This is a genomic window from Rathayibacter sp. AY1C4 (assembly GCF_002932195.1).
Lineage (GTDB): Bacteria > Actinomycetota > Actinomycetes > Actinomycetales > Microbacteriaceae > Rathayibacter.
Window position 1 is genome coordinate 1 of sequence record NZ_PSWE01000006.1, and the last position, 113,153, is coordinate 113,153.

The following is a 113,153-nucleotide window of genomic DNA, read 5'->3' on the forward strand; positions in this document are numbered from 1 at the left end:
GCGCCCACCGGCCGCTGGGGGTCCAGCCCTCGGTCCGGGGGATCGTGAGGAGGACGGGGAGTCGGCGTCGGGGAGGAACGTCAGGACGCGTCCTTCACCATCCCGCGGACCGAGAGCTGGACGACCAGCGGCCGGTGGTCGCTCCCGGCGTCGTCGCGGTCGTCGACGACCTGGTAGCCCGAGACCTCCCAGCGTCCGGAGAAGAGGACGTGGTCGATCGGGGCGCCGAGCGCGGGCGGGACCGAGGACGGCCAGGTGCCCAGGGCGGCGCCGCCCGCGACGGTCCCCGCGTCGCGGCAGCCGCCCAGCGTGGCCGAGCCCGGCAGCCCGGTCCAGTGGTCGACCGTGGAGTTCAGATCGCCGAGGACCACGACGTCCTCCTCCGCGGAGCAGAGCGCGGAGACCGAGAGCAGATCGCTCCGCCACTCCGCGAGGCGCGAGGGGATCGGCGCCATGGTGTGCACCGCGGCGAGGACGGGGCGCTCGGGAGTGTCGGGGCGTGCGACGAGGGACGGTGTCGATCCGGTGACGACCGCGGCGGTGTCGACGCTGTAGCCGCCGAGCGAGGGGGAGAGCAGCAGGGCCGCCCCGTCGTCGGCGCCCGACCCGGCGTAGTGGAGGGTCATCGACATCCCCTGGGCGCTGAGCGCGTTCACGACGTCCTGCGCGTGCGTCTGCGAGACCTCGAGGAGGGCGATGCCGTCGACCGCGCTCTCCCGGGCGAGCGAGGCGATCGTGTCGACGGGCACGCCGTCGTGCAGCACGTTCCAGGTCGCGAGGCGCACGTCGGCGAGGCGGTGGGCGCGCGGAGCGGCGGAGTCGTAGCCCCGCGCTCCCTGCACTCCCGCGAGCACGAGCGCGAAGACGACGCCGAGCGCCGCGAGGGCCAGCGCGAGGCGCCTGACCGGAGCGACGAGGACCGCGATCACGACCAGGACAGCGGCGAGCCCGACGGCCGCCGCGCCCGTCGCGAGCCGGAACGGCACCAGCTGGGCGAAGGGGGCCTCCCGGGCGATCCCGAAGAAGCCGGGCGCCGCGACCACCAGCAGAGCGATCGCCACGATCACCGCCACCGCGGTCTTCACCAGTCTCGTCCCCATCGCCGCCCAGGCTACTAGGGCATCGGAGGGCTCGCAGGCGGCGCGTCTACGATGAGCGCATGCATGTCGACGGGGGCCGTTACGACCTCCACACCCACTCCGTCGTCTCCGACGGCACCGAGGCTCCGGCCGTCCTGGTGCGGGCCGCGGCCGCGGCCGGGCTCGCCGGAGTGGCGCTCACCGACCACGACACGACCGGCGGCTGGGCCGAGGCGCTCGCCGCGGCCGAGGAGGCGGGCATCGACCTGCTGCCCGGCATGGAGCTCTCCTCCCGCGTCGGCTGGGCCAGCGTCCACGTCCTCGCGTACCTCGTCGATCCGGCGGATCCGGGGCTCGTGGCCGAGACCGCGCGCATCCGCTCGGCCCGCACGCACCGCGCGGAGGCGATCGTCACCGCGATCGCGGCCGACTACGACCTCACCTGGGACGACGTCCTCGCCCAGACCAGCCCGGGCACGACCATCGGGCGTCCGCACATCGCCGACGCGCTCGTCGCCCGCGGCCTGGCCACCGACCGCTCCGCGGCCTTCGCGGGGATCCTCGACTGGCGCGGCGGCTACTACCGCCCGCACTACGCGCCCGACCCGGTCGACGCCGTGCGCCTGGTCCGCGCGGCGGGCGGGGTCCCGGTCATCGCGCACCCGGCCGCGAGCGCCCGCGGGATCGCGGTCGAGTCGATCCTCCCGCAGCTCGTCGACGCCGGCCTGTTCGGCCTCGAGGTCGAGCACCGCGAGAACACGGCCGACGGCAGGCGCCGCCTGCGCGAGCTCGCCGAGCAGTACTCGCTCGTCACCACGGGCTCGAGCGACTACCACGGCACGGGCAAGCCCAACCGCCTGGGCGAGAACACGACTGCGCGCGCGACCGTCGACTCGATCCGCTCCTCCGCCCGCTGAGTCGCGGAGAGCCGCTGACAGGCGGAGAGCCACCGGATCACCGTGACCGCTGAGGGGCGGAGAGCCGCTGAGTCGCGTGGGGACCCCGCTGAGTCGCGGGAGAGCCGCTGAGACGCCGAGAGCCCGCCCTCCCGCGACGGATCGCGGGGGGACGGGCTCGGGGCGCGGAGGCTCAGGCTTGCGCGTCGGGGCGCGGGGAGCGGCGGCGCGACCGGGTGCGGCGGCGCGGCTCGCTGTTGCCGTCGTGGTGCTCCTTGCTCTCGCTCGAGGGAGCGGGGCCGGTCTGCTGCGGAGCGGTCGAGTCGGCGGAGTCGGAGCGGGTGCGGCGACGCGGCGGCCGGTCGCCCCGCTCGGAGCGCTCGCCGCGGTCGGAGCGCTCGCCCCGGTCCGGGCGCGCGTCGGCCTTCGCCTCGGCGGGGATCGGGGTCGGCTTCAGCCGTCCCTTGGTCCCCGCGGGGATGTCGAGGTCGGTGTAGAGGTGCGGCGACGACGAGTAGGTCTCGACCGGGTCGGGCTGGCCGAACTCCAGCGCCCGGTTGATGAGGGCCCATTTGTGCAGGTCCTCCCAGTCGACGAAGGTCACCGCGATGCCGGTCTTGCCCGCGCGCCCGGTGCGGCCGACGCGGTGCAGGTAGGTCTGGTCGTCGTCCGGGATCGTGTGGTTGATCACGTGGGTGACGTCGTTCACGTCGATGCCGCGCGCGGCGACGTCGGTGGCGATCAGGATGTCCTTCTTGCCGGCCTTGAACGCCGCCATCGCGCGCTCGCGCTGCTCCTGGTTGAGGTCTCCGTGCACAGCCGCCGCGTTGAAGCCGCGGTCGTTGAGCTCCTCGACGATGCGGGCGGCGGCGCGCTTCGTGCGGGTGAAGATGACGGTCTTGCCGCGGCCCTCGGACTGCAGGATGCGCGCGATGACCTCGTCCTTGTCGAGCGAGTGCGCCCGGTAGACGATGTGCTTGATGTTCGCCTGCGTGATGCCCTCGTCGGGGTCGGTCGCGCGGATGTGGATGGGCTTGTTCATGAAGCGGCGCGCGAGCGCGACGATCGCGCCCGGCATCGTCGCCGAGAAGAGCATGGTGTGGCGGGTGGGCGGCGTCTGCGCGAACAGCTTCTCGATGTCCGAGAGGAAGCCCAGGTCGAGCATCTTGTCGGCCTCGTCGAGGACCATCACCTGCACGTTGGCGAGCGAGAGCAGGCGCTGCCCGGCGAGGTCGAGGAGCCGGCCGGGCGTGCCGACGACAATCTGCGCGCCGGCCTTCAGCTGCTCGATCTGGCCCTCGTAGGCCTTGCCGCCGTAGATCGAGACGATCTTGGTCGGCCGGTTGGAGGCGGCCAGCTCGATGTCCTCGGTGACCTGCACGGCGAGCTCGCGGGTCGGGACGACGATGAGCGCCTTGACGCCCGGCTCCGGGTCGGTGCCGAGGGCCTGGATGAGGGGGAGGCCGAAGCCGAAGGTCTTGCCGGTGCCGGTCTTGGCCTGGCCGATGATGTCCTGCTTCTGCAGGGCCAGGGGGATCGTCTGCTCCTGGATGGGGAACGGCTCGAGGATGCCCTTGGCGGCGAGTGCGGCGACGATGTCGTCGTCGATGTTCAGATCGGAGAAAGTCACGGAGTGAAGCGCCTGTCGTGTCGAACGGTCTACGCCCCTGTACGACTCCGGGCGCAGGGTCACCGATCCAGCGCCGGTGACATCCCGGCGAGTCTACTGCTCCCGGCCCCGCCGGCCCCGGAACCCCGCTCCTCCGGCGCCCTATGCTGAGGAAATGGCTGCCTGGTTCCGACGTCGACGTCCCCTGCTCGAGGTGCCCCGCCTGACGCCCCGCGGGGAGTCGAGCCAGAAGCGCGACCGCGTCGACCTCGCCGACCTCACCCCCGAGGTGCTGCCCTACCTCGGCCAGGTCGCCTACCTCCAGCTCGCGGTGTTCGAGGTGCTGGCGCGCGCCGTCGCCGAGACCGACGACCTCGCGGACAAGGAGGCCATCTCCTCCGCCGCCGGCACGGCGCTCGCGAAGCACCACGCGGTCGTCGCCGAGCTGCGCCGCCGCGACGTGGAGCCCGGCGAGGCCATGACTCCGTTCCGCCCCGCGATCGACACCTTCGAGCGGCTCACCCGCGGTGCGGACCTCCACGAGACGCTGCTCTCGGCGTACATCACGGCGGGCCTGCTCGACGACTTCTTCATCCGCCTCACCGGCGGGCTGCCCACCGACGTGGGGCCGCGCATCGCGCAGACGCTCGGCGCGGACACGGGCGTCGACGGCGTGATCGCGATCCTCCGCCGCGAGATCGCCGCGGACGAGCGCCTGGGCTCGCGCCTGGCCGTCTGGGGCCGCCGCCTGGTGGGCGACACCCTCCTCGTGGCGCGCTCCGCGCTGATGGGGTCGGGCAACCACGACTCCGACGAGTCGCGGATCGAGCCGGTGTTCACCGAGCTCATCGCCTCGCACACGCGCCGGATGGACGCGCTGGGGCTCACGGCCTGACGGTTCCCGGCGTCGCACTGCGCCGGAATCCGGAACGACGGAGGCGCGGAAGTCCGAGGACTCCCGCGCCTCCGGCTCGGATCAGGGGGCGACGCGTCCCGAGAGCATCGCCTGCAGGGAGGCCTCGTCGCGGCGGGCGCGGCTGCGCCCGAGCGAGAGGCCGACCGGGACGACGACCACGGCGGTCGCGACGAGGGACAGGACCCAGATCAGGCCGCCGTCCCACGGCAGGCCCGCCCAGGTCAGTGCGACCCAGACGACTGCGGCGACGAGGCCGCCGATCGCCGGGACCAGCACGGAGCCGTGCAGGTGCCGGTGCGGCAGCCCGTAGCGCGCGGCGAGACCGATCAGGACCCCGAACAGGGTGATGAAGAGGAGCTCCACGACGTGTCCGCCCGGGACGCTCTAGGCGACGAAGCCGACGCGGCGCGACTCCTCGGAGCCGACCTCGACGAAGGCGATGGTGGCGGTCGGGACGATGTAGATCTTGCCCTTCTCGTCGCGGAGGCGGAGGACGGCGGTGCCGGCCTCGAGAGCGGTGGTCACCGTCTTCTCGACCTCGGTCACGGACATCGACGACTCGAAGTTGAGCTCGCGCGGGGTGTTGACCATTCCAATACGGATTTCCACCAGCAGTGCCTTTCGGGAGGGGACGAGGGTGTCAGGATACGGGACCGCGCTCGGACGACCGCGCCGGTTTCGCGGTGAGCGGAGCGGGCGGCCGGGGCTCCCGGCGGGGACGGGCGGGAGTGTCGGACCCGGTGGCTACCGTGGTCGTGTGACCGCTCCCGCGACCCCCGCTCCCTCCACCGCAGCCTCCGTCGGCGAGGCGCTCCCGGGCGAGCCCGCGGTCGTGCTGGACGACTCCCAGCGCGCGGTGCTCGCGCTGCCCGAGGGCCGCAGCGCCGCCGTGCTCGGGGCGCCGGGGACGGGCAAGACCACGACGGTCGTCGAGCTGGTCGCCGAGCGCGTCCTCGAGCGGGGGTACCCGCCCGAGTCGGTCGTGGTGCTCGCGGCCAGCCGCACCGCCGCCACCGCCCTGCGCGACGTGCTCGCCCTGCGGCTGGGAGTGCCGACCCGGGGCCCGCTCGCCCGGACCGCGACCTCGCTCGCGTTCGAGGCGGTCACCTCCTCCGCCAAGGAGCGAGGCCTCGAGCGGCCGACCCTCCTGACCGGCGGCGAGCAGGACGCACTCCTGTCGGAGCTCGTCGAGGGCCACCTCGAGGAGGGGACCGGCCCGCGGTGGCCGGAGGAGTTCAGCCCCGAGGTGCTGCGGCTGCGGACCTTCCGGACCGAGCTCCGCGAGTTCGGGATGCGGGCGACCGAGCACGGGCTCGACTCGGACGCGATCCGCGCCCTCGGGATCGACGCGGAGCGCGGCGAGTGGAGCGCGGCGGCCGACGTACTCGACGAGCTGCGCGAGGTGGTCGAGTGGATGGCGCCCCAGGCGGGGACCCGCCTGGACGCTGCGGAGTTCGCGGCCTATGCGGCCGAGGCGATCCGCGCGGGCGAGGGCGGCGAGCGGATCGACGCGCTGCGTCTGGTCGTCGTCGACGACCTCCAGGAGGCGAGCGAGTCGACGCTCGTGCTGCTGCGGGCGCTGACGGAGCGCGGGGTGACCGTGATCGCGCTGGGCGATCCGGACGTGGCGACCAGCGCCTACCGCGGCGCGGCCTCCGACACGCTCGGCCGGTTCGCCGCGAGCATCGGCGCGTCCGACGTCGAGACGCTGGTGCTCGCTCGGGTGCACCGCCACTCGGCCGCGCTGCGGGCGGTCGTGTCGGCGGCCACCGAGCGGATCGGCACCGCGGCGGCCGGCCGGCAGCGGGCGGCGGTCGCGGCTCCGGCCCCCGAGGCGGGCCCGGCGCCCGTCCTGGTGCTGCACGCCCCGACGGCGGCGCGCGAGGCGGCGACGGTGGCGCGGCTGCTGCGCGAGCGGCGGCTGCGCGACGGAGTGCCGTGGCGGCGGATGGCGGTCGTCGTCCGCTCCGGAGCCGCGGTCCAGCCGCTGGTGAAGGCGCTCGCGGTGTCGGAGGTGCCGACCCGCTCCGTGCTCGCCGGGCGGGCGCTGCGCGACGACCACGCGGCCCGGGCGCTGCTCGTGCTGGTCGGCGTCGCGATCGGCGAGCGGCCCCTGGACGCGGAGCTCGCGGCGGAGCTGCTGCTCGGCCCGTTCGGCGGGGTCGACCGGCTGGGGCTGCGCCGGCTCCGGCTCGCGCTCCGGGCGGAGGAGCTCGCCGGCGGCGGCATCCGCGCGAGCGACCCGCTGCTGGTCGAGGCCCTCGCCGCGCCCGGCCGATTCGCGACCATCGACTCCGCTCCCGCCCGGCAGGCCGAGCGGCTGGCCGTGACGATCGACCGGGTCCGCCGCCTGCACGAGGAGGGGGGCTCGATCGAGGAGCTGCTGTGGTCGGCGTGGGAGTCCAGCCGCGTCGCGTCCTCCTGGCGCGAGCTCGCCCTCGGCACCGGCCTGACCGCCGCCGAGGCCAACCGCAACCTCGACGGCGTGGTCGCCCTCTTCAGCGCCGCGCGCCGGTTCGTGGAGCGGGCGACCGGGCACTCCGTGGTCGGCTTCGTCACCGAGATCCTCGAGGCGGAGGTCCCCGAGGACACGCTCGCTCCGCGCTCCGTCGAGGACGCGGTCCTGATCGGCACGCCCTCCTCCGTCGTCGGCCTGGAGTTCGACGTCGTGGTGGTGGCGCGGCTGCAGGACGGCGTCTGGCCCAACCTCCGCCAGCGCGGCTCGCTGCTCGATCCGGACGGCCTGCTGCGGCACGCCCGCGGCGAGGGCGGACTGCCGCTCGACGCCCGCAAGGCCACTCTCGACGACGAGCTCCGGATGTTCGCCCTGGCCGCCTCCCGCGCCCGGCGGCAGCTCGTGCTCAGCGCCGTCGCGGGCGAGGACGAGACGCCCTCCCTCTTCTTCCGGCTCACCCCGCCGGACGCGCCGCGGATCGATCCGGCCTCCGCAGTGCCGCTCACGCTGCGCGGGGCGGTGGCGGCGCTGCGCCGGACCGCCACCACGCCGGACTCGACCGAGGCTCCCGCCGCCATCCGAGGGCTCAGCGCCCTGGCGCTCGCGGAGGTCCCGGGCGCCGACCCCTCCTCCTGGTCCGGGGTGCTCGAGCCCTCGACCACGGAGCCGCTCTTCGACGTCGGCGACCCCGAGCGTCCCGTCTCCGTCTCGCCGAGCCGCCTCGAGGCCTTCGAGCGGTCCCCTCTGGACTGGTTCGTCGACGCCGTCTCCGGCTCCACGACGAGCACGGCGATGGGGGTCGGCACCCTCGTGCACTGGGTCCTCGAGAACGCCGAGCGGCCCGATCCGCAGGAGCTGTGGGCGGCTCTCGAGTCGCGGTGGCCCGAGCTGGTCTTCGAGTCGCCCTGGATGGGGGAGCGGCAGAAGCGCGTCACACGGCGGCTGATCGACGGCCTCGCGGGCTATCTCGCCGACTTCGAGCGCGGGGGAGGCGTGGTGCTCGGCCGCGAGCAGCAGTTCGAGCTCGACGTCCCGCCCGCCCGGGTGCGGGGCTCGATCGACCGCGTCGAGCGCGCGGCCGACGGCGCCGTCACGATCGTCGATCTCAAGACGGGCCGCAGCACCCCCCGCAAGGACGACATCGCCGAGCACGCGCAGCTGGGCAGCTATCAGCTCGCCGTCGCCGAAGGGGCGATCGAGGCGGCCGACCCGGCCGACGGGGGAGGCGCGAAGCTGCTCTTCGTGGCGACGGGCGTGCGCGGGAAGCCGTACCGCGAGGTGGTCCAGGAGCGCTTCGGCGAGGAGGAGCTGGAGCGGCTGCGCGATCGCGTCCGCGCCGCGGCCCTGGGCATGGCGGCGGCGGGCTTCTCGGGCCTGCTGGACGCGACCCCGTTCTCCCCCGGCGACGCCCTGCGGTACCGCATCCACGCGGTGCCCGAGGTCCCGGGGGACGGACTCCTGGCGATCGACGAGGTCGACGAGACAGAGGACCTGGAGGACTCCGAGGAGCCGGGTCCCGATGCGCCGGCCGATCCTTCCGGCCCCGCCGACCCCGACCCCTCCGCCGTCTCCGAGGAGGAGCTGCCGTGATCGACGCCCTGACCATCGCCGAGCGCCTCGACCTGCGCCCGCCCACCGCCGAGCAGCGCGCCGTCATCGAGGCGCCGCTCGAGCCGGCCCTCGTGGTCGCCGGCGCCGGCAGCGGCAAGACCGAGACGATGGCGAACCGCGTCCTCTGGCTCCTCGCGAACGGCCACGCGGCGCCGTCGGAGGTGCTCGGCCTCACCTTCACCCGCAAGGCGGCGGCCGAGCTCGGCGAGCGCATCGGGCGGAGGATCGACCAGCTCGGCGCGGCGGGCCTGCTCCCGCTCGCGCCCGGGCAGTCGGCGCCCGACCCGTTCGAGGCCGCCACCGTCTCGACCTACAACGCCTTCGCGAACACGATCTTCCGCGACAACGCGGCCCTGATCGGCCGCGAGGGGGACGCGACCGTGCTCTCCGAGGCCTCCGCCTGGCATCTCGCGCGGGGAGTCGTGGCCGACACGGCCGATCCGCGCATCCTCGAGGTGGAGGCGGGCATCGACCGGCTGACCGACCTCGTCGTCTCGCTCGCGCACGACCTCGCCGACAACCTCGCCGATCCGGCCGCGGTCGCCGCGTTCGCCGAGGACTTCCTCCGCCTGGGCGAGCTCCCGCGTGGAGGCAGCGGCTCGGGGCTCTACCGCGAGCTCGAGAAGGCGCTGCAGGCCGTGGGCGCGCTGCCGGTGCTGACGGCGCTCGCCGAGCGGTTCCAGGAGGCGAAGGCCGAGCGCGGCTTCGTCGAGTTCTCGGACCAGGTGGCCCTCGCGCTGCGGATCGTCGACAGGGTGCCGCGGATCGTGGACGAGCACCGCGCGAGGTACCGGGTGGTGCTCCTCGACGAGTACCAGGACACCTCCGTGCTGCAGACCCGCCTCCTCTCGCGGCTCTTCGCCGGGCAGGGAGTGATGGCGGTGGGCGACCCGCACCAGTCGATCTACGGCTGGCGCGGTGCGAGCGCCGAGGGGCTCGGCCGCTTCGGCACCGATTTCGGGGGAGCGGGCCGCTTCTCCCTCAGCACGAGCTGGCGCAACGGCCGCCGCGTGCTGACCGCCGCGAACGCGATCGTGGAGCCGCTGGCGGCGGGGAGCGCGGTCGCGGTCGACACGCTGAGCGCGGGTCCTCAGGCCTCCGAGCACCCGGTCGAGCTCACCTTCCCCGAGACGATCGAGGAGGAGGCGGACGACGTCGCCGCCTGGTTCGCCGGGCGCCTGCGCCAGAGCGCCGAGCCGCCGTCGGCCGCGGTGCTCTTCCGGGTGCGCGCGCACATGGACCGCTTCGCCGCCGCGCTGGCGAAGCACGGCGTCCGGTACCACATCCTCGGCATCGGGGGCCTGTTGCGGCAGCCCGAGATCGCCGACCTCGTCGCCGCGCTCACCGTGGTCGAGGACCCGGCCGCCGGCAGCGAGCTCGTCCGCCTCCTGGCCGGCGCCCGCTGGCGTCTGGGCGTCCGCGATCTCAAGGCGCTGCGCGACCTCGCCTCGTGGCTCGCGGCGCGCGACCACGCGCACCGGCTGCTCCCGGAGGAGGTGCGCGAGCGGATGCGCGCGTCCGTCACCGAGGGCGAGGGCGGCTCGATCGTCGAGGCTCTCGACTTCATCGCGGCGCGCCGCCCCGGCGACGACGGGCGGATCGACCACTCCGCGCTCGGCGGGTTCAGCGCCGAGGGCCTGCGGCGCCTGCACGAGGCGGGCGCCCTGTTCGCCCGGCTGCGCGCCCGGGCCGGGCTCGACCTCCTCGACTTCGTCACCCTGGTCGAGCAGGAGCTGGGCCTGGACATCGAGGTCGAGGCGAACGAGTCGCGCGGGGACGGCCGCGCCAACCTCGAGGCCTTCCGGGAGGCGGTGGCCGGGTACCTGCAGACGGACGACCGCGGCGCCGGCACCGGCTCCTCCCTCCGCGGATTCCTCCGCTGGCTCGTCCTCGCGGACAAGCGCGACGGCCTGGCCCCGCGACCGGAGGACCCGGAGCCGGGGACGGTGCAGCTGCTGACGATCCACGGCTCCAAGGGTCTGGAGTGGGACCTCGTCGCCGTCCCGCGGATGGTCGACGGCGAGCTCCCCGGCATGCCGGTCGAGGGCTTCCGCGGGTGGGTCAGACTGGGCGCGATGCCCTACGCGTTCCGCGGCGACGCCGCCGAGCTCCCCGATCTCGCCTGGCGCGGCTGCAGCACGCAGAAGGAGGTCGTCGACGCGATCGGAGCGTTCGGCGACACCCTCCGCGAGCGCAACGAGGCGGAGGAGCGGCGTCTCGCCTACGTGGCCGTCACGCGGGCGCGTCACCACCTCCTGCTCAGCGGCTCGTGGTGGGCCGGCCAGGCCAAGCCGCGCGGACCGGGCGTCTTCCTCCGCGACCTCGAGGAGGCCGGCACGATCCCGCCGCTGCCGACCGAGCCCGCGAACGAGGAGAACCCGCTCGAGCGGGCCCCGCGCACGTTCCGCTGGCCCCACGATCCGCTCGGCTCCCGCGGCGACCGGGTCCGCGCCGCCGCCGCCCGGGTCCGCAGCGCCGAGCCCGCTCTGCTCGGGGCGCGCGGCGACGACATCCGCCTGCTGCTCGCCGAGCGGGCGGTGCGGCTGGCCGGGGGCGAGCGCACGCCGCTGCCCACCCGCATCCCCGCCTCCCGGTTCAAGGACATCGTCAGCACGCCGGACGAGGTCGCGGCGCAGCTGCGCCGGCCGATGCCGGAGCGCCCCTACCGGCAGACCCGGCTCGGCACGACCTTCCACTCCTGGGTCGAGAACCGCTTCGGCGTCCAGGGCGGGGCGGAGGCGGTCGACACCTTCCCCGACGAGCTCGACGACGCCGGCCCCGCGAGCGTCGAGCAGGAGCGGCTCGACGCCCTGATCGCCACCTTCGAGCGCTCGGAGTGGGCCGACCGGCGCCCGGAGGCGGTCGAGATCGAGATCCACCTCCAGCTCGCAGGCCACGTCGTCGTCTGCAAGCTCGACGCGGTGTACCCGACGGAGGACGGCGTGCAGATCGTCGACTGGAAGACCGGGCGGGCGCCGAAGGATCCCGCCGACCTCGAGCTCAAGCAGTTCCAGCTCGCGCTGTACCGGCTCGCCTACTCGCGCTGGCGGGGGGTGCCGCTCGAGAGCGTCGACGCCGTGTTCTACTTCGTCGCCGACGACCTCGTGCTGCGGCCCGAGCGGTTCTACTCCGAGCGCGAGCTCGCGGAGTCGCTCTCCTCGGCGACGGGAGCGAGCCCGCGGCCGTGAGCGGAGGAGCCCGTGCGGGCTCCCGGCGTGCGGTTGAGCAGCTCCTCGACCTCCGAGACCTCCAGCACCGGGCCGGTGTCGGTCGAGAGGGGCGCGGAGAGGTCGCCGAGCACGCTGTCGACCAGCGTGTCGAGCATGGCGACCGCGTCGTCCACGATGGCGGAGTCGTCGGTCTCGGTGCCGTGCAGCAGCCAGCGGGCGAGTTCGAGTTCGGCGTAGAGCTGGGCGCGCTGGCGGATCGTGCGGTCCACTGCTCCCGCGCGCATCCGGGAGTAGGCGGAGAGCGCCGTCTCGGAGCCCGGGGCGCTCAGCAGCCAGTGCAGGTCGCGCGCCGGGTCGCCGACCCGCAGCGCCGCCCAGCCGAGCACGGCCGCGACGACGTCGCCCGAGCGGAGGAAGGAGTCGGCGGTCATCGAGCCGTTCACCACGGTCGGGTCGAACTGCCAGAGCGCCTCGTCGGAGGAGGCCGACTCCCAGCGCGCGACGAGCGCCGCCGGGACGTGGCCGGTGTCGGCCGCGCGCTCGATCACCGCGACCGTCTCGTTCACGCTGTCGCGCGCGGTCGCGATCGGCAGGCCCGCCTCCTGGACGAACGACACCGGGAGCGAGTGGATCGCCCCGACGGCCCGGCCGATCGAGTCCGCGAGCCCGCTCTGCGCGGCCACGTCGTCGATGAGGACGCGATCTCCCTCGAGGTACTCGTAGACGACCGCGCGGGTGCCGTCGAACGGCGTCTGCCCGACGCTCTCCTGCAGATCGAAGGGCAGGCGGCTGCGGATGCCGGCGGTCAGCGCCCGGAGCGCGACGAGGTCGCCGAGCTGCTCCTGCTCCGCGAGCGCGGACGTGGGCACGCGCACGACGAGGCGGGCGCCCTCGCGCGTCGTCAGCAGGGCGGAGTCGAAGTCGCCGTGCGTCGAGGACGTGAAGGGGCGCGCGGAGCGGACGTCGAGGCCCTCGACGGCCGAGGTGGCCAGCGCGGCTAGAGTGAGATGGGATCTGGCCATGGTTTCCAGGGTAGGCGGCTCGTGCCCGGCCGGCCCGCCGCCACGCGCTGTCCCGCCGATGCCGTCGAAGGCCCGCGACAGCGGTCCTCGCGGCCCCCGTCACGAAATGAGCCCCGGATGTCACTGCCCTTCGCCGATCGCCTCCCGCTCTCGCGACAGGCGGCCGACCGCGACGGCGTCGGACGCTCACGGCCCGCGCTCTTCGACGAGCTGCTCGCCGATCCCGCCACCCGCGTGCTCGTCCTGCACCACGACCGGACTCTGGTCGAGGCCGACCGCCTCCTCCTGCGCCGCCCCGAGGACGTGACCGCCGGCACCCTCCGGATCTACCTCGGCCGCACGCTCGCCGAGGCCCCCGGCGAGCCGGTCGGAACCCCCGTCATCGCGACCGTCCTCACCGACGCGGCCGCCGCCGAGCTCGAGCCCGACGAGGAGCGGTGGAGCGGCCTGCGCCCGATCGCCGAGCGCCTGAGCGACCGCGACGCGGGCCTGTTCACCGAGGCTCTCGCCATCGCGAACTGGCACGCCTCGCACGGCTACTCGCCCCGCAACGGCGACCCGACCGTCGTCGAGCAGGGCGGCTGGGTCCGCCGCTCGCCCACCGACGGCAGCCAGGTCTTCCCGCGCACGGATCCGGCGATCATCGTCTGCGTCCTCGACGCGGACGACCGCCTCCTCCTCGGCTCGAACGCGATGTGGGGCACCGGCCGCTTCTCCCTGCTCGCCGGCTTCGTCGAGCCGGGCGAGTCGCTCGAGGCCGCCGTGATCCGCGAGATCGGCGAGGAGTCGGGCATGCGCGTCGTCGACCCGCAGTACCTGGGCTCGCAGCCCTGGCCCTTCCCCGCCTCCCTCATGGTCGGCTTCACCGCCCGCCTCGCCGAGGACCAGTCCCCGGAGGATCTGCTCCCGGACGGCGAGGAGATCGTCGAGCTGCGCTGGTTCACCCGGCAGCAGCTGCACGACTCGCTCGAGTCCGTGCTGCTGCCCGGCCGCTCGTCCATCGCCCGCGCGATGATCGAGGACTGGTACGGAGGCGAGCTGGAGAACGGCCCGATCGCGTGACCCTGCTCGACGGACTCGACGAGGGGCAGCGCGAGGCGGCGGAGGCGCTGCTGGGGCCGGTCTGCGTCCTCGCGGGAGCGGGCACGGGCAAGACCCGGACGATCACGCACCGCATCGCGCACGGAGTGGCGACCGGCGTCTACACGCCCGGTCGCGTCATGGCCCTGACCTTCACCAGCCGCGCCGCGGCCGAGCTGCGCTCGCGCCTGCGGGTGCTCGGCGCCGGCGGCGTCCAGGCCCGCACCTTCCACGCCGCCGCCCTCTCGCAGCTCGGCTACTTCTGGCCGCAGCTGGTGAGGGGCACGATGCCCCAGCTGCTCGACGGCAAGGCGCGCCTGCTCGGGCACGCGGCCGAGCGGCTCCGCCTGAAGCTCGACACGGCGACGCTCCGCGACCTCTCGGCCGAGATCGAGTGGCGGAAGGTGTCCGCCCTCTCGCTCGAGCAGTACGCCGTCGCCGCCCGCTCGCGCCCCCTGCCCGGACGGCTCACCCTGGAGCAGACGGTCGCGCTCGTGGACGAGTACGAGGGGCTGAAGGACCAGCGCCGCCAGATCGACTTCGAGGACGTCCTGCTCGTGACCGCCGGGATGCTCGAGTCCGAGCCTGCGATGGCGATGCAGGTGCGCGAGCAGTACCGCTTCTTCGTCGTCGACGAGTACCAGGACGTCTCGCCGCTGCAGCAGCGGCTCCTGGAGCTCTGGCTCGGCGACCGGAGCGACCTCTGCGTCGTCGGCGACGCCAGCCAGACCATCTACTCCTTCGCGGGTGCGCGGGCCGACTACCTCCTCGACTTCCCGTCCCGCTGGCCGGCCGCCACCGTGGTGCGCCTGGAGGAGAACTACCGCTCGGCCGTGCCGATCGTGCAGACCGCGAACCGCCTCATGCGGGGCAGGCCCGGCGCCCTCTCGCTCCACGCCGTCGCCGCCGCCGAGGCGCCGGAGCCCGCGATCGACGCCTACCCGGACGACATCGCGGAGGCGCGCGGGATCGCGGCGCGGGTCGCGGCCGACATCGAGGCGGGGGTGCGCCCCTCCGACATCGCGGTCCTCTTCCGCACCAACAGCCAGTCGGCGGTCATCGAGCACGCCCTGCACGAGCGTGGAGTGAGCGCGCACATGCGCGGCGGCAAGCGCTTCTTCGACCTGCCCGAGGTGAAGCAGGCCGTGATGCAGCTGCGCGCGGCGTCCGTGTCGATCAGCGGCGAGCCGCTGTTCAAGTCGGTGAGCGACGTCCTCCGCTCGCTCGGCTGGAGCGCCGAGCCCCCGTCGGCGCCCGGTGCGGTGCGCGACCGGTGGGAGTCGCTGGACACGCTGGCCCGCCTCGTCGACGAGGCCCCTGCCGGATGGACCTTCCGCCAGTTCACCGACGACCTGATCGCACGCCAGCAGGTGCACCACGAGCCGGACCGCGGCGCGGTCACCCTCGCCACGCTGCACTCGGCGAAGGGCCTCGAGTGGGAGTCGGTGCACCTGATGGGGCTCGCCGAGGGCCTGCTGCCGATCTCGTACGCCGCCGGCCTCGAGGCGATCGACGAGGAGCGGCGCCTCCTCTACGTCGGCATCACCCGGGCCCGCCGGCGCCTGCGCCTCTCGTGGGCGCGCTCGACGGTCGGCCGCGTCACGCGGAGGGAGCCGTCGCGCTTCCTCGAAGAGCTCGGCACGCGCACTCGGGGTGCGGCTCCCGCTCCCGCACGGTGAACGCTCCGGAGGCGTCGCTGTAGACCCGCTCGGCCGCGCGGAGCCCTCGCCAGCCCGCGAGGAGCCGCCGCAGCACGGCGTCGGCGGCCGCCACGGCGATCGCCGCGCTCGCGAGCGGCGTGCGGGTGGGGGCTGAGCGGCCGAGCACCTGGATCACGAGGCGCGCGCGATCCGGGTCGAGGTCCATCCGGTCCCGCTCGGCGCAGTGCAGGCACGGTCCGGACCCCGGCTCCACCAGGGGTCCGAGGCGCACCGATTCGTCGCCGAACACCACCGCCAGGTGCGGCACATCGGCCGCGAGCCAGTGCGCGGCGCGGGCGGGGGCGACCGCGAAGTCGGCGATCAGCACGGCGAGGTCCGGCGTCCCGTCGTCGGCGAGCAACGAGCAGCCCTCGCTCCGGAGCAGCGTGCGCAGTGCGTCCGGTGCCGCGCCCGTCCCCTCGACGACGACCCGCGGTGCCGGGGGAGGGCCGGGCTCGACGCTGCGCAGCAGGACCGGCCGGAGCGCCTCGAGCACCTCGTCGACACGCGCCTCGCTCGCTCCGGCGCGCGCCGCGATCAGGCGGACGGTGCCGGCGCTGGTGCCCACGCGGAGGGCGTCGAGCAGCAGCTCCTCCGGGTAGCCGACGCCGTCCAGGACCGCGTGCGGCCGGTCGAGGCCGAGCTGCACCGCGGTCGCTGAGCGCCAGAGCAGGGGGAGTCGGGGATCGAGCCGGAGCACCATCCGGCGATCATGGCCGAGACCGGCCCGGCGCCGCGCGGGTTGTCCACAGGCGGGCGCCGGACGGGGGTCAGACGGGGCGGTCGCCCGTGGGGGAGGAGCCGCGGTCGTCGTCGTCCGGCGACCCGTCGTCGTCGGTCGTGTCCGGGGCGTCTCCGGAGGCGCCGTCGCCCTCGCGCGGCATCGTGCCGTTCAGCAGGTCCTCCAGCGCGCGGTCCATCTCGTCGGGCTCCGGGGTCTCGCCGCGGGCCTCGGCCGTGAGCCGGGCGACGAGCGCGCTCGGGTCGTCCAGGTCCTCCGAGCCGGGGAGCAGGTCGGGGTGCGACCAGAGGGAGTCGCGGGCCTCGGGCCCGACGGCGTCGGTCACGGCCTGCCACATCGCGGCGGCCTCGCGGAGGCGGCGCGGGCGCAGCTCCAGGCCGACGAGGGTCGCGAAGGCGGACTCGGCCGGGCCGCCGGAGGCGCGGCGGCGGCGGACCGTCTCGGCGATCGCCCCGGCGCTGGGCAGGCGGGTGGTCGCCGCCGCGGTGACGACGTCGACCCACCCCTCGATGAGGGCGAGGACGGTCTCGAGGCGGCCGTGCGCGGCGAGCTGCTCCTCCGTCTTCGGCGGGATGAGCGCGCCGGAGGTCATCGCGTCGCGGAGCTCCTCGGGGTTCGACGGGTCGAAGCCCTCGGCCAGCTCCTCGAGGCGGGTGGTGTCGATGCTGATCCCGCGCGCGAAGTCGGTGATCTGCGAGATGAGGGCGAGACGGAGCCACTTGCCGTGCCGGAAGAGGCGGGCGTGCGCGAGCTCGCGGACCGCCAGGTACAGCTGCACCTGGTCCAGCGGGATGTCGAGGCCCTCGCCGAACGCGGCGACGTTCTGCGGCAGGATCGCCGCGTCGTTCTCCTCCAGCAGCGGGATGCCGATGTCGCCGCCCGAGACGACCTCGGCGGCGAGCTGCCCGACGACCTGGCCCAGCTGCAGGGCGAACAGGGTGCCGCCGATCCCGCGCATCATGCCCTCGGCACCGGCGATCATCGCCTGCATCTCCTCCGGGGCCTGCTCGCGGAGCACGCGGGTCAGCGCGTCCGAGATGCTCAGCGCCACCGGCTCGGCGAGCTGGGTCCAGACCGGCATCGTCAGGGAGATCCACTCGAGGCGGCTGATCGAGCGCGGCGTGCGGCTCAGCTCGGAGACGTACGCGACCTCGTCGAGCCAGAGCGCGGCGACGCCGAAGGCCGCGTCGATCGGAGCCCGCACGGAGTCGGACACCGGCGCGGACTCGGCGCGCGCGAGCTGCTTCGCCTGCTCGAGCGAGAGCGTCCAGTTGACGCCGCCGTCGCCGTTCTGCTGCATCGCGCTCTGCAGCTGCGAGAGCAGGTTCTGCAGGGCCACCGGGTCGTTCGGCAGTCCCGCCGCTCCGGCGAGCTGCGAGGGGTCGACCGGGCCGTTCCCCGAGAGGAACTGCCGCAGCATCTCCCGGAACTCGTCCTCGGAGCCGCCGCCCGCTCGGTCCGCACTGTCGCCATCGGCCATCGGGATCAGCCCTCCGTCGCTCACGTGAATCCGGTCGCCGCACCGCCTCCGCGGCCCTGCACAGGGCGCCGGTTCCGGCGCGACTCCCAGTCGTGCAAGCTACGTTAGCCCGAGCGCCCGGGGCCTCGGCGTGCAGAGCACCGCTCGGGCCCAGCCCGCTTCCGCCCGCCGCGAACATCCCGGCGGAGCCGCTCCACCCGTTGCCAGAAAGGCCCCCGTGTCGCTGTTCTCCGACGACCCGCGCCCCTCCTCCTCCCCGCGCCGCCCGTGGGTCGGACCGGTCGTCCTCCTCTCGGGTGTCGCCGTCGTGGTCGGTCTGGGCGTCGCGCCCGCCCCCTACGTGATCGAGCAGCCCGGCCCCGTGTTCGACACCCTGGGCAGCAGCAAGGACGTGCCCCTCATCTCGATCCCGGACCGCACCACCTATCCCACGGCCGGCACGCTCGACATGCTCACCGTGTCGGTCGTCGGCAACCCGCAGAGCCTGCCCACCTGGGTCGAGGTCGCGAGCGCCTGGTTCGACAGGACCAAGGCGGTCGTCCCGGTCGACGCGATCTTCCCTCCCTCCTCCACGGTCGAGGAGCGCGACGAGGCGAACCAGGCCGAGATGACCGACTCCCAGCAGGAGGCGATCGCCGCCGCGCTCACCGAGCTCGGCTACCCCGTCGAGCAGCGCGTCTCGGTCGTGCAGGTGCCCGAGGGCTCCCCGGCCGAGGGCGTCCTGGAGGCGGGGGACGAGATCCTCGCGGTCGCGGGCACCCCGGTCGCCGACGCGACCGCCCTGCGCGCGACCCTGCAGACCCTCGGCACCGGCTCCCCGGTGCAGGTCAGCATCGAGCGCGAGGGCGTCCGGCAGGAGGTGGAGGTCACGCCGCGCGACTCGAACGGCGCCGCCGTCATCGGCGTCCTCCCCGGAGCGGCCTTCGACTTCCCGTTCGAGGTCGACATCCAGCTGGACGACGTGGGCGGGCCGAGCGCGGGCATGATGTTCGCCCTCGGGATCATCGACAAGCTCACCGAGGGCGAGCTCAACGGCGGGCGGAGCGTCGCCGGGACCGGCACGATCGACGCGGCCGGCGAGGTCGGCGCCATCGGCGGGATCCGCCAGAAGCTCTACGGGGCGGAGGGCGCCGGAGCCGAGTACTTCCTCGCCCCCGCGACCAACTGCAACGAGGTCGTCGGCCACGTCCCCGACGGGCTCGACGTGCTCGCGGTCTCGACCCTCGACGACGCCCTCGCCGCACTGAAGGGCATCGCCGCGGGCGACACCTCCGGGCTGCCGGACTGCAGCACCGCCGCTCCCCTCGACTGATCCCGCCCGCCGACCCCGGGTCGACGCCCAGGTGAGCCGGACAGCCGTCGCATAGCATGGGTGGCCTCCCCTCACATCTCGACAGCAAGAGGCCCTCACGTGAGTTCCACAGCAACCGAAGCCCCGCCGCGGAAGAGACGGAGCGTCCTCGCCGTCACTGTCGTGGTGGTGGCCGTCCTGGTGGTGGCGTTCTTCGTCTTCGCCGGTCTGTACACCGACATCCTCTGGTACGACCAGCTCGGCTTCCTCTCCGTGCTCACGACGCAGTGGGCGGCGGCGGGCGGTCTCTTCGTCATCGGCTTCGTCGCCATGGCGGTGCCGGTGTTCATCAGCCTGATGCTGGCTTACCGCCTCCGGCCGGTCTACGCGAAGCTCAACTCGCAGATCGACCGCTACCAGCAGGTCGTGGAGCCGTTGCGGCGCCTGGCCACCTTCGGGATCCCCGCGGTGCTCGGCCTCTTCGCCGGCGTCTCCTCCGCCACCCGCTGGCAGACGAGCCTCACCTTCTGGAACCGCACGCCCTCGGGCACCACGGATCCGCAGTTCGGCCTCGACACGTCGTTCTACCTCTTCGAGCTGCCCTTCTACCAGAGCATCGTCGGCTTCGCGTCGGCGGTCCTGCTGATCTCGGCGTTCGCGACCCTCGCCACCGGCTACCTCTACGGAGCGATCCGGGTGAACGGCCGCGAGATCCGCATCTCGAAGGCCTCGCGCATCCAGCTGGCGGTCATCGCCGCCCTCTACCTCGCCGTGCAGGCGGTCAGCCTCTGGCTCGACCAGTACGCGACGCTCGCGCAGCAGGGGCCCCGCATCACCGGCGCCACCTACTCCACCGTCAACGCGACGATCCCGGGCCTGCAGATCCTGGCCGGCATCGCGGCGCTGGTCGCGATCCTCTTCGTCGTCACCGCCTTCATCGGCCGCTGGCGCTTCCCGGTCATCGGCACCGCGCTGCTGATCGTGTCGAGCCTGCTCGTCGGCTCCCTCTACCCCTGGATCGTGCAGAAGTTCCAGGTCGAGCCCAACGAGCGCACGCTCGAGCAGCCCTTCATCCAGAACAACATCGACATGACGCGCCAGGCCTACGGCGTCAGCGACGTCGACGTCATCCCCTACGACGCGACCACCGACGCGGAGCCGGGCGCCCTGCGCTCGGACGCCGAGACCACCGCGAACATCCGCATCCTCGACCCCGCCGTCGTCACCGACGCGTTCTCGCAGCTGCAGCAGTTCCGCCAGTACTACAAGTTCGGCGACACGCAGAACGCGCTCGACGTCGACCGCTACTCCATCGACGGATCGACGCAGGACGCCGTGGTCGGCGTCCGCGAGCTGAACCTCAACGGCCTCGGCACCAACCAGACCTGGTACAACCAGACGCTGGTCTACACCCACGGCTACGGCCTGGTCGCCGCGTACGGCAACCAGCGATCGGCCGACGGCGAGCCGGTGTTCATCGAGTCCGGCGTCCCGACGACGGGCGACCTCGGCGACTACGAGCCGCGGATCTACTTCGGCGAGAACTCCCCGCCGTACTCGATCGTGGGCGGCAACGACTCGCGCGACATCGAGCTCGACTACCCCTCGGGCACCGACGGCGCGCAGCAGACCTACACGACCTTCGACGGCGAGGGCGGCCCCGCTCTCGACAACGTCTTCAAGAAGCTCGTCTACGCGATCAAGTTCCAGTCCGAGCAGATCTTCCTCTCGGACGGCGTGAACGACGACTCGCAGATCCTCTACGACCGCGATCCCGTGCAGCGCGTCCAGAAGGTCGCGCCGTACCTCAAGCTCGACTCCGACGCCTACCCGACCGTCGTCGACGGCCGCGTGAAGTGGGTCGTCGACGGGTACACCACCTCGGCCGACTACCCGTACTCGGAGGTGCAGAGCCTCTCGCAGGCGATCGCCGACACGAACACGCAGCAGCAGTTCCCGACCGACGACGTCAACTACATCCGCAACTCGGTGAAGGCGACCGTCGACGCGTACGACGGCAGCGTCACGCTCTACGCGTGGGACACCGAGGACCCGATCCTGCAGACCTGGCAGAAGATCTTCCCGACCACGGTGAAGCCCGTGAGCGACATGTCGGGCGAGCTGCTCAGCCACGTCCGGTACCCGGAGGACCTCTTCAAGGTCCAGCGCGCGGTCCTCGGCACCTACCACGTCACCGACGCGGGCTCCTTCTACTCCCGCGAGGACGCCTGGGCGACGCCGAACGACCCGACGAGCGGAGCCGCGACCACGGCCGCCGCGACCGGCACCAGCCTGCAGCCTCCGTACTACCTGACGCTGCAGACGCCGGATCAGGACGTGCCGTCGTACTCGCTCTACTCGACGTACATCCCGGCGAGCGTCCAGGGCGCGCAGGCCAGCCGCAACGTGCTGACCGGCTACCTCGTGGCCGACTCCGACGCCGGCTCGACGGCGGGCTCCGTGGCCGACGGCTACGGCACGCTCCGCCTGCTCGAGCTGCCGAAGGACGACACGGTGCCCGGCCCCGGCCAGGTGCAGAACGCGTTCACCACCGACCCGACGGTCGCGAACGAGCTGAACATCCTCTCCCGCGGCGACACCACCGTCACGAGGGGCAACCTGCTCACGCTGCCGGTCGGCGGCGGCCTGCTCTACGTCCAGCCGATCTACGTGCGCTCCAACGGAGACACGAGCTTCCCGCTCCTGCAGAAGGTGCTGGTCGCGTTCGGTGACGACATCGCCTTCGAGGACACCCTCGACGCGGCCCTCGACAGCCTCTTCGGCGGCGACTCGGGAGCCGACGCGGGCGACACCGGCACGCCGACGACTCCGGACGCCGGCACCGGCACCTCGGGCGGCGACACCGGAGGCGACGCGGGCGGCACGACCGGCGGCACCGGCTCCACGCCGGCCACGGGCGACCAGACGGCGCTGCAGCAGGCGCTGAACGACGCGCGGGACGCCCTCACGGCTCGCGAGAACGCCCTCAAGGCGGGCGACCTCACCGCCTTCGCGGCGGCGGACGAGCAGCTGACCGAGGCGCTCTCGCGGGCGCTGCAGGCCGAGGGCGGCCAGTAGCCCGCATGGTGCAGGTCGACCGCGGCGAGCACCTCCGCTCGGGGGAGTGGCTCGAGCTGAACCGCACGTATTGGGAGGAGCGCACCGGCGAGGGTGCGCTCCACCCGGAGCTCGTCACCGCGGCGCTCCTCGACCCCGGTCCGAGGATCCTCCAGCTCGGCTCGGGCGACGGGCTCGACGCGCTCGAGCTCGCCGAGCGCGGCGCCCGCGTGGTGGGCGTCGACTTCTCGATGCCCGCGGTGCGCCGAGCACGCGCCGCCGCCGCGGACAGGGACCTCGCCGGCTCCGCCCGCTTCGTCTGCGCGAACCTCTACGAGCTGCGGCACATGCTGCCGGAGCCCGACTCGTTCGACGTCGTGCTCTGCAGCGCCGGCGTCGTCTCGTGGCTCCCCGACCTGGAGGAGTGGGCGCGGCTGGTGGAGTGGTTCGTCGCCCCCGGCGGCGCGGTGCTCGTCGCCCCGTCGTCGTCCGCTCTCGTCGACGCCGACGTCCGCACCTGGTCGCGAACCTCGTCCGAGCTCGCAGCCGCCCTGACGGCGGTCGGGCTGAGCGTGGACGGGAGCGCCGTGCTGCGCGCCGCCAAGCCCGCCTGAGACCGGAGCCCGCTCCCACCGCCGCGTCGATTTGCACCGGCGCCGGAACGCGTGTAATGTCTCTTCTTGTGCCGCGGGGTGGAGCAGTTCGGTAGCTCGCTGGGCTCATAACCCAGAGGTCGTAGGTTCAAATCCTGCCCCCGCAACAAGAAAGCGAAAGCCGGTCCTGAGAAGGGCCGGCTTTCGTCGTTAACACGGGTCGCGGACGTGCTGCCCGCGGCTGACAGTGGGCGGGCGGAGACCTCAGTCGCCCTCGATCACGCTCAGCACGTTGCCCGCCGGATCGCGGAACCAGCAGATCGTCGGCCCGTGGCCGCGCATCACTCCGTCCGCATCGGTCGGCAGCGACAGGTCGTCGTAGATCGCCGTGGTGACGCCTGCCGCGTGCAGCTCGGCGACCGCCACGTCGACGTCATCCACCGAGAAGTTCAGGATCGTGAACGACGCCGGCTCGTGGTCCGGCTTCGGGTACGCGATCGCGCGGCCTCCGCCCGGCAGCCGGATGTCGAGGATCCCCATCGCGTTCAGCTCGACCTCGAGCCCGAGCACTCCGCCGTAGAAGGCCCGCGCCGCCTCCACGTCGTCCACGCTGAAGCCGCTGAACGCCCTCTCGCTCCGGATCATCGCCGTCCTCCGTCCCGCGGCCGCACCGTCGCGCCCGCTCCGCTCCGGACGCCACTCCGGTCGCCCGTCCGCGTCACCGTCGGATCCGCCCGGCGCCGCCGCCGACTTCGTGCCGGGCTCGCGCGACCCGCATCCGCGGACCGGCCTCCCGACGCTCCGCGCCGACGCGTGTGCCGGACCGGCCCGCACGTTAGGCTCGACCCCGATGCGAGGGGTGCTGCTGTGAGGGACGAACGCGGGGACGACGGCTCGAACGAGGGGCTCGGCGACCGCCCGACCCGGCGGAGCCCGCGGCAGGCGCCGCACGCGCTGCCCGCGGCACGCGTCGCCACTCCGGTCCTCACGCCCGTCCGCCCCGTGCGCCGCCGCCGGGGCCGTGTCTTCCGCGCGACCGTCAGCACGGTCGCCCTCGCCGCCATCGCGGGCCTTGTGGCGGTCTCCGCGCTCCCCGCCTACTCCTTCGACCCGGCACCCGATTCGCAGGCCGCCGTCGAGGCCGCCGCCCGCGTGCAGGCGCTCGGCAACCAGAAGCTCACCGTCGCGCCGACCGCGGTCCAGGAGCAGGTCATCCGCGACTCCTTCACCGCACCGACCCAGGCCCAGCTCGACGAGGCGGCCGCCCAGGCGCGCGCGCTCGCCGCCGCCGAGCAGGCCGCCCGCGACGCCGAGACCGCCCGCCTCGCCCAGGAGGCGCAGGCCGCGGCAGGCACGACCGGCGCGGACGGCGCCGCCGCGGGCAGCGGCCGCACCAGCACCTCGGTCACGCCCCGCGAGGAGGGCGACGACTACCCCTGGCGCGACCAGCTCACCGACGACCAGGGCGGCGGCCTCTCGCCGCTGCGGTACTACTACCGCGAGTGCGTCGACTTCGTCGCCTGGCGGATCAACCGCGACCAGGGCTCGACGAGCGCACCCTTCAAGTGGACCTGGGGCAACATGACCCCGGGCGGAGGCAGCGCCTACGCGTGGGCCGGCCAGTGGGCCTCCCACGGCTGGGTGACCAGCAGCACGCCCGTCCCCGGCGCGGTCGCCTGGTTCACCGGCAACCACGTCGCGTACGTGCAGGCCGTCAACTCCGACGGCACGGTCTCGCTCGAGGAGTACAACTGGGGCAACGACCACGCGTACCACAAGCGCACCATCCCGGCCTCCCAGGTCGCCCTCTTCCTCTACCCGCCGAGCTGATGACCGGCGCCGTCGGCATGGCCGTGGCGCAGTTCGCCCCCTCGACGGACCGGGAGGCGAACATCGCGACGATCGAGCGCCTGGCCCGGATCGCCGCCGAGCGCGGCGCGAGCCTGGTGGTGCTGCCGGAGTACAGCTCCGCCTTCACCGATCCGCTCGGGCCCGAGCTGGTCGCGGCGGGCGAGGCGCTCGACGGCCCGTTCGTCACGGCTCTCGCGGCGCTCGCGCGCGAGCTCCGGATCCACCTCGTGGCGGGCATGGTCGAGGCGGTGGACGGGCGCCGCATCGCGAACACGCTCGTCGCGCTCGACCCCGAGGGCGCGCTCGTGGCCCGCTACCGCAAGCTGCACCTGTACGACGCCTTCGGCCAGACCGAGTCGGAGTGGGTCGCCGCGGGGGAGATCGCCGCACCCGAGACGTTCGAGGTCGGCGGCCTCGTCGTCGGGCTGCAGACCTGCTACGACCTGCGCTTCCCGGAGGTCAGCCGCTGGCTGGTCGACGCCGGGGTCGACGTCATCGCGGCACCGGCCGAGTGGGTGCGCGGCCCGCTCAAGGAGGCGCACTGGCGGACGCTGGTCACCGCCCGCGCGCTCGAGAACACGGTGTACCTCGTCGCAGCCGACCAGACCCCGCCGATCGGGGTCGGCACGAGCATGATCGTCGATCCGATGGGCGTCGAGACCGTCACCCTCGGCGAGGTCGAGGATGTCGCCGTCGCCTGGGTCTCGCGCGAGCGGATCGACGCGGCGCGCGCGAAGAACCCCGCTCTGGCGCTGCGGCGCTTCCGGGTGCTGCCGCTCTGACCGCCGCCCCCGGCCCGACGGCGCCGGGCATCCGACCGCATCCGTTGAGGCCGGCTCCTCAGCGCGCCATGCGGGCGAGGCCCGCGACCGCGGTCTCCAGCACCTCGAACCGCTTGCAGAAGGCGAAGCGGACGAGCGAGCGGTAGGGAGCGGCGTCCTCGGGGCGGCAGAACGCCGACACGGGCACCGCCACCACTCCCGCGAGATCCGGGAGCGCCCGGCAGAGCGCGACCCCGTCGTCGTAGCCGAGCGGTGCCGCGTCCGCGACGACGAAGTAGCCGCCCGAGGAGGGCGCGACGCCGAAGCCCGCAGCAGCCAGGCCCGCCGACAGCAGGTCCTTCTTGGCCGCAAGAGTCTGCGCCGCGCCGGTGAAGAAGGCGTCCGGGAGCCCGAGCCCGAGGGCGACGGCCCCCTGGAACGGCGAGCCGCTGACGTAGGTGAGGAACTGCTTCACGGCGAGGACGGCCGTGATCAGCTCGCGCGGGCCCGTCACCCAGCCGATCTTCCAGCCCGTGGTGCTGAAGGTCTTGCCCGCCGAGGAGACGGACAGCGTCCGCTCGAAGGCTCCGGGAAGGGAGGCCAGCGGGACGTGCGGGGTGTCGAAGCGCAGGTGCTCGTAGACCTCGTCCGTCAGGATCACGGCGTCGTGCCGCTCGGCGAGCCGCACGATCAGCTTGCGGGTCTCGGCCGGGAGGACGGCACCGGTCGGGTTGTGCGGGTCGTTCACCAGGATGACGCGCGTGCGGTCGCTCACTGCGGCGGTCAGCTCGTCGTGGTCGACCGCGAAGGAGGGGCCGCGCAGGAGCACGGTGCGATGGACCCCTCCGGCGAGGGCGATCAGGGCTCCGTAGGCGTCGTAGTGGGGAGTGAAGGTGACGACCTCGTCGCCCGGCTCGAGCAGGGCCAGCAGAGCCGCGGCCAGGGCCTCGGTGGCGCCCGTGGTGACGAGGACCTCGCCGTCGGGGTCGAGGGAGATCCCGGAGAAGCGCAGCCGGTGCGCGGCGATCGCCTCGCGCAGGACGGGGAAGCCGGGACCCGGCGGGTACTGGTTGAGCCCGGACGCGATGGCGTCGCGCGCGGTGTCGAGGATCTCGCGCGGGCCGTCCTCGTCCGGGAAGCCCTGGCCGAGGTTCACCGCTCCGGTGCGCAGGGCGAGCGCGCTCATCTCGCTGAAGACGGTGGCGGCGACCTCGCCACCGGGGCCGAGGAGGCCGGCGCCCGCCGCGGCGCGGGACCAGGATCCGGGAATGCTCACGTGCCCAGTGTGCCCGCTCGAGCAGTCCGGCCGGTTTCATTTCCCGCTCGCAGGCCCGTCATAAGAAACCCCCAGGTACGATCGCCAAGCTATCCCCGCTTGGAAGGAGCAGCACCCATGACCGAGAGTCACGAGGGTCCTCGTCAGCCGGAGGAACCCACCACGCCGACGGAGTCCGGCGCCCGAGAGGCGACCGAGCGCACCCCCGGCGAGAGCTCCGGAGCGTCGTCCTCGACCACCGGGCCCACCGAGCCGATCCACCGGGGCGGAGCGCACCGCGAGAGCGAGAACCCGACCGTCCCCTACCCCTCCTCCTCGGCCCCCCAGCCGCCGTACACGCCGAACGCGACGGCCGGCAACGAGGCGCAGCCCGTCTCCCAGCCCGCCCGCTACGGGCAGTACGCGCCGCCCGCCGCGAACACCCTGCACGGCTCCGAGGAGCCGCCCTCCTCGAGCCCCTTCGGCCCGGGCGCCGAGTACACCCCCGCCCCCACCGCCACGAAGCGCCGAGCCGGAGTGGGCGTCGTCGCGGCGCTCGCCATCGGCGCGGTCGTGGGCGGAGTCGCGGGAGCCGGCGTGTTCGGCCTCTGGTCCGCCTCCAACGGCGGCGGGACCCGCGTGGTCTCCGCCGGCGGCTCGCAGACGATCACGGTCAACAACGCCGAGGACGCGACGACCGCCACCGCGGTCGCCGCCAAGGCCACTCCGAGCGTCGTCACCATCGCGGTGAGCGGCAGCTCGTCCGCCGGCACCGGCTCCGGCATCGTGCTCTCGAAGGACGGCTACGTCCTGACCAACACCCACGTGGTCACCCTCGACGGCGAGATCGCGAACGGCGCCGTCTCGGTCACGACCAGCGACGGCCGGATCTTCGACGCGACCGTCGTCGGCACCGACCCGACCCTCGACCTCGCCGTCATCAAGCTGACCGGCGCGACCGACCTCAGCCCGATGACGTTCGCGGACTCCACCAAGATCAACGTCGGCGACACGGCGGTCGCCATCGGCGCCCCGCTCGGCCTCTCCGGAACCGTGACCGACGGCATCGTCAGCGCGCTCAACCGCAGCATCCAGGTCGCCTCCTCGGCGGCTCCGGACGACTCGGGCGACAGCTCGAGCGGCGGCACCGAGAGCCCGTTCAACTTCGACATCCCGGGCCAGCAGGCGCCGACCCAGGCGAAGAGCACCATCTCGCTGCCCGTCATCCAGACCGACGCGGCGATCAACCCGGGCAACTCCGGCGGCGCGCTGCTCGACAGCGACGGCGAGCTGATCGGCGTGAACGTCGCGATCGCGAGCGCCGGCCAGTCCTCCTCGAGCGGCCAGTCCGGCAACATCGGAGTCGGATTCGCGATCCCCAGCGCGATCGCCGAGCGCATCGCGAAGGAGATCATCGCGAACGGCTCCGCCTCGCACGGCCTGCTCGGCGCGAGCGTCTCCGACTCGACCGCGGACGTCCTCGGCGCCCGCATCGAGGAGGTCTCCGGAGGCGGTGCCGCGCAGGCGGCCGGTCTCGCCAAGGGCGACATCATCACCGCGATCGACAGCACTCCGATCACGAGCGCGTCCGACCTCACCGCGCAGGTCCGCGCGCAGGCCGCGAACGCCGCGGTCGAGCTGACCTACGTCCGCAACGGCCAGAGCTACCAGGCGAAGGCGACGCTCGGCCAGATGGCCGCCGGCTGACCCTCCGCCGCCGCGCACAGCCCCTCGAGGATCCGTCCCCGGGGGGCTGTGCTCCGCCGCCGCGCACAGCCCCTCGAGGATCCGTCCCCGGGGGGCTTTTCCGCGTCCGGGCCCGGCCCGGGGCGCGGTGCTCCCCGCTGGTAGGGTGGTGGATCCCTGCGCCCGCGCTCCTCCCGCACGAACTGGACCCATGCAGCACGAGATCCCGGAAGACGACCTCTCCGACCTGCCCGGCGTCTCCTACGTCATGCCCGTCCTCAACGAGGTCGCCCACGTGCGCGCCGCGGTCGACTCGCTGCTGCACCAGGACTACACCGGCCCCTTCGACGTCGTCCTCGCCGTCGCCCCGAGCATCGACGGCACGGAGGAGCTCGTCGCCGAGCTGAGCGCGGCCGATCCGCGGATCCGGGTCGTGCCGAACGAGGTCGGCTCCACTCCTGCGGGCCTCAACGCCGCGATCCGCGCCTCGCGCCACCCGGTCGTCGTCCGGGTCGACGCGCACTCCGTCCTGCCGCCCGAGTACGCGCGCACGGCGGTCGAGGCGCTGCAGCGCTCCGGAGCGGCGAACGTCGGCGGAGTGATGGCGGCGGAGGGCCTCACCCCGTTCCAGCGCGCGGTCGCCCGGGCCTACGGCTCCCGCATCGGGCTGGGCGGCACACCCCACCACGTGGGAGGCGAGGAGGGCCCGGCCGACACGGTGTACCTCGGCGTCTTCCGCCGCTCCGCCCTCGAGCGCGCCGGCCTGTTCGACGAGCGCTTCAAGCGCGGGCAGGACTGGGAGCTGAACCGGCGGCTGCGCGAGCGCGGCGAGGTCGTCTGGTTCACTCCGCGCCTCACCGTCACCTACCGGCCGCGGCCCTCGATGCGCGCGCTGCTCCGGCAGTTCCTCTCGACCGGGATGTGGCGGGGCGAGCTCACCCGGATGTTCCCGGCCTCGCGGTCGCTGCGCTACTTCGCTCCGCCCGTGCTCGTCGCGATGCTCGCGATCGGGCTGCTCGTCGGGCTGGCGGGAGTCGTCCAGGTGCTCGCCGGAGCTGCGCCCTGGCTCCTGCTCGGGTTCGCGGTGCCCGCCGCCTACCTCCTCCTGGTGGCGGCGGCCACTCTCGTGGTCGCGCGGCCGGACGGCGCGCGTGCGATGCTGTGGTTCGCCGTGGTCATCCCGGCGGTCCACGTGGCCTGGGGGACCGGCTTCGTGCTCGGCTTCGCCGGGCTGACCAGCAACATCTCCGCCCACCGCCACCAGCCGCGGTCCGACTCGCCGAGGGGCGCATGACCACGACGACGAGACCCCGCTCCATCGCCGAGCTGCGCGCCGTCGCGCAGCCCCCGGAGGTGCGCGGCCGCCGCAACGCCGAGCACTGGACGGCGTCGCTCTACCTGCGCCGCTTCTCGCCCTACCTGACCTGGCTGCTGCTGAAGACCTCGATCTCGGCGAACGGCGTCACCGGGCTGATGATCCTGGTCGGCTGGAGCGCGGCGGCAGCCCTCCTGATCCCGGGGATCGCCGGAGCGGCGCTGGCGCTGCTCCTCGGCCAGCTGCAGATGCTGGTGGACTGCTGCGACGGCGAGGTCGCGCGCTGGCGCCGCACGTCCTCGCCGGCGGGCGTGTTCCTCGACAAGGTCGGGCACTACACGACCGAGGCGCTGATCCCGATCGCGCTCGGGCTGCGAGCGGCGGGCGTCCCGTTCGAGGCACTGGCGGACTTCCTCTGGACCACGATCGGCTTCGCCCTGGCCCTGGTGATCGTCCTCAACAAGGCGCTCAACGACATGGTGCACGTGGCGCGCGCGAACGCCGGTCTCACGAAGCTGGCCGACACGAAGGGCGAGGCGGTGCCGTCCTCGTCCGGGCTGGCGGGGCTTCGCCGCGCCGCCCGCTTCCTGCCCTTCCACCGCCTCTACCACTCCGTCGAGCTGACGATGCTGGCCTTCGCGACCGCCCTCGTGGGCCTCGTCGTCGGAGCGGGCACGGCCGACCGGGTCCTCGTCGGGGCGCTGCTGCCGCTCGCCCTCCTCGCCCTGGTCGGCCACTTCGTCGCGATCATGGCGTCCAAGCGTGTCCGCTCCTGAGCCGCGGGTCGGCGTCGTCGTCCTGACGCAGGGGACTCGGCCCGACGACCTCGCCGCGGGGCTGGCCGGCGTCCTCGCGCAGGAGGGCGTCGAGCTGGACGTCGTCTGCGTCGGCAACGGCTGGGAGCCCGACGGCCTGCCCGAGGGAGTGCGCGCCCTGGCGCTCCCCGAGAACCTCGGCATCCCGGCGGGCCGGAACGCCGGAGTCGACGCCGTCGCGGGGGAGTACCTCTTCTTCCTCGACGACGACGCCCGGATCCCGTCCCCCCGCTTCCTCGTCGACGCGGTCGCGCTGCTCGCCTCGAACCGTCGCATCGGCCTGGTGCAGCCCCGCGTCGACAGCACGGACGGCACGCCGAGCCCAAGGCGCTGGATCCCGCGGATCCTCAAGGGCGACCCCCGCCGCTCCGGCCCCGTCTTCTCGGTCTGGGAGGGAGCGGTCGTGCTGCGGCGCGACGTGTTCGCCCGGACGGGCGGCTGGGCGGCTCCGTTCTTCTACGCCCACGAGGGCATCGAGCTGGCCTGGCGGGTCTGGGACACGGGTCGCACCGCCTGGTACGCGGGAGAGCTCGTCGCCCAGCACCCGGTCATCCAGCCGACCCGTCACGCCGACTACTACCGGCTGAACGCGCGCAACCGCGTCTGGCTCGCCCGCCGCAACCTCGCCGCACCTCTGGCGCTCGTCTACGTGGCGTCCTGGACCGCGATCCAGTGCGTCCGCTGGCGTCGCGACCCGGCCGCCCTGCGCGCCTGGTTCGCCGGCTGGCGGGAGGGATGGCGCTCGGATCCGGGCGGCCGGCGCGTCCTCTCGGCCCGCACGGTGCTCCGGATGGCGTTCGCCGGGCGTCCGCCGATCGTCTAGCATCGGGGAATCCGCCCCCGCCGGGGCCCCCGAAAGGACGACGGTGTTCGATTCGACCCAGCTCTCCCCGCCCGAGCGCGCCGAGGCGGAGACGACCCCTGCCGGACCGGACCTCCTCACGGCGGTCCGCGAGCGCCTCGGCGCCGTCGACGACGAGTTCTCCGGCCGCCTCGACGAGCACCTCCCGCGCCTGGTCGATCTGCTCGCCACGGTGTACGCCGGCCGCGAGGACCTCGAGGACCAGCTGGTCGCGATCGTCGAGCTCGCCGCCGCCTCCTGGGAGGAGCGGCCCGAGGAGCTCCGCGCGCTCGACCGCGCCCGCGAGCAGCACCCGACCTGGTTCCTCTCGAACAAGGCTCTGGGCGGGGTCTGCTACGTCGACCGCTACGCGGGCGACCTCGAGGGGCTGCGCGCCGAGATCCCGTACCTCCGCGAGATCGGCCTGAACTACCTGCACCTGATGCCGCTCTTCGATGCGCCCGAGGGCGAGTCGGACGGGGGCTACGCGGTCTCGAGCTACCGGCGCGTGCGGCCGGACCTCGGCGACATGGAGCAGCTCCGCGGGCTGGCCTCCGAGCTGCGCGAGCAGGGCATCGCACTCGTGGTCGACTTCGTCTTCAACCACACCTCGAACGAGCACGAGTGGGCGCAGCGCGCGCTCGCCGGCGAGCAGCGCTTCGAGGACTACTACTGGATCTACCCGGACCGGGAGCAGCCCGACGCCTTCGAGCGCACGACGCGCGAGATCTTCCCGGACGACCATCCCGGCTCCTTCGTGCAGCTGGAGGACGGCCGCTGGGTCTGGGCCACGTTCCACCGCTACCAGTGGGACCTCAACTACTCCAACCCCGAGGTGTTCCGGGCGATGGCGGGAGAGATGCTCTTCCTCGCCAATCAGGGCGTCGACGCCCTGCGGATGGACGCGGTCGCGTTCATCTGGAAGGAGCTCGGCACCACCTGCGAGTCGCAGCCGCAGGCGCACCTGCTGCTGCGCGCGTTCAACGAGGTCTGCCGCCTGGCCGCTCCGGCGCTGCTGTTCAAGTCCGAGGCGATCGTGCACCCCGACGAGGTGATCGAGTACATCGACGTCGAGGAGTGCCAGCTCTCGTACAACCCGCTGCAGATGGCGCTCACCTGGGAGGCGCTCGCCACCCGCGACGTCCGTCTCCTCTCGCAGGCCCTCGAGCGCCGGCACGCCCTCCCCGAGGGCACGGCCTGGGTCAACTACGTGCGCGGGCACGACGACATCGGCTGGACCTTCGCCGACGAGGACGCCGCCGAGCTCGGGATCGACGCGGCCGGCCACCGCCGCTTCCTCAACGACTTCTACACCGACCGGTTCGACGGCACGTTCGCCCGCGGAGTGCCGTTCCAGGAGAACCCGCGCACCGGCGACCGCCGCGTCTCGGGCACCACCGCGTCCCTCGCCGGAGTGGAGGCGGGTGACCCGTACGGGATCGACCGTGTGCTTCTCGCGCACTCGATCGCCCTGAGCACCGGGGGGCTGCCGCTGCTCTACCTCGGCGACGAGGTCGGCCAGCTCAACGACCACGGCTACCTCGACGACCCGACGACGGCCGGCGACTCGCGCTGGGTGAACCGTCCCCGCCGCCCCGCGGAGCGCTACGACGAGCGCGAGGTCCCGGGGACGGCCGCGAGCGAGGTCTTCGGCGGGCTGCTGCACCTCATCGCCGTGCGCAAGGCCGTGCCGATGTTCGCGGGCACCGAGCTGAGCGTCTTCGACCCGGTCAACGACCACGTGCTCGGCTACCAGCGCCCCGGCGACGGGGAGTCGGTGCTCGTGCTCGCGAACGTGTCGGACGAGGTCCAGGAGGTCGCGGCCGAGCGGTTCGGCGGGTTCGCCGCGGAGGCGGTCGACCTGGTCACCGAGATCGCGGTCGACCTGCGCGAGGGCTTCCGTCTCGCTCCGCTGCAGTTCGTCTGGCTGAGGGTGACCCCGGCCTGATCGGCCCGCGCGACGCCCCCGGCGCGGGGGCCGTCGCCGGTACCCTGGGGCGGATGACTCCCGCTCCCCGTGCCCTGATCGCCCGCCTCCGCACCGACGCGCGACTCGCGCGCAAGGTGGGCGGCGAGCTGCTCGCGGCTCGCCGGGCCCGCCACGCGGTGACCCGGCTGCTCGCGGAGCGCGGGCCGCTGCCCGAGGGCCGGTTCGAGATCGGAGTCTACTTCGCCGACGGCGACATCAACCTGTACCAGCTGCGGCAGTGGTACCGGCCGCTGGCCGAGCTGGCGGAGACGCACCCGGTCGTGCTGCTCAGCCGCAACGCCGGCGCCGCGGAGGTGCTGCTGCGCGAGAGCCCGGTCCCCGTCGCCTACGTCCGCTCCGTCGCCGACCTCGAGAGCACCATCGCGAGCCAGCCGCTGCGGATCGTGCTCTACGTCAACCAGAACGCCCGCAACTTCCAGATGATGCGCTACGGGCGCCGCTGGCACGTCTTCGTCAATCACGGCGAGAGCGACAAGATGTACATGACGACGAACCAGTTCAAGGCGTACGACTACAGCATGATCGCCGGGGACGCCGCCCTCGCCCGGCTGCGCCGCGTGCTCTGGGACTACGACTTCGACAGGCGCGCCCTCGCCATCGGCCGTCCTCAGGCGGACCACTTCGCCGGCGCCGTGCCGTTCACGCCCGACGAGCGCCGCGTGGTGCTCTACGCGCCGACCTGGGAGGGCGACCGCCCCGCCGCGGGCTACGGCTCGATCCGGAGCCACGGCACGGCCCTCGTGCGCGGGCTCCTGGCCGACCCGCGGTTCCGGCTCGTCTACCGCCCGCATCCCCGCAGCGGCGCGGTCGACTCCGACTACGCCGCGGCCGACCGGGCGATCGTCGCGATGATCGCCGCCGCCAACGCGGCCGATCCGCGCGCCGGTCACGTGCACGACACCGGTGCCGAGCTCGGCTGGCAGCTCGCCGCCGCCGACCTCGCGATCCTCGACGTGTCGGCGATGGTCTACGATCGGCTGGCCACGGGGCGCCCGCTGCTGGTCACCCGGCCCGTCAGCGCCGAGGCCGAGGTCGACGAGAGCGGCTACCTCGGCGACGCGGAGTGGCTGCACGCCGAGGACGCCTCCGCGATCATCGCGCGGATCGACAGCGCCGAGCACGATCCGGAGTCGGTCGAGCGGCTGGAGCGCTGGGTGCACCGCTACTTCGGCGACACGTCGCCCGGAGCGGCCACGCGGCGCTTCCACGAGGCGATCGAGCACCTGCTCACCGAGTGGGAGCGGCACGCCGCTCTGCACCGGGGCGACGGCGCGGTCGACGACCACGATCCGGAGGGCTGAGCGGGCGGGAGCACCGCTCGAACGGCCGCGTCAAGGGTGGGCCGGTCGCCGGGCGGCCTCCCGGTGCCCCGCTACGCTCGTCCCATGATGACCCCGCGCGCCTTCGCCCGCTCCCGCCGGCGCCGGTCGGCACCCGCCCAGCCCGCGGTCGAGCCGGACATCGTGGTCTCCGCCGACCCGGAGAAGCCGGTCTTCACGATCCGCTCCTTCCGCATCGGCCTGTTCGGCGCGCTCGGCGTGCTGGTGGCGCTCGTCCTGGGCGGCCTCGTCGTGCAGCTGGGCACGGTGCTGACCTACATCTTCGTGGCGCTGTTCTTCGCGCTCGGCCTCGATCCGCTGGTCTCCTGGCTCGAGAGCAAGCGCCTGCCGAGGCCGCTCGCGATCACGGCGGTCTTCGCCGCGGTGGTGCTGATCTTCGCCGGCCTGCTGGTCTACATCATCCCGATCCTGGTCGAGCAGCTGACGATGTTCGTCACGAGCGCCCCGCAGATCGTCACCGACATCGCCTCGCAGCAGTGGGTGCTCGACCTCGAGCAGCAGCTGCGCGGCGTGATCGACATCGACGAGCTGATCGAGAGCGTCCAGAGCTTCATCGGCAACCCCAACAACCTGCTCTCGCTCGGCGGCGGACTGATCGCGGTCGGGACCGGGATCGCCAGCGGCGTGACCGGCGCCGTCATCGTGCTGATCCTGACGCTGTACTTCCTCGCGTCGCTGCGCTCGATGAAGGCCGTCGCCTACCGCTTCGCCCCCGCCTCGCACCGCGCGAAGGCGCACGAGGTCGGCGACGAGATCACCGGCGCCGTGGGCCGCTACGTGGTCGGCCAGGTCTCGCTCGCCGGCGTGAACGGCGTGCTCACGTTCATCCTGCTGCTCTCGATCGGCGCCCCGGTGCCGGCGCTGCTGGCCTGCGTCGCGTTCCTCGGCTCCCTGATCCCGCTGGTCGGCACGCTCTCGGGCGCCGTGATCATCTCGCTCGCCTGCCTCCTGGCCTCGCCGCTGACCGCGCTGGTCGCTGCGATCTACTACCTCGTCTACATGCAGGTCGAGGCGTACCTCCTCAGCCCCCGCATCATGAACAAGGCCGTCTCGGTCCCCGGTGCGGTCGTCGTGATCGCGGCGGTGGCGGGCGGCACCATCGCGGGCGTGCTCGGCGCCCTGGTCGCGATCCCGGTCGCGGCCTCGGTGATCATCGTCGTGCAGAAGGTCGTCTTCCCCCGTCAGGACGCCAAGTAGCGGACCGCACCGCGACGGCCGGTCCGCTCATCGCCAGGGCGGCACCGCGCCGTCGACCGCAGCGCTGAAGCGGCGGACCGACTCCGGGACCGCGACGCCCTCCTCCGCCGGCACCGGCGCGAGCGTGCGGGTGACCAGCGGCACGACGCCCGCCCAGACCCCGGCCTCCGGCTCGTCGCCGGCTCCGTGCGCGCGCACCTTCAGGCTCGCCTCGGCCAGGGGGAGGCGCAGCACCAGCGTGGCCGCGATCTCGCGGGCGGAGCTCGCTCGCACCTCCTCGTCGCGCCCCGGGAGGAGACGTGCCACCAGCAGATCGAGGGCCCGCGCCTTCTCCTCGCCCTCCAGCGCCTCGGCCCGGCCGATCACCATCGCCGAGCGGTAGTTCATCGAGCTGTCGAAGGTGGAGCGGGCGACGACCAGTCCGTCGACCAGCGTGACCGAGGCGGTGAGGAGCGAGTGCCGCGCCGCCTCCCGCAGCAGTCCTCCGCCGCTCGACCCGTGCAGCAGGAGGGAGTCGCCGTCGCGGGCGAAGAGGATCGGCAGCACGATCGCGGCGCCGTCCCGCACGACGGCGACGTGGGCGACGAGCGCCTCGTCGAGCAGGGCGTGCAGCTCGGCGGGATCGGTGCGCTGGCGGTCGCGGAGACGGGAGACGCGGGTGCGGTCGGTGACGGGGAGGCTGTCCATGTCGGAATCGTCCCGCGCCGACTGGATCTGCCAGGATGCCACTGGGCCGCGATCGGAGTGGTCCAGAGCGGAGCGGTCGATGGCGTCGGGCGATCTGGAGATCCCGCTCCTCCTCGGGCCGTCGCCGCGCGGCTCGGTCCGCGCCGGGCTCGCCGAGGCGCTGCGCCAGGCGGTGCTGGACGGGCGCTACCGGGCGGGCGATCCGATCCCGTCGAGCCGCGTGCTCGCCGAGCGGCTCGGCGTCTCGCGGGGCTCCGTCGTCGCCGCGGTGGACCAGCTGGTGGGGGAGGGCTACCTCGTCGCCCACCCGCGCGCGGCGGTGACGGTCGCCTCCGACGGACTGCTGGCGCCGGCGCCGCAGGAGCCGCGGCCGGAGTCCGGGGAGACCGTCGTCCCGCCCGCCGCGGCGGACCTGCGGCCCGGCAGGCCGGACACCCGCGCCCTCGACACCCCGGAGTGGCGGGCCGCCTGGCGCCTGGCGCTCGTCTCGCCGCCCTCGGCGCCTCCTCGGGGTTCCGGGGACCCGGCCCTGCGGGAGCAGATCGCCGAGCAGCTGCGCCGGTCCCGCGGCGTCGACGTGCAGGCGTCGTACGTAGTGGTGACCGGCGGCACCGCGGGCGCCGTCGCGCTCCTGGCCCGCGCCGCCTCGGCCTCGCTCGGACGCGAGGTGCGCGTGGCCGTCGAGGACCCCGGCTACCCGGCCGTCCGGCGCCGCCTGCGCGCCGACGGGCACGAGGTCGTCGGCGTCCCTGTGTGCGGCGACGGCATCGACCTCGACGCTCTCGCGAGCTCCGGCGCGGACGTGGTCGTCGTCACTCCGTCGCACCAGTACCCGACCGGCGGCAGGCTCGCCCTCGCCGAGCGCCTGGAGCTGGTGCGCCGCGCGTCGGCCGGCCCCCTGCTCGTGGTGGAGGACGACTACGACAGCGAGTTCCGCTACGTCGGCGCCCCGCTGCCCGCGCTCGCCTCGCTCGACTCCGGCGGCGGAGTCGCCCATGTCGGGTCGTTCTCGAAGACCGTCTCGCCGTGGCTCCGCATCGCCTACCTGGCCGTTCCGCGGGCGTCCTGGCTCCGCGGGGCGCTGACCGGCGTCGACGACGAGAAGGACGCCTCCGCCTCGGGTCCGACGCAGGCGGCGCTCGCGCAGTTCATGGCGAGCGGGGCGTTCCGGAGGCATCTCACGCGCTCGAGACGGCGCTACGCCCACCGCCGCGAGCTGGTCCACGCATTCGGGGAGTCGGTACCGTGGGGGCGCGCGAGCGGACTCGACGGGGGTCTGCACGTCGTCCTCTCCCTGCCCGCGCCTCTGGACGCGCACGCCGTCGCGGCCGCGCTGCTCCGGGAGGGACTGCTCGTCGCCACTCTGCACGAGTACGCCCTGTCGGGACGGGCCGCGACCGAGGCGCTGGTCCTCGGCTACGGCCATGTCGGCGACCTCGAGCTCGCTGCGGCGCTGGACCTCGTCGACCGGACCGTCCGCGCGCTCGCCGCCGGGGCCGTCCGTGGTATCCCTGGAGGATGACCCGCGACTCCGCCCTGCACATCACCGACGATCCCGACGCCGACGCGCTGCTCAGCCGCGACCCGCTGGCGCTGCTGATCGGGATGCTCCTCGACCAGCAGGTCGCGATGGAGACGGCCTTCTCCGGGCCCCGCAAGATCGAGGAGCGCCTCGAGGCGGAGGGCGCCTCGTTCGACGCCGCGTCGATCGCGGGCTTCGACGAGGACGCGTTCTCGGAGCTCTGCCGGACTCCGCCCGCGATCCACCGCTACCCGGCGAGCATGGCGGGGCGCGTGCAGGTCCTCTGCCGCGCTCTGGTCGACGACTGGGACGGCGACGCCGCGGCCGTCTGGACGCGGGACGAGCCCGACGGCCGCACGGTCCTCGCGCGTCTGAAGGCGCTGCCCGGCTTCGGCGAGCAGAAGGCGCGGATCTACCTCGCCCTGCTCGGCAAGCAGCGCGGATTCTCGGGGGAGGGCTGGCGCGCGGCCGCGGGCGCCTACGGAGAGGAGGGCGCCTTCCGCTCGGTCGCCGACATCGTCTCGCCGGAGTCGCTGACGAAGGTCCGCGCCACCAAGCAGGCCGCGAAGGCCGCTGCCAAGGCGGAAAAGTAGGGCCGGGGGCGGCGGCCGGATGGATCGAGCGCTCGACGACGGTCCCGGTCGCCGTCTCCGCAGTCGCAGGCCGAGCAGCCCGACCCGATGATCCCCGCCGCCACCGCCCGGCTGCGCTTCCGCGAGATGACCGCCGAGGACCTTCCCGAGATGGCGGATCTTCTCGGCGACCCGGTCGTGATGCGGTACTACCCCGCGCCGAAGGACCGCGAGCAGGCGGCCGCCTGGATCGAGTGGAACCGGCGGAACTACCGCGAGCACGGCTTCGGTCTGTGGATCGTCGAGACCCTCGACGGCGAGTTCGTCGGCGACTGCGGGTTGACCTGGCAGCGCGTCGACGGCGGGATCGAGCTCGAGGTCGGCTACCACGTGCGGGCCGGGCTGCACGGCCGCGGCTACGCCACCGAGGCGGCTGCGGCCTGCCGCGACCTCGCGCTCGCCCACCGCCTCGCGGGACGACTCGTGGCGCTCGTGCACCCGGCCAACGCAGCCTCGAGGCGCGTCGCCGAGAAGACCGGCCTCCGTGTGATCGCCGAGGACCGCGACGGAGGCGGACTCCTCCGCACCGTGCTCGGGATGCCGCTCGTCGGGCCCGGGCGCCGGCCTCGGGAACGCTGACCGAACGCCTCCGACGGCTCCGGACCACGGCGCTCGGCCCGCGCCGAGCAGGATGGTCTGAGCTAGATCCGGTCCTCCAGCGCCGCGATCAGCGCCGCGCGGTCCTCACGGAGGATCGAGGCCCCGCCCCCCGGCACGGTCCGCACCTCGACGCCGCGGCCGGCGAGGACGCCGCTCAGCGAGCCGTGGCCCAGCGGGTCCTCAGGCATCACGGCGAGCGTCGGCACGGGGAACGTCTCGGGGGCCTCGGCCGCACCCCGTGCCGTCAGCCCGCCGGCGGAGTCCTGCTCCCAGAGCGCGTGGGCCGACACGTCGAGCTCGATCTGCTCGTCCGTCCAGATCGGGTGGCGGTGGCGGAGGGAGTCTGCGTCGCCCTTCTCGACGTGCGCGACCGAGCCGCCGCGGTGGAGCGCGCTCGTCAGTCCTCGGGCGTCCGAGAACGCGGGGTCGAGCAGGACGAGCCGGGCGGCGCCGTACTCGGGGGCGAGCCGGGTGGCGACGACGGCGCCGAGGCCGTGGCCGATGACAAGGTCGGGGGTCTGCAGCACCGAGGCGCGGACGTCCGACGCCCAGTGCTCCGGCGAGTACACGGGCGATGCCGGCGAGCCGCCGTGACCGGCGAGATCGGGGGCCACCACGCGGTAGCCGTGCTCGTGCAGCGTCGGGACCAGGGCGTACCAGATCCGGGAGTCGGAGCCGAGGCCGTGGAGGAGGAGCGCCGTCCGCTCGCCCGTTCCGCCGTAGTCGCGGACGAACAGCGCCAGCGGCTCGGCCGGCGCGGCGGCCAGCGCCTTCCGCTCGGCACGGGTCGGCTCGAGCACGAGGGTGTTGCCGAACGCCTGCGGTGCCGGCCCGAACGCGTCGCGCGCGCTCTGGATCACCTTGCGGCCGAGCATCGCGTTGCCGACGCCGCCCAGTGCCGCTCCGATCCCGAACGGCATCGCCCGGCCGACCAGGCCCGCGCCCTGCTGGGCGAGGAAGTGCTTGGCGAAGGACTTCTTCGCGCGGTCCGCCAGCTCGCCCACGAGGAAGGACGGCAGGCCCTTCGTGACCACGGAGCCCCAGTACTGGTTGAGGCCGCTGCCCCCGCCGACGGCCTGCCCGGCCACCTGGCGCACCATCTCGCTGCCGGAGGAGCCCATCATCAGCGTGAGCACGAGGGCCCGCGCGCGGTCCGGGTCCTCGAGCGGGATCCCGTGCACCTCCGTCACCGACTGCGCGAAGAGCGCGCTCGCCTCCAGGAACCCCGCCGCTCCCGCGCCGGAGAGAGCCACCGAGGCGGCCGTGCCGATGCCGGGGACGACGGCGGTCGCCCCGATCGCCGCGCCTCCCGCGGCCACGCTCGAGAGGTACTGCCGCTCGAGCGACGTGATGATCTGCTCCGGAGTCGCCCCGGGACGCCGGCGCCGCAGCAGGCGGATGTTCGCCAGCACGGCCGGGCGCTGCACCGCGAGGAGCCGGTCGAGCAGCTTCGCCAGCTGCGCGTTCTCGGAGCCGTCGGCCTGCTCCACCTCGCCGGCCCTCTCCACGGCGCGCTCGCGCTTGCGGTCCTTCTGGGCCATGTCGTGCACTCCTGCGTCCTCGGGCGCCGCGTGCGGGAGGGGTCAGTCGTCGGAGACGGTGCCCTGGACGGGCGGGCCCTCGGCCGGCGCCGTGCTGCTCCGCGGTGTCGGCGCGTAGTCCTCAGCGTAACGCGCGAGCACCTCCTCGATCGGCGCGTCCAGCACCAGGCGGCCCTTGTCCAGGTAGAGGCCGCGCGTGCAGAAGCGGCGGAGGTAGCGCTCGTTGTGCGAGACGAAGAAGAGGGTGCGGCCGGAGGCGAGCAGCTCCTCGATCCGCGCGTAGCACTTCTCGCGGAACGCCCTGTCGCCGACCGCGAGCACCTCGTCCACCAGGATGATCGGCTCCTCGAGCCGCGACACGACGGAGAAGGCGATCCGCACCTTCATCCCGCTCGAGAGGTGCTTGTAGGGGGTGTCGAGGAAGTCGCCGATCTCGGCGAACTCGATGATCGAGTCGAAGCGCGCGTCGACCTCGCGCTTGGACATCCCGTGGAGACCCGCGGTCAGGTAGACGTTCTCGCGGACGCTCAGGTCGGCCACGAAGCCGCCGGTGATCTCGATGAGCGGAGCGACGCCACCGCGCACCTCCACCGCGCCCTCGTCCGGCAGCACGACGCCGGCGACGAGCTTGAGCAGCGTCGACTTGCCCTGACCGTTCCGGCCGACGACACCGATGGCCTCGCCCGCCCGCACCTGCACGTCGAGCCCGCGGAGCACCCAGAACTCGCCGGGCCGCGAGCGGCGGGAGCGGCCGGCGAAGAGGTCCTTGAAGGAGCGGCGGCCCCGCCGGTTGCGGCGGAAGCGGATCCCGAGGCCGCGGCACTCGATGACCACCGGGGCGTCGGCCATCACAGCTCCTTCAGCACCGCGCGCTCGGAGCGGCGGAAGACGACGAGGCCCAGCGCCAGCACGAGCACCGAGATGCCCGCGGAGGCGAGGATGAGCGGGACGTCGAGCTCGCTCTCGAAGAACGCGGAGCGGTAAAGGGCGAAGATCCCGCTGAGCGGGTTGAGCGCCGCGAGCGGCCGGATCTGCTCCGGCAGGTTGGCCGTGGAGTAGATGATCGGCGACGCGTAGAAGAGGAACCGGAGCACGAGCTTCACGGCCCGCTCCAGATCTCGGAAGAACACCACGAGCGGGGCCACCAGCAGACCCACGCCGAGCGTGAGCACCGCCTGCAGCAGGATCGCCACGGGGAACAGCAGCGCCGCCCAGGTCAGGTGCGCGCCGGCGATCACGGCGAAGAGCACCAGCACCGGCAGGCTCGCCACGAACTCGATGCCCTTCGAGAGCACGATCCGCCCGACCCAGATGGTCCGCGGGATCGACGTCGACCGCACCAGCTTCGCCTCGCGGAGGAACGCGCGGGTCGCGTCGGAGGTCGCCTGGTTGAACCACATCCACGGCAGCAGGCCTGCGAGCAGGAAGACGATGTACGGGTCCTCGCCGACGGTCCGCTGGAAGACGACGGTGAAGACGAAGAAGTAGATGCCCGACATCACGAGCGGGTCGAGAACCGACCAGACGTAGCCGAGCGCGCTCGTGGCGTACCGGACGGTGAGGTCGCGCCTGGTGAGCAGCCAGAGGGAGTGGCGGTAGCGCCAGGCCCGGGAGCGCCGGTGGCGCAGGGCCGTCTCGGTCGCGAGGGTGTCGGCCGTGCTCACTGCGCGACTCCTCCCGTCGGCTCCGCTCGAGCCGGGGGAGGAGCCGGGAGCGTCAGACGAAGAGGTTCGCGCGCTCGAGGTCCTCGGCGAAGTCCACCTCGACGGCGTAGAGGTCGGAGATGTCCATCGGCTCGACGAGCAGGCGGTCCTGCTCGATCGCCAACTCTATGCCACGCTCGAAGTAGTCCTGGGCGTCGACCCGGGCGAGCTGGCGCACCAGCGCGGCCTTGTCGGAGGCGGACACGTAGTTGATCCCGACCGCCTCGCCGAGGCCGCCGCGCACCGTCTTGGAGAGCTCCTGGATGAAGCCCTCGGCGCTCGTCGTGTACTTGACCTCCTCGTCCGACACCTTCGAGGTGTTGACGGTGACGAAGGAGACGTCCTTCGCGATCAGCGCGGCCGCCCGGTCGAGGATGCGCGGGTCGAAGACGACGTCGCCGTTCATCCACAGCACGCCGCCCTGCCCGCTCGCCTGCAGCGCGCGGAGGAGGCTCTTGGAGGTGTTGGTCTGGTCGTACTGCTCGTTGTAGACGAACGTCGCCGAGGGGAAGGCCTCGATGATGTGCTCGAGCTTGTAGCCGACGACGATGCTCACCGGGACCTTCGTGCCGAAGGCGTGGTGGATGTTGTCGAACTGCTGCTGCATGATCGTGCGCCCGTCGCTGAGCGGCGTGAGCGGCTTGGGGAGGGAGCGGCCGAGCCGGCTGCCCATCCCTGCGGCGAGGATGACGACGGTGGCAGGGCTGCTGCTCGTCGAACCTGTGTGCATCATCGTGTGTTCTCCTCGAATTAACCGCTGCGTCTCGATCTGGTCGACTCCTCGGGTAGAGACCTAGTGTACAGTTCACGCCCCCCGGGGCCAGGGTGGTTGACCTCTCGCCGTGTCGCCGGGTGTCGGCGCGGGCGCCGGGGGCCCGCGGGCGAGTTGGTACCGTAGCCGGATGACGTCCGTGACGAACGCCGAGCCCGCTGAGGGTGCCGCGGATCCGGACGGCGCCTCGCCCGTCGTCTTCGAGCTGCACCAGCTGACCCGGACCTTCGGGAGGACGGTGGCGGTCGACCGCATCGACCTGGCCGTCCGCGCGGGGACCTTCTACGGGATCATCGGCCCGAACGGCGCGGGCAAGACCACCACGCTCTCGATGATGACGGGCCTTCTTCGACCCGACACCGGCCGCGTCCTCGTGCACGGCGTCGACGTCTGGAAGGACCCGTCGGCCGCGAAGCCGCTGATCGGGGTCCTGCCCGACCGCCTCCGGCTGTTCGACCGGCTCACCGGCGCCCAGTTCCTCGCCTACTCCGCCGCGCTGCGCGGCATCGACCTCGCCACGGCGAAGCAGCGCACGGTCGAGCTGGCCGAGGCGCTCGGCCTCTCCGACGCGCTGGAGCGCCTGATCTCGGACTACTCCGCGGGGATGGCGAAGAAGGTCGCCCTCGCGGCGGCGATGATCCACGCCCCGCGCGTGCTGGTCCTCGACGAGCCGTTCGAGTCGGTGGACCCGGTCTCCTCGGCCGCCGTGATCACCGTGCTGCGCCGCTTCGTCGAGGGCGGGGGCACCGTCGTCCTCTCCAGCCACGGGCTCGACTTCATCGAGCGCGTCTGCGACGACGTGGCCGTGATCGTCGGCGGGCGCGTGCTCGCCTCCGGGACGGTCGCGGAGGTCGCCGGCACCGCGACGCTGGAGGAGCGCTTCCTCGAGCTCGCGGGCGGCAAGCAGATCGCCGAGGGGCTGCAGTGGCTGCACGACTTCTCCGGCTGAGGATCGACGTCCTCCTGGGCGCGTTCCGCTCCGGGCCCGCGCGCTCGGCCGGCGCCGTCCTGGGCGTGCTCGTGGTCGTCGCGGTGACGGCCCTGCTGATCGGGGCGATCGGCGCTCTGCGCTCCTCGGACGCGGCGGCGGGCGCTCTCGTGACCGCCGGCGGACTCGTCTCCGTCGGCTTCCTGGTGCTGCCCTTCCTGCTCGGCCCGCTCGACCCGATGGATCCGCGCGCGTTCCGCCTCTTCGGCCTTCCGCCGCTCCGCCTCGCCGGGGCGCTCGCCCTGGCCGGCCTCGTCTCGGTCCCCACGCTCGCCCTGCTGGTGGTCGGGCTCGCGTGCGCGCCGCTCGTCCCGGGCGCAGGCGCCTTCGCCGTGGTCGGCCCGCTCCTCGCGGTGGCGACGGCCTCGCTGTTCGCGCGGATCGGCCTCGCCGCCTCCGCCGCCCTCGTCCCCTCCCGGACCGCCCGCGAGCTGCTGGCCGTCCTCGGCCTGGTGCTGATGCTGGGCGGTCCCGCAGCCCTCGGCGCCGCCGCGCTGGTCGACACGGGGGACACCCCGGTGCTCGAGCGCTGGGGCGCGGCGATGGGGGCCACTCCGTTCGGCGCGGCGTGGATGATCGCCCCGGCCGCCCGGACCGGCGACGCGCTCGGCCCGCTCCTGCTGGCCCTGGCGACGCTCGTCGCGGCGGGCGCGCTCTGGTGGCTCGTCGTCCGCCTGCTGACGGAGCGCCCCGAGCGCACGCACCGGCCGCCGCGCGGCCTCCGGCTGGGCTGGTTCGACGTCCTCGGCTCGACCCGGACCGGCGCGATCGCGGCGCGCAGCATCACCTACTGGCTCCGGGATCCGCGCTACCAGGCGTCGCTCGTCGCCGTGCCGGTGCTGCCGGTCGCAGCCCTGCTGCTGCTCGCGGTCGTCGGCGTCCCCTTCCCGCTGCTCTCGCTGCTCCCGGTCCCGCTGATCGCGCTGTTCCTCGGCTGGTTCCTGCACAACGACGTCGCCTACGACGGATCGGCGTTCTGGCTCCACGTGGCCGCGGGCGTCCGCGGCTGGTCGGACCGGCTCGGCCGCGCCTTCCCGACCCTCCTGCTCGGCGTGCCGGTCGTCGTGCTCGGCTCGCTGATCAGCAGCGCGACCTCGGGGCTCCCCGATGCGCTGCCCGTCGTGCTCGCGGTGAACACCTGCCTCCTGCTCGTCCCCGCCGGCGTCGCCAGCGCCGTCTCGGCACGGCTCGCCTATCCGGCTCCGCGCCCGGGCGACAGCGCGTTCACGCAGCCCCAGGCCCCCGGAGCCAGTGGCGCCGGTCCGCAGTCCCTCGCGTTCGGCCTGGGGCTGCTCCTCTCGGCTCCGGCCGTGGTGCTCGGCGTCCGGGCCCTGTTCGTCGACCCGGAGGCGGCGGGTGACGCCGTGCTCGTCGGCTTCGGCAGCGCCGTGGTCGTCTTCGCCCTCGGCGTGCTCCTCGGCGGCCGGCTGTTCGAGCGCCGCGCGACCGAGCTGGTCGCGTTCACCAGCCGCTACTAGCGCCGCCCGATCCGGAGCGCACGGCCGCGGGCCCGGGCTCCGCGCGTAGGATCGTCGGCATGATTCCGCGCGTCCAGAACAGCAGCACCGACCCCCTCGAGGGAGGCGGAGGAACCGCCACGCTCGACCGCGAGCTCGAGGAGCTCCTCAACCAGGAGTCCATCGAGCCGGGCGACCACGAGCGCTTCTCCCACTACGTGCCGAAGGACAAGATCCTCGAGAGCGCCATCACCGGCAAGCCGGTCCGCGCGCTCTGCGGCAAGAAGTGGCTCCCGGGCCGCGACCCGGAGAAGTTCCCGGTGTGCCCGGCCTGCAAGGAGATCTACGCGAAGATGAAGTGAGCTCCCGCCCCGCTCACTCGTAGCGGGTCGGGATGACGGGCTCGCCGCGGCCGAGCCGGAGCGCGTCGATCGGCAGCTCGAGGACCGCGTTCGCGTGGTGCGCGCGGGCTGCCGCCACTCCCTCGATGCCGAGGTGCTCGGGACGGATCGTCCCGTCCTCGATCAGGGGGACGAGCAGCGCCCGCTCGTCCTCGCCGACGGCGCCCTCGGGGCCGGCGCCCACGTGCACGACCTCGGCCTCGGCGACCCCGTCGTCGGAGAGCAGACGGCCGGCGGCCTTCCGCCCGCCGATCGACGCCTTCGAGACCGACTTCTTCGCCACCGCGACCCATTCGCCCGCGTCGTCCTCGTGCGCGACCAGCTTGTAGACCATGCCCGCGGTCGGGTGGCCCGAGCCCGTCGCCACCGAGGTGCCGACGCCGTAGGAGTCGACCGGTGAGGCCGCGAGCGCGGCGATCCCGTACTCGTCGAGGTCGTTGGTGACGGTGATGCGCGTGCCGGTCGCGCCGAGCGCGTCCAGCTGCTGCCGGACGGCGGCCACCTGCTGGGGGAGGTCGCCGGAGTCGATGCGCACGGCGCCGAGGCCGGTGCCGGCGACGCGGACCGCCAGGTCGACGGCGGCCGTCACGTCGTAGGTGTCCACCAGGAGGGTCGTGCCGGGGCCGAGCGCGGCGACCTGCGCGCGGAAGGCCTCCTCCTCCGAGTCGTGGAGGAGCGTGAAGGAGTGCGCGGAGGTGCCCATCGTGGGCACACCGAAGCTGCGGCCCGCCTCCAGGTTCGAGGAGGCGCCGAATCCGGCGATGTAGGCGGCGCGAGCCGCGGCGACGGCGGACCGCTCACCGGCGCGGCGCGAGCCCATCTCGGCGAGCGGTCGCCCGTCGGCGGCCGAGACCATCCGCGCGGCGGCGCTCGCCACGGCGCTGTCGTGGTTGAGGACGCTGAGCACCAGGGTCTCCAGCAGCACGCCGTCGGCGAAGGGCGCCTCGACGATGAGCACGGGGGAGCCCGGGAGGTAGACCTCGCCCTCGCGGTAGCCCCAGACGTCGCCCCGGAAGCGGTAGTCGGCGAGCCAGTCCAGCGTGCGGGAGTCGACGACGCGGTTCCCGCGGAGCCAGGACAGCTCGTCGTCGCCGAAGCGGAACCGCGAGATCAGCTCGAGGAGCCGGCCGGTGCCCGCGAGCACGCCGTAGCGGCGTCCCGGCGGGAGGCTCCGGGCGAACACCTCGAACATGCAGCGGCGGTCGGCGGTGCCGCTGCCGAGGGCGCCCTCGACCATCGTGAGCTCGTACCGGTCGGTGAGGAAGGCCGTGGAGTCCATCCGCTCAGTGTTCCACGGCCGCCCCCGCGCGCCCAGGCGCGGGTGCCGGGGCTTGCGCACGCCGCCGGGCCCGGGAACGGCGTGCGGCCGGGACCGGGCCGCAGGGCGCGGGTAGGCTGTTCCTCCGTGACGGACGCACCGCTGGGCATCTTCGACTCCGGGGTCGGCGGGCTCACCGTCGCCCGCTCCGTGATCGACCAGCTGCAGAACGAGTCGATCGTCTACCTCGGCGACACCGCGCACTCGCCCTACGGTCCCAAGCCGCTCGCCGACGTCCGCGCCTACGCCCTCGACACCCTCGACACGCTGGTCGACCAGGGCGCCAAGCTGCTCGTCATCGCCTGCAACACCGCCTCGGCCGCGATGATGCGCGACGCCCGCGAGCGCTACACGCTCGGCCGCGGCATCCCGGTGATCGAGGTCATCCAGCCCGCCGTCCGCAGCGCTGTCCGCGACACCCGCAACCGCCGCGTCGGGGTGATCGGCACGGTCGGGACGATCCGCTCCCGCGCCTACGACGACGCCTTCGTCGCCGCGCCCGACCTGCAGCTGTTCACCGCCGCCTGCCCGCGCTTCGTCGAGTTCGTCGAGGCGGGCGTCACCTGGAGCGACGAGCTGCTCGCGGTGGCGGAGGAGTACCTCGCGCCGCTCAAGGCCGCGGGGGTCGACACGCTCGTCCTCGGCTGCACGCACTACCCGCTGCTGCGCGGTGCCATCGCCTACGTGATGGGGCCGGACGTCCGCCTCGTCTCGAGCGCCGAGGAGACCGCGCTCGACGTCTACCGGACCCTCGTGGCGCACGGCCTGCAGCGCACCTCCGCCGCTCCTCCGACCTACCGGTGGGAGGAGACGGGCTCGAGCGACTTCGTCCGCCTCGCCCGCCGCTTCCTCGGCCCGGAGGTCTCGAGCGTCGACCTCGTCGAGACCGGCACCATCAACCTGCGCGAGCTCGACCGGGCCGCGCTCCCGCACGATCGAGGGAGACCCGAGTGACCGACAGCACCGCATCGAAGGCCGCGCGCAAGGACGGGCGGGCGCCCGACGAGCTGCGCACCGTGACGATCGAGCGCGGCTGGAGCACCCAGGCCGAGGGCTCCGCGCTCGTCTCGTTCGGGAACACCAGGGTGCTCTGCACCGCCTCCTTCACGAACGGCGTGCCGCGCTGGCTGCAGGGCAAGGGCAAGGGCTGGGTCACCGCCGAGTACGCGATGCTGCCCCGCTCCACCAACTCCCGCATGGACCGCGAGTCGGTCAAGGGGAAGGTCGGCGGGCGCACGCACGAGATCTCCCGGCTGATCGGCCGGAGCCTGCGCGCGGTGGTCGACACGAAGGCGCTCGGCGAGAACACCCTCGTCATCGACTGCGACGTCCTCCAGGCCGACGGCGGCACCCGCACCGCGGCGATCACCGGCGCCTACGTGGCGATGGCCGACGCGATCGAGTGGGCGCGCGGCAAGAAGTACGTGGGGCAGAAGGCGCAGCCGCTGATCGACAGCCTCTCGGCCGTGTCCGTCGGCATCATCGACGGCGTGCCGATGCTCGACCTGGCCTACGTCGAGGACGTGCGCGCCGAGACCGACATGAACGTCGTCGTCACCGGACGCGGCCTGTTCGTCGAGGTGCAGGGCACCGCCGAGGGGGCCCCGTTCGACCGCCGCGAGCTCGACGCCCTGCTCGACCTCGCGGTCGCCGGTGCCGCCGACCTCGCCCGCATCCAGGCCGAAGCGCTCGCCGCGGAGCCCGGAGCGTGAGCCTGGACCTCGTCCTCGCCACGCACAACGCGGGCAAGGTGGAGGAGTTCCGCGCCATGCTGGCCGGCGCGCTCCCCGGAGTCGGCGTCCGCGCCTACGACGGACCCGAGCCCGTCGAGGACGGCGTGAGCTTCGCCGAGAACGCGCTGATCAAAGCGCGCGCGGCGGCGGCGCACACCGGCCTCGTGGCGCTCGCGGACGACTCCGGGATCTGCGTCGACGTCCTCGGCGGCGCGCCGGGCATCTTCTCGGCCCGTTGGTCGGGACGCGCGCACGACGCGACAGCCAACCTCGAGCTCCTCCTGGCGCAGCTGCACGACGTGAAGGCGGAGCACCGCGGTGCGCACTTCAGCTGCACCATCGCCCTCGTGGTGCCGGACTCCGTGCTCCCGGGCGGACAGGAGACGGTGGTCGAGGGCCGCTGGGACGGCGCGATCGCGACGGCTCCTCGCGGTGCGAACGGCCACGGCTACGACCCGGTGTTCGTCCCCGAGGCCGGGGCGCTCACGGCGGCCGAGCTCGCTCCCGAGCAGAAGAACGCCCGGAGCCACCGCGCCCGCGCCTTCACCGCGCTGCGCGCCGAGCTCGCCGCCCTGTCCGCCCGGCTCTGACCCCGGCGGGTTCCCACCGCGGGATGTCACTCCGGTGCACGCCTGTCGGCGTGCCGCGTGCCGGAGTGGCGTCTCGCGGAGGCGGAGGTCAGGACTTCGGGTGCTTGTCGTCCAGCGTGTCGGCGTCGAGCACGTAGGCGGCCGACTCGGTCGAGTCGGTCTCGGGGTCGGCGGCGAGCTTCGCCTTGCGCTGCTGCTGGAAGAAGTGGAACAGCGTCGGCACCAGCGCGAGCACGACCGCGCCGATCAGGATCACGTCGATGTAGTGCGAGACGAAGTCGGCGACCGGCGGGATGAAGGCGAGCAGCCACCCGATCAGGGTGACCCCGCTGCCCCAGATCAGGGCGCCGATGAGGTTGTAGAGGCTGTACTTGCGGTAGTTCATGTGGGCCACGCCGGCCGCGATCGGCGCGAAGGTGCGGACGATCGGCACGAAGCGCGCGAGGATCACGGCGAGGCCGCCGAAGCGCTCGAAGAACGCGTTGGTTCGCTTCACGTTCTCGATGCTGAAGAAGCCGGACTCCTTGCGCTCGAAGATGCGCGGGCCGGCCTTGTGCCCGATCAGGTAGCCGACCTCGCCGCCGACGAAGGCCGAGAACCCGACGGCCAGGCAGATGACCCAGATCGGGACGCCGAGGCCGCCGTTCGACGCGTTCTCGTGCGCCAGCAGGCCCGTGATGATCAGCAGCGTGTCGCCCGGGAAGAGGAAGCCGATCAGCAGTCCGGTCTCGGCGAACACGATGAGGCAGACCACGAGCACGCCCCAGGGGCCGAACGAGGTCAGGATCGTCTCCGGATCGAGCCAGGGGACGAGGGCGGCGTGATTCAACGGATCTCCAGTCGACGGGGGCCGGTGGCCGGTCGGCGGTCACGCGAGCGCGCTCAGCGTACCGGCCGATCCCGTGCGGAAGGAGGGACTCGAACCCTCACGCCTCTCGGCACAGGAACCTAAATCCTGCGTGTCTGCCATTCCACCACTCCCGCGTGCGGGCTCCAGTGTAGGAGGAGGGCCCCGCGCCTCAGCCGCGGGAGGCCGCCCGGGGGAGGTACCGCGGGATCCAGCGGGCGAGCGCCCCCGCTCCGCCCAGACCGAGCACCCCCATCACGACGGCGGCGAAGGGGAGGGAGATCAGGGCGGTGAGCGCCGACACGACGATCGGGGCGGCGGCGTTGCCCGCGTCGCCGGTGAAGCGGAACGCGCCGAGGAACGGGGCCGGATCGGCGGGGGGCGCGAGATCGGCGCCGATGGTCATCAGGATCCCGGAGCCGATGCCGTTCGCGGCCGCGAGCACGCAGGCCACGGCGACGAACCAGGGCACCGGATCGAGGGCGAGCACCGAGGCGGCGAGGGCGAGGTGGCCGAGCCCGAGGCCGATCATCGAGGGGATCGCGGTGGCGCCCCGGCCGAAGCGGTCCATCAGCTGGCCGCCGGCGTAGAAGAGGGCGAAGTCGAGCGCGCCGGCGATGCCGATGATGATCGCGGTGTCGGTCTCGGCGAGCCCGATGCTCACCGCCCAGAGGGGGAGGATCAGCGTCCGGCTCGCCCGCAGCGCCCCGATCACGGCGGCGCCGGTCCCCATCCGAGCGAGGACCCCGCGGTGCTCGCGCAGCGTCCCGAGCAGCGACTGCGGCGACTCCGGGACGGTCGCCGACGCCTCCGCGGCGACCACGTCCTCCGGAGCGGCGCGGTCGGCCGCGGCCTGCGCCCGCCGCAGCACCGTCGCGGGGTCGGGCACGAGCAGCAGGACCACGACCGCCGCCACGCAGCAGACGATGTGCACCCAGAAGACGGACTCGACGGAGCCGGTGAGGTGCACCACCCCGGCCGCCAGGAACGGGCCGATCAGCCAGCCGGCGCGGAACGCCCCGGCGAGGGCGCTGAGCGCGCGGGCGCGATGCGTGATCGGGACGAACGACGTCATGAACGCGTGGCGCGCCAGCGCGAAGACCGCGGTCGCGAGGCCGATCACGAAGACGCCGATCGTCAGCCCGACCCACGACGTCGAGAGCAGGCACACCACGAGCCCGAGGATCGACGCGGCCGAGGCTCCGAGCATGGCGCCGCGCTCGCCGATCCGCGAGACGATCCAGCCGCTGGGGATGTCGCCCGCCAGCTCGCCGATCATGATCATCCCCGCCACGAGGCCCGCCAGGGCCAGCGTCGCGCCGAGGTCGCCGGCCGCGGCCGGCAGGAGGGGGATGATCGCCCCCTCGCCGATGGAGAAGAGGAGGGTGGGGAGGAAGGTCGACAGCAGCAGCGGCCCGACGGGGAAGGGGCGCGGAGCGGTGCTGGTCACCGTCCCCAGGGTACGCCCGGGCCGGAGGGCGGCCCCCGGCCCCCGGTAGTCTGGACGCACCATGCTGGACAACGACTTCACCGAGCAGATCACTGCTCTCCGCTCCACCTTCGCCGACATCCGCGCCGTCATCGACGTGGAAGGTCTCCGCTCGAAGATCGCCGAGCTCAGCGAGCAGGCCGGCGCCCCCGACCTGTGGGACGACACGGCCAACGCGCAGAAGGTGACCAGCGCCCTCAGCCACCGCCAGTCCGAGCTCGCGCGGATCACCGCGATCGACCGGCGCCTGGACGACCTCGAGGTGCTCGTCGAGATGGCGAACGAGGCCGAGGACGCCGAGTCCGAGCAGGAGGCGATCGCCGAGCTCTCCTCCCTCCAGAAGGTCATGGGCGAGCTCGAGGTGCAGACCCTGCTCGACGGCGAGTACGACGACCGACCCGCCGTGGTCACCATCCGCGCGGGAGCGGGCGGCGTCGACGCCTCCGACTTCGCCGAGATGCTCATGCGCATGTACCTCCGCTGGGCCGAGAAGCACAAGTACGCGGCGACCGTCATGGACGCCAGCTACGCGGAGGAGGCGGGCATCAAGTCGGCCACCTTCCAGATCGACGCCCCCTACGCCTTCGGCACGCTCTCGGTCGAGGCCGGCACCCACCGCCTCGTGCGGATGAGCCCCTTCGGCGCCGCGGGCAAGCGCCAGACCTCCTTCGCCGCGGTCGAGGTCATCCCGCTGATGGAGGAGGCCGGGGCGATCGAGATCCCGGACAACGACATCCGCGTGGACGTCTTCCGCTCCTCCGGCCCCGGCGGCCAGTCGGTGAACACCACCGACTCCGCGGTGCGCCTCACCCACCTGCCCACCGGCACCGTCGTGTCGATGCAGAACGAGAAGAGCCAGATCCAGAACCGCGCCGCGGCGATGCGCGTGCTCCAGTCGCGGCTCCTGCTGCTGCAGAAGGAGCAGGAGGCGGCCACCAAGAAGGAGCTCGCCGGCACCATCACCGCGAGCTGGGGCGACCAGATGCGCAGCTACGTCCTCGCTCCGTACCAGATGGTGAAGGACCTGCGCACCGACCACGAGGTCGGCAACCCCTCGCACGTGTTCGACGGCGACCTGGACGGCTTCATCGCCGCCGGGATCCGCTGGCGGAAGTCCTCCTAGCGCGGCGCGGGCGCGTCCCCACCGACGCGCCGCGCGCCCCCTCGGCGGACTCTTCGGGATCGTCGCTTACCCTCGTACCGACATGATTCGCTTCGACAACGTCTCCAAGCAGTATCGGGGCGGCACGAGACCCGCCCTCAACGCCATCGATCTCGAGATCCTCCGGGGCGAGTTCGTCTTCCTCGTCGGCGCCTCCGGCTCCGGCAAGTCGAGCTGCCTCCGCCTGATCCTCAAGGAGGAGCGCCCCTCCTCCGGGTCGATCCACGTGCTCGGGCAGAACCTCGGCAAGATCTCGAGCCGCAAGGTCCCGTACTTCCGCCGCAACATGGGCGTCGTGTTCCAGGACTTCCGGCTGCTGCCGAACAAGTCGGTCTTCGACAACGTCGCGTTCAGCCTCCAGGTGATCGGCAAGTCGAAGGGCTACATCCAGGAGGCCGTCCCGGACACGCTCAAGATGGTGGGCCTCGCGGGCAAGGCGTCGCGCCTGCCCCACGAGCTCTCCGGCGGCGAGCAGCAGCGCGTCGCGATCGCCCGCGCCGTCGTCAACAAGCCGGCCGTCCTGCTGGCCGACGAGCCCACGGGCAACCTCGACCCGACCACGAGCGCCGGCATCATGGCGCTGCTCGAGCGGATCAACGCGGGCGGCACGACCGTGATCATGGCGACCCACGAGGCCGGCATCGTCGACCAGATGAAGCGCCGCGTCATCGAGCTCTCGGCCGGCAGCATCGTCCGCGACGAGAGCCAGGGCGGCTACGGCCAGACCGAGAGCATCACCGTCGTCCACGACGGCGTCGTGGTCGTGGCGGCCGACGACCACGCGGTCGCCGAGCAGCCCGCGCCCCCGGCGATCATCGACAGCGAGCTCGCGCCCGCCGAGGTCCCCGAGATCGACCTGCGCCAGGAGGCCCCGGCCCCGCCGCCCGAGCCGGCCCGCCTCTCGCAGACCGCCGCCCAGCCCCGCGTCCCCGAGGGCCGCCGCTCCGCCGCCGTCGAGCCGGAGCGCGAGCCGGAGCCGGCCGCCGAGCCCGCCGCCGCCCCGCGCGTCGTCGAGCTGCAGAGCCAGACCGGTCCGATCTTCCTCCCCGCCGACACCGGCGCCCTGCCCGAGGAGTCGCTCGCCGCGCGCCTCGGCCTCCGCGCCCACGCGGGCGAGGGCGACGAGACCGGCGACGACCAGCAGAACGTAGGACCCGTCAAGTGAGATTCGCACTGATCTGGTCGGAGGTCGCCAGCGGCCTCCGGCGCAACGTCTCCATGGTCGTCTCGGTGATCCTGGTGACCTTCATCTCCCTCACCTTCGTCGGCACGGCGATCCTGCTCCAGATGCAGATCGGCCAGATGAAGAACTTCTGGTACGACAAGGCGCAGGTCGCGGTGTACATGTGCACCGCCACCTCCGGCGGCTCGAACTGCAGCGGCTCCGACGCCACCGCCGAGCAGATCGACGCGGTGCAGGGCCAGCTCGAGGGCGCCACGCTCGCGCCGTACATCGACCGCTCCTACTTCGAGGACCACGACCAGGCCTACGCGAACTTCCAGGAGCAGTTCGCGGGCAACCCGGTCGCCGAGTACGTCACTCCCGACCTGCTCAACCAGACCTTCTGGATTAATCTGAAGGACCCGACCCAGTCGGACGTCATCGTGGAGAGCCTGTCGAGCGTCTCGGGAGTCGAGAGCGTCACCGACCAGCGGCAGTACCTCGACCAGATCTTCTCGATCCTCAACGCGGCGAGCTACACAGCGATCGGCATCGCCGTCCTGATGCTCGTCGCGGCCGTGCTGCTCATCGCCACCACGATCCGCCTCTCGGCGTTCTCGCGGAGACGGGAGCTGGGCATCATGCGGCTCGTGGGGGCCTCGAACCGGTTCATCCAGACCCCGTTCATCCTCGAGGGGGTCTTCGCCGCGCTGGTCGGCTCGATCCTCGCGGGAGTCGCGGTGGTCGCCATCGTGCAGGTCTTCGTGCAGGGGTTCCTGGCGTACCGGATCCCGCTGACCTCCTTCGTGGGACTCGACGACGCTCTGATCGTCGTGCCGATCCTGATCGTGGTCGGCATCGTCCTGGCCGCCGTCTCGGCGAACGTCGCGATCGCGCGGTACCTGCGGGTCTGATCCCGGACCGGACGTATACTGGTGGGCTGTCTCGTTCGGGGCGGCCCACCGGTGCATCGCCCCGACGATGCCCGCCCCCTTCATCCGCTCGCGACCCGAGGAGCAGCCGTGCCCAGAGAACAGGGACAGAAGGTCGTCGCGACCAACCGCAAGGCGCGCCACGACTACCTCATCGAGGACACCTACGAGGCGGGCCTCGTGCTCACCGGCACCGAGGTGAAGTCCCTCCGGGCAGGCCGAGCCTCGCTGGTCGACGGCTACGCGTTCGTCGACGGGGGAGAGGCGTGGCTCGACGCCGTCCACATCAACGAGTGGGCCCAGGGCACCTGGACGAACCACCCGCCGCGCCGCAAGCGCAAGCTGCTGCTGCACAAGGCGCAGATCCTCAAGATCCACAACAAGGTGAAGGAGGGCGGGTACACGCTGATCCCGCTCTCGCTGTACTTCAGCGACGGCAAGGCCAAGGTCGAGCTTGCCGTGGCCAAGGGCAAGAAGGACTACGACAAGCGCCAGGTCCTCCGAGAGCGCCAGGACCGCCGCGAGGCGGACCGTGCGATGTCGACCCGCCGCCGCCTCGGCGAGTAGGCCCCGGCGGGCACTGTCCGACGGGTGCCGCGCAAGCCTCTTCTTCGCGCCCCGTGCTTTGGGAGACTGGGGCGCGTGACCTCCCCCGAGAACAGCGCCCCCGCCGCCCTGAGCGCCGCCGACGAGAAGACGCGGTGGCGCGCCTTCGCGGTGAGCGTCGGAGTCGCGGCCATCACGATCCTCGACCTCTCGAAGGTCAACGTCGGCCTGCCGTCGATCGAGCGCTCGCTCGGAGCGGACGCGAGCCAGCTGCAGCTGATCGTCGCGGGCTACGCGCTCGCCTTCGGACTGGCGCTCGTGCCGGCCGGTCGGCTGGGCGACATCCGCTCGCGCCGCCTGCTGTTCCTCATCGGGCTGACCGCGTTCACGGTGACGAGCCTGCTCTGCGCGCTCGCGCCGTCGATCGAGCTGCTCGTCGTCGCGCGCTTCCTGCAGGGCGTCGCCGCGGGCATCCAGATGCCCCAGGTCCTCGGGCTGGTGCAGCAGATGTTCACCGGCGCCGAGCGGGCCCGGGCCTTCGGGGTCTTCGGCGCGACCATCGGCCTGTCGACCGCCTTCGGCCCGACCCTCGGCGGCCTCCTGATCGCGATCGGCGGCGAGCAGGACGGCTGGCGCCTGCTGTTCTGGATGAACATCCCGCTTGGCGTCGCCGCGCTGGTCTTCGCCTGGAAGCTCATCCCGAAGAAGCGCTCGCGGCCCGAGGGAGACCGGTCCCTCGACCCGGTCGGCCTGCTCCTGCTGGCGGTCGCGATCTTCGCGTTCATGCTGCCGTTCCTGCTGACCACGGGCTCCTCCTCGGACTCGCCCTACCGCTGGTTCTGGCTGGTCCTCGCCGCGGCCGCCGCCGCCGTCTTCGTGCGCTGGGAGGCGCACTACGCCGCGTCGGGGCGGACGCCCGTCATCGACTTCCGCATCTTCCGGACCAGCTCCTACCGCAACGGCATCCTGGTCGCGACCTCCTACTTCGCCGCGATCCCGGCGACCTTCCTCCTCACCACGCTCTTCCTCCAGCAGGGGCTCGGCCTCGAGCCGGTGTTCGCCGGCATGGTGAGCATCCCGTTCGCGCTGACCTCGGCGGTGACAGCCTGGTACGGCGGCAAGCTCGTGCAGCGCTACGGCCGCGCACTGGTGGTGCTCGGCATCGTGCTCGTGGTCATCGGCTTCACGCTCGTGCTGCTCGCCGCCGAGCTCCTCCCGGCCGAGACCGCGGCCTACGGCATGGGTGCCGCGATGCTCGTCGCCGGGGCCGGCGGCGGCTTCGTCGTGTCGCCGAACCAGACGCTCACCCTCGCCGAGATCCCGCCGGCGCAGGGCGGCGTGGCGGGCTCCGTGGGCCAGCTCGGCCAGCGCGTGGGCACCGCGGTCGGCACCGCCTGCGCCTCCGCCGTCTTCTTCGCGACGCTGGCGAGCGAGCAGGGGATGGCGGAGGGGCTGGACCGCTACCACGACGCCTTCCGCAACGGCTACTTCGTCACCCTCGGGCTGATCGCGCTCGCGCTCGTGCTGGGTCTGCTCGATCTGCGCCGCCGCCGGGTGACCGCCCGCGGAGCTGAGGTAGACTAGGACCCGTAACTCCACAGTGTGCGACGAACGACCCACTCCAGCGGCCTCCGGGCCGTCGAGTGCTCGCGGGGATGATCGGTTTCGACATTGCCTGCGAAACTGCGAGAAGCGGGTCGAGGATCCAGGGTCATCTCGTCAACGATCCCTGGAAAACACAGGTGCCGAACAGAAGCGCACCGACTTCGCTCTCGCTGCCTAAGCCAGAGTAGATAGTCCGTCAGCCCGTGGGTGCGTCCTCGCCCCGGATCCTGGCGTCATCTAGAGGACTTGCTGCGTCGTTACGCCTGAGGGCGACGCGGGACTTGCACTCGGGCTGGGCCCGTCGACCGATGCGCCGATGGTAACGATCGGGGCCGAGCAGAACGCTCTCATCGGCTACACCCGTAGAAGGCGCAGAATCACAGCGATGGACGGGGGTTCGATTCCCCCCATCTCCACCACCGGTCGTCGTCGCACACTGGGAGCTCCGCTCCGCCGCCCTCACGACGGTCGCACGTCGAGCTGTCTGATCCGCCCGTAGAGGGTGAGCATCGCCAGCCGGTCGTCGTCGTCGTGCGCCGGGCCGGCGAGAGCCTGCGGCGGGGCCCAGTCCCGGTAGAGCATGCCGGGCGCCAGCACGGCGACGGTGGTGCCGGCCGGGTAGTGGGCGCTGCGGTCCACCGGCAGCTCGGCGAACGCATCGGGCAGGAGCCGGTGCAGCACCTCCAGCAGAGGACGGAGGCGTACTGCTCGCGCCTCGTGCACGGAGAGGGTCACGGCGTTCATCGCGGCGAGCGCGGCCACCAGGTGCTCGGCGGCGGCGTCGTCGTCGCACCGCTCGGTGACCAGCAGCGAGACCACACCACGCGGCTTCAGCCAGCCGAGCGTGGCGGCCTCGGCGTCGCCGTCCACCGAGACGACGCGGTCGGAGGCGTGGGCGTAGTCGTGCAGGAGCCGCGACCAGACGTCGCCCGGGCCGGGCCCGTCGACCTGCGCGACCGCCTCCGCCGCGGCGAGCAGGGAGCTCTGCCGGTGGAGCCTCGGGAACAGGCTGTCCGCCGGTCCCCAGTGCTGCTCGGCCGTGCGCGAGCGCTCGGGGGGTTCCTGATCGTGCCGGTCCTGCATGTCGACTCCTGAGCCGCCGGTCTCCGCGCCCCCTCGCGCCTGCCGGTCGTCCCTTCACCCTGCGCTCCGACGGAGCACGTGTCAATGAGCCGAACGGGGGTCGATCGGAGCCGTGGTCAGCGAGCGGAGCCGAAGAGGCTGCCGGTGGTGGAGTCGTCGGCCGGATCGAGGACCGCGCAGACGATCGTGCGGTCCCCGTGGCGCCAGCCGACCTCGGAGGGGACGAGCGAGCGGTACTCGAGGGCGGAGTCGCCGTAGGCGATCCCCATCACGGCGCCGAACTCCGGCTCGCAGCCCGCCTCGGCCTGGGCGAGCAGCGTGTTGCGGCTGGTGTAGCGGTCTCCGGGCTGCGCGAACGTGTGGAAGACCTCCAGTTCGTGCTCCTCGGCGCAGGGAACGACGTCCACGTCGGCGATGCGGTCGTCGCCCGGGTCGGCCAGGCAGTCGCCGCGCCGCAGCGAGAACACGTCGGTGACGCCGGCGGTCGCCACCGTGCCGCCCTCGTCACGCACGGCCTCCGGGCCGTCCGGCCCGACGACGGAGGAGCAGCCCGAGAGGAGCAGGAGGAGCGCCGCCGAGGCGAGCGCGGCCGTCCGGCTCCTCATCGCGGCGCCACGATCGCGAGCACCTCGTCGTGCAGCAGGCCGTTGGTGGCGACGGCGCTGCCGTGCCACGGCCCGTCCTCCCCGTCGGCGGAGGTGAAGCGGCCGCCCGCCTCCTGCACGATCGGCACCAGGGCGGCCAGGTCGTAGGGCTTCACGTCGAACTCGCCCGCACCGTCGAGGAGGCCCTCGGCGACGAGCATGTAGGGCCACGCGTCCCCGTACGCCCGGTCGCGCCAGACGGCGCCGGCGAGCTCGAGCAGCTGCGGGAGACGGCCCGCACCCTTCCACTGCTGGATGCTGTTGTAGCTGAAGGTCGCCGAGGCGAGCGTGTCGATCCCCGAGACGCGCAGCGGTCGCGGCTCGGTTCCGGCCTCCAGCTCGACGGCCCAGGCGCCGGAGCCCTCGGCCGCCCACCAGCGCGTGCCGAGAGCGGGAGCGGAGACGACTCCGACGACGGGGACGCCGTCGACCGCGAGCGCGATCAGGGTCGCCCAGATCGGGACGCCGCGGAGGAAGTGGGCGGTGCCGTCGATCGGGTCGAGGATCCACTGCCGCGAGGCCTCGCCCGAGGTGCCGAACTCCTCGCCGAGGATCGCGTCGTCCGGACGCTCGGCGGCGAGCAACGCGCGGATCGCCTCCTCGACGGCGCGGTCGGCGTCGGTGACCGGGGTGCGGTCGAGCTTCGTGTCCACGACGAGGTCGAGCGCGCCGAACCGCTCCCGCGAGATCGCATCGGCCGCGTCCGCCAGGCGGAGGGCGAGTCGGAGGTCGTCGTCGAAGCTCTGGTCACTGCTCTGCGGGGTCACGCGACCACGATACCGGTGGGTCCCGCGGAGCCTCCGATCGCTGCCGCGGGCTTTCCGTCGCACTCGATTTGACGAGACGGGGGGAGACGCTGGTAGTGTGATCCCTCGGTTCGGCACGCACGATCAGCCGGCCGGAACGCACCTCTAGCTCAATCGGCAGAGCAACTGACTCTTAATCAGTGGGTTCTCGGTTCAAGTCCGAGGGGGTGCACCACCAGCCCCGCACCTCCTCGTGAGGTGCGGGGCTTCGTCGTTCCCGGTCCGTGTCCGTTCCCGACCTCCTCCGAGCGCCCGCAGGGGGAGCGCCGGCCCGTGCTCACTCGCTGGAGGGTGCGGCGGTCGACGGGTCGAAAGGCGGCAGGACTCCGCGGAAGCCGACGCTCGTGGAGCCGATCCCGATGTCGAGCGCGTCCGAGGCCCGGGCCTGATCGGCGGCGGCGGCGGTCAGGCTCAGGGTGATGCCCGTCCGCGTGAAGGCCCGGGCGACGGTGCTCCAGGCCGGGTCGACGTCTCCGTCCGCCGACGTTAACAGGCGCCTGAGCATCCGCACGGTGTCCGGCGCAGAATGCGGACCGACCCCCGTTCGCGTGGCAGGATCTCCGTTCGCTTCCGTTTCCCCTCCAGAAAGGACCGATGTGCCCGAAGACGTCCTCCCCGTGATCGGCTCGATCGCGCTCGCCGTGGTGATCGCGGTCGTGATCGCCGTGGTCGCGACCGCCGTCGTCGCCCTCGTGCTGCGCTCGGTCGGCAAGCGCAAGACCTGGGCGCGCCTGCTGATCCGGCGTCTGCGCATCCCGTTCCGCGTGCTGCTGATGACCATCGCGGTCTGGGCCGCGCTCGCCGCCACCGTGTCGGGCGACCCCTGGCCGGGTCTCGTGCAGCGGGTGTTCCAGATCGCCACGATCGGCGCGGCGGCGTGGGTGATCGGATCCCTGTTCGTGTTCCTCGAGGACCTGGGCGCCGAGCGCTACCGGACCGACACGGCCGACAACCGCCGGGCACGCCGCCTCCGCACGCAGATGACGATCATCCGGAGGGTCGCCGTGGCTGCCGTCGTGGTCATCGCGATCGGCGCCTCGCTGCTGACCTTCCCCGAGGCCCGCACGGCCGGTGCGAGCCTCCTGGCCTCGGCCGGCGTGCTCTCGATCGTGGCGGGCCTGGCCGCGCAGTCGAGCCTCACGAACATCTTCGCCGGGATGCAGCTCGCCTTCAGCGACGCCATCCGCCTGGACGACGTGGTGATCGTCGAGACCGAGTGGGGGCGGATCGAGGAGATCACGCTGACCTACGTCGTCGTCCACCTCTGGGACGACCGCCGCCTGGTGCTGCCCACGAACTACTTCACGACCCAGCCGTTCCAGAACTGGACCCGCACCGGGTCCGAGCTGCTCGGCGCCGTCGAGCTCGACCTGGACTGGCGGGTGAGCCCCGAGCAGATGCGCGACGAGCTGCACCGCATGCTCGAGGAGACGGACCTCTGGGACCGGCGCACCAGTGTCCTGCAGGTGACCGACGCGACGGGCGGCTTCGTCCGGATTCGGGTGCTCGTCACCGCGAAGGACGCGCCGACGCTCTTCGACCTGCGCTGCTACGTGCGCGAGCGGCTCGTCTCGTGGCTGCACGAGAACGACCCCGTCGCCCTGCCGCGTCAGCGCGTCGAGATGGAGCGGGAGCCCGCTCCCGCCGTGACCCCGCGCCGGCACGGGTCCTCCGCCCCGGACAACCTGTTCTCGGGCGACGAGCGCTCGAACGAGCGGGGGGCGATGTTCACAGGTCTCATCGACCTGCGGGACACCCCGAAGCGGGACACCCCGAAGCGGGAGCTGCCGCCGCGGGACTGACTCCTGCGAGGACGCCGCTCCCACGGCCGCGCCCGGGGTGCGCGCGGCGAGCGGCGTCCCGCAGGGCGGTCAGCGGTTCACAGAGCTCATGTCGGCGTAGCGGTCGCCGACGGGGGCCTCGAGCGCGCCGAGGACGTCGAGCTGCTCCGCGGTCAGCACGAGGGCGTCCGCGGCCGCGTTCTCCTCGATGCGCGAGACGCGCTTGGTGCCCGGGATCGGAGCGATGTCCTCGCCCTGGGCGAGCAGCCAGGCGAGCGCCACCTGCGCGGCCGTCGCGTCCGCCTCTGCCGCCACCCGGTCGACGGCCTCCACGATGCGGAGGTTCGCCTCCAGCGCTCCGTCGGCGAAGCGGGGGTTGTCGCGGCGGAAGTCGTCGCTGCCCAGCTCGGCGACCGAGCGGATGCTGCCCGTGAGGAAGCCGCGGCCCAGCGGCGAGTACGGGACGAAGCCGATGCCGAGCTCGCGGAGGACCGGCAGCACCTCCGCCTCGGGGTCGCGGGTCCAGAGCGAGTACTCGGACTGCACAGCGGTGACCGGGTGCACGGCGTGAGCGCGCCGGATCGTCGCTGGCGCCGCCTCCGAGAGGCCGTAGCCGCGGAGCTTGCCCTCCTGGATCAGCTCCGCGAAGGCCCCGGCGGTCTCCTCGACCGGGACGCCCGGGTCCATGCGGTGCTGGTAGTAGAGGTCGATGCGGTCGGTGCCGAGGCGCGCGAGCGAGCCCTCGACGGCGAGCCGCAGGTTCTCCGGGGAGCCGTCGAGTCCGCGGCCCCCGTCGCCGCGGTGGCGGATCATGCCGAACTTGCTCGCCAGCACCACCTCGTCGCGGCGGCCTGCCAGCGCGCGGCCGAGCAGCTCCTCGTTGGTGTACGGGCCGTAGATCTCGGCGGTGTCGAGGAACGTGACGCCGAGCTCGAGGGCGCGGTGCACGGTGCGGATCGACTCCGCGTCGTCGGTGCCGGCGCCGGTGTAGAACGCCGACATGCCCATCGCGCCGAGACCGAGGCGCGAGACCTCGAGAGCGGCGACGTCGGATCCGAGGGTGATCGTCTTCATCCGTGGGTGGTCCTCTCCTGGTACGCCGCGATCTTGATGTCGATCGCGGCGAGGCTGGCGTGTGTCCGGGCGAGCTGCGCCTCGACCTCCTCGCGGTGCGTCCGGAGCAGCGCGAGGCGCTCCGGCTCAGTGGCGGGCCCGATCCGGAGGAGCCGGGCGTACTCGCGGATCCTCGCGATCGGCATCCCGGTCGCGCGGAGCTTGGTGAGGAAGTCGACCCAGCCGACGTCGGCCGGCCGGTAGCGGCGGTGCTGCGACGAGGCGCGCTCGACCGGGTCGAGCATGAGCCCGGCGCGCTCGTAGTAGCGCAGGGTGTGCACGGTGAGACCGGTGACGGCGGCGACCTGCGAGATCGACAGCACCTCCGGCTCGGCCGGGGCGGCGGTGGCGGTGGACATGGCGTCAACCTACGACTTCGAGTGCGCTCGAGGTCAAGCGGGAGCGGGCGACTCAGCCGACCTCGCGGCTGAAGCCCAGGAGGGCCTCGGCGATGCGGGCGTCCGCCTCCTCGTGGCTGATGGTCGCCTCGCCGTCGCCCGCCTGCGGCCCGTACCAGCCGAAGTCGGCGTGGTTGGCGCCGTCGATCTCGACGAGGTCGGCGGAGGAGGGCAGCCGGACGCTCGCGTCGGCGACCTTCTCCGGCGTGCTGAGCCCGTCCTCCGATCCGCTGACACTGAGGACGGGGAGCCCGGAGCCCGAGAGGTCGTTCGCGCAGTAGCTGCCGAGCAGCACCAGGCCCGCCACCGCCGGGTCCTCGGCCCACTGGCAGGCCTTCACGCCGCCGAGGGAGTGGCCGCCGACGAGCCAGCGGTCGACGCCCTCGGCCTGGCTGGTGAAGGTCTCGAGCGAGCGGAGATCGAAGAAGGCCAGGTGCAGGATCGGCCGCGTGATCACGACGGTCGCCCCGGCCTCGACCAGCGGAGCCAGGGTCGCCTCGTAGGAGGAGGCGTCGACCTTCGCTCCGGGGATGAAGACCAGGCCCGTGCCGGCCAGCTCGCCGGTCGAGGTCGGCGTCATCACGAGCGCGTCGTCCGTGCGCTCGACCGCGATCGCCGGATCGGCGCGCACGCGGGCGAGGGCGTCCTCGTCGGGGCCGCTGACGATCGAGCTCCAGGTGCGGAAGCCGAGGACCGCGACTCCGAGGACTCCGCCGACGCTCGCGACAACGACGCGGCGGCGCCTCATCGGGCTGCCGCGATCGCGTCGGCCGCCTGCACCAGGGCGAGGTGGGAGAGGGCCTGGGGAGTGTTCCCCGCGTGCCGGCGGCCCTCGACGTCGTACTCCTCCGAGAGGAGCCCCACGTCGTTGCAGAGCCCGACGAGCCGGTCCATCAGGGTCCGCGCGTCGTCGATCCGGCCGGAGTCGGCGTACTGCCGGACGAGCCAGAAGGAGCAGGCGAGGAACGGGTGCTCGCCGCCGGCGAGGCCGTCGACCGAGGACTCGGTCCGATAGCGGTGCAGCAGGCCGTCCTGCAGGAGCACGCGCTCCAGCTCGGCGACGGTGCCCAGCATCCGCGGGTCGTCGGCGGGGACGAAGCCGACCATCGGCAGCACGAGGAGCGACGCGTCGACCTCGGGCGAGCCGTAGGACTGCACGAAGTGGCCGCGCTCGGCGTCGAAGCCCTGGGCCTCGATCTCGGCGCGCACCTCGTCGCGGAGGCGCTCCCAGGTCTCGACCGGACCGGGCAGGCCGGTCTCGCGCACGGCGCGGACGCCCCGATCGAGCGCGGCCCAGATCATGACCCGCGAGTGCGTGAAGTGCCGCGGCTCGCCCCGGATCTCCCAGATGCCGTTGTCCGGCCGCTGCCAGTTGGTCTCGACGAAGCCCAGGAGCGCGCGCTGGAGCGGCCAGGAGAACTCCGTCTCGTCCACTCCGGCCACGCGGGCCTCGTGCAGAGCGACCATCACCTCGCCGATCACGTCCGCCTGGTACTGGTCGACGGCGGCGTTCCCGATCCGCACGGGGGAGGCGCCGTCGTAGCCGGGCAGGCTCGGCATCTCCCGCTCGGGCAGGTCGCGCTCGCCGGCGAGGCCGTACATGATCTGCACGTCCTCCGGCGCGCCCGCGACCGCGCGGAGCAGCCAGGCCCGCCACTTCTGCGCCTCCTGCTCGAACCCGTGCGCGAGCAGGGCCTGCAGGGTGAGCGAGGCGTCGCGGAGCCAGACGTAGCGGTAGTCCCAGTTGCGGGCGCCGCCGAACTGCTCCGGGAGCGAGGTGGTCGCCGCCGCGACGATGCCGCCGGTCTCGTCGTCGGTCAGGGCGCGGAGGGTGAGCAGCGAGCGGACGACGGCGTCGCGGTGCGGCCCGTCGTAGTCGATCGCCGACGCCCACTCGGACCACCAGGAGAGCGTGCGCTCCAGCGCGCGGTCGACGTCGAGGCGCTTCGGCGCCCGCTGGTGCGAGGGGAACCACGCCATCGAGAGGTCGACGACCGCGTCCGCGTCGACGTCGAACTCCGCCGCGTGGGCGTGGTCGACGGCCTTCAACCGCACTCCGCGCACCACGACCGCGTCGGGCCCGGCGACGGCGACGAGCAGCGGATCCTCGTCCGTCCCCTCCTGCCGCACCCACGGCATGGTGCGGGCGTAGTCGAAGCGGATGCGCAGCTCCTGCCGCATCCGGACGGTCCCCGACACTCCGCGCACCCGGCGCACCAGCTCGGCGCGCTCGTCGCGCAGCGGCATCACGTCGACCACCTCGACGACGCCGGTGGGCGTCGTCCACCGGGTGACCAGCGCGAGCGTGTCGCCGAGGTAGTGGCGCTCGCTCGTCGCCTCCCCGTCCACCGGCCGGAGCGACCAGCGCCCCTGGTCGTCGCCGCCGAGGAGGGCGCCGAAGACGGAGGCGGAGTCGAAGCGCGGCAGGCACAGCCAGTCGATCCCCCCGTCGCGGGAGACGAGAGCGGCCGTGCGGCAGTCGGAGAGGACGGCGTAGTCCTCGATCGGGGAGACCATGCGGCGATCCTCTCAGGTGCGGCTGTGGCCTCCCAGTCAAGGCGGAGCGGGGCTCTTCAGCGCCGCCGTAGGGTGAGCCGCATGGCACAGACCGTCTCGACCCTGCTCATCCTCGGAGCGACGGGGGACCTGTCCTCGCGGCTCCTCCTCCCCGCCGTCGGCCAACTGCTGACCCGCGAGACCGACCGGCGGGTCCACCTCGTCGGCGCGGGACGCGAGGACTGGACCCAGGAGCACTGGCACGAGGTGCTGACCGCCTCCTTCGCCACCGTCGAGGCGCAGGGCGAGGGCGTGGACGCGCTCACCTCCGGCACGCGCTACCAGCAGGTCGACGTCACCGATCCGGAGGCGCTCGCCGCACTGCTCGCGAGCTGCGCCGGTCCGGTGGCGGTCTACTTCGCCCTCCCGCCGGCGATCGCGGCGAAGGCCTGCGAGGCGCTCGCCGCCCACGACCTGCCGGAGGGCACCGTGCTGGCGCTGGAGAAGCCGTTCGGGACCGACGAGGCGAGCGCGCACGCCCTCAACCAGCGCCTCGCCGCGCTGGTCCCCGAGGACCGCATCCACCGCGTCGACCACTTCCTCGGCCGCGCGACCGTGATGAACGTGCTCGGCCTGCGCTTCGCGAACCGGATCCTCGAGCCGCTGTGGTCGGCCGAGCACATCGAGAGCGTCGAGATCGTCTACGACGAGCAGCTGGCCCTCGAGGGGCGGGCGAGCTACTACGACGGCGCGGGCGCGCTGACCGACATGATCCAGAGCCACCTGCTGCAGGTCCTCGCGGTGATCGCGATGGAGCCGCCGTCCTCGCTCGACGCGGCCGACCTCCGGGACGCGAAGTCGATCGTCCTGCGCGCCACCCGCCTGCACGGCGACGACCCCGCCGCGAGCTCGCGCCGCGCCCGCTACACGGCGGGGACGATCGACGGACGCGAGCTGCCCGCCTACGCGGATGAGAAGGGCGTGGACGCCGCTCGCCGGACCGAGACGCTGGCCGAGCTGGTCGTCGAGATCGACACCTGGCGCTGGGCCGGCGTGCCGTTCACCCTCCGCTCCGGCAAGGCGCTCGGGGAGCGGCGGCGCGAAGTGGTCATCCGCTTCAAGCCGGTGCCGCACCTGCCCCGCGGCTTCGTCGGCACCGAGGCGCCGTCCGTGCTGCGGCTGTTCCTCGCGCCCGACCAGATGTCGCTCGAGCTGAACATCAACGGCCCCGGCGACCCGTACACGCTCGAGCGCGCCTCGCTGGAGGCGACCTTCGGTGCGGGCGAGCTGCTGGCGTACGGCGAGGTCATCTCGGGGATCCTCGACGACGACCCGTCGCTCTCGGTCCGCGGAGACGCCGCCGAGGAGTGCTGGCGCATCGTGCAGCCCGCGATCGACGCCTGGCACGCGGACCGGGTGCCGCTCGACGAGTACCCGGCGGGCAGCGAGGGACCCGGGAGCTGGCCGACGCTCTGACGGGCGGCCGGGGGAGGGGCGGCCGCGGGGGATCTCGAGGCGGCGGCTGCGCCGCCTCCTCGATCAGCGGGAAGCGCGACGTCGCTCGTCGGGTCGGCCGGAGGGCGAGCCCGCCGGCCGACCGCTCGGGTCAGGAGCGGGTCGCGACGGGGGTGTCGACGGCGACGTCGGCGGGGGCCGGCTCCGCCCAGACGGCGATCGGCTTCGGCTCCCAGGTGAGGGCGGCCGGCTCCACCGGGGGAGTGGAGGCGCGCATCACGGGGATCGCCTCGGTGACCGGGGACGACGTCCGCTCGGCGCCGGCGCGGAGCTGCTCCTCCTGGATGGCGGCGGAGAGCTCGTGGGCGAGGGAGCGCGCGAGCATCCCGTGGAAGATCGGGTCGCGGTCGTCGTGGCTGCGGCGCGTGACGACCCAGGCGCCCTCGGATCCGACGAAGGCCGCGAGCCGCTCGTGGACGACGGCGAAGAGCTCGTCCTGCGTGAGGACGGGGGCCGCCTCGACGACCTCGGGGGCCGCCTTGCGACGCCTCAGACGAAACCTCATGACGAACCCCGTTTCCCGTGCCGGCAGCGACTGGGAACAGTGTCGCCGCCACCGGGTCGGGAGACCGGCTGACACGCCGCCCCGCGGGGAGGCGGCGCGTCAGGAGGGCCTAGCGGTCGCGCTTCCTGCCGCGCTCCTCCTTGACGATCTCCTTCGAGTCGTAGGACACGGAGCCCAGGGCGACGGTGACCGAGATGGCCCAGCTGACCCACTGGAGGGCCAGGCGCCAGTCGCGCGGGCCCTTGCGCGTGGTCTGCAGGATCGACCAGCCGCCGACGATCGCGCTGATGACGCTGGAGTTGAGGATGAACTTGCGCATGCGTGTGCCTCCCGTGTTCACCCCGACGCTAGCGGGTGCGAAAGCTCTCAGAGGAACGCTTGACAGCACCGAGGGGTTGTCCCGCTACGGTGGACCGCCGCCGGGACCCGAATCCTCGAGCCGGGGCACACCGAGGAGAACGGGAACGACATGCGCACGGCTGTGATCGGGGCGGTGCTGCTCGTCGTCGGGGCGGTGGCCGTCGTCACGGGGGTCCTCCCGATGGACGCGCTGGGCGAGCTGGTCGAGCGGACGGCGCCGATCCTCGGCTTCGTGGTCGCGGTGACCGTGGTCGCCGAGCTGGCCTCCGAGGCCGGCGTCTTCACCGTGGTCGCCGAGCGCTCCGCCGAGTGGGGCCGCGGGCGGACCGCGGTGCTCTGGCTGCTGGTGGTGGCGATGGCCGTCGTCAGCACGGTGTTCCTCTCGCTCGACACGACCGCCGTGCTCCTGACCCCGGTCGTGGTCCTGCTCGCGGCGCACGTGCGCGTCCCGCCCCTGCCGTTCGCGATGGCCACGGTCTGGCTGGCGAACTGCGCCTCCCTCCTCCTCCCCGTCTCGAACCTCACCAACCTGCTCGCGCAGCGGCGCCTGGGGGTCGAGGGCCCCTTCGCCTTCGCCGCGCTGACCGCGGTGCCCGCGCTCGTCGCGGCCGTCGTGCCCGTGCTGATCCTCGCGATCCGCTACCGGCGCGAGCTGGCCGGGCGCTACACCCCGGGGGAGCGGACGCCGGTGGAGGACCGGGTGCTGCTCATCGGCGCGGGGACCGTCGTGGCGCTGCTCCTGCCGGCGCTCGTCTCGGGCCTCGAGGTGTGGATCCCGGCGACGGTCGCCGCGGTCGCGCTGATCGTCCTCTTCGCGGTGCGCCGTCCCGCGGCGCTCACGCCCGCCCTCCTGCCGTGGCAGCTCGTCGTGTTCGCGTCGGGCCTCTTCGTGGCGATGGAGGCGGCGCACCAGCTCGGGCTGGGCGCGGCGCTCGCCGTGGTCGCGGGGGAGGGGAGCGGGACGCTCGACCTGCTGCGCCTCGCTGGCTCCGGCGCGGTCGCCTCCAACCTGGTCGACAACCTGCCCGCCTACCTCGCCCTCGAGCCCGTCGCGGCGGATCCGCTCCGACTGATCGCCCTGCTGATCGGCGTGAACGCCGGACCGCTGATCACCCCGTGGGCCTCGCTCGCCACCCTGCTCTGGCACCAGAGGCTGACCGCGCTGGGCGTGCACGTCTCGTGGCGCCAGTACGCGCTCCTCGGACTCGTCGCGGTCGTCCCGACGGTGGGCGGAGCGACGCTCGCCCTCGCCCTCGTGCAGGGCTGACCCGCCGTCCCCCGTGCGGGGCCGGCTGATAGCCTCGACGGGCACGACGACGGCTCGACCGACGAAAAGGGACCACCATTCCTCCGCACTCCGCCTCCGCCTCCTCCGCCGCTGACAGGACCGACGCCGGGACCTCGGGAGGGACAGAGCGCAACGCGTTCGTGGTCGTCTCGAACCGCCTCCCGGTGGACCGCGTCGTGGCCGAGGACGGCACCGCGTCCTGGAAGACCTCGCCCGGCGGGCTGGTCACCGCGCTCGAGCCGGTGATGCGCGCGAACGAGGGCGCCTGGGTCGGCTGGCCCGGCGTGGCCGATGAGGAGGTCGCCCCGTTCGTCGACAACGGCGTGCAGATCGTCCCCGTCGCCCTCAGCGCGCAGGAGCTCGAGGACTACTACGAGGGCTTCTCGAACGACACGCTCTGGCCGCTGTACCACGACGTGATCGCGCCCCCGACCTACCACCGCGACTGGTGGGACGCCTACGTGCGGGTCAACCAGCGCTTCGCCGAGGCGGCCGCGGCCGTGACGGAGGAGGACGGCGTGGTCTGGGTCCAGGACTACCAGCTCCAGCTCGTGCCCAAGATGCTGCGGGAGCTCCGGCCCGACGTCACGATCGGCTTCTTCAACCACATCCCGTTCCCGCCCTACGGGATCTTCGCGCAGCTCCCGTGGCGCCGGCAGATCGTCGAGGGCCTGCTCGGCGCCGACGTGATCGGCTTCCAGCGCCAGGGAGACGCGGGCAGCTTCCTCCGCGCGGTCCGGCGCCTGCTGGGCTACGACACCCGCAGCACGGTCGTCGAGGTCCCGGTCGAGGAGGAGGCCGTCGGCGGCACCCGCCGCGTCAACCGCTCGCGGCGCGGGGCGAGCGTGCGCCCGGTCGTCGCCCGGCACTTCCCGATCTCGATCGACTCCGCGTCGTTCGAGGCGATGGCGCGCACCCCCGAGATCCAGGCCCGCGCCGCCGAGATCCGCGCCGAGCTGGGCAACCCCGCGACGATCATGCTCGGCGTCGACCGGCTCGACTACACCAAGGGGATCGGCCACCGCCTGAAGGCCTTCGGCGAGCTCCTGGCGGACGGCCGCCTCACCTCCGAGGACGCGGTGCTGGTCCAGGTCGCGAGCCCGAGCCGCGAGCGCGTGGACACCTACCGGCAGCTGCGCGACGACATCGAGCTGCAGGTCGGCCGGATCAACGGCGACTACAGCACGCTCGGGCACCCGGCGATCAGCTACCTCCACCACGGCTACCCGCGCGAGGAGATGGTGGCGCTCTACCTCGCCGCCGACGTCATGCTCGTCACGGCGCTGCGCGACGGGATGAACCTCGTCGCGAAGGAGTACGTCGCGTCCCGCTTCGACAACGACGGCGTGCTCGTGCTGAGCGAGTTCGCCGGAGCGGCCGACGAGCTCAAGCAGGCCGTGCAGGTGAACCCGCACGACATCGCGGGGCTGAAGGACGCGATGGAGGCCTCGGCGCGGATGCCGCGCGTCGAGCGCACCCGGCGCATGCGCGCGCTCCGTCGCCGCGTGCTCGAGAACGACGTGGCGCGCTGGTCCGAGTCGTTCCTCTCCGCTCTCGCGGAGCACGCGGCCGGCCAGCAGCTCGACGTGCGGCCCGCCGCCCGCGGGCAGGAGGCGCCGCACGGCCAGGAGGCCGAGCACCGCGACGACGCGGCCCACGGACAGGCGGCCGAGCTCGAGCGGGAGGCCGCCGACGACCGCGAGCTCGACGGCGGCGCGCGATGAGCGAGGGAGTGCCCGAGCGGCTCGCGGCGGCGCTGCGGGAGCTCGCCGCGACCGACCGGCTCCTGGTGGCCCTCGACTTCGACGGCACCCTCGCGCCCGAGGTCGACGACCCCGCCCGCGCGCGGGCGCTCCCCGAGGCGCGCGAGGCCGTGCTGCGGCTCCTCGCCCTCCCCGGCACCCGGGTCGCGCTGGTCTCCGGCCGGGCGCTCGGGAGCCTGGAGGAGGTCTCGCAGCTGCCGGACGAGGCGCTGCTGGTCGGCTCCCACGGCATCGAGATCCGCCTCGACCCCGAGGAGGACGCGGTCCGGCTCGACGACGACGAGCTCGAGAAGGTGGGAGTGCTCGAGGACGTCCTGAAGGGGATCGCCCGCGGGATCGACAACGTCTGGATCGAGGACAAGCCCGCCGGCTTCGCCCTGCACACCCGCCTCGCGACCGAGCGCCACAGCCGCGTCGCCCACGTCGTCGCCCTCTCCGAGGCGCGCGCCGAGGTGCAGGGGGTCACCGTCCGCGAGGGCAAGAACGTCCTGGAGTTCTCGGTCCGCTCGACCACCAAGGGCGAGGCCGTGCAGCACCTCCGCCGCTACACCGGCGCGACCGCCGTGCTCTACGCGGGCGACGACGTGACGGACGAGGACGCCTTCGCGGTCCTCGGCTCCGGCGACGTCGGCATCAAGAGCGGCGAGGGCACCACCGCGGCCTCCTACCGGGTCCGCGGCCCCGAGCAGGTCGCGCACGCGCTCCGGCTGCTGGCCGACCTGCGCGCGGAGTAGCAGCCCCCTTCCGGCGGTCAGCGCAGGCGGGTCCCGGATCGCCGACTCGCCGAGGACGGCCGTCCGCCGACGCGGGGAGCGGCCGTTCGCGACGAGTCGGAGATCCGCGGGGACGTCCGCATCCGGTGCCGCTGCCGGAGGCCGGGGCAGGAACGGGTGCGCGGGCCGGTCCGGGTCCGCCCGGCGAGCAGGGGCACTGCGCGCGAGGCGGTAGCCTCATCGCATGCCGGAAATCGATTGGAAGCCCCGCTCGCGCACCGTCACGGACGGCATCGAGGCCACGACGTCGCGCGGGATGCTGCGGGCGGTCGGGATGGGCGATGACGACTGGGAGAAGCCCCAGATCGGCATCGCGTCCTCGTGGAACGAGATCACCCCCTGCAACCTCTCGCTCGAGCGCCTCGCGCGCTCCGCGAAGGAGGGCGTGCACTCCGGCGGCGGCTACCCGCTCCAGTTCGGCACCATCTCCGTCTCGGACGGCATCTCGATGGGCCACGAGGGCATGCACTTCTCGCTCGTCTCCCGCGAGGTCATCGCCGACTCCGTCGAGACCGTGATGATGGCCGAGCGCCTGGACGGCACCGTCATGCTGGCCGGCTGCGACAAGTCGCTGCCCGGCATGCTGATGGCCGCGGCCCGCCTCGACCTCGCCGCCGTGTTCGTCTACGCCGGCTCGATCGCCCCGGGCTGGGTCAAGCTCTCGGACGGCACCGAGAAGGACATCACGATCATCGACTCCTTCGAGGCCGTCGGCGGCGTCAAGGCCGGGATCATGTCCGAGGAGGACGCCAAGCGCATCGAGTGCGCCTTCGCCCCGGGCGAGGGATCCTGCGGCGGCATGTACACCGCCAACACCATGGCCAGCGTGGCCGAGGCGCTCGGCATGAGCCTGCCCGGCTCCGCCTCGCCCGCCGCCGCCGACCGCCGCCGCGACTACTTCGCCCGCAAGTCCGGCGAGGCCGTCGTCGAGCTGCTGCGCAACGGCACCACGGCCCGCGACATCCTCACCAAGGAGGCGTTCGAGAACGCGATCGCGGTGGCGATGGCCTTCGGCGGGTCGACCAACGTCATCCTGCACCTGCTCGCGATAGCCAACGAGGCCGAGGTCGACCTCACGATCGACGACTTCAACCGCATCGGCGACACGATCCCGCACATCGGCGACCTCAAGCCCTTCGGCAAGTACGTCATGAACGACGTCGACCGCCACGGCGGCGTCCCGGCCGTGATGAAGGCGCTCCTGGACGCCGGGCTGCTCCACGGCGACTGCCTGACGGTCACCGGGAGGACGGTCGCCGAGAACCTCGCCGCGATGGACATCGCACCGCTGGACGGCGAGGTCATCCGCACCCTCGACAACCCGATCCACGCGACCGGCGGGCTCACCATCCTCAAGGGCTCGCTCGCCCCCGAGGGCGCGGTCGTCAAGACCGCCGGCTTCGACGCCTCCGTCTTCGAGGGTCCGGCCCGCGTGTTCGAGCGCGAGCGCGCCGCGATGGACGCCCTGACCGAGGGCCGGATCGAGAAGGGCGACGTGGTGGTCATCCGCTACGAGGGCCCCAAGGGCGGCCCCGGCATGCGCGAGATGCTCGCCATCACCGCCGCCATCAAGGGGGCCGGGCTCGGAAAAGATGTACTACTGTTGACGGACGGACGATTCTCAGGCGGCACAACCGGCCTGTGCATCGGCCACATAGCTCCCGAATCGGTGGACGCAGGTCCCATCGCATTCGTTCGCGACGGAGACCCGATTCGGGTCGACATCGCCGCTCGCTCGATCGACCTACTCGTCGACGAGTCCGAGCTCGCCGCCCGCCGAGAAGGCTGGGCCCCTCTCCCTCCGCGCTACACCCGCGGTGTCCTCGCCAAGTACGCCAAGCTCGTCCGCTCGGCAGCCGAGGGCGCCGTCACCGGGTGACCCGGCCCGCTCCGGCCGGCCGCGCACTCGCGTTCCCTGGCACTCGCCTCCGGCTCTGCCCGCCGCCGCACCACCTCCTGAAGGAATCGACACCCGCATGACCCCGGATCCGTCCGCCGTGCAGCCCGCACCGACGCCCCAGCCACCCCGACCCGCCCACGCTCCCGGGGCCGCCCCCGCGGCCGAGGTCCTCACCGGAGCGCAGGCGGTCGTCCGCTCGCTCGAGATGCTCGGGATCGAGGACGTCTTCGGCCTGCCCGGCGGCGCGATCCTCCCGGTCTACGACCCGCTGATGGACTCCTCGAAGATCCGGCACATCCTGGTCCGCCACGAGCAGGGCGCCGGCCACGCCGCCGAGGGCTACGCCTCGGCGACCGGCAGGCTCGGCGTCTGCATCGCGACCTCGGGCCCCGGAGCGACCAACCTGGTCACCGCGATCGCGGACGCCTACATGGACTCGGTTCCGATGCTCGCGATCACCGGCCAGGTGTTCTCGACGCTCATGGGGACCGACGCGTTCCAGGAGGCGGACATCGTCGGCATCACGATGCCGATCACGAAGCACTCCATCCTCGTGACGCGCCCCGAGGACATCCCCTCGGCCCTCGCCTCCGCCGCGCTGATCGCCACCACCGGCCGCCCCGGCCCCGTGCTGGTCGACATCACGAAGGACGCGCAGCAGGACCAGGCGCCGTTCCTCTGGCCGCCGAAGATCGACCTGCCCGGCTACCGTCCGGTCACGAAGGCCCACGGCAAGCAGATCCAGGCCGCGGCCCAGCTGCTGGTCGAGTCGCGGAAGCCGGTGCTCTACGTGGGTGGCGGCATCATCCGCGCCCGCGCGGCCGCCGAGCTGAAGGCGTTCGCCGAGGCCTGCGGCGCTCCCGTGGTGACCACGCTGATGGCGCGCGGAGCGTTCCCGGACTCGCACGAGCAGCACCTGGGCATGCCCGGAATGCACGGCACCGTCCCCGCGGTGCTCGCGCTGCAGGAGGCGGACCTGATCCTCGCGCTGGGCTCGCGCTTCGACGACCGCGTGACCGGCAAGGCGGCGCTCTTCGCGCCCCACGCCAAGGTCGTGCACGTCGACATCGATCCGGCCGAGATCTCCAAGATCCGCACCGCCGACGTGCCGATCGTGGGCGACCTGAAGGACGTCCTCCCGGACCTCACCGACGCGTTCGCCAAGGCCTCCGCCGACGGCCGCGCCGACACCTCCGAGTGGTGGAGCTACCTCAAGGGCCTGCAGACGGAGTTCCCGCTCGGCTACACCGAGCCGAACGACGGCCTGCTCTCGCCGCAGTACGTCATCAAGCGCATCGGCGAGATCACCGGCCCCGAGGGCGTCTTCGCCTCCGGCGTCGGCCAGCACCAGATGTGGGCGGCGCAGTTCATCAAGTACGAGCGCCCCAACTCGTGGCTGAACTCCGGCGGCGCCGGCACCATGGGCTACTCCGTGCCCGCGGCGATGGGCGCCAAGGTCGGCGAGCCCGAGCGCACCGTGTGGGCGATCGACGGCGACGGCTGCTTCCAGATGACCAATCAGGAGCTCGCCACCTGCACGATCAACGACATCCCGATCAAGGTCGCGGTGATCAACAACTCCTCGCTCGGCATGGTGCGCCAGTGGCAGACCCTGTTCTACGAGGGCCGCTACTCCAACACCGACCTCAACACGGGTCACGACACCGTCCGGGTGCCCGACTTCGTGAAGCTCGCCGACGCCTACGGCGCGCTCGGCATCCGCGTCACGAAGCCGGAGGAGATCGACGACGCCATCCGCCTCGCCATCGCCACCAACGACCGGCCCGTGGTGATCGACTTCGTCGTCAGCCGCGACTCCATGGTCTGGCCGATGGTCCCGCAGGGCGTCTCCAACAGCTACGTCCAGTACGCCCGAGACCACAGCCCGACCTGGGACGACGAGGAGTAGACCCGCATGACGCACCACGTTCTCTCCCTGCTCGTCGAGGACAAGCCGGGACTGCTCACCCGTGTCGCCGGGCTGTTCGCCCGCCGCGGCTTCAACATCGAGTCGCTGGCGGTCGGTCCGACTGAGCTGGCCGGGCTCTCGCGCATCACGGTCGCCGTGGACGTCGAGGACCTGCCGCTCGAGCAGGTCACGAAGCAGCTCAACAAGCTCGTTAACGTGATCAAGATCGTCGAGCTCGACACCGACCAGTCGGTCCAGCGCGAGCACCTGCTCGTCAAGGTCCGCGTCGACAACGTCACGCGCTCGCAGGTGCTCGAGGCCGTCACGCTCTTCCGCGCCCGCGTGGTCGACGTCGCGACGGACGCCCTGGTGATCGAGGTCACCGGCGACACCGGCAAGACCAACGCGTTCCTGCGGGTGATCGAGCCCTACGGCATCAAGGAGATCGCGCAGTCGGGCCTGCTCGCCATCGGGCGCGGCTCCAAGTCGATCACCGAGCGCGTCTTCAAGAACTGACCGCGAACTCTCCACTACAGAAAAGGACTCACCACGTGACCGAGCTCATCTACGACGCCGACGCCGACCTCTCCATCATCCAGTCCAAGAAGGTCGCGATCGTCGGCTACGGCTCGCAGGGCCACGCGCACGCGCAGAACCTCCGCGACTCCGGCGTCCAGGTCGTCATCGCGCTGAAGGAGGGGTCGAAGTCGACCGCCAAGGCCGAGGACGACGGCTTCGAGGTCAAGAGCGTCGCCGACGCCGCGGCCTGGGCCGACCTGATCATGATCCTCGCGCCGGACCAGCACCAGCGCGCGATCTACAGCGAGCAGATCGCCTCCGCGCTGACCGAGGGCAAGACCCTCGCCTTCGCGCACGGCTTCAACATCCGCTTCGGCTACATCGAGGCGCCCGCGGGCGTCGACGTCATCCTCATCGCGCCGAAGGCCCCCGGCCACACCGTGCGCCGCGAGTTCGTCGCCGGCCGCGGCATCCCGGACATCATCGCCGTCGAGAACGACGCGACCGGCACCGCGTGGGAGACCGCGAAGTCCTACGCGAAGGCCATCGGCGGCACCCGCGCCGGCGTCATCAAGACCACCTTCACCGAGGAGACCGAGACCGACCTGTTCGGCGAGCAGGCCGTGCTCTGCGGCGGCACCTCGCAGCTCGTCCAGTACGGCTTCGAGACCCTCGTCGAGGCCGGCTACCAGCCCGAGATCGCCTACTTCGAGGTGCTGCACGAGCTCAAGCTCATCGTCGACCTCATGTGGGAGGGCGGCATCGCCAAGCAGCGCTGGAGCGTCTCCGACACCGCCGAGTACGGCGACTACGTCTCCGGCCCGCGCGTCATCGACCCGCGCGTGAAGGAGAACATGAAGGCCGTCCTCGGCGACATCCAGAGCGGCGCCTTCGCGAAGCGCTTCATCGGCGACCAGGACGCGGGCGGACCCGAGTTCCAGGAGCTGCGCGCCAAGGGCGAGAAGCACCCGATCGAGGAGACCGGCCGCGAGCTGCGCAAGCTCTTCGCCTGGAAGCAGACCGACGAGGACTACACCGACGGCAGCGTCGCGCGCTAGTCGCACCGCGTCGACCGGGGGAGCCCCGGCCCGACGAGGGACCCGTCCACCGGGATCCCCTCGCCGGGCCGGGGCTCCTCCGCGTCCGGGGCGCGACTACCGCTCGAGCTCGCGGACGAGACGGCGGAGACCGCCCTTCGGCGGGACGAGGACGGGGTCCGGCCACCGGGGCGAGAGGTGGTCGCCGAGCGTGACCCGGCGCAGCTTGCGGCCGACGAGGGGGAGGACCCAGTCGGCGGCCCAGCGGCGCTGCTCGCGCAGCCGCGCGCGGAGGCGGAGCGGCTCGGGGGCGTCCCAGGGCCCGGTCGAGATCGTGTGCGGCACGCCGAGCGTGTCGAGCACTCGGCCGGCCAGGACGCGGTGCCCGCGCTTGGAGAGGTGCATCCGGTCGGGCGACCAGAGCACGGGGGAGTGGAACTCCCGCATCGCCCAGTAGTCGACGAGGATCGCGCCCCGCTCGCGGGCGATCCGGCGGACGGCGCTGTTGTAGAGGTGGTTGCGGCGCAGGAACATCCGCGGGGCGGGCAGTCCCGGGATGTCGACGCCGGTGAAGAGCACGAGGGAGGCGCCGGTGGTCGCGAGCGCGTCGACGAGCGCCTCGTAGCGGGTGATCAGATCGACGGTGTCGGTGCCGAGGTCGAGGATGTCGTTGCCGCCGGCGTACAGCGTGATCAGGGTGGGGCGGAGCGCGAGGGCGGGCGCGAGCTGGTCCTCGGTGATCTGGGCGAGGCGCTTCGAGCGGACGGCGAGGTTCGCGTACTCCCAGCCCGGCTCGGCCTTCGCCAGGCGCTCGGCGACGCGGTCGGCCCAGCCGCGCACTCCGTTCGGCAGGCGCGGGTGCGGGTCGCCGACCCCCTCCGTGAAGGAGTCGCCGAGGGCGACGAAGCGGCGGCGGCGGTCGTCCATCCGTTCAGCCTCGCCCCCGGGGGAGGACGCGGGGTGTCCGCCGGGTGTCGGGGAGGCGGCGGCGGGCTCCGAGCCTCCTGCGAGGTGCGCGCGGCTAGGGTGTTGCGGTGATCGATGGTGGACCGGGCCGCTCCCCGGAGGACGACGACGCGGCGACCCCGCCGGTGGACCGCGGGCCGGACGCCGGCCCGGAGGACGACGCCGACGACGAGGCCCTGGAGTGGGCGGGCGAGGGCGCGGACCCGACGCTCGCCGCGGGGACGGCGCGCGTGCGCCGGACGCCCCGCGCGGTCGCGGGGGCGGGCCCGGCGGACGACGGCTCGGACGACGACGACCCCGAGGTCGAGGACCCCGCCGACGAGGCCGCGTCCTCGTCCGCTCTGCTGATCGCCGCGGGCATCGCGGCCGGCCTCTACCTCCTGTACGCCATCGCCTGGGCGATCACGGCGACGCGGCAGTCGCCGGTCGCCACGGCCGGCTTCGCGGGCGATGCGCTCGGCGGCGCCCTCTACTCGCTCGGGCTCTGGCTGGCGGTCCTGGCGCCGCCGGTGTGGTTCGCCGTGGCGCTCCTCGCCACCCGCGACGCCCGGGTGCGCATCCGCGTGCTCTGGCTGGTCGCCGGACTCGTCCTCCTCGCTCCGCTGCCGTTCCTGAAGGGGGCCTGATGACCGACTCGACCCGGGCCACCCTCGGCGGGACCGGCCGGCGCGACCGGCCCGGCCGGCGCCTGGCCGCCTCCGTCCTCGCCGCCGTGGTGTTCGCGCTCTTCTTCGCCTGGGACGTCTGGGAGGCGGTCGGCAACCTGATCGGCCTGCGCAGCTACGCGGCCTCCCTCGGCACCGATCTGAATCCGACGGGCTGGGCGGTGCTCCTGCTCGGCCTGGTGCTGCCGGTCGCCTGCTTCGTCGCCGCCGTCCTGCTCGGGCGCCGCCGGGGGCTCCCGGCGCGCGTCGGACTGCTCGCGGCGGCCCTCTGCCTCTCGGCGGCGCTCTCGCTCGACGTGCAGCTCGTCCTCGGCGTCGAGAGCCTGGTCTCGCTGAGCTGACCGGCGGCGTCACACGGCGCGGGGCGCGCCCACCCCTCCGCTACAGTGTCGGGGGGCTGCCGACGCCCCCGCCTCGGTGCCCGCTCCGTCCCCTCTCCGAAGGAAGCGCCTCTCGTGACAAAGCCGGTCGTCCTGATCGCCGAAGAACTCTCGCCCGCCACCGTGGACGCGCTCGGTCCCGACTTCGAGATCCGCTCCGTGGACGGCACCGACCGCCCGGCGCTGCTCGAGGCCCTCGCCACGGCGCACGCGATCCTCGTGCGCTCCGCGACGCAGGTCGACGCGGAGGCGATCGCCGCGGCCCCCTCGCTCCAGGTGATCGCCCGCGCCGGTGTGGGTCTGGACAACGTCGACATCACCGCCGCGACCGCTGCGGGCGTCATGGTCGTGAACGCGCCGACCTCGAACATCATCTCGGCCGCCGAGCTCACCGTCGGCCACATCCTGAGCCTCGCCCGCCACATCCCCGCCGCGCACAGCGCGCTCGCGCAGGGCCTCTGGAAGCGCTCGAAGTACACGGGCGTCGAGCTCTACGAGAAGACCGTCGGCATCATCGGCCTCGGTCGCATCGGCGCGCTGATCACCGCGCGCCTGCAGGCCTTCGGCGTGAACGTCGTCGCCTACGACCCCTACGTGACCAGCGCCCGCGCGCAGCAGCTCGGCGTCACGCTCCTCTCCCTGGAGGAGCTGCTGGCCGAGAGCGACTTCATCACGATCCACATGCCGAGGACCCCCGAGACGACCGGCATGATCTCGGACGATCAGCTGGCGCTGATGAAGCCGTCGGCGTTCATCGTGAACGTGGCCCGCGGCGGCCTCATCGACGAGGACGCGCTGCACCGCGCGCTCGTCGCGAAGACCATCGCCGGCGCCGGACTCGACGTGTTCGTCAAGGAGCCGCCGACCGGATCGCCGCTGCTCGCCCTCGAGAACGTGGTCGTCACTCCGCACCTCGGAGCCTCGACCGACGAGGCGCAGGAGAAGGCCGGCGTCTCGGTCGCCCGCTCGGTGCGCCTGGCGCTCTCGGGCGAGCTCGTGCCGGACGCCGTGAACGTCGCCGGCGGCGTGATCGACGAGTACGTGCGCCCCGGCATCCCGCTGGTCGAGAAGCTCGGCCAGGTCTTCTCGGGCCTCGCGGACTCGCCGGTCACCTCCATCGACGTCGAGGTGCGCGGCGAGCTCGCCGGCTACGACGTGAAGGTCCTCAAGCTGGCGGCTCTCAAGGGCGTGTACACCAACGTGGTCTCGGAGACGGTGTCCTACGTCAACGCGCCGGTGCTCGCGGAGCAGCGCGGCATCGAGGTGCGCCTGATCACGGAGCCGGTCTCGGACGAGTACCGCAACGTGATCACGCTGCGCGGCGCGCTCTCGGACGGCTCGCAGATCTCGGTCTCGGGCACGCTGACCGGCACCAAGCAGGTCGAGAAGATCGTGGCGATCAACGGCTACGACGTCGAGGTCCCCCTCGCGAAGCACCTCGTCGTCATGAGCTACGTCGACCGCCCCGGGATCGTCGCGGTCTACGGCCGCGAGTTCGGCGACGCCGCGGTCAACATCGCGGGCATGCAGATCGCGCGCACCGAGGCGGGCGGCAAGGCGCTCTCGGTGATCACCATCGACTCTCCCGCCCCCGACGGCCTGCTCGAGAAGGTCCGCGTCGCGATCGACGCCGACCTCATGCAGGAGATCGACATCACCGAGCAGTGAGCACGCGGCGGTTCGCTCAGGTCGATGTCTTCGGCGCCGCGCCGTTCCGGGGCAACCCGGTGGCGGTCGTCGTCGCCGGCGACGGCGTGGGCGACGCCGCGATGGCGGAGTTCGCGCGCTGGACGAACCTCTCCGAGACGACCTTCCTCCTCCGCCCGAGCGACCCCGCGGCCGACTACCGGCTGCGGATCTTCACGCCGGGCGGGGAGCTGCCCTTCGCCGGGCACCCGACCCTCGGGAGCGCGCACGCCTGGCTCGCGGCCGGAGGGACGGCCCGCGCGGCGGGGGAGCTCGTGCAGGAGTGCGCCGCGGGTCTCGTCCGACTGCGGGTGACGGAGGAGGGCATCGCCTTCGCCGCCCCGCCCCGCCGGCGGACCGGACCGGTCGACGAGGCGACGCTCGAGCGGGTGGCTGCGGCTCTGCGGATCCCGCGCGCGGAGATCCTCGACCACGAGTGGGTCGACAACGGTCCCGGCTGGCTGGCCGTGCGGCTCGCGTCGGCGGAGCAGGTCCTCGCGCTGCGGCCGGACCAGGCTCTCCTCGCCGGGCTCCCCGTCGGCGTCGTGGGCGAGCATCCGGCGGGAGGCGAGTGCGCGGTCGAGGTGCGGGCGTTCATCCCCGACGCCGGTGTGTCCGAGGATCCGGTGACGGGGAGCCTCAACGCGGGGATCGCCCAGTGGCTGATCGGCAGCGGCGTGCTGCCCGAGCGCTACACGGCCGCTCAGGGGGCGGCGCTGGGCCGAGCCGGGCGCGTGCGCGTCGAGAGCACGGACGGCGCGATCTGGATCGGCGGCGCGACGGTGACCCTGATCGACGGCGTCGTCGAGCTGTAGCGGGTCCGCCGGGGCGGCGCGGTTCAGCTCCCGAGGAGGCGCTGGACGACCGCGAGGACGTCCTCGGCCTCGCCGCGCGACGGCGAGCCCGTGGGGAGCAGGGCGGAGTTGTAGTAGAGCCCGTCGCTCATCAGGACGATCGCCCGGGCGACGAGCGGGTCGCCCACGGCGTCGGCGACCACCTCGTTCCAGCTGTCGTGGATCCGCGCGAGGCCCCCGCTGGCGCGCTCGTCGTGCCCCTGCGCGATGCGCGACACGGCGAGGATCGTGCGGTCGAAGGCCGAGTCGGCGGCGAAGGAGGTGCGCAGCAGGTAGGCGACCACGCCCTCGGGAGCAGCGAGGCTCTGCGCGACGTCCGCCTCCCGCCGCGCGTCGAGGCGCTGCAGGAGCCCGTCGACGAGGGCGTCCTTCGAGGGGAAGTGGTAGAGCAGCCCGCCCTTGGAGACTCCGGCCTCGCGGGCGACGGCGTCGAGGGTCGCGGCGCGCTCGCCCTGCTCGATGAGGAGCTGCTCGAACGCGTCGAGGACGCGGTCGCGGGCGGGGGCAGGAGGCACGGCGACCATCCTACGGCGGATCAGTGGCGACTGTACCGGCTGGACGGTATACTCTCTCCGTTCTCCTCTGAAAGGTCGTCCCCGTGTCCGCGCGCACCGCTCCCGTCTCCACCCACGACACCGCCGGCGCCGCCGACCGGGTCGGGCGACGCGCCTGGGTGGCGCTCGCGGTGCTGATGCTCCCGGTGCTGCTGGTCTCGGTCGACAACACGGTGCTGAACTTCGCGCTCCCCTCGATCGCCGAGGATCTGGGGCCCTCCGGCACCGAGCTGCTGTGGATCGTCGACGCCTACCCGCTGGTGCTCGCGGGCCTGCTGGTGGCGATGGGCAGCCTCGGCGACCGCGTCGGGCGGCGGCGCCTCCTGCTGGTCGGCGCGGTCGGCTTCGCCGCCGTCTCGGTCGTGGCCGCGTTCGCTCCCACCGCCGCGGCGCTCATCGGCGCCCGCGCGGCACTGGGCTTCTTCGGCGCGATGCTGATGCCCTCGACGCTCTCGCTCCTGCGCAGCGTCTTCCCCGACCGCGACCAGCGCCGCCTCGCGATCGCGATCTGGGCGACCGGCTTCGCCGTGGGCTCGGGCATCGGCCCGCTGGTCGGCGGGGTGCTGCTCGAGCACTTCCCCTGGGGGTCGGTGTTCCTGCTCGCGGTGCCCGTGCTGCTCCCGCTGGTCGTCCTGGTGCCGATCCTGGTGCCGGAGTCGCGCGACCCGCAGCCCGGCCCGGTCGACGTGGTCAGCATCCTGCTGTCGCTGGCGACCATGGCGCCGGTCGTCTACGCGGTGAAGTCCTTCGCCGAGCACGGGATCGACGCGGTCGGCGTCGCGGCGCTCGTCGTGGGCGTCGTCTCGGGAGTTCTGTTCGTCCGCCGCCAGCAGCGCCGGGCCTCGCCGATGCTCGATCTCTCGCTCTTCCGCCGCGGCTCGTTCAGTGCGGCGATCGTGGTCAACCTCCTCAGCGTCACCGCGCTGGTCGGCGGGCTCTTCTTCCTCTCGCAGCACCTGCAGCTCGTGGTCGGGCTCTCGCCGCTGGAGGCGGGCCTCGTGCTCGTGCCGGGCCTCGCCGTGATGATCCTGGCCGGGCTCGGCGTGGTGCCGATCGCGCGCCGCGTCGCTCCGCGCCTCGTCGTCCCGGCCGGACTGCTGGTCTCGGCCGTCGGGTACATCCTGCTGGCCCTCGGCAGCGGGGCGCCCGGAGGAGCGTCCGCGCTCACCGTCGCCGTCGCCTTCGCGTTCCTCGGCCTGGGCATCGGTGCGGCCGAGACGGTGTCGAACGAGCTGATCCTGGCCAACGCGCCCGCCGACAAGGCCGGTGCGGCCTCCGCCGTCTCCGAGACCGCCTACGAGCTCGGCGCCGTCCTCGGCACCGCGACGCTCGGCACCGTCCTCACTGCCGTGTACCGCGGGGGAGTCGTGCTGCCCGAGGGCCTCGACGCCGCGCAGGCGCAGCAGGCCGGGGAGACCCTCGGCGGCGCCGTCTCGGTCGCCGGCGAGCTGCCCGCCGACTCCGCCGCGAGCCTCGTCGCGTCGGCGAGCGCGGCGTTCGACTCGGGCGTCGGCTGGTCGGCCTGGCTCGGTGTCGTCCTCGTGCTGGCCGCCGCCGCGGTCGGCGCCTGGCGCCTCCGCCGGAGCTGACGCTCCTCCTCTCCTCCCGAGGGAGGCCGCCCGGGACGCGCAGCGACTCCCGGGCGGCCCCTCGCCCGCCCGGCGGGGCGCGTGCCCCGGACCGCGGCGCGGGCGGGCCGCGAGTACGCTGGGGGGACTCCGACCCCGTACGCCTGAGGACCGCCATGCCCCGCACCGTGAAGCTCGCCGTCATCCCCGGAGACGGGATCGGGCCCGAGGTGACCGCCGAGGCCGTCAAGGTCCTCGACGCCGTCACCGCCGACTCCGACCTGGTGCTCGAGACGACCACCTTCTCGCTCGGCGCCGCCCGCTACCTCGAGACCGGCGACGTCCTCACCGACGAGGACCTCGCGGCGATCGCGGGGCACGACGCGATCCTCCTGGGCGCCGTCGGCGGAGCACCGGGGGACCCGCGCCTCCGGGACGCGAACATCGAGCGCGGGCTGCTCCTGCGGCTGCGCTTCGAGCTCGACCACTACGTCAACCTGCGGCCGACCCGTCTCTACGCGGGCGTCCCCTCGCCGCTCGCGGCTCCCGGCGAGGTCGACTTCGTGGTCGTCCGCGAGGGCACGGAGGGGCCCTACGTCGGTACCGGCGGCTCGATCCGGCAGGGCACCCCGCACGAGGTCGCCAACGAGGTGTCGGTCAACACCGCCTACGGGGTCGAGCGCGTCGTCCGACACGCGTTCGAGCTCGCCCGCACGCGCCGCTCCCGGCTGACGCTCGTCCACAAGACGAACGTCCTCGTCTTCTCCGGCTCGCTCTGGAAGCGGATCGTCGACGAGGTGGGGGCCGCCTTCGAGGACGTGGCCGTCGACTACCTCCACGTGGACGCCGCCACGATCTTCCTCGTGACCGACCCTGCTAGGTTCGACGTCATCGTCACCGACAACCTCTTCGGCGACATCCTGACCGATCTGGCCGGCGCGATCAGCGGCGGCATCGGACTCGCGGCCTCGGGCAACATCAACCCCGACGGCGCGTTCCCCAGCATGTTCGAGCCGGTCCACGGATCCGCGCCCGACATCGCAGGACGGCAGCTCGCCGACCCGACCGCCGCGATCCTCTCGGCCGCGATGCTGCTGGACCACCTCGGCCGGAGCGACGAGGCCGCCCGCGTCACCGCGGCCGTGACCGCCGACATCGAGTCGCGCGACGGCACCCCGCGCTCCACGGCCGCGATCGGCGACTCCGTCGTCGCCCGCCTCCGCTGATCCCCCGCAGAAGGACACCACAACGATGAGCACCGACTCCGCCCCCGCCGACCTCGCGTTCGAGGTGACCGCCGCCCCCGCGCCCCGCTCCGCCGAGGAGCGCGCCCGGATCCTCGCGAACCCCGGCTTCGGCATGCACTTCACCGACCACATGGTCGGCCTCCGCTGGACCCGCGCGGACGGCTGGCACAGCGCCCGCGTCGAGCCCTACGGCCCGCTCGCGCTCGACCCCGCCGCCGCCGTCCTGCACTACGCGCAGGAGATCTTCGAGGGGATGAAGGCCTACCGCCACGAGGACGGCTCCGTCTGGACCTTCCGCCCGGAGGCGAACGCGCGCCGCCTGCAGCGCTCGGCCCGCCGCCTCGCGCTGCCGGAGCTCCCGACGGACCTCTTCGTCGAGTCGCTGCGGCAGCTGATCGCGGTCGACGGCGACTGGGTCCCCTCGGAGCCGGAGACCAGCCTCTACCTGCGCCCGTTCATGTTCGCGCAGGAGGCGTTCCTCGGCGTGCGCGCGGCCGAGGACGTCGGCTACTACGTGATCGCCAGCCCCGCCGGCGCCTACTTCTCGGGCGGCGTCGCCCCTGTGTCGATCTGGCTCTCCACCTCCTACGCCCGGGCGGGCAAGGGCGGCACGGGAGCGGCGAAGACGGGTGGCAACTACGCCTCCTCCCTCCTCCCGCAGCAGGAGGCCTACAGCCACGGCTGCGCGCAGGTCCTCTTCCTCGACTCGCAGGAGTCGCAGTGGATCGAGGAGCTCGGCGGCATGAACGTGGTGCTGGTGAAGAAGGACGGCACGCTGGTCACCCCGGAATCGGACTCGATCCTCGAGGGCATCACGCGCGACAGCGTCCTGCAGCTCGCCGAGGACCGCGGCCACCGCGTCGAGCGGCGCCACGTGAGCATCGACGAGTGGCGCGACGGAGTGGCCTCCGGCGACGTGATCGAGGTGTTCGCCTGCGGGACCGCCGCCGTGATCACCCCGATCGCCGAGCTCAAGGGCGAGGGCTTCTCCGTCGGCCGCGAGGGCGCGCCCGCCGGGGAGCTCACGATGTCGCTCCGCGAGGAGCTGACCGGCATCCAGTACGGACGCCGCGAGGACACGCACGGATGGATGACGAGGCTGGACGCATGAAGATCGCACGATTCGCCACGCAGCGCGACGGGGACAACGGGGGAGCGATCCACTTCGGGATCGTGGACGAGGACGACCTGGTCGTGCTCGCCGGCGACCCGATGTTCGCCGGGTTCGACACCACGGGGGAGCGCATCCCGATCGCGGAGGCGAAGCTCCTCGCGCCGGTGATCCCGCGCTCCAAGGTCGTCGGCATCGGCAAGAACTACGCCGACCACGCGGCTGAGATGGGCGGCGACGCCCCGGCGGAGCCGCTGGTGTTCCTCAAGCCGAACACGTCGGTCATCGGCCCGGACGAGGCGATCGTCCTCCCCGAGGACAGCCAGCAGGTGGAGTTCGAGGGCGAGCTGGCGATCGTGATCGGCGCCGTGGCCCGCAACGTCCGCGCGGAGGACTACGAGGACGTGGTCTTCGGGTACACGATCGCCAACGACGTCACCGCACGCGACCTCCAGCGCTCCGACGGCCAGTGGGCGCGGGCGAAGGGCTACGACACCTTCTGCCCGCTCGGACCGGTCATCGAGACCGAGTTCGTCTGGAACGAGAGCGCGATCGAGACGCGCGTCAACGGGCGCGTGCAGCAGTCGGGCAGCACCGGCGACATGATCCACGGGGTGCCCGAGCTCGTCGCCTACGTCTCGCGCATCTTCACGCTCCTCCCCGGGGACGTGATCCTCACCGGGACGCCCGCCGGCGTCGGGCCGATCGCGAACGGGGACACCGTCGCGGTGGACGTCGAGGGCATCGGCACGCTGTTCAACCCGGTGGTCGTCCGGCGCTGAGCCCGGGCCCTCCTCCGCGGAGGGACGAGCGCCTCCGGCCCGCAAGGATCCTCGGATCCGGCGGGCCGGACGCGTCCGAGCGGGACGTCAGTCGGCGCTCGCCGGGTCGCTGCCGACCGCGCCCTCGGTCTCGTCCGGCAGGTCGGCGTCGCCGGAGACGGTGTCCCCTCCGCTGTCGCCGTCGGTCACGGCGTCCGTGACACCGCGGTCGATCGCGGTGCCCCCGGGAGCGGCCCCCGCTGCGGAGGCGTCGGCCGCGTCCTCGCCGGGCAGCACCGTCTGCGCGCCGCCGGTGTTCGGGGCGGCGTCGCCGCCGGATCCGGGAAGGTCCTCGTTCACGTTCTGGTCGGCCATGTCGGCTCCTCTCGTCGGGGCTCCAGCCCAGCACGCGACGGGCCCCTCCGCAGGACGTTGACAGCGCGGGGGCGAGGGGGCAGAGGCGGGCCGTGAGGCCGGGCGACGCGCCTTCACCGTGCTCCCCGGCGCTGTCAAGCGGACTGCCTCCGGGGCCGTCTGGTCGTAGCGTCGAGCTATGAACTCCTCCCGCACCGACTCCGTCAGCCGCATCGCCCGGGAGGACTTCGGCTGGTCGTCGCTGCTCCCCGGTCAGCGCGAGGCGATCGAGTCGGCGGCCTCCGGGCGCGACACGCTGCTGGTGCTGGCGACGGGCGGCGGCAAGTCCGCGGTCTACCAGATCGCCGGAGCCGAGCGCGGCGGCGTCGTCCTGGTCGTCTCCCCGCTCGTCGCCCTGCAGGCCGACCAGCTCGCCGCGATCGAGGCGGCTCCGGCGGCCCCGCCCGCCGTCGCGATCAACTCCTCCCAGGGCGCCGCGGCCGTCGCCCGCGCCTGGGACCGGATCGACGAGGGCGGCCCGCTCTACGTGCTCCTGGCGCCCGAGCAGCTCGCCAAGCCCGAGAACGTGGCGCGTCTGGCGGCCGCGGGAGTGTCGCTCCTGGTCGTCGACGAGGCGCACTGCGTCTCCTCCTGGGGCCACGACTTCCGCCCCGACTACCTCCGCCTGGCCGATGTGCGCGGCGAGCTCGGAGACCCGCCGGTGCTCGCGATGACCGCCACCGCCTCCGGGCCGGTGCGCGACGAGATCATCGAGCGCCTCCGGATGACCGACCCCGAGATCCAGGTGCACGGCGTCGACCGTCCGGAGATCCGGCTGGTGGTGCACCGCCACGAGAGCGAGAACGAGAAGCGCGCCGCCGTGGTCGAGGAGGCCCGCAGCTGGACGGCTCCGGGCCTGGTCTACGTCGCCACCCGCAAGGAGACGGAGGCCTACGCGGCCGACATCGCGGCGGAGGGGCGCCGGGTCGCGGCGTACCACGCCGGACTCAAGGTGTCCGAGCGCAAGGTCGTGCACGAGCAGTGGCGCGCTGGCGAGCTCGACGTCGTCGTCGCGACCTCGGCCTTCGGGATGGGCATCGACCGGGCCGACGTCCGCTTCGTGCTGCACGCGACGACCACCGAGTCGCTCGACGCGTACTACCAGGAGATCGGCCGCGCGGGCCGCGACGGCGAGCCGGCGACGGGCGCGCTGCACTACCGCGCCGAGGATCTGGGTCTCCGCCGCTTCTTCGCCAAGCGCTCGGTCGACAAGGCCGCGCTGCGCGTGATCTGGGCGGCCGTCTCGGAGCAGCCGGGGCTGGACTCCGCGGCTCTCGCGAAGGAGCTGGGGAAGCCGGCCCGCACGATCGCCCGGATCGTCAACGATCTCGCGGACGCGGGGCTGGTGGAGACCGGCTCCGGTCTGCGCGGGACGCGCGAGGCCTCCGGCGACGAGGCCGTGCACGCGGTGAAGGAGGCTCTGGCCTCCCGCGAGCGGATCGCGGAGTCGCGCCTGTCGATGATGCGCGCGTACGCGGAGACCAGCCAGTGCCGCCGCCGAGTCCTGCTGGACTACTTCGGCGTGGAGTCGGCCGAGTGGTGCGGCAACTGCGACGGCTGCGAGCGGCACGAGGCGAGCGGCGAGACCGTCGAGGCGCCCGTGGACGCCCCTCTGAGCGTCGACGAGTCGGTGGAGCACCGCGAGTGGGGCGCCGGCACCGTGATGAGCGTGGAGGCCGACCGGGCGACGATCTTCTTCGAGTCCGAGGGCTACAAGGTGCTGTCGTTCCAGGCGCTCGAGTCCGGCGTCCTGCGCGAGCACGAGCACGCCTCCGCCTGACCCCGGCTCTCCGCGCCGGCCGATCGCCGCTCGCGGGACGCCGCTCCGGTACGGCAGGCACGGCGTGCCGTGCACCGGAGCGGCGTCCCGCGGAGGGGGTCAGACCTTCGAGACGGCCGAGCTCACGTCGGTGGGCTTCTCGTAGTCGCCGTCCGGGATCGCACGGAGGGCCTCGAGGACGTCGCCGTCCGCGCCCTCCTTCTCCGCGGTCTCGACGATCGTGTCCTTCGAGGCGGGGTAGTCGATGCCCGAGAGGTACTTCTGGATCTGGATCGGGTTGGGTGCGTCCATCGTGCTGTCCTTTCGTCGCCTTGCTGAGTGTTACGAGTGCTCTTCGGCGAAGAGCCGGTCGAAGGCGTCGACGCGCCGGTCGGTGACCGTCGTGGGCGTCTCGAGGTGCACGGCGCCGCTGGGCACGAGGCCCGCGCCGCCGAAGCGCTCCATGACGCGCCACTGCGCGGCGACGTCCTCACCGCTGTGCTCCGGGGGCAGCTGCTCCCAGAAGTCGAAGCCGCCGACGGCCAGGAGGGCGTCGCGGCGGTAGAGGACGCACGCGCCCAGCCAGGCGACCCGGTACGCGCGCCAGGCGCCCTCCGGGACGTCGAGGCGGGCGGCGACGTGCGTGAGATTCGCCGCGTTGTGCAGCGGCCAGCGCTCGAACTCCGGGGTTCCGCGCCGCACCCGCTCGGGCTCCACGCGCTCCTCCCAGGTCTCGAACGACTCGGTCTCGTGCGGGCGCACGTCCTCGAGGTAGGACAGGCCCTGCACCGCGGAGCCGACGAAGCCGCAGTCGAGGCGCTCGAGGGCCTCGTGCAGCCGCGAGAGCGTGCCCGGCTCGAGCCACACGTCGTCGTCGAGGAAGAGGACGGCCGGGGCGGTGGCGAGGGAGAGGAGGTAGTGCCTCTGCTCCGCGAGCCCGCGCCGGGGCAGGTGCCGGCGCACCACCGGAGCCCGGCCCTGCGCCTCCAGCACGCGCAGCATCGCGAGGATCGTCGGGTCGCTCTCGGCGACCGCGTCGTCGGACTGGTCGCTCACGATCACGCGGAAGGGCGGGTCGTCCTGGGCGGCGAGTCCGGCGAGCGTGGCGGCGAGCTCGGCACGGCGGCCGACCGTCGGCACCAGTACGTCGATCAGCGGCTGCCGGGGAGCCTCCGGGACCCCCCAGCGCCCGGACCACCGGCGGCTGGTCACGGCGCGGCCGATCGGATGCGCTGGACCATCTCGGTCGTGGAGTGCTCCGAGACGTAGCCGACCGTGGTGACGACGCCCCCGTAGGAGCGGACGACGGCCGCCTCCGCGAGCATGTCGGGGTTGTAGTCCCCGCCCTTCACGTAGACGTCGGGCTGCACGCGCTCGAGCAGCGGGATGGGGGTGTCTCCGCCGAAGAGCGTCACGTAGTCGACGCAGCCCAGCTCGGCGATCACGCCCGCGCGGTCGCCCTCCGGGTTGATCGGCCGTCCCTCGCCCTTCAGCCGCCGGACGGAGTCGTCGTCGTTCACCGCGACCACGAGCACATCGCCGAGCTCGCGGGCCTGGCGGAGGTAGGCGGTGTGGCCGCGGTGCAGGACGTCGAAGCAGCCGTTGGTGAACACCACGCGGCGACCGCGGCGCGACTGCTCCGCGAGGACCTCGACGAGGGCGTCCTCGCCGAGCACGACGGCGCCGGGAGCGGCGAGGGAGGCGAGCAGGTCGTCGCCCGAGCAGACGGAGGTGCCGGGGCGCTGCACGACCACGTCGGCGGCTGCCTGCGCCAGATCGACGGCGGTGGCCAGGGAGCGGCCGGCGGCGAGGGCGAGGGTGGCGGTCGCGGCGAAGGTGTCGCCGGCGCCGGACGCCTGCTTCTCCTCCGCGGGCTGAGCGAAGGTGCGGCTGACCGTGCCGTCGGCGTCGAGGGCGGTGGAGCCGTCCCGGTCGAGGGTGACCACGACGTGCCGGGCGCCCGAGCGGGCGCGCAGGTCGTCCGCCGCGTCGCGCACGGCGGCGGCCCGCTCCGTCCCGCGGCCGAGGGAGCCGCCGAGCAGCCGCTCCGCCTCCTTGGCGTTCGGGGTGACGAGGTCCGGCCGGGCGAAGGCCCAGTCGGCGAGCTCGTGCGCGTCGATCACGAGGAGGCCGGGGCGCTCGACGGCGAGCAGGCGCTCGACGGCCTCGCGGAGGATCCCCGAGCCGTAGTCGCAGACCAGGACGGCGTCGGCGCCCGAGGCGGCCTCGGCGGCGGCACCGGCGAGCAGGGCCAGCTCGTCGTCGGCCGGGCGGTGCGGGCCGGAGTCGACGCGCAGCATCACGCTGTCGCCGCCGACCACGCGGGTCTTGATCGTCGTCGCGGCGCCGGTGCGGACGACCCGGGAGGTGTCCAGGCCGGCCCGCTCGAGCGCGCGCACGAGCCGGTCGCCCTCGGAGTCGCGTCCGGCCACGCCGACCGTGCGGACGACGGCGCCCAGCGCGCGCAGGTTGGCGGCGGTGTTGGCGGCCCCGCCCGCGACGTCGACGACGTCCTCGAGCCGCAGGACCGGCGCGGGCGCCTCCCGCGTGACGCGCTCCGCCTCGCCGAGCCACCAGGAGTCGAGGATGAGGTCCCCGATCACGGCGACGACCGGTGGGCGCTCGTGGACGTGCGCCAGGAGGGCGCTCGCCCGCTGGAGCGCCGAGCCCTCGAGGCTCATCGCGCGCCTCCCGGCAGGACGGGCAGACCGAAGTGCACGACCGTGGTCGTGGTCATCTCGTCGAGCAGCTCCGGGCCGTAGCCGAAGCCGGAGCCGGATGCTCCGCGGGGCTGGGCGCTGCCGCCCGGCGCTCCTCCGAAGACGCCGTTGACCTTGACGGTGCCCACCGGCAGCGTCGCCGCGGCGCGGTGAGCGTGCTCCATGTCGGCGGTGAGGATCGAGGCGGCCAGGCCGTAGGGGCTCGCGGCGGCCAGGTCCAGGCCCTCGTCGAAGGAGTCGACGACGCGGATCGGCGCGACGGGCCCGAAGGTCTCCTCCGTCATCACCAGCATCGACTCGGTGCAGTCCGCCAGGACAGTCGCGGGGTAGAAGGTGCCGTCCCCGGGGGTGCCGCCGGTGAGGGCGCGCGCGCCGCTGTCGAGCGCCTCCGTGACGTGCTCGTGGACGGCGTCGCGCATGCGGGCGTCGACGAGGCGGGGGAGCGGGCCCGCGCTCCAGCGATCGGCCTCGGCGACGAGCGCCGCCGTGAACGCCTCGGCGATGTCGCGGTGCACGTAGATCCGCTCGACGGAGGTGCAGATCTGGCCGGCGTTGGCGAAGGCGCCCAGCGCGGCCTGCTCGGCGGCCCAGACCGGGTCGACGTCGCGGTCGACGACGAGCGCGTCGTTGCCGCCGTTCTCGAGGATCACGTGCGCGCCGGTGACGGCGGCGACCCGGGCGAGCGCGCGGCCGGTGGCGGTCGAGCCGACGTGGGCGAGGACATCGACGCCCTCGGTGCGCGCCAGCTCGTCGCCGACCGCCCCGTCGCCCTCGACCAGGGTCAGCACGCCCTCGGGCAGCGCCTCGGCGAGGATGCTCGTGAAGAGGGCGCCCGTGCCCGGGCTGCGCTCGCTCGGCTTGTGCACGATGACATCCCCGGAGACGATCGCGGCGCCCAGGAGGCCCGCGGCGACGGCGACCGGGTCGTTCCACGGAGTGAGGGCGAGCACGACACCGCGCGGGTGCGGCAGGGCCAGATCGACGTTGAGAGCCCCTCCGCGCAGGCTCCTCCCGCGGTGCAGCGGGCCGAGCTCGGCGTACTGGAGCAGCGTGTCGACACCGGCGCGCACGCCGCCCAGCGCGTCGCCGGCGGGCTTGCCCGTCTCCTGCGTGTTGAGGTCGGCGAGCTCCTGCTCGCGCTCGGCCACGCGGTGGGCGGCGGCACGGAGCAGGGCGCCGCGCTCGGCGGGCGCGGTGGCGGCCCACGCGGGGAACGCGGTCCGCGCGCGGCGGACGGCGTCGGCGGCGGTCGTGGCGGGGGTCGTGATGTCGATGGTCACGGTCACCTCTCGGTCGGGGGCGCCCGCGGAGTGGCGGACGCATCCGTCCGGTACCCGGGTGGTGCGCGCCTAGACACGCCGCCTCGGGAATCCGCCCCCGGATCGGCGACGAGGGCTCGCCGCCGATCCGGTTTCGGATCGGCCCCGGCGGGGAAGTGGAGGAGTGCACCGTCCCCGGAGCGGCGCCCGCGCGCCCTCCGCACCTGAGAGGAACCCGTCGTGGTCGCCATCACCCCCCTCCGAGAGCCCTTCGCCGGAGTCGAGAGGATCGCCGTCCTGCGCGGCGGCGGACTCGGCGACCTGCTGTTCGCGCTGCCCGCCGTCGACGCCCTCGCGGCCGCCTACCCGGGAGCCGAGATCACCCTGGTCGGGACGCCCGCGCACCGGGTCCTGCTGACGGGCGTCGAGTCGCCGATCGCCGACGTCGAGATCCTGCCGGTGGCGCAGGGCGTCCGCGACGGAGAGGGGGAGGACCCCCGGGTCGTCGAGGACTTCACCGAGCGGATGCGCGCGCGCCGCTTCGACCTGGCCGTGCAGCTGCACGGCGGCGGGCGCTACTCCAACCCGTTCCTCCAGCGCCTCGGCGCGCGCCACACGGTCGGGTCGCGCACCGACGACGCCGCGGAGCTCGAGCGCACGATCCCCTACGTCTACTACCAGCACGAGATGCTGCGGGCGCTCGAGATCGTCGGGCTGGCCGGAGCGCCCGCGACCCGCCTCGAGCCGGCGCTCGCCGTGGATCCGGAGCGGCGGGACCGCCTCGCCGCGGCGCTGCCCGCGGGCGGCCCGCTGGTGCTGATCCACCCCGGGGCGACCGATCCCCGCCGGCGCTGGCCCGCCGCCTCCTTCGCCGCCGTGGCGACGGAGCTGCTGGCGGACGGCGCGCGCGTGCTGGTGGTGGGCGACGCCTCCGACGTGCCCGCCGCCGACGAGATCGTCGCCGGAGCGCCGGGAGCGGTCTCCTGGGCGGGCGTCGTGGACCTCCCGGACCTCGCTCCGCTGCTCTCGCTCGCCGACCTCGTGCTCGGCAACGACTCCGGACCCCGCCATCTCGCCGCCGCGGTCGGCGCTCCGACGGTCGGGGTCTTCTGGGTGGGCAACGCGATCAACGCCGCGGCCCTCGGGCGGCAGCGCCACCGGGTGCAGCTGAGCTGGACCACGCACTGCCCGGTCTGCGGGCGCGACGCCACGCAGGTCGGCTGGACCGCTCCGCGCTGCGAGCACGACGTCACGTTCGTCGGCGACGTGCGCGTCGAGGCGGTGCTCGAGGACGTCCGCGGGGTGCTCGCCTCCACCCGCTGAACCGCGAGACGCCACCTCGGTACGCGACGCGCTGGGGCGTGCGAACCGAGGCGGCGTCTCGCGGAGGGGGATCCGGGGCGCGCCCGGATCAGCGGATCACGGCCAGGACGGCTCCTCCTCGTGCGTGATGACGAGCTCGCGGACCTCGCAGCCGCGCGGCTGGCCGAGGACGAACATGACCGCGTTCGCCACGTTCTCCGGATCGTTCAGCAGCGCGTCCGGACCCGGCTTGTACTGCTCGTCGCGGTCGTCGAAGAAGCGCGTCTTCATGCCCGACGGGATCAGCGTGGTCACGCCGATCTCGCCCTTGGTCTCGGCCGCGAGCGCGCGGGTGAAGCCGAGCACGCCGAACTTCGAGGCGCAGTACGCGGTCGCGTCCGAGACGGCCTTGATCGCGAGCGAGGAGGCGACGGTGACGACGCGGCCGTGGGTCTCGGTGAGGAAGGGCAGGGCCGCCCGGACGACGGCGGCGGTGCCGAGGAGGTTGACGGAGATGACGCGCTCCCACTCCTCCGGCTCCACGTCCACGAGGCGGCCGCAGCGGTCGATGCCGGCCGCGGTCACGACGGCGTCGAGCCCGCCGTGCTCGCGGGCGATCTCGACGACCGCCTTCTCGGCCTCGCGGGTCTTCGCGACGTCGACCTGGTAGGCGGCGACGCCCTCCTTCACCGACGAGACGTCGCGGTCGAGCACGATCGGGGAGCCGCCGGCGGCGGCGACCGCGGCGGCGACGGCCGCACCGAGCCCGGAGGCTCCTCCGGTGATCAGGACGCGGCCGATGGGGGTGGGAGTGGTGCTCATGGTTTCCTTCCGGGGGTGGTCTGCGGGCCTCGTGGGCCGCGGGTCAGCCGACGCGCGCGAGCGCGGCGGCGAGATGGGTGGTCGAGCGGCCCGGGTGGTACGGCACGGTCAGGACCCGGCCGCCCCACTCCGCCACCGTCGCCGTCTCGGGGAGGGACTCGGCGGAGTAGTCGCCGCCCTTCACCCAGACGTCGGGGCGGATGCGGCGCAGCGCCTCGTCCGGCGTGTCCTCGCCGAAGACCAGCACGGCGTCGACGCACTCGAGCGCGAGCAGCAGGTCGACGCGGTCGTCCTCGGGGATGATCGGCCGCGCCGCGCCCTTGAGGCGCCGGACGGAGTCGTCCGAGTTGAGGCAGACGATCAGGCAGTCGCCGAGAGCCCGTGCTGCGGAGAGGGTGCGGGCGTGGCCGGCGTGGAGCAGGTCGAAGCAGCCGCCCGTCGCGACCACCGTTCCTCCTGCCGCGCGGACGGACTCGGCGACGCGCAGGGCGTCCACCCCGCCGCCGTGGAGGGGTGCGGGGTCGGCGGGAGAGGAGAGGGAGGCGACCCCTCCCGCGAGGAGGTAGGCGCCGGCTGCGGCGACCGCCGCCTGCACCGCCTCCGACGTGCTCGCACCCTCGGCGAGGGCGACGGCGGCGGAGGCGGCGAACCGGTCGCCCGCGCCGCACGGGTCGGTGGGCGGCACGGCGACGGCCGGTGCGACGACCGGGACGCCGGCGCCGCGGGAGCGCAGCAGGGCGCCGGAGGATCCCATCGTCACGGTGACCGCACCGCAGCCCCAGCGCTCGAGGAGGGTGGTCGCGGCGGACTCGGCGCGCGTCACTCCGCGGCCGACGGCTCCCGAGAAGGCGGTGGCCTCGGCCAGGTTCGGGGTGGCGAGGGAGGTGGCGGCGACCGGCCGCGAGCCCCGCGGGTGCGGATCCCACACCAGCGGCACGGTGAGCGCGTCGAGCGCCGTGCGGAGCGACGGCTCCTCGGTCAGGCGGCGGCCGTAGTCGGCGACGATCACGGCGTCGGCGTCGGCGAGCGCGGCGAGCATGGCGTCGGTGACGCCGGGGACGGGCGGCGTCTCGCAGCCGCGGTCGATCCGTACGACGGCCTGGCCGGAGGCGGCGACGCGGGTCTTCACCGGCGTCGGCGCTCCCGAGGGCCCGGCGACCAGGCGGACGCCGGACAGCTCGGCGCGCAGCTCCGCCACGTCCGGATCCGAGTCCTCGGCGAGCGCGGTCACCAGCGTCACCTCGTGCCCATCGCGGGCGAGCATCCGGGCGACGAGCCCGGCACCGCCGGCGCGGGCGCTGCGGGCCGACACGTCGACCACGGGGACGGGGGCGTCCGGGCTCAGCCGCTCGGCGGGTCCGGAGAGGTCGACGTCGAGCATCACGTCGCCGACGACGACGAGGCGCAGGCGGCTCACGCGGCGGCCGCCGTCCGTGCGCGGATCCGGTGCTCGAAGGCCCGGCAGAGCGCGTGCACGAGCACCAGCTGCGCCTCCTGCACATTGGAGCCGTGGCCCTCGAGGGCGATCGCCTCGTCGCAGAGCTCGGTGAGCGGGTTCGGCCCCTCGCCGGTCAGCGCCCACGACCGGGCGCCCGCCGCACGGGCGGCCTCCGCGGCGTGGAGGAGGTTCGCGCTGCGTCCGCTGGTGGAGAGCAGCACCACGACGTCCCCCGCCCGGGCGTGCGCGGTGACCTGGCGCGAGAACACGTGGTCGAAGCCGTAGTCGTTGCCGATCGCGGTCAGGCTCGACGTCTCGGCGTGCAGCGAGATGGCGGAGAAGGGGACGCGGTCGCCGTCGAAGCGGCCGACGAGCTCGGCGGTGAGGTGCTGCGCCTCGGCCGCGGAGCCGCCGTTGCCCGCGGCGAGCAGGCGCGCGCCGGAGTGCAGGCGGTCGGCGAGCTCGACGCCCCAGGCGGCGATCCTGTCGGAGTGGCGCTCCAGCTGCGCGACCGCGTCGAGCGCGCGCGCCACGTGGTCGTCGACGAGGCGCCGGGCGGCGTCGGCCGGGGTGTCCAAAACGGTGTCGATGGTCGCGGTGTCGATGGTCATCGTCGCGGAGCCGCCTTCCGGGTGGTGGGGGATGAGGGTGCGCTCGTGGCGCCGGTGAGGAGCGACTCGTCGCCGAGGCCGGCGAGGGTCGTGACGTAGGCGCGCTCGGTGTCGGCGGCGACGCGGTCCCAGGAGTAGCGGGACTCGACGCGCTCGCGTCCGGCGGCCCCGTAGGCGCGGGCGCGGTCGGGGTCCTCCAGCAGCGAACCGAGGGCGGCGGCCAGGGCGACCGGGTCGCGCGGAGGCACGTGGACCCCGGTGACGTCCTCGACCACGGTGTCGATCAGGCCGCCCACGGAGGAGGCGACGACCGGCACGCCGCAGGCCATCGCCTCGAGCGGAGTGATGCCGAATGGCTCGTACCAGGGCGCGCAGACCACGACGTCGGCCGAGCGGAGCATCGCGGGCATCTCGGTCTGCGAGAGCTGGCCGACGAAGTCGACGCGGTCCGCGACGCCGAGGCTCTCGGCCACGCCGTGCAGCCGCTGGTACTCGGGGTCCGCGGTCAGCGCGTCGCCGGAGCCGGAGCCCCCGACGACGACGAGCTCGGCGTCGTGTCCGGCCGCAACCAGGTGCGCGAGCGCCTCGATCGCGATGCCCATGCCCTTGCGCGGCACCAGGCGTCCGATGGTCATCAGCCGCGAGCGCTCGCCGCGGGGCGCGACCGGGCCCTCGACCGAGAACCGGTCGATGTCGACTCCGCAGGGCACCACCGAGATGCGCGAGGTCGGCACGCCGAGCCCCTTGAGCTCGAAGGCCTCGTCCGAGCAGGTGGCGACGACGCCGTCGGCCTTCTGGCCCACTCCGGGCTCGAGCCAGGCGCGCTCCTCGGGGCTGGTGTCGAGCGCACCCTGCTGGCGGCGCTTGACCACGCCCAGCGCGTGGAAGGTGTGGAGGACGGGCACGCGCCGCCCGGTGGCGCGCTCCACCCGCTCGGAGGCGTCGAGCGCGGCGACCCCGGACATCCAGAAGTGGCTGTGCACGAGGTCCGGCCGCTCCTGCAGCCACTCCTCGGCGAGGTCGACGGCGAAGTCGCCCATGAAGGGCAGCAGCTCGTCCTTGGAGACGCGGCGCGGCGGGCCGGCGTCGATGTGCACGACCTCGACTCCCGAGGTGAAGGGCACGCGCCGGGGCAGGGAGGTGTCGTCGCGGCGGGTGTAGACGACCACGCGGTGGCCGCGGCGGGCGAGCGCGTCGGCGAGCGCCGCCACGTGGACGTTCTGGCCGCCGGCGTCGACGCCGCCGAGGGTCGCCAGCGGGCTCGCGTGCTCCGAGACCATGGCGATCGTCAGCGCGGGCGCGGCGGAGAGGTGCTGCTTCATCGGGTGCTCCCTTCCAGAGCGGGCTCCGGCGACCGGCGTCCGGGGAGGTCGGCGAGGACTTCGTCCCAGTCGCGGTGGAACCGGGCGAGGCCGTAGCGCGCGAGCGCGGCCTCGCGGGCGACGGCGCCGGCGCGGGCGGCGCGGTCCGGGTCCTCGACGAGCGCCCGGGCCGAGGCGACGAGGGCGTCGAGGTCGTTCGAGACCGCTCCGGCCTCGGGCGGGACGGCGCGCCCCGCCTCCGTCACGTCGAGCGCGACGACGGGCATCCCGAGGTGCATCGCCTCCAGCAGCGCGAGGCCGAGGGAGGTCCAGCGGAACGGGTGCAGGTAGACCCGGCGGCGGGCCAGGGCCGCGTGCATCGCCTGCGTGCGGACGTCGCCGAGGACCGTCACGTCCTCCAGGCCCGGCAGCTCGGCGAGCCGGTCGGTCTTCATCCCGAAGACGTCCAGCGGAGCGACCGCGCCGAAGCGGGGGAGCAGGTCGGTCCCGGCGACCCGGCCCCGGCGGACGGGCTCGTTGACGACCACGCCGAAGTGCGGCAGCTCGCCGGTGTAGAGGGGACCCGGGTCGTGGATCCCGTGCTCGATCACCGTCGTCCGCGTCGATCCGGTGTCCCACATCAGGGCGTTGAAGTGGGTGACGTGGACGATCAGCAGGTCGTCGCGGTCGGCGAGCGGGTGGCGGTTGTCCGGCACGTCCCCGCGGGGGGTGTTGTGCTCCAGGTAGACGGCGGGCACGTCGCGGCCGAGGCGTCGCCCGAGCAGGCGCTCGGCCTCGGCGAGCTCCTCGGGCCTCTGGAGGAGGACCGCGTCGACGTCGGCGTCGTGCAGCTCCTCGGGGGCGATCTCGACGGCGCTCGGCCAGTCGCGGCCGCCGGTGCCCAGGCCCCAGCTGTCGCGGGGCGGAGTCGTGGGGAGCAGGTAGGTGTGGGCGCCGCGGACGAAGGCGTCCGCCCAGCCGCCGTGCACGTGCCAGAGCAGGATCCTCATGCGATGGCCTCTCTCGGGGAAGTCGTGGGTCGGAGTCGGAGGGCGGCGGCGACCGCCTCCTCGGCGCTCACCCCCGCGAGGCACGGATGGCCGGGGACGGGGCACACGCGGGCGCGCGAGCCGGCGCAGGGCGCATCCTGGTCGCCGAGCAGCGCGACCGGGACGCCGTAGGGCGCCCAGCGCACGGCCGGGACGACCGGCGCGAAGAGGCTCACCACGGGGGTGCCGACCGCGGCGGCGAGGTGCGCGGGGCCGGTGTTGCCGCAGATCACGACGTCTGCGCCGGCCAGCACCTCGGCGGCGCCGGCGAAGTCCGTCGCCCCGCCGAGGTCGATGCCGCGGGAGCCCGCGACCTCGGCCGTGAGGGAGCGCTCGCCCGGGCCGCCGGTGACGACGACAGCGAGGCCCGCGTCCGCCAGCAGCTCGACGGCGCGGGCCGCGTTCGCCGCGGGCCAGGCGCGGGCGGGGACGGCTGCCCCGGGGTGCACGACCACGTAGGGGCCGATCCCCTCGAGAGCGGCGGGCAGCACGCCCTCGCGGCGCACGCGGAGCCGTCCGTCGTCGCCGGCGGGCAGCGCGAAGCCGGCCGCCGCCGCGATCGCGAGCGCGCGCTCCGGCTCCGGCTGGTCCTCCTCGAGGGTCTCGCCCGGGACGAGGCGCACATCGAGCAGGGCGCCCGCGAAGTCGACCGAGGCGCCCGTGATGCGGGCGACACCGGCGAGGCGGAGCAGCAGGGCCAGCGGAAGCGGCGACTGGTGGAAGGAGGTGAGGATCACGGCCTCGTCCGGCGCGAACTCCTCGACGATCGCGCGCAGCTCGTCGACGAGCTCGGCGTCGACGGGGCGGGAGGCGTCGCCGATCCACGGGCACCACCAGGTGCGGACGGAGGAGGGACCCGGCAGCAGCGCGGCCGCGGGCGCTCCCTGCGGACCGCTCAGCAGCAGCACCTCGGCGTCGGCCGCGATCGCGCGAATGGCGGGTCCGCACAGCAGGACGTCTCCCGCGCTGTCCAGGCGGGCGACGAGCACGCGGCGCCTCACTCGGCGTCCTCGTCGGGCTGCATCGCGAGCAGCAGCTCGACCGCCTCGAGGAGCGTCGCCGCCTGCAGCGGAGCGGCGTCCACCTCCTCGGCGCGGGTGATCGGAGTCGGCACCAGCACTCCACGGGCGCCGGCCGCGGCGGCGGCGCCGACGTCGGCCCCGATGTCGCCGATCACGGCGAGGGATCGGGCCGGCAGTCCCAGCTGCTCGGCGGCGCCGAGCACCATGCCGGGCCGGGGCTTCCGGCAGGAGCAGCCGTCCTCCGGGCCGTGGGGGCAGAGCATCCACACGTCGAAGCCGCCGAAGAGCTCGTCCACGCGCCGGTTCACCGCGTCGGCCTGGCCGCGGTCGATGATCCCGCGGGCGATCCCGGACTGGTTGGTGACCACGCCCACGGCCAGCCCCGCCTCGCGCGCCCGCTCGACCGCGGCGAGGGCGGTGGGCATCGGGGAGACCTGCGCCGGGTCGCCGTTGTAGGGCACGTCGACCACGAGCGTCGCATCGCGGTCGAAGAGGATCCCCCGCAGGCGCGGGGCCCTCGCGCGCTCGTCGGCGCTCCGGGAGGAGGAGTCGTTCACCTTCTCCTCGTACCCCTCGACCGGGGATGTAAACCCCCTTCCGGAGAAGTCGGTCCGTCCGGGCGCGTCGTTCGCATTTGCGGGCGGCGCGTCTGAGGTGCGCGCAGCGGGGTACGGGGACTCCGACAGGAAGGAGGCGCCGTGCGCGCTCTCACCGCCCCGGACGGGACTCCGGAGATCCTCGCGCTGCGCGCCCTCAAGCTCGGCGACCTGCTCGTCGCCGTCCCGGCGCTCAAGGCCCTGCGCCGAGGCTTCCCGGACCACCGGCTGATCATGGCGACCACGCCCTGGCTCGAGCCGATCGTCGACCTGGTCGAGGGCCTGGACGCGCTCGTGCCCACCCTCCACGGACTCGACGACCCGCTGCCGATGGCCGCCGGCCGCGTCGAGCTCGGCGTGAACCTCCACGGCAACGGCCCGGAGTCGCGGCTGCGGCTGCGCGAGATCGCGCCCGAGCGCACGCTCGAGTTCCGCGTCCCGGCGCTGGACCCGGGCGCGGGCCCGGAGGACCCGCGGCCGCTCTGGATCGACGGCGAGCTCGAGCGCGCACGCTGGGCCCGCCTGGTGAACTCGATCGGTCTCGACGCCGACCCCGAGGACGTCGCGATCGCCGTCCCCGAGGAGCCCGCCTCGGCCCCCGGAGCCGCCGTCGTGCACATCGGGGCCTTCTACGGCTCGCGCGAGTGGCCGGCGGAGCGCTTCGCCGCGGTGGCGCGCTCCCTCACCGCCGAGGGGCACCGCGTCGTCTACACCGGAGGCGCGAACGAGGCCGACCGCGCCCGCCGCGTCGCCGAGCTCGCCGGCACGGGCGAGGTGCTGGCGGGGGAGCTCGCGCTCAGCGGGTTCGCCGCGGTCGTCGCGGCCGCCGAGGTCGTGGTGACCGTCGACACCGGGGCCGCGCACCTCGCCTCCGCGTACGGCGTCCCCTCGGTCGTGATCTTCGGTCCGGCACCTCCCGAGGCCTGGGGTCCTCCGGCCTCGGGTCCGCACGTCGTGCTGACCGACGCCTCCCTCCGCCGCGGCGACGTCTTCTCCGCCGAGCCGGATCCGGCGCTGCTCGCGGTCCAGGTCGACGACGTCCTCGCCGCCCTCGCATCGCTCCCGTCGCGTGCCGAGGCCCACCTCAGGCGGACTTCAGCCGCGTCGCCGGTCGGACCGGAGTGACCGTGGCCACGCGGGCCCGGGGAGCGCGCGGCTGATGGCTGCGCGAGGGGGCGCCGAGCCTGTCGGCGAGCTGCGCGAGGATCCGCCGCTGCAGGCGCGAGACCTGCATCTGCGTCGTTCCCAGCGCGTCGGCGATCTGCTGCTGGGTGCGCTCCTCGACGAAGCGCATCCGCAGGAGCTCGCGCTGGCCCTCCTCGAGCTCGGCGAGGGCCTCGGCGAGCCCGTGCCGCCGGTCGATCTCGAGCAGGCGCTCGTCCTCGCCGCCGAGGGTGTCGCCCAGGCCGACGCCGCCCTCGCCCGCGGTCTCGTCGAGGGAGAGCGGATGCCCCGCGAGGCGCGCGTCGGCCACCTCCGCCGCGTCCACTCCGAGGCGGCGGGCGATCTCGCGGTCGGTGGGGTGCCGGCCGAGCTCCTGCGCGAGCTCGTCGGCGACGACGGCGGAGCGGCGGTGCAGCTCCTGCACACCGCGCGGCGGCCGGATCATCCAGCCGAGGTCGCGGAGGTGGCGCTTGAGCTCGCCGGTGATCGTGGGGACGGCGAACGCGGCGAAGCTGTCGCCGCGCTCGGGAGTGAAGCGGCGGGCGGCCTTCACGAGGCCCACGTAGGCGACCTGGCGCAGATCCGCCCAGTCGCCTCCGCTCCGGGAGACCCGGCGGGCCATGGCCTCGGCCAGGCCCAGGTGGTCGAGCACGATGCGCTCGCGGATGCGCGCGCCCTCGGCGGCCTCCGCGCTCACCGCGGCCTGGAAGAGCGAGAGCGTGCGGGCGTCCTTCTCCTCCCGCGCCGCCTCGGTGAGGACGCTCGGACGGTCGGTGCGGGGGTCGAGATCGATCGTGCTCATCAGTGCTCCTTCCGGGCACGCTCGCGCGGAGGCCCGGCGCGGCCTGCGGTGCGGCGCTCGGGCCCTCTCGACGAGAGGCCCGGGGTCAGCGCACCACTGCTCCTGCTCCCTCGGGGAGTCCGTTGACTCGGAGCAGTGCTGTCCGGTAGAAGCAGTGGCCGCGAGGCGCGCACCGTGCCCGGCGCTGAGGCGCCACGGCCCCCGCGATCCCGGGCGCCGCACCGCCTCCCGCCGGTAGGATCGGCCCCGTATGTCTGAGCTCACCCCGCCCCTGGAAAGCGCGCCGGACGCGCACCCGTTCACGACCGCGACCGGGAGCGACGTCCGCGTCCGCTTCTGCCCCTCGCCGACCGGGACCCCGCACGTCGGCCTCATCCGCACCGCCCTGTTCAACTGGGCGTACGCGCGCCACACCGGCGGCACGTTCGTCTTCCGCATCGAGGACACGGACGCCGCCCGCGACAGCGAGGAGAGCGTGGAGCAGATCCTCGACGCGCTGCGCTGGCTGAGGCTCGACTGGGACGAGGGCGTCGGAGTCGGCGGCCCGCACGGCCCGTACCGGCAGTCCGAGCGCACCGATGTCTACCTCGACGTGATCGCGCGCCTGACGGCCTCGGGGCACCTCTACGAGAGCTACTCCACGGCCGAGGAGATCGATGCGCGCAACGAGGCGGCCGGCCGCGCGAAGCAGCACGGGTACGACAACCACGACCGCGACCTCACCGAGGAGCAGCGCGCCGCCTTCCGCGCCGAGGGCCGCGCCCCGGCGCTGCGCCTGCGCGTGCCGGACGCCGACCTGTCCTTCGACGACCTGGTCCGCGGCCCGATCACGTTCCCCGCGGGCTCCTTCAGCGACTTCGTCGTGGTGCGCCCCAACGGCCAGCCGCTCTACACGCTGGTGAACCCGGTCGACGACGCGATCATGCAGATCACCCACGTGCTGCGCGGCGAGGACATCCTCCCCTCGACCGCCCGGCAGATCGCGCTGTACCACGCGCTGATCGACATCGGAGTGACGACCTTCGTCCCGCGCTTCGGGCACCTCCCCTACGTGATGGGCGACGGCAGCAAGAAGCTCTCCAAGCGCGACCCGTCCTCGAACCTCTTCCACCACCGCGACCGCGGCTTCATCCCGGAGGGCCTGGTCAACTACCTCGCCCTGCTCGGCTGGTCGCTCACGCACGATCGCGACGTCTTCTCGATCGACGAGATGGTCGCCGCCTTCGACGTCGCCGACGTGAACCCCAATCCGGCCCGCTTCGACCTCAAGAAGGCCGAGTCGATCAACGGCGACCACATCCGCCTCCTGGCCGTCGACGACTTCACCGAGCGGACGATCCCGTACCTCGTGGCGGCCGGAGTGCTCGCGGGCGAGCCGACCGCCGAGCAGCGCGCGGTGCTCGACGCCGCCGCGCCCCTCGTGCAGGAGCGGATCGGCCTGCTCGGGGAGGCCCCCGGCATGCTCGGGTTCCTCTTCACCGCCTCCGAGGCGCTCGAGTACGACGAGGACGCGCTGAAGGGCCTGCCCGCGAACGCCGGCGAGGTGCTCGCCGCCTCGATCGGCGCCCTCGAGCTCGTCCCCGCGTCCGAGTGGCTGACGGCCTCGATCCAGGAGGCGCTCGCCTCCGCGCTGATCGAGGGCCTCGGCCTCAAGCCCCGCATCGCCTACGGGCCGCTGCGCACCGCGGTCTCCGGACGCCGCGTCTCGCCGCCGCTGTTCGAATCGATGGAGATCCTCGGCAAGCAGGAGTCGATCGCCCGCCTCGACCGCCTGGGCGCTCACCTCGGCGCCTCCCGGCAGGCCTGACCGTGGCGGAGACGGTCGGCGGACGATACGACGTCGTCGTGATCGGCGGGGGCCCCGCCGGGCTCTCCACCGCGCTCAACCTCGTCCGGGCGCGCCGGAGCGTGCTGCTGCTCGACAGCAACCGCCCGCGGAACGCTGCGACCCTGCACTCGCACGGGTTCCTCACCCGCGACGGCATCTCGCCGCTCGAGCTGCGCCGCCTCGGCCGCGAGGAGTTCGAGCGCTACGAGGCCGCCGAGGTGCACAACGCCCTGGTGACCTCGGTCGAGCGCTCCGGCGGCGAGTTCGTGGTCGGCGCGCGCGGCGTGCGCGGCAGCGCGGACCGCTCCGTCGTCGCCACCGCCGTCGTGGTCGCCGCGGGGCTCCTCGAGACGCCGCCCGCGCTCCCGAGCCTGCGCGCCTACTACGGCACCGCCGTGCACAGCTGCATGGAGTGCGACGGCTACGAGAAGGCGGGGGAGGCGCTCGCCCTGATCGGCGAGACCGACGACCTCGCGGAGCGGGCCATGCTCCTCTCGCAGTGGTCGACCGACCTGATCGTCTTCACCAACGGCGTCGGGACGGTGAGCGACGCCGACGAGTCGCTGCTCGCCTCCATCGGCATCCGGGTCGACCGGCGCCCGGTCGCCGACCTCGCCGGGGAGCGCGCCGAGATGACCGGCGTCCGCCTCGTCGACGGCGACGTAGTGCCGCGCACCGGCGCGTTCGTCCGCCCCGTCTGGACGCCCGCGCTGGACTACCTGGACGCGGTCGGCCCCGACCGCGACGCCGACGGCTTCCTCCGCGTCGACGCCGGTGGCCGCACGTCCGTCCCCGGCCTCTACGCCGCCGGCGAGGTCACCCCTCCCGGCCCGCAGCAGCTGATCGTCGCCGCCGGATCGGGCGCCCAGGTCGCCTCCGCGATCAACCGCGACCTCGTCCGCGCCCGCCTCGGCGAGGCCGCCCCGGAGTCCGAGGGCAGCGTCGTCCGCGGCTCGATTTGAGCGGGATGCCCGCGTAGGGTACTGTCGTCTCTCGGCGCTCGGGTCTCGATCCGGTCGCCGCCTGGTCCCGGGATCACCTCCGGATGACCATTGGGGTATGGTGTAATTGGCAACACGGCTGATTCTGGTTCAGTTGTTCTTGGTTCGAGTCCAGGTACCCCAGCACTGATCTCTTCCGCGGCATTCCGCGCGACGCCCTCGTTCGTGGCGTCCTCCTCCGGGCCCGCCCCCGCGTGAACCGCTCTCGGCGGCGTCCGCAGTATCCCCCCTCCGGCCGACGCGGCCGTCCGAGGCGCTGTGACACGATGGAAACTGTACGTCTCTCAGGTACCCGCGTCGCGCGGGTCGGACGAAAGGTCGCCCGCCCATGGAACCGGATCTCCTCTGGATCGTCCTCGCCGGAGTCGCCGTCGGCGCACTCCTGCTGATCGCCCTCATCGGCTTCTTCCTCTTCCGCGCCTGGTACCAGGTGCCGCAGGCCGACGAGGCGATCGTGATCGTCGGGAAGAAGCAGAAGGGCGAGGACGGCCTCACCTCGAACATGACCGTCATCACCGGCGGCGGCGCGTTCGTGAACAAGCTGACCCAGCGGTCCGACCGCATCTCGCTGCGCTCCCGCCAGATCAAGATGGAGCCGGTCGCGCAGACCAAGAACGGCGTGACCATCCACCTCGCGGGCGTCGCCCTGGTCAAGATCGGGTCCACGGCCGACCAGGTCCGCGCCGCCGCCGAGCGCTTCGCGTCGCAGGACCAGTCCATCGACGTGTTCACGACCGAGCAGCTCGAGGGCGCCCTCCGCGGCGTCGTCGCGAAGCTCAGCGTCGAGGAGGTCATGCAGGACCGGCAGAAGCTGGGAGACGAGATCGCCGAGGGCATCAAGGGCGACCTGCTCGCCCAGGGCCTCGTCCTCGACTCCTTCGCCATCCAGGGCGTCACCGACCGCAACGGCTACATCGAGGCGCTCGGAGCGCAGGAGATCGAGCGCGTCCGCCGCGAGGCCGACGTCGCGCGGATCAACGCGGCCCGCGAGGTCAAGGCTCGCCAGCTGGCCACGGACGAGGCGAACCTGATCGAGCAGACCGCCTACGACAAGAACACCGCCGCCGCGAAGTCCGAGGTCGGCCGCGCCAACGCCGAGGCCGAGCAGGCCGAGAACCTGGCCCGCGCCGAGCGCGAGCAGGCCGTCCTCGTGCAGCGCGCCGAGAACCGGCAGGCCGAGCTCGACGCCGACGTCAAGCGCGTCGCGGACGCCGAGAAGTACCGCCGTCAGACCGAGGCCGACGCCGACGCCTACGGACGCGAGAAGAAGGCCGAGACGGACCGCCAGGTCGCGCAGCAGGTCTCGGACGCCGAGGCGTACGCCGTCCAGCGCCAGGCGGAGGCGCGCCAGGCGTCCGCCGCCGCCGAGGCCGCCGCCGTGAGCGCCCGCGCCGAGGCCGAGGCCCACGCACTGCGGGCCAAGGCGGGCGCCGAGGCCGAGGCGCTGCGCGCGAACGCGACCGCCGAGGCGGAGGCCATCCGCGCGAAGGGCGAGGCGAGCGCGGCGGCCATCGCGGCCGAGGCGGAGGCGCTCCGCGAGAATCAGGAGGCGATCCTGGGTCGCGAGCTCATCGGGCAGCTGCCCTCGCTCATGGCCGAGTTCGCGAAGGGCTACCAGAACGTCGGCTCGGTGACGCTGATCGGCGGCGACACCGCCGGCACCCACATCGCGCGCGAGCAGGCGGCGGGTCTCGCCGCGACGTTCGACAGCGTCAGGTCGGCGACCGGCGTCGACCTCGGCGCGATCCTCCAGGGCCAGGCCTTCGGCCGGGGGATGGCGACCGGCGGCACCGTCGTTCCGACCGGCGCGTCGGTGGCGACGGGATCGAGTGACGCCCCGCGTCCGTCCGGCACCGGCGACCCGACCGCCGTCGCCTCCACGAGCTGACCGCAGGGTCCCGCCGATCCCCGGCGGTTCCACCACTGCCGCCGCCGTGCTCGTCGGTGGGCGCCCGTCGGCGTCCGCCCTCGAGCACGGCGTGCGGCGTTCTACGCGACCGGGTCGTGCCCCTGCCCGGCGTCGAGGGGCCGCGCTCAGGCCAGCGGCTTGCGCATCTGCAGGGACGTCGTCTCGTAGCCGAGCGACTCGTACAGCGCCCGCGCGACGGTGTTGAAGCCGAACACGTTCAGCGCGAGGGCGGAGCCGCCGCAGGAGCGGACGTGCGACTCCGCGAGCAGCATCGCCGCCCGGCCGAGGCCGCGGCCGCGCTCGGCGGCGTCGATCTGCACGTCCCAGACGTATCCGACGCCCTCGAGCCCGCTCGGGTGCGGGCCGAGCCAGAGCGACCCGACCGCGCGGCCGTCCTCGGAGACGAGGAGCACGTCGTGCCCGGCGGCGGGGGAGCCGCCCGGGAAGTACTTCTCGTACGAGGTGTCGGCGTTGCGCGTCGCGGCCGCCTCGTCGTCGCCCGCCCGCATCCGGTCCTCGATGTACGCCGAGCGCTGGACCCGCATCCACGTGGCGAGAGCGGCGGCGGGAATCGGCTCGAGCGTGACGGTCATCCCCTCACGATCCCACTCCTCACCGCCCCCCCCGCGATCGATCCGTCGCGGACGGCCCGCGCGGGATCCGCGGACGGGCCGCTCGCGACGGATCGCCGCCGGCCCGGGTCAGTCCGGGGTCCGCTCCGCGTGCTTCCGCTTCCCCAGGCGGGTGGCGAGGAACAGCAGCGTCCCCACGACCACGTAGCCCGCCGTCGCCAGCCAGACCACGCCCGTCTGCTGCGTCAGCAGCACCACGCTCGCGATGGTCGCGAGCACCGGCACCACGCGCGGCACGGAGTAGTGGGCGTGGTCGACGCGGTCCTTCTTCAGCACCAGCACCGACACGTTCGCCGCGATGAACACCAGCAGGAGCAGCAGCACCGTCGTCTCGGCGAGCGTGCCGACGTCGCCGATCAGGCTGAGCAGCATCGTCACTCCGCCGACGACCACGATCGACACCCACGGCGTGCGGCGGCCCGGCAGCACCTTCCCGAAAGCGCTCGGAAGCAGCCCGGAGGTGGCGAGCCCGAACCCGACCCGCGACGCCATCACCATGAACAGCAGAGCGCCGTTCGCGATGGCGACCAGCGCGATGAGGCCGAACAGCCACGGCGGCACGGCCACTCCGCTCGCCGCGACCACGTCCAGCAGGGGGCCGCTGGAGGCCGCGAGCTCGTCGTTCGGCAGCACGATCACGGCGCCGAGCGCGATGAGGAGGTAGACCACGGCGGCGGTGATCAGCGCACCGAAGAGGGCCCGCGGGTAGACCTTCGAGGGGTTCCGCACCTCCTCGGCCATGTTCGCCGCGGCCTCGAAGCCGAGGAACGAGAAGAAGGCGACGATCGAGGCGGCGAACGCCCCCTGCAGCGGAGCGACGTCGGGGTTGAACTCGAGCACGCGGGAGGCGTCGCCGTCACCGGAGCCGAAGAAGACCGCGGCGCAGACGATGACGATGACCAGTCCGCTCACCTCGATCACCGAGGCGACCAGGTTCGCGGTCAGCGACTCCTTCACCCCGCGCAGGTTCACCAGGGTGAGGATCGCGATGAAGACGATCGCGGTGGGGATCGGCGGCACGTCCAGCAGAGCCCCGAGGTAGTCGCCCGCGAACGCGTTCGCCAGGGAGGCGGCCGTCGTGATGCCGGAGGCCATCATCAGGAAGCCGATCAGGAACGAGAGGTACGGCTTCCCGAACGCGCGGTCCACGTAGCGCGCCGCCCCTCCGGCGTGCGGGTACTTGGTGATCAGCTCGGCGTACGTGCCCGCCGTGAGCAGGGCGACGACCAGCGCGATCAGCAGCGGCAGCCAGATCACGCCGCCCACGTCCTCGGCCATCGTGCCGACCAGGGTGTAGATGCCGGCGCCGAGTGTGTCGCCCACGATGAAGGCGAACAGCAGCGGCCCGGTGATCACCCGCTTGAGCGACGCCTTCCCGGGAGCGGTCTCGGCGGTGTCCGTCGTGTCGGTCATCCGGACACTCCACCGAAGCGGAGGGTCCGAGCGCAAGCCTCGCCGCCCGATCGCTGCGAGATTTCTCATCATCGCGACCCGTGTGGCAGGGGCCCGGGCGGCGAGGACTCCCACAGCGCGCGGATCCCGGGACTTGGGCGATCGGCCGCATCAGAGGGAGCGGACCCGGTGCGCACAGGGTGAACAGGGGGCGACCGCGCGTGCCGCCGCGCGCCCGCACTGGGTAGGCTGGAGCGCTTCGTCGTGAGTGGAGCGGTCGCGGAGGAATCATGGGCAAGAAGCGCAACCAGGGACGATCCGGAGGCGGTCAGAGCGGGTCCGGCGGTCAGGGCGGCGGCCGCACGGCCGAGACCGCGCTGATGGTGCGGTTCCGCAGCTGGTACCGCTCGCACCTCGCCGAGGTGGGCATGCAGCACGAGCACCTCGAGGCCGACGAGGCCGTCGAGGTGCTGACCGACCTCTTCGCGATGACCCGCGACCTGCGCCCGCGCGGCTCCTTCGCCCAGCCCGACGCCGAGCTGCTCGAGGCCGTCTTCGACCAGATCGAGGCAGACCTGTCGGGGGAGGAGAGCGAGGCCGACCTCGACGACACCCTCTTCACCGTCGCCGAGGTCGTCGAGCACTTCCTCGACTTCCTCACCGACGAGGACCTCTGGACCGGCACCGACGAGGAGCTGGACGAGTGCCAGGCCGTCCTCGACGAGGTCCTCGACCTCGCCGGCTCCTTCGTGGAGGCCGTGCTCGACGACCTCGCCGAGCTCGACGAGGTCCCGGCCGAGGAGCAGCTCTCCGCCGTGCGCGCCACCGCTCTCGTGCACGCCGCCGACGTCGTGGTCGAGCACCTCGCCGCCGACGACGGCGCGACCCTCACCGAGCGCGCCGCCCGCGAGATCGCGGTCGAGGCGGGCATCTCCTCCGCGGGATCCACCCCGAGCGACGACTCCGTCCGCATCCCGGTCTCGGCCTGGTGGGACGCGCTGGTCGGCTCGGCCGTGCTCGAGCAGGAGGGATCCGCCGCAGGTCTCGGCGAGGCCGCCGTGCTCTGGCGCAGCTCCGACGCGCACGAGGCCGCCGCCGAGCGCATCGCCTACGTCGCCCGCTTCCTCGAGCAGTGGATCCTCAGCGCCCAGACCGCGCTGGCGGCCGCCGACACCGAGGACGGCGCCTTCTCCCCGGAGGAGCGCGCGGTCACCACCACCGACGCCGTGCTGGTCCGCATCGCGGTCGCCTGCCAGGCCGAGATCCACCCGGGCCTGGTCGTCGGTGAGCTGGTCGACGAGCTGGCCGCCGACTCCGGAGTCTCGCTCGACGAGGCCCTCGACGAGCGCGAGCGCATGGTCGGCACGGCCGAGCGGATGCTCGACGACACCGCCGAGCTCGGGCTGCTGCTGCACTCGCCCGAGTTCGGCTACGCGGTGCCGGAGGGCCTGGCGCCCGTCCTCGCCTCCGTCGTCCGCGCGACGGTCGTCCTCCTCGGAGAGCGCGAGGCCACCCGCCTCGAGATCCTCGACGAGGCGACCCAGGACACGGCGACGGCCTACGCGCTCCACGTCGCCCTGCTCGGGACCAAGCCCGTCGTCTGGCGGCGCCTCGAGCTCTCCTCCGAGTCGTCGCTGCGCGATCTGCACCTCGCGCTCCAGCTCTCGCTGGGCTGGACCGACGCGCAGCCGCACTACTTCAGCGTGGGCGTGCCCGATGAGGAGCAGGCTCCGATCGGCTCGCCGTCCGACGCGGAGGAGTTAGGCGCCGACCTCGTGGACGAGGCGGGCGTCGCGCTCGCCGAGGTGCTCGAGCAGGAGCAGGACGAGCTCTTCTACGTCTACGATCTCGAGGACGAGTGGCGCCACGTGATCCGCCTGGAGTCGATCGCGCCGCTGTCGTCGGCTCTGCCGCGCTGCACGGGCGCGCGCGGCGCGGCTCCGCTCGACGTGCCGGGAGGCCCCGCGGCCTGGGCCGACACGGTGCGGGCGGCGACGGACCCGTCCTCGGCCGACCACGCGGAGGCGCTCGAGGCTCTCGGCCTCGCCGCCGGAGCCTCGTTCGATCCGGCCGCGGTCGACGTCGACGGCATCAACCGCTCGCTCGGTCTCCTGCGCTCCGCGGTCTGACGCCCCGCCGGAGGGCGTCATCGGAGGAGGCCCCCGCTCCCGCTCACCGCGGGAGGCGGGGGCCTCCTCCGGTGTTGGGCGTCACGGGGTGAGCAGCAGCTTGCCGATGTGGCCGGAGGAGCGCATCACGTCGTGCGCCCGCTCGGCCTCGGCGAGCGGGACCACCTCGTCCACCACCGGGCGCACCGTCCCGGCGGCGACCAGCGGCCAGACCTCTGCGCGCACCCGCGCGACGATCGCGCGCCGCTCCTCGAGGGGCCGGGCGCGGAGGGTCGTGGCGTGCACCGCCCCGCGCTTGCGCATCAGGACCCCGAGGTCGAGCGAGCCCAGCGCGCCGGACTGGTTGCCGATGAACACCACGCGCCCGCCCACGGCCAGCGCCTCCAGGTCACGGGCCAGGTAGTCGCCGCCGACGGGGTCGAGGATCACGTCGACGCCGCGCCCGCCGGTCGCCTCGCGGATCCGCTCGACGAAGTCCTCCTCGCGGTAGTCGATCAGGACGTCGGCCCCGAGCGCGCGGCACGCCTCGAGCTTGCGGGGGCTGCCGGCCGTGACGGCGACGCGGGCGCCGAGGGCGGCGGCGATCTGGATGCCCGTGGTCCCGATCCCGCTCCCGCCGCCGTGGAGGAGGACGGTGTCGCCGGATCCGAGCCCGGCCACCATCACGAGGTTCGACCAGACGGTGGACGTCGTCTCCGGGAGGGCGGCGGCCGAGATGAGGCCGACGCCGTCCGGCACCGGCAGCACCAGGCCCGCGTCGACCGCGACGTACTCCGCGTAGCCGCCGCCGGAGAGCAGCGCGCAGACCTCGTCGCCCTCCGCGAACCCGGTTGCGTCCTCGCCGAGCGCGACGACCGTGCCGGACACCTCCATCCCGAGGAT

The 113,153-nt window shown here is 73.5% G+C and carries 101 protein-coding genes, 4 tRNA genes and 1 other RNA gene (1 of these 106 running past the window's edge); 60 read left to right on the plus strand and 46 right to left on the minus strand.

Going from position 1 to position 113,153, the window contains the following annotated elements:
• Nucleotides 1–80 precede the first annotated feature (80 nt).
• Nucleotides 81–1,100: an endonuclease/exonuclease/phosphatase family protein gene (locus C5C99_RS04295; RefSeq protein WP_146078796.1), complete on the minus strand. Its 1,020-nt coding sequence runs from the start codon at nt 1,098–1,100 to the stop codon at nt 81–83.
• Nucleotides 1,101–1,159: 59 nt separating this feature from the next.
• Between C5C99_RS04295 and C5C99_RS04300 the strand changes: the two genes are divergently transcribed.
• Nucleotides 1,160–1,996 carry a PHP domain-containing protein gene (locus C5C99_RS04300; protein WP_104339648.1) on the plus strand — a complete coding sequence of 279 codons (837 nt, stop codon included), beginning with the start codon at nt 1,160–1,162 and terminating at the stop codon, nt 1,994–1,996.
• Nucleotides 1,997–2,168: 172 nt separating this feature from the next.
• Here the strand turns inward: C5C99_RS04300 and C5C99_RS04305 are convergent, their stop codons facing one another.
• On the minus strand, nt 2,169–3,605 hold the full coding sequence (locus C5C99_RS04305) for a DEAD/DEAH box helicase (protein ID WP_104224844.1): 1,437 nt from the start codon (nt 3,603–3,605) through the stop codon (nt 2,169–2,171).
• A 154-nt stretch (nt 3,606–3,759) separates the two neighbouring features.
• Between C5C99_RS04305 and C5C99_RS04310 the strand changes: the two genes are divergently transcribed.
• Nucleotides 3,760–4,479: a ferritin-like fold-containing protein gene (locus C5C99_RS04310; protein WP_104224843.1), complete on the plus strand. Its 720-nt coding sequence runs from the start codon at nt 3,760–3,762 to the stop codon at nt 4,477–4,479.
• Nucleotides 4,480–4,560: 81 nt separating this feature from the next.
• On the opposite strand, the gene C5C99_RS04315 is transcribed toward C5C99_RS04310, so the two are convergent.
• Both C5C99_RS04315 and C5C99_RS04320 read right to left on the minus strand, forming a co-directional pair.
• Nucleotides 4,561–4,863 carry a hypothetical protein gene (locus C5C99_RS04315; protein ID WP_104226942.1) on the minus strand — a complete coding sequence of 101 codons (303 nt, stop codon included), beginning with the start codon at nt 4,861–4,863 and terminating at the stop codon, nt 4,561–4,563.
• 21 nt (nt 4,864–4,884) lie between these two features.
• Nucleotides 4,885–5,109, minus strand: a complete 225-nt coding sequence (locus C5C99_RS04320) for a DUF3107 domain-containing protein (protein WP_104224841.1) — start codon at nt 5,107–5,109, stop codon at nt 4,885–4,887.
• A 148-nt stretch (nt 5,110–5,257) separates the two neighbouring features.
• On the opposite strand from C5C99_RS04320, the gene C5C99_RS04325 reads away from it, so the two are divergent.
• Together C5C99_RS04325 and C5C99_RS04330 are read left to right on the plus strand one after the other, a co-directional pair.
• The gene (locus tag C5C99_RS04325; protein WP_104339649.1) at nt 5,258–8,545 is read left to right on the plus strand and encodes an ATP-dependent DNA helicase; all 3,288 of its coding nucleotides are present in this window, start codon (nt 5,258–5,260) and stop codon (nt 8,543–8,545) included.
• Entirely contained in the window at nt 8,542–11,754 is a 3,213-nt protein-coding gene (locus tag C5C99_RS04330) for an ATP-dependent DNA helicase (RefSeq protein ID WP_104339650.1), read from the plus strand. Before C5C99_RS04325 ends, C5C99_RS04330 begins: the two co-directional genes overlap by 4 nt.
• Here C5C99_RS04330 and C5C99_RS04335 read toward each other — a convergent pair.
• On the minus strand, nt 11,691–12,758 hold the full coding sequence (locus tag C5C99_RS04335; protein WP_104224838.1) for a phosphotransferase: 1,068 nt from the start codon (nt 12,756–12,758) through the stop codon (nt 11,691–11,693). The two genes, C5C99_RS04330 and C5C99_RS04335, sit on opposite strands and share 64 nt — an antisense overlap.
• 117 nt (nt 12,759–12,875) lie before the next feature.
• Here C5C99_RS04335 and nudC point away from each other — a divergent pair, with 117 nt between their 5' ends.
• Together nudC and C5C99_RS04345 are read left to right on the plus strand one after the other, a co-directional pair.
• Nucleotides 12,876–13,820, plus strand: coding sequence for an NAD(+) diphosphatase (gene nudC, locus C5C99_RS04340; RefSeq protein WP_104233180.1), 945 nt, complete (start codon nt 12,876–12,878; stop codon nt 13,818–13,820).
• Nucleotides 13,817–15,517 (plus strand): ATP-dependent helicase, encoded by a 1,701-nt coding sequence (locus C5C99_RS04345; protein WP_104339651.1) that lies wholly within the window; start codon nt 13,817–13,819, stop codon nt 15,515–15,517. Before nudC ends, C5C99_RS04345 begins: the two co-directional genes overlap by 4 nt.
• On the opposite strand, the gene C5C99_RS04350 is transcribed toward C5C99_RS04345, so the two are convergent.
• Nucleotides 15,438–16,241: a hypothetical protein gene (locus tag C5C99_RS04350; protein WP_104224835.1), complete on the minus strand. Its 804-nt coding sequence runs from the start codon at nt 16,239–16,241 to the stop codon at nt 15,438–15,440. The genes C5C99_RS04345 and C5C99_RS04350 overlap by 80 nt on opposite strands.
• 67 nt (nt 16,242–16,308) lie before the next feature.
• Nucleotides 16,309–17,760 carry a zinc-dependent metalloprotease gene (locus C5C99_RS04355; RefSeq protein WP_104247839.1) on the minus strand — a complete coding sequence of 484 codons (1,452 nt, stop codon included), beginning with the start codon at nt 17,758–17,760 and terminating at the stop codon, nt 16,309–16,311.
• Nucleotides 17,761–17,977: 217 nt separating this feature from the next.
• Between C5C99_RS04355 and C5C99_RS04360 the strand changes: the two genes are divergently transcribed.
• From C5C99_RS04360 to C5C99_RS04375, 4 genes are all read left to right on the plus strand, one after another.
• A complete protein-coding gene (locus tag C5C99_RS04360) occupies nt 17,978–19,072 on the plus strand; it encodes a PDZ domain-containing protein (protein WP_104233183.1) in 1,095 nt (364 codons plus the stop codon).
• A 99-nt stretch (nt 19,073–19,171) separates the two neighbouring features.
• Nucleotides 19,172–22,129, plus strand: a complete 2,958-nt coding sequence (locus C5C99_RS04365) for a UPF0182 family protein (RefSeq protein WP_258063628.1) — start codon at nt 19,172–19,174, stop codon at nt 22,127–22,129.
• Nucleotides 22,130–22,134: 5 nt separating this feature from the next.
• Nucleotides 22,135–22,722: a bifunctional 2-polyprenyl-6-hydroxyphenol methylase/3-demethylubiquinol 3-O-methyltransferase UbiG gene (locus C5C99_RS04370; protein ID WP_104339652.1), complete on the plus strand. Its 588-nt coding sequence runs from the start codon at nt 22,135–22,137 to the stop codon at nt 22,720–22,722.
• Nucleotides 22,723–22,794: 72 nt separating this feature from the next.
• Nucleotides 22,795–22,868 (plus strand) — tRNA-Met (locus C5C99_RS04375).
• Nucleotides 22,869–22,965: 97 nt separating this feature from the next.
• On the opposite strand, the gene C5C99_RS04380 is transcribed toward C5C99_RS04375, so the two are convergent.
• Nucleotides 22,966–23,346 carry a VOC family protein gene (locus C5C99_RS04380; RefSeq protein WP_104339653.1) on the minus strand — a complete coding sequence of 127 codons (381 nt, stop codon included), beginning with the start codon at nt 23,344–23,346 and terminating at the stop codon, nt 22,966–22,968.
• A 222-nt stretch (nt 23,347–23,568) separates the two neighbouring features.
• On the opposite strand from C5C99_RS04380, the gene C5C99_RS04385 reads away from it, so the two are divergent.
• Both C5C99_RS04385 and C5C99_RS04390 read left to right on the plus strand, forming a co-directional pair.
• Complete coding sequence (locus C5C99_RS04385) at nt 23,569–24,531, plus strand: CHAP domain-containing protein (protein ID WP_146085464.1); 963 nt, start codon at nt 23,569–23,571, stop codon at nt 24,529–24,531.
• Nucleotides 24,531–25,334: a carbon-nitrogen hydrolase family protein gene (locus tag C5C99_RS04390; RefSeq protein ID WP_104339655.1), complete on the plus strand. Its 804-nt coding sequence runs from the start codon at nt 24,531–24,533 to the stop codon at nt 25,332–25,334. Before C5C99_RS04385 ends, C5C99_RS04390 begins: the two co-directional genes overlap by 1 nt.
• A 58-nt stretch (nt 25,335–25,392) precedes the next feature.
• On the opposite strand, the gene C5C99_RS04395 is transcribed toward C5C99_RS04390, so the two are convergent.
• Nucleotides 25,393–26,589 carry an aminotransferase class I/II-fold pyridoxal phosphate-dependent enzyme gene (locus tag C5C99_RS04395; protein WP_104339656.1) on the minus strand — a complete coding sequence of 399 codons (1,197 nt, stop codon included), beginning with the start codon at nt 26,587–26,589 and terminating at the stop codon, nt 25,393–25,395.
• 117 nt (nt 26,590–26,706) lie between these two features.
• Between C5C99_RS04395 and C5C99_RS04400 the strand changes: the two genes are divergently transcribed.
• From C5C99_RS04400 to C5C99_RS04430, 7 genes are all read left to right on the plus strand, one after another.
• On the plus strand, nt 26,707–28,275 hold the full coding sequence (locus C5C99_RS04400) for a S1C family serine protease (RefSeq protein ID WP_104272714.1): 1,569 nt from the start codon (nt 26,707–26,709) through the stop codon (nt 28,273–28,275).
• A gap of 190 nt (nt 28,276–28,465) precedes the next feature.
• On the plus strand, nt 28,466–29,548 hold the full coding sequence (locus tag C5C99_RS04405) for a glycosyltransferase family 2 protein (protein ID WP_181074536.1): 1,083 nt from the start codon (nt 28,466–28,468) through the stop codon (nt 29,546–29,548).
• Nucleotides 29,545–30,345 (plus strand): CDP-alcohol phosphatidyltransferase family protein, encoded by an 801-nt coding sequence (locus tag C5C99_RS04410; RefSeq protein ID WP_104339657.1) that lies wholly within the window; start codon nt 29,545–29,547, stop codon nt 30,343–30,345. The genes C5C99_RS04405 and C5C99_RS04410 overlap by 4 nt, the downstream gene beginning before the upstream one ends.
• Nucleotides 30,332–31,207: a glycosyltransferase family 2 protein gene (locus tag C5C99_RS04415; RefSeq protein ID WP_104339658.1), complete on the plus strand. Its 876-nt coding sequence runs from the start codon at nt 30,332–30,334 to the stop codon at nt 31,205–31,207. Before C5C99_RS04410 ends, C5C99_RS04415 begins: the two co-directional genes overlap by 14 nt.
• Nucleotides 31,208–31,250: 43 nt before the next feature.
• Nucleotides 31,251–33,173 (plus strand): amylosucrase, encoded by a 1,923-nt coding sequence (locus C5C99_RS04420; RefSeq protein WP_104339659.1) that lies wholly within the window; start codon nt 31,251–31,253, stop codon nt 33,171–33,173.
• A gap of 53 nt (nt 33,174–33,226) precedes the next feature.
• Nucleotides 33,227–34,516, plus strand: coding sequence for a hypothetical protein (locus tag C5C99_RS04425; protein WP_244229610.1), 1,290 nt, complete (start codon nt 33,227–33,229; stop codon nt 34,514–34,516).
• Between the two features lie 84 nt (nt 34,517–34,600).
• Complete coding sequence (locus C5C99_RS04430) at nt 34,601–35,752, plus strand: AI-2E family transporter (RefSeq protein WP_244229611.1); 1,152 nt, start codon at nt 34,601–34,603, stop codon at nt 35,750–35,752.
• 27 nt (nt 35,753–35,779) lie between these two features.
• Here the strand turns inward: C5C99_RS04430 and C5C99_RS04435 are convergent, their stop codons facing one another.
• Complete coding sequence (locus C5C99_RS04435; protein WP_104338269.1) at nt 35,780–36,439, minus strand: pyridoxamine 5'-phosphate oxidase family protein; 660 nt, start codon at nt 36,437–36,439, stop codon at nt 35,780–35,782.
• A gap of 79 nt (nt 36,440–36,518) precedes the next feature.
• Here C5C99_RS04435 and C5C99_RS04440 point away from each other — a divergent pair, with 79 nt between their 5' ends.
• The 3 genes from C5C99_RS04440 to C5C99_RS04450 all read left to right on the plus strand — a co-directional run bounded on the left by C5C99_RS04440 (nt 36,519) and on the right by C5C99_RS04450 (nt 39,172).
• Complete coding sequence (locus tag C5C99_RS04440; RefSeq protein ID WP_181074537.1) at nt 36,519–37,961, plus strand: PLP-dependent aminotransferase family protein; 1,443 nt, start codon at nt 36,519–36,521, stop codon at nt 37,959–37,961.
• Entirely contained in the window at nt 37,958–38,554 is a 597-nt protein-coding gene (locus C5C99_RS04445) for an HhH-GPD-type base excision DNA repair protein (protein WP_104339661.1), read from the plus strand. Before C5C99_RS04440 ends, C5C99_RS04445 begins: the two co-directional genes overlap by 4 nt.
• An 87-nt stretch (nt 38,555–38,641) precedes the next feature.
• Nucleotides 38,642–39,172 (plus strand): GNAT family N-acetyltransferase, encoded by a 531-nt coding sequence (locus C5C99_RS04450; protein ID WP_104339662.1) that lies wholly within the window; start codon nt 38,642–38,644, stop codon nt 39,170–39,172.
• Between the two features lie 62 nt (nt 39,173–39,234).
• Here C5C99_RS04450 and C5C99_RS04455 read toward each other — a convergent pair whose 3' ends face one another.
• The 4 genes from C5C99_RS04455 to C5C99_RS04470 are packed head-to-tail and all read right to left on the minus strand — an operon-like array spanning nt 39,235 to nt 43,167.
• Nucleotides 39,235–40,734 carry an alpha/beta fold hydrolase gene (locus tag C5C99_RS04455; RefSeq protein WP_104339663.1) on the minus strand — a complete coding sequence of 500 codons (1,500 nt, stop codon included), beginning with the start codon at nt 40,732–40,734 and terminating at the stop codon, nt 39,235–39,237.
• Between the two features lie 42 nt (nt 40,735–40,776).
• Entirely contained in the window at nt 40,777–41,583 is an 807-nt protein-coding gene (locus C5C99_RS04460; RefSeq protein WP_104339664.1) for an ABC transporter ATP-binding protein, read from the minus strand.
• Nucleotides 41,583–42,398 carry an ABC transporter permease gene (locus tag C5C99_RS04465; protein ID WP_374953048.1) on the minus strand — a complete coding sequence of 272 codons (816 nt, stop codon included), beginning with the start codon at nt 42,396–42,398 and terminating at the stop codon, nt 41,583–41,585. The genes C5C99_RS04460 and C5C99_RS04465 overlap by 1 nt, the downstream gene beginning before the upstream one ends.
• Before the next feature lie 52 nt (nt 42,399–42,450).
• The gene (locus C5C99_RS04470) at nt 42,451–43,167 is read right to left on the minus strand and encodes an NTP transferase domain-containing protein (protein WP_104226983.1); all 717 of its coding nucleotides are present in this window, start codon (nt 43,165–43,167) and stop codon (nt 42,451–42,453) included.
• A 172-nt stretch (nt 43,168–43,339) separates the two neighbouring features.
• Here C5C99_RS04470 and C5C99_RS04475 point away from each other — a divergent pair, with 172 nt between their 5' ends.
• The 3 genes from C5C99_RS04475 to C5C99_RS04485 are packed head-to-tail and all read left to right on the plus strand — an operon-like array spanning nt 43,340 to nt 46,016.
• Entirely contained in the window at nt 43,340–44,158 is an 819-nt protein-coding gene (locus tag C5C99_RS04475; protein ID WP_104223570.1) for an ABC transporter ATP-binding protein, read from the plus strand.
• The gene (locus tag C5C99_RS04480; RefSeq protein ID WP_104247836.1) at nt 44,134–45,675 is read left to right on the plus strand and encodes an ABC transporter permease; all 1,542 of its coding nucleotides are present in this window, start codon (nt 44,134–44,136) and stop codon (nt 45,673–45,675) included. Before C5C99_RS04475 ends, C5C99_RS04480 begins: the two co-directional genes overlap by 25 nt.
• Nucleotides 45,676–45,734: 59 nt before the next feature.
• On the plus strand, nt 45,735–46,016 hold the full coding sequence (locus tag C5C99_RS04485; protein ID WP_104223568.1) for a DUF3039 domain-containing protein: 282 nt from the start codon (nt 45,735–45,737) through the stop codon (nt 46,014–46,016).
• Between the two features lie 13 nt (nt 46,017–46,029).
• Here the strand turns inward: C5C99_RS04485 and C5C99_RS04490 are convergent, their stop codons facing one another.
• The gene (locus C5C99_RS04490) at nt 46,030–47,334 is read right to left on the minus strand and encodes a nicotinate phosphoribosyltransferase (RefSeq protein ID WP_104261189.1); all 1,305 of its coding nucleotides are present in this window, start codon (nt 47,332–47,334) and stop codon (nt 46,030–46,032) included.
• Nucleotides 47,335–47,460: 126 nt separating this feature from the next.
• Here C5C99_RS04490 and murI point away from each other — a divergent pair, with 126 nt between their 5' ends.
• From murI to rdgB, 3 genes are read left to right on the plus strand one after another with little or no spacing between them, the layout of a single operon-like run.
• A complete protein-coding gene (gene murI / locus C5C99_RS04495; protein ID WP_104223566.1) occupies nt 47,461–48,327 on the plus strand; it encodes a glutamate racemase in 867 nt (288 codons plus the stop codon).
• A complete protein-coding gene (rph, locus tag C5C99_RS04500; RefSeq protein ID WP_104223565.1) occupies nt 48,324–49,085 on the plus strand; it encodes a ribonuclease PH in 762 nt (253 codons plus the stop codon). Before murI ends, rph begins: the two co-directional genes overlap by 4 nt.
• Nucleotides 49,082–49,696: an RdgB/HAM1 family non-canonical purine NTP pyrophosphatase gene (gene rdgB / locus C5C99_RS04505; protein WP_104223564.1), complete on the plus strand. Its 615-nt coding sequence runs from the start codon at nt 49,082–49,084 to the stop codon at nt 49,694–49,696. The genes rph and rdgB overlap by 4 nt, the downstream gene beginning before the upstream one ends.
• 88 nt (nt 49,697–49,784) lie before the next feature.
• Here the strand turns inward: rdgB and C5C99_RS04510 are convergent, their stop codons facing one another.
• The 3 genes from C5C99_RS04510 to C5C99_RS04520 form a co-directional block, all read right to left on the minus strand.
• Nucleotides 49,785–50,525, minus strand: a complete 741-nt coding sequence (locus tag C5C99_RS04510) for a DedA family protein (protein WP_104223563.1) — start codon at nt 50,523–50,525, stop codon at nt 49,785–49,787.
• A 74-nt stretch (nt 50,526–50,599) separates the two neighbouring features.
• Nucleotides 50,600–50,680 (minus strand) — tRNA-Leu (locus tag C5C99_RS04515).
• Nucleotides 50,681–50,715: 35 nt separating this feature from the next.
• A complete protein-coding gene (locus tag C5C99_RS04520; protein ID WP_258059482.1) occupies nt 50,716–51,993 on the minus strand; it encodes an MFS transporter in 1,278 nt (425 codons plus the stop codon).
• A 61-nt stretch (nt 51,994–52,054) separates the two neighbouring features.
• Here C5C99_RS04520 and prfB point away from each other — a divergent pair, with 61 nt between their 5' ends.
• From prfB to ssrA, 6 genes are all read left to right on the plus strand, one after another.
• A complete protein-coding gene (prfB, locus tag C5C99_RS04525; RefSeq protein ID WP_104223561.1) occupies nt 52,055–53,155 on the plus strand; it encodes a peptide chain release factor 2 in 1,101 nt (366 codons plus the stop codon).
• An 82-nt stretch (nt 53,156–53,237) separates the two neighbouring features.
• Nucleotides 53,238–54,359, plus strand: a complete 1,122-nt coding sequence (gene ftsE, locus C5C99_RS04530; protein WP_104233202.1) for a cell division ATP-binding protein FtsE — start codon at nt 53,238–53,240, stop codon at nt 54,357–54,359.
• A complete protein-coding gene (gene ftsX, locus C5C99_RS04535) occupies nt 54,356–55,270 on the plus strand; it encodes a permease-like cell division protein FtsX (protein WP_104223559.1) in 915 nt (304 codons plus the stop codon). Before ftsE ends, ftsX begins: the two co-directional genes overlap by 4 nt.
• A 108-nt stretch (nt 55,271–55,378) precedes the next feature.
• On the plus strand, nt 55,379–55,855 hold the full coding sequence (gene smpB / locus C5C99_RS04540) for an SsrA-binding protein SmpB (RefSeq protein WP_104223558.1): 477 nt from the start codon (nt 55,379–55,381) through the stop codon (nt 55,853–55,855).
• A 75-nt stretch (nt 55,856–55,930) separates the two neighbouring features.
• Nucleotides 55,931–57,418, plus strand: a complete 1,488-nt coding sequence (locus C5C99_RS04545; RefSeq protein ID WP_104223557.1) for an MFS transporter — start codon at nt 55,931–55,933, stop codon at nt 57,416–57,418.
• Nucleotides 57,419–57,485: 67 nt separating this feature from the next.
• Nucleotides 57,486–57,858: a transfer-messenger RNA gene (ssrA, locus tag C5C99_RS04550) on the plus strand.
• A 40-nt stretch (nt 57,859–57,898) separates the two neighbouring features.
• On the opposite strand, the gene C5C99_RS04555 is transcribed toward ssrA, so the two are convergent.
• From C5C99_RS04555 to C5C99_RS04565, 3 genes are all read right to left on the minus strand, one after another.
• Nucleotides 57,899–58,522 (minus strand): hypothetical protein, encoded by a 624-nt coding sequence (locus tag C5C99_RS04555; RefSeq protein ID WP_104339665.1) that lies wholly within the window; start codon nt 58,520–58,522, stop codon nt 57,899–57,901.
• Nucleotides 58,523–58,638: 116 nt separating this feature from the next.
• Nucleotides 58,639–59,127: a septum formation family protein gene (locus C5C99_RS04560; protein WP_104233204.1), complete on the minus strand. Its 489-nt coding sequence runs from the start codon at nt 59,125–59,127 to the stop codon at nt 58,639–58,641.
• The gene (locus C5C99_RS04565; RefSeq protein ID WP_104339666.1) at nt 59,124–59,933 is read right to left on the minus strand and encodes an inositol monophosphatase family protein; all 810 of its coding nucleotides are present in this window, start codon (nt 59,931–59,933) and stop codon (nt 59,124–59,126) included. Before C5C99_RS04565 ends, C5C99_RS04560 begins: the two co-directional genes overlap by 4 nt.
• Before the next feature lie 138 nt (nt 59,934–60,071).
• On the opposite strand from C5C99_RS04565, the gene C5C99_RS04570 reads away from it, so the two are divergent.
• Nucleotides 60,072–60,147, plus strand: a tRNA-Lys gene (locus C5C99_RS04570).
• Between the two features lie 102 nt (nt 60,148–60,249).
• Here C5C99_RS04570 and C5C99_RS17025 read toward each other — a convergent pair.
• The gene (locus tag C5C99_RS17025; RefSeq protein ID WP_181074543.1) at nt 60,250–60,477 is read right to left on the minus strand and encodes a hypothetical protein; all 228 of its coding nucleotides are present in this window, start codon (nt 60,475–60,477) and stop codon (nt 60,250–60,252) included.
• A gap of 91 nt (nt 60,478–60,568) precedes the next feature.
• On the opposite strand from C5C99_RS17025, the gene C5C99_RS04575 reads away from it, so the two are divergent.
• The gene (locus C5C99_RS04575; protein WP_258059390.1) at nt 60,569–61,774 is read left to right on the plus strand and encodes a mechanosensitive ion channel family protein; all 1,206 of its coding nucleotides are present in this window, start codon (nt 60,569–60,571) and stop codon (nt 61,772–61,774) included.
• A gap of 69 nt (nt 61,775–61,843) precedes the next feature.
• Here C5C99_RS04575 and C5C99_RS04580 read toward each other — a convergent pair whose 3' ends face one another.
• The 4 genes from C5C99_RS04580 to C5C99_RS04595 are packed head-to-tail and all read right to left on the minus strand — an operon-like array spanning nt 61,844 to nt 65,781.
• Nucleotides 61,844–62,827, minus strand: a complete 984-nt coding sequence (locus C5C99_RS04580; protein WP_104226238.1) for an aldo/keto reductase — start codon at nt 62,825–62,827, stop codon at nt 61,844–61,846.
• Nucleotides 62,824–63,225, minus strand: coding sequence for a MerR family transcriptional regulator (locus C5C99_RS04585; protein ID WP_104339668.1), 402 nt, complete (start codon nt 63,223–63,225; stop codon nt 62,824–62,826). The genes C5C99_RS04580 and C5C99_RS04585 overlap by 4 nt, the downstream gene beginning before the upstream one ends.
• A gap of 52 nt (nt 63,226–63,277) precedes the next feature.
• On the minus strand, nt 63,278–64,012 hold the full coding sequence (locus C5C99_RS04590; protein ID WP_104339669.1) for an alpha/beta hydrolase: 735 nt from the start codon (nt 64,010–64,012) through the stop codon (nt 63,278–63,280).
• Nucleotides 64,009–65,781: a glycoside hydrolase family 15 protein gene (locus C5C99_RS04595; RefSeq protein ID WP_104339670.1), complete on the minus strand. Its 1,773-nt coding sequence runs from the start codon at nt 65,779–65,781 to the stop codon at nt 64,009–64,011. The genes C5C99_RS04590 and C5C99_RS04595 overlap by 4 nt, the downstream gene beginning before the upstream one ends.
• Nucleotides 65,782–65,862: 81 nt before the next feature.
• Between C5C99_RS04595 and C5C99_RS04600 the strand changes: the two genes are divergently transcribed.
• On the plus strand, nt 65,863–67,236 hold the full coding sequence (locus tag C5C99_RS04600; RefSeq protein WP_181074538.1) for a glucose-6-phosphate dehydrogenase: 1,374 nt from the start codon (nt 65,863–65,865) through the stop codon (nt 67,234–67,236).
• 130 nt (nt 67,237–67,366) lie between these two features.
• Here the strand turns inward: C5C99_RS04600 and C5C99_RS04605 are convergent, their stop codons facing one another.
• Nucleotides 67,367–67,780, minus strand: coding sequence for a hypothetical protein (locus C5C99_RS04605; protein WP_104233213.1), 414 nt, complete (start codon nt 67,778–67,780; stop codon nt 67,367–67,369).
• Between the two features lie 109 nt (nt 67,781–67,889).
• Nucleotides 67,890–68,099 carry a hypothetical protein gene (locus C5C99_RS04610; protein ID WP_104226242.1) on the minus strand — a complete coding sequence of 70 codons (210 nt, stop codon included), beginning with the start codon at nt 68,097–68,099 and terminating at the stop codon, nt 67,890–67,892.
• 150 nt (nt 68,100–68,249) lie between these two features.
• On the opposite strand from C5C99_RS04610, the gene C5C99_RS04615 reads away from it, so the two are divergent.
• The 7 genes from C5C99_RS04615 (at nt 68,250) to ilvC (ending at nt 77,350) form a co-directional block, all read left to right on the plus strand.
• Entirely contained in the window at nt 68,250–69,407 is a 1,158-nt protein-coding gene (locus C5C99_RS04615; protein WP_104339672.1) for an SLC13 family permease, read from the plus strand.
• A 161-nt stretch (nt 69,408–69,568) separates the two neighbouring features.
• On the plus strand, nt 69,569–71,152 hold the full coding sequence (locus C5C99_RS04620) for a trehalose-6-phosphate synthase (RefSeq protein WP_104339673.1): 1,584 nt from the start codon (nt 69,569–69,571) through the stop codon (nt 71,150–71,152).
• Nucleotides 71,149–71,925 (plus strand): trehalose-phosphatase, encoded by a 777-nt coding sequence (gene otsB / locus C5C99_RS04625; RefSeq protein WP_104250141.1) that lies wholly within the window; start codon nt 71,149–71,151, stop codon nt 71,923–71,925. The genes C5C99_RS04620 and otsB overlap by 4 nt, the downstream gene beginning before the upstream one ends.
• A 223-nt stretch (nt 71,926–72,148) precedes the next feature.
• Nucleotides 72,149–73,843, plus strand: a complete 1,695-nt coding sequence (ilvD, locus tag C5C99_RS04630) for a dihydroxy-acid dehydratase (RefSeq protein WP_104233215.1) — start codon at nt 72,149–72,151, stop codon at nt 73,841–73,843.
• Nucleotides 73,844–73,940: 97 nt separating this feature from the next.
• Nucleotides 73,941–75,773 (plus strand): acetolactate synthase large subunit, encoded by a 1,833-nt coding sequence (locus tag C5C99_RS04635; protein WP_104226247.1) that lies wholly within the window; start codon nt 73,941–73,943, stop codon nt 75,771–75,773.
• A 6-nt stretch (nt 75,774–75,779) separates the two neighbouring features.
• Nucleotides 75,780–76,289, plus strand: a complete 510-nt coding sequence (gene ilvN, locus C5C99_RS04640) for an acetolactate synthase small subunit (protein WP_104223540.1) — start codon at nt 75,780–75,782, stop codon at nt 76,287–76,289.
• 35 nt (nt 76,290–76,324) lie between these two features.
• Nucleotides 76,325–77,350 carry a ketol-acid reductoisomerase gene (gene ilvC, locus C5C99_RS04645; protein ID WP_104223539.1) on the plus strand — a complete coding sequence of 342 codons (1,026 nt, stop codon included), beginning with the start codon at nt 76,325–76,327 and terminating at the stop codon, nt 77,348–77,350.
• A 96-nt stretch (nt 77,351–77,446) separates the two neighbouring features.
• Here ilvC and C5C99_RS04650 read toward each other — a convergent pair whose 3' ends face one another.
• The gene (locus C5C99_RS04650; protein ID WP_104223538.1) at nt 77,447–78,256 is read right to left on the minus strand and encodes an SGNH/GDSL hydrolase family protein; all 810 of its coding nucleotides are present in this window, start codon (nt 78,254–78,256) and stop codon (nt 77,447–77,449) included.
• Between the two features lie 107 nt (nt 78,257–78,363).
• On the opposite strand from C5C99_RS04650, the gene C5C99_RS04655 reads away from it, so the two are divergent.
• The 4 genes from C5C99_RS04655 (at nt 78,364) to C5C99_RS04670 (ending at nt 81,841) form a co-directional block, all read left to right on the plus strand.
• Nucleotides 78,364–78,921, plus strand: coding sequence for a hypothetical protein (locus tag C5C99_RS04655; protein ID WP_104272733.1), 558 nt, complete (start codon nt 78,364–78,366; stop codon nt 78,919–78,921).
• Complete coding sequence (locus C5C99_RS04660) at nt 78,921–79,301, plus strand: hypothetical protein (protein ID WP_104272734.1); 381 nt, start codon at nt 78,921–78,923, stop codon at nt 79,299–79,301. The genes C5C99_RS04655 and C5C99_RS04660 overlap by 1 nt, the downstream gene beginning before the upstream one ends.
• Before the next feature lie 114 nt (nt 79,302–79,415).
• Entirely contained in the window at nt 79,416–81,008 is a 1,593-nt protein-coding gene (gene serA / locus C5C99_RS04665) for a phosphoglycerate dehydrogenase (protein WP_104339674.1), read from the plus strand.
• Nucleotides 81,005–81,841: a PhzF family phenazine biosynthesis protein gene (locus C5C99_RS04670; protein ID WP_104339675.1), complete on the plus strand. Its 837-nt coding sequence runs from the start codon at nt 81,005–81,007 to the stop codon at nt 81,839–81,841. Before serA ends, C5C99_RS04670 begins: the two co-directional genes overlap by 4 nt.
• A 23-nt stretch (nt 81,842–81,864) precedes the next feature.
• On the opposite strand, the gene C5C99_RS04675 is transcribed toward C5C99_RS04670, so the two are convergent.
• Nucleotides 81,865–82,404, minus strand: coding sequence for a TetR/AcrR family transcriptional regulator (locus C5C99_RS04675; protein WP_104239274.1), 540 nt, complete (start codon nt 82,402–82,404; stop codon nt 81,865–81,867).
• 74 nt (nt 82,405–82,478) lie between these two features.
• Here C5C99_RS04675 and C5C99_RS04680 point away from each other — a divergent pair, with 74 nt between their 5' ends.
• The 4 genes from C5C99_RS04680 to C5C99_RS04695 all read left to right on the plus strand — a co-directional run bounded on the left by C5C99_RS04680 (nt 82,479) and on the right by C5C99_RS04695 (nt 87,142).
• Nucleotides 82,479–84,023, plus strand: a complete 1,545-nt coding sequence (locus tag C5C99_RS04680) for an MFS transporter (RefSeq protein ID WP_258063629.1) — start codon at nt 82,479–82,481, stop codon at nt 84,021–84,023.
• 155 nt (nt 84,024–84,178) lie between these two features.
• A complete protein-coding gene (locus tag C5C99_RS04685; protein ID WP_104223533.1) occupies nt 84,179–85,228 on the plus strand; it encodes a 3-isopropylmalate dehydrogenase in 1,050 nt (349 codons plus the stop codon).
• A gap of 25 nt (nt 85,229–85,253) precedes the next feature.
• The gene (locus tag C5C99_RS04690; RefSeq protein WP_104339676.1) at nt 85,254–86,360 is read left to right on the plus strand and encodes a branched-chain amino acid aminotransferase; all 1,107 of its coding nucleotides are present in this window, start codon (nt 85,254–85,256) and stop codon (nt 86,358–86,360) included.
• Entirely contained in the window at nt 86,357–87,142 is a 786-nt protein-coding gene (locus C5C99_RS04695) for a fumarylacetoacetate hydrolase family protein (protein WP_104233223.1), read from the plus strand. Before C5C99_RS04690 ends, C5C99_RS04695 begins: the two co-directional genes overlap by 4 nt.
• An 87-nt stretch (nt 87,143–87,229) precedes the next feature.
• On the opposite strand, the gene C5C99_RS04700 is transcribed toward C5C99_RS04695, so the two are convergent.
• Nucleotides 87,230–87,496, minus strand: coding sequence for a hypothetical protein (locus tag C5C99_RS04700; protein ID WP_104247445.1), 267 nt, complete (start codon nt 87,494–87,496; stop codon nt 87,230–87,232).
• A 178-nt stretch (nt 87,497–87,674) separates the two neighbouring features.
• Between C5C99_RS04700 and C5C99_RS04705 the strand changes: the two genes are divergently transcribed.
• On the plus strand, nt 87,675–89,315 hold the full coding sequence (locus C5C99_RS04705) for a RecQ family ATP-dependent DNA helicase (RefSeq protein WP_104247444.1): 1,641 nt from the start codon (nt 87,675–87,677) through the stop codon (nt 89,313–89,315).
• Nucleotides 89,316–89,414: 99 nt separating this feature from the next.
• On the opposite strand, the gene C5C99_RS04710 is transcribed toward C5C99_RS04705, so the two are convergent.
• From C5C99_RS04710 to C5C99_RS04725, 4 genes are read right to left on the minus strand one after another with little or no spacing between them, the layout of a single operon-like run.
• Entirely contained in the window at nt 89,415–89,606 is a 192-nt protein-coding gene (locus C5C99_RS04710) for a DUF2795 domain-containing protein (RefSeq protein WP_104223528.1), read from the minus strand.
• A 30-nt stretch (nt 89,607–89,636) separates the two neighbouring features.
• The gene (locus C5C99_RS04715; protein WP_219812158.1) at nt 89,637–90,506 is read right to left on the minus strand and encodes a glycosyltransferase family A protein; all 870 of its coding nucleotides are present in this window, start codon (nt 90,504–90,506) and stop codon (nt 89,637–89,639) included.
• Nucleotides 90,503–91,975 (minus strand): D-glycero-beta-D-manno-heptose 1-phosphate adenylyltransferase, encoded by a 1,473-nt coding sequence (gene rfaE2, locus C5C99_RS04720; RefSeq protein WP_104339677.1) that lies wholly within the window; start codon nt 91,973–91,975, stop codon nt 90,503–90,505. The genes C5C99_RS04715 and rfaE2 overlap by 4 nt, the downstream gene beginning before the upstream one ends.
• Nucleotides 91,972–93,294 carry an aldehyde dehydrogenase gene (locus C5C99_RS04725; RefSeq protein WP_258063630.1) on the minus strand — a complete coding sequence of 441 codons (1,323 nt, stop codon included), beginning with the start codon at nt 93,292–93,294 and terminating at the stop codon, nt 91,972–91,974. Before C5C99_RS04725 ends, rfaE2 begins: the two co-directional genes overlap by 4 nt.
• Nucleotides 93,295–93,513: 219 nt before the next feature.
• Here C5C99_RS04725 and C5C99_RS04730 point away from each other — a divergent pair, with 219 nt between their 5' ends.
• The gene (locus C5C99_RS04730) at nt 93,514–94,596 is read left to right on the plus strand and encodes a glycosyltransferase family 9 protein (RefSeq protein ID WP_104339679.1); all 1,083 of its coding nucleotides are present in this window, start codon (nt 93,514–93,516) and stop codon (nt 94,594–94,596) included.
• A 96-nt stretch (nt 94,597–94,692) separates the two neighbouring features.
• Here C5C99_RS04730 and C5C99_RS04735 read toward each other — a convergent pair whose 3' ends face one another.
• Genes C5C99_RS04735 through C5C99_RS04765 form a run of 7 tightly spaced genes read right to left on the minus strand, consistent with a single transcriptional unit; the run spans nt 94,693 to nt 101,375 of the window.
• Entirely contained in the window at nt 94,693–95,397 is a 705-nt protein-coding gene (locus C5C99_RS04735) for an SDR family oxidoreductase (RefSeq protein ID WP_104309441.1), read from the minus strand.
• 43 nt (nt 95,398–95,440) lie between these two features.
• Nucleotides 95,441–96,805: a PfkB family carbohydrate kinase gene (locus C5C99_RS04740; RefSeq protein WP_104339690.1), complete on the minus strand. Its 1,365-nt coding sequence runs from the start codon at nt 96,803–96,805 to the stop codon at nt 95,441–95,443.
• Nucleotides 96,806–96,810: 5 nt separating this feature from the next.
• On the minus strand, nt 96,811–97,446 hold the full coding sequence (locus tag C5C99_RS04745) for an SIS domain-containing protein (RefSeq protein WP_104247441.1): 636 nt from the start codon (nt 97,444–97,446) through the stop codon (nt 96,811–96,813).
• On the minus strand, nt 97,443–98,738 hold the full coding sequence (locus C5C99_RS04750) for a glycosyltransferase (RefSeq protein WP_104337409.1): 1,296 nt from the start codon (nt 98,736–98,738) through the stop codon (nt 97,443–97,445). The genes C5C99_RS04745 and C5C99_RS04750 overlap by 4 nt, the downstream gene beginning before the upstream one ends.
• A gap of 26 nt (nt 98,739–98,764) precedes the next feature.
• On the minus strand, nt 98,765–99,757 hold the full coding sequence (locus C5C99_RS04755) for a glycosyltransferase (protein WP_104339680.1): 993 nt from the start codon (nt 99,755–99,757) through the stop codon (nt 98,765–98,767).
• Nucleotides 99,754–100,797: a glycosyltransferase family 9 protein gene (locus tag C5C99_RS04760; RefSeq protein WP_219813603.1), complete on the minus strand. Its 1,044-nt coding sequence runs from the start codon at nt 100,795–100,797 to the stop codon at nt 99,754–99,756. The genes C5C99_RS04755 and C5C99_RS04760 overlap by 4 nt, the downstream gene beginning before the upstream one ends.
• Complete coding sequence (locus C5C99_RS04765; protein WP_104226264.1) at nt 100,794–101,375, minus strand: HAD-IIIA family hydrolase; 582 nt, start codon at nt 101,373–101,375, stop codon at nt 100,794–100,796. The genes C5C99_RS04760 and C5C99_RS04765 overlap by 4 nt, the downstream gene beginning before the upstream one ends.
• A 141-nt stretch (nt 101,376–101,516) precedes the next feature.
• Between C5C99_RS04765 and C5C99_RS04770 the strand changes: the two genes are divergently transcribed.
• Nucleotides 101,517–102,539 (plus strand): glycosyltransferase family 9 protein, encoded by a 1,023-nt coding sequence (locus tag C5C99_RS04770; protein WP_104339681.1) that lies wholly within the window; start codon nt 101,517–101,519, stop codon nt 102,537–102,539.
• On the opposite strand, the gene C5C99_RS04775 is transcribed toward C5C99_RS04770, so the two are convergent.
• Nucleotides 102,499–103,380, minus strand: coding sequence for a sigma-70 family RNA polymerase sigma factor (locus C5C99_RS04775; protein WP_104339682.1), 882 nt, complete (start codon nt 103,378–103,380; stop codon nt 102,499–102,501). The two genes, C5C99_RS04770 and C5C99_RS04775, sit on opposite strands and share 41 nt — an antisense overlap.
• A gap of 250 nt (nt 103,381–103,630) precedes the next feature.
• On the opposite strand from C5C99_RS04775, the gene gltX reads away from it, so the two are divergent.
• The 4 genes from gltX to C5C99_RS04795 all read left to right on the plus strand — a co-directional run bounded on the left by gltX (nt 103,631) and on the right by C5C99_RS04795 (nt 108,097).
• Nucleotides 103,631–105,187 carry a glutamate--tRNA ligase gene (gene gltX, locus C5C99_RS04780; protein WP_104339683.1) on the plus strand — a complete coding sequence of 519 codons (1,557 nt, stop codon included), beginning with the start codon at nt 103,631–103,633 and terminating at the stop codon, nt 105,185–105,187.
• Nucleotides 105,188–105,189: 2 nt separating this feature from the next.
• Nucleotides 105,190–106,170, plus strand: a complete 981-nt coding sequence (locus C5C99_RS04785; RefSeq protein ID WP_181074539.1) for an NAD(P)/FAD-dependent oxidoreductase — start codon at nt 105,190–105,192, stop codon at nt 106,168–106,170.
• Nucleotides 106,171–106,261: 91 nt separating this feature from the next.
• Nucleotides 106,262–106,333, plus strand: a tRNA-Gln gene (locus C5C99_RS04790).
• Between the two features lie 204 nt (nt 106,334–106,537).
• Nucleotides 106,538–108,097: an SPFH domain-containing protein gene (locus C5C99_RS04795; protein WP_104309433.1), complete on the plus strand. Its 1,560-nt coding sequence runs from the start codon at nt 106,538–106,540 to the stop codon at nt 108,095–108,097.
• Nucleotides 108,098–108,243: 146 nt separating this feature from the next.
• Here C5C99_RS04795 and C5C99_RS04800 read toward each other — a convergent pair whose 3' ends face one another.
• Both C5C99_RS04800 and C5C99_RS04805 read right to left on the minus strand, forming a co-directional pair.
• A complete protein-coding gene (locus tag C5C99_RS04800) occupies nt 108,244–108,711 on the minus strand; it encodes an N-acetyltransferase (protein WP_104339684.1) in 468 nt (155 codons plus the stop codon).
• A gap of 108 nt (nt 108,712–108,819) precedes the next feature.
• The gene (locus C5C99_RS04805) at nt 108,820–110,163 is read right to left on the minus strand and encodes an APC family permease (RefSeq protein WP_104226270.1); all 1,344 of its coding nucleotides are present in this window, start codon (nt 110,161–110,163) and stop codon (nt 108,820–108,822) included.
• 269 nt (nt 110,164–110,432) lie between these two features.
• On the opposite strand from C5C99_RS04805, the gene C5C99_RS04810 reads away from it, so the two are divergent.
• On the plus strand, nt 110,433–112,271 hold the full coding sequence (locus C5C99_RS04810) for a plasmid pRiA4b ORF-3 family protein (protein WP_104339685.1): 1,839 nt from the start codon (nt 110,433–110,435) through the stop codon (nt 112,269–112,271).
• Nucleotides 112,272–112,352: 81 nt separating this feature from the next.
• Here the strand turns inward: C5C99_RS04810 and C5C99_RS04815 are convergent, their stop codons facing one another.
• Nucleotides 112,353–113,153, minus strand: partial view of an NAD(P)H-quinone oxidoreductase gene (locus tag C5C99_RS04815; RefSeq protein WP_104339686.1) — the 3' portion only. It continues 177 nt past the right edge of the window; only the last 801 of its 978 coding nucleotides appear in the window; its start codon lies beyond the right edge, outside the window; its stop codon occupies nt 112,353–112,355.

Coding starts and splice junctions, on each gene's coding strand:
- C5C99_RS04295 (WP_146078796.1), bottom strand. CDS start 1,100: ATGGGGACGAGACTGGTGAAGACCGCGGTGGCGGTGATCGTGGCGATC.
- C5C99_RS04300 (WP_104339648.1), top strand. CDS start 1,160: ATGCATGTCGACGGGGGCCGTTACGACCTCCACACCCACTCCGTCGTC.
- C5C99_RS04310 (WP_104224843.1), top strand. CDS start 3,760: ATGGCTGCCTGGTTCCGACGTCGACGTCCCCTGCTCGAGGTGCCCCGC.
- C5C99_RS04335 (WP_104224838.1), bottom strand. CDS start 12,758: ATGGCCAGATCCCATCTCACTCTAGCCGCGCTGGCCACCTCGGCCGTC.
- nudC (WP_104233180.1), top strand. CDS start 12,876: ATGTCACTGCCCTTCGCCGATCGCCTCCCGCTCTCGCGACAGGCGGCC.
- C5C99_RS04350 (WP_104224835.1), bottom strand. CDS start 16,241: ATGGTGCTCCGGCTCGATCCCCGACTCCCCCTGCTCTGGCGCTCAGCG.
- C5C99_RS04355 (WP_104247839.1), bottom strand. CDS start 17,760: ATGGCCGATGGCGACAGTGCGGACCGAGCGGGCGGCGGCTCCGAGGAC.
- C5C99_RS04370 (WP_104339652.1), top strand. CDS start 22,135: ATGGTGCAGGTCGACCGCGGCGAGCACCTCCGCTCGGGGGAGTGGCTC.
- C5C99_RS04380 (WP_104339653.1), bottom strand. CDS start 23,346: ATGATCCGGAGCGAGAGGGCGTTCAGCGGCTTCAGCGTGGACGACGTG.
- C5C99_RS04390 (WP_104339655.1), top strand. CDS start 24,531: ATGACCGGCGCCGTCGGCATGGCCGTGGCGCAGTTCGCCCCCTCGACG.
- C5C99_RS04400 (WP_104272714.1), top strand. CDS start 26,707: ATGACCGAGAGTCACGAGGGTCCTCGTCAGCCGGAGGAACCCACCACG.
- C5C99_RS04405 (WP_181074536.1), top strand. CDS start 28,466: ATGCAGCACGAGATCCCGGAAGACGACCTCTCCGACCTGCCCGGCGTC.
- C5C99_RS04410 (WP_104339657.1), top strand. CDS start 29,545: ATGACCACGACGACGAGACCCCGCTCCATCGCCGAGCTGCGCGCCGTC.
- C5C99_RS04425 (WP_244229610.1), top strand. CDS start 33,227: ATGACTCCCGCTCCCCGTGCCCTGATCGCCCGCCTCCGCACCGACGCG.
- C5C99_RS04430 (WP_244229611.1), top strand. CDS start 34,601: ATGATGACCCCGCGCGCCTTCGCCCGCTCCCGCCGGCGCCGGTCGGCA.
- C5C99_RS04435 (WP_104338269.1), bottom strand. CDS start 36,439: ATGGACAGCCTCCCCGTCACCGACCGCACCCGCGTCTCCCGTCTCCGC.
- C5C99_RS04440 (WP_181074537.1), top strand. CDS start 36,519: ATGGCGTCGGGCGATCTGGAGATCCCGCTCCTCCTCGGGCCGTCGCCG.
- C5C99_RS04445 (WP_104339661.1), top strand. CDS start 37,958: ATGACCCGCGACTCCGCCCTGCACATCACCGACGATCCCGACGCCGAC.
- C5C99_RS04450 (WP_104339662.1), top strand. CDS start 38,642: ATGATCCCCGCCGCCACCGCCCGGCTGCGCTTCCGCGAGATGACCGCC.
- C5C99_RS04455 (WP_104339663.1), bottom strand. CDS start 40,734: ATGGCCCAGAAGGACCGCAAGCGCGAGCGCGCCGTGGAGAGGGCCGGC.
- C5C99_RS04460 (WP_104339664.1), bottom strand. CDS start 41,583: ATGGCCGACGCCCCGGTGGTCATCGAGTGCCGCGGCCTCGGGATCCGC.
- C5C99_RS04470 (WP_104226983.1), bottom strand. CDS start 43,167: ATGCACACAGGTTCGACGAGCAGCAGCCCTGCCACCGTCGTCATCCTC.
- C5C99_RS04475 (WP_104223570.1), top strand. CDS start 43,340: ATGACGTCCGTGACGAACGCCGAGCCCGCTGAGGGTGCCGCGGATCCG.
- C5C99_RS04485 (WP_104223568.1), top strand. CDS start 45,735: ATGATTCCGCGCGTCCAGAACAGCAGCACCGACCCCCTCGAGGGAGGC.
- C5C99_RS04490 (WP_104261189.1), bottom strand. CDS start 47,334: ATGGACTCCACGGCCTTCCTCACCGACCGGTACGAGCTCACGATGGTC.
- prfB (WP_104223561.1), top strand. CDS start 52,055: ATGCTGGACAACGACTTCACCGAGCAGATCACTGCTCTCCGCTCCACC.
- ftsE (WP_104233202.1), top strand. CDS start 53,238: ATGATTCGCTTCGACAACGTCTCCAAGCAGTATCGGGGCGGCACGAGA.
- C5C99_RS04555 (WP_104339665.1), bottom strand. CDS start 58,522: ATGCAGGACCGGCACGATCAGGAACCCCCCGAGCGCTCGCGCACGGCC.
- C5C99_RS04560 (WP_104233204.1), bottom strand. CDS start 59,127: ATGAGGAGCCGGACGGCCGCGCTCGCCTCGGCGGCGCTCCTCCTGCTC.
- C5C99_RS17025 (WP_181074543.1), bottom strand. CDS start 60,477: ATGCTCAGGCGCCTGTTAACGTCGGCGGACGGAGACGTCGACCCGGCC.
- C5C99_RS04580 (WP_104226238.1), bottom strand. CDS start 62,827: ATGAAGACGATCACCCTCGGATCCGACGTCGCCGCTCTCGAGGTCTCG.
- C5C99_RS04585 (WP_104339668.1), bottom strand. CDS start 63,225: ATGTCCACCGCCACCGCCGCCCCGGCCGAGCCGGAGGTGCTGTCGATC.
- C5C99_RS04590 (WP_104339669.1), bottom strand. CDS start 64,012: ATGAGGCGCCGCCGCGTCGTTGTCGCGAGCGTCGGCGGAGTCCTCGGA.
- C5C99_RS04595 (WP_104339670.1), bottom strand. CDS start 65,781: ATGGTCTCCCCGATCGAGGACTACGCCGTCCTCTCCGACTGCCGCACG.
- C5C99_RS04600 (WP_181074538.1), top strand. CDS start 65,863: ATGGCACAGACCGTCTCGACCCTGCTCATCCTCGGAGCGACGGGGGAC.
- C5C99_RS04605 (WP_104233213.1), bottom strand. CDS start 67,780: ATGAGGTTTCGTCTGAGGCGTCGCAAGGCGGCCCCCGAGGTCGTCGAG.
- C5C99_RS04610 (WP_104226242.1), bottom strand. CDS start 68,099: ATGCGCAAGTTCATCCTCAACTCCAGCGTCATCAGCGCGATCGTCGGC.
- C5C99_RS04615 (WP_104339672.1), top strand. CDS start 68,250: ATGCGCACGGCTGTGATCGGGGCGGTGCTGCTCGTCGTCGGGGCGGTG.
- otsB (WP_104250141.1), top strand. CDS start 71,149: ATGAGCGAGGGAGTGCCCGAGCGGCTCGCGGCGGCGCTGCGGGAGCTC.
- ilvD (WP_104233215.1), top strand. CDS start 72,149: ATGCCGGAAATCGATTGGAAGCCCCGCTCGCGCACCGTCACGGACGGC.
- C5C99_RS04635 (WP_104226247.1), top strand. CDS start 73,941: ATGACCCCGGATCCGTCCGCCGTGCAGCCCGCACCGACGCCCCAGCCA.
- ilvN (WP_104223540.1), top strand. CDS start 75,780: ATGACGCACCACGTTCTCTCCCTGCTCGTCGAGGACAAGCCGGGACTG.
- C5C99_RS04650 (WP_104223538.1), bottom strand. CDS start 78,256: ATGGACGACCGCCGCCGCCGCTTCGTCGCCCTCGGCGACTCCTTCACG.
- C5C99_RS04660 (WP_104272734.1), top strand. CDS start 78,921: ATGACCGACTCGACCCGGGCCACCCTCGGCGGGACCGGCCGGCGCGAC.
- C5C99_RS04675 (WP_104239274.1), bottom strand. CDS start 82,404: ATGGTCGCCGTGCCTCCTGCCCCCGCCCGCGACCGCGTCCTCGACGCG.
- C5C99_RS04685 (WP_104223533.1), top strand. CDS start 84,179: ATGCCCCGCACCGTGAAGCTCGCCGTCATCCCCGGAGACGGGATCGGG.
- C5C99_RS04690 (WP_104339676.1), top strand. CDS start 85,254: ATGAGCACCGACTCCGCCCCCGCCGACCTCGCGTTCGAGGTGACCGCC.
- C5C99_RS04695 (WP_104233223.1), top strand. CDS start 86,357: ATGAAGATCGCACGATTCGCCACGCAGCGCGACGGGGACAACGGGGGA.
- C5C99_RS04700 (WP_104247445.1), bottom strand. CDS start 87,496: ATGGCCGACCAGAACGTGAACGAGGACCTTCCCGGATCCGGCGGCGAC.
- C5C99_RS04705 (WP_104247444.1), top strand. CDS start 87,675: ATGAACTCCTCCCGCACCGACTCCGTCAGCCGCATCGCCCGGGAGGAC.
- C5C99_RS04710 (WP_104223528.1), bottom strand. CDS start 89,606: ATGGACGCACCCAACCCGATCCAGATCCAGAAGTACCTCTCGGGCATC.
- rfaE2 (WP_104339677.1), bottom strand. CDS start 91,975: ATGAGCCTCGAGGGCTCGGCGCTCCAGCGGGCGAGCGCCCTCCTGGCG.
- C5C99_RS04735 (WP_104309441.1), bottom strand. CDS start 95,397: ATGAGCACCACTCCCACCCCCATCGGCCGCGTCCTGATCACCGGAGGA.
- C5C99_RS04745 (WP_104247441.1), bottom strand. CDS start 97,446: ATGACCATCGACACCGCGACCATCGACACCGTTTTGGACACCCCGGCC.
- C5C99_RS04755 (WP_104339680.1), bottom strand. CDS start 99,757: ATGAGGATCCTGCTCTGGCACGTGCACGGCGGCTGGGCGGACGCCTTC.
- C5C99_RS04775 (WP_104339682.1), bottom strand. CDS start 103,380: ATGAGCACGATCGATCTCGACCCCCGCACCGACCGTCCGAGCGTCCTC.
- gltX (WP_104339683.1), top strand. CDS start 103,631: ATGTCTGAGCTCACCCCGCCCCTGGAAAGCGCGCCGGACGCGCACCCG.
- C5C99_RS04795 (WP_104309433.1), top strand. CDS start 106,538: ATGGAACCGGATCTCCTCTGGATCGTCCTCGCCGGAGTCGCCGTCGGC.
- C5C99_RS04800 (WP_104339684.1), bottom strand. CDS start 108,711: ATGACCGTCACGCTCGAGCCGATTCCCGCCGCCGCTCTCGCCACGTGG.
- C5C99_RS04805 (WP_104226270.1), bottom strand. CDS start 110,163: ATGACCGACACGACGGACACCGCCGAGACCGCTCCCGGGAAGGCGTCG.
- C5C99_RS04810 (WP_104339685.1), top strand. CDS start 110,433: ATGGGCAAGAAGCGCAACCAGGGACGATCCGGAGGCGGTCAGAGCGGG.